This window comes from Actinomycetospora chibensis (assembly GCF_028737215.1).
In the GTDB taxonomy this organism is placed as follows: domain Bacteria; phylum Actinomycetota; class Actinomycetes; order Mycobacteriales; family Pseudonocardiaceae; genus Actinomycetospora; species Actinomycetospora chibensis.
Map to the genome: position 1 here is coordinate 57,360 of NZ_JAQZAM010000004.1, position 112,041 is coordinate 169,400.

Consider the following 112,041-nt stretch of genomic DNA (forward strand, 5'->3'; position numbering starts at 1 on the left):
CGGGCCGACCACGGCGAGCAGGCTCTTCTCCTCGAGCGCGAACCCCACCCGGTCGAGCAGCGTCCGGCCCTTCGGCGTGCGGACCACCAGGTCCTCGGCGCGGAACGCGATCGCGCCGGCGTCCTCGCGCTCGACGAGCACCCCGCCCTCGGCGCCGTCGAGGTGGAACAGCGCGTGCCCGATGCCCACGAGCATCCCGGGACGCAGCGGCACGCGGTGGATGCGCCGGCCGTCGACGTACGTGCCGTTCGGGCTGCCGAGGTCGATCAGCTCCCAGCCGCCGGCGCCGTCGGAGCGCAGCTCCGCGTGGTGGCGCGAGACCAGGAGGTCGCTGACGACGACGTCGTTGTCGGTCTCGCGGCCGATCCGGATGCGGGTGGCGGGGGTTGCGGGCGGCGTTCCGGGCGCGGCCGTGGCGATGCGCGCGGTGGGCGCCGGCTCGGGAGGGGACGCGGCAGCCGACGGAGGGGCAGCCGACGGCAGCCGGTGCACCGCGGAGAGGCGCCCCTGGCGGCTCGGTCCGTCGGCGCCCGCGTCGTCGGGGGTGGGGCCCGCGAGCGGGTCGTGCCGGACGCGGGGCGGGGCGCCGGGCTGGGCGGGCACCGGACGGGGGTCGGACCCACCCGGGCGGGCGGCGGGCGGGACGAGGGGCGCGGCCATCGCCACCGGCGGGGCGCCGGGGTCGGCGCCGACCGCCCGGAGCGCGACCTGCACCTCGGGTCCGCCGTGCCCGAGCGCGAGCGTGAGCCGCGGCGTCGCCCCGGGCGAGAGCCGCAGCTGCTGGAGACGCTCCCCGGCGACGAACACCCCGTTGCGGCTGTGGTCGATCAGCTCCCACCCGGTGGGCAGCGGCCGCAGCTCGACGTGGACGCGGGAGACGAGCGGGTGCACCACCTGGAACCCGGCCGCCTCGTCGCGGCCGATCGTCACCGGCTGACCCGGCGGGACGACGAGCCGGCGGTCACCGTGCGTGAGCTCGAGCTGCGGAGCCGTGAGCGGCCGGCCGCGGGCGGGTCGCCGCCCCGCCGCTGGCCGGGGCACGGGTTCCACGGGGTGCACGGCCGACCTCCTCGCGAGCCGGCCCGAGACCTGGCCCCTCACACGACACTGTCACCTTCCCGGCGCCGTCGCTTGGCCGAGACGGTGACAGTGTGTGTTCGCAAGCGGAGGGTCTGCCAGGGGGTTCGCGATAATCGCGCCGCAGTATCACCCGGTGTGATGAACCCGAACCGGGTGGTCCGGGAGACCTCTCAGGCGGGGCGCGCCATCTCCGCGGTGTCGACCCGGCGCGGCGGCATCGGACCGTCGACGGGGGCCGAGAACGGGCGCGTCAGCGGATCGCGGCGGGCGGCGTCGTTGTCGATCCCCTGGGCACGCGCAGTGACCTGCACGGAGCTGACCTCGGCGAGCCGGCGGTTCATCCGGTCCAGGCGGGCGCGCAGGGCGGCGTCGTCGACGACCTCGCGCTGACGGGCCCGTCGGACGGCGCGGCGACGGTGGGACCCGCTGACAGCAGAGCTGGTGGTGGCGGTGCTCGAGGAGCGGCGGAACATCGTGGATCACGTCCCTGGGTGACGGGCCGACGTACTGTCACCCCTGTCATCGAGCGCCACACGGCCGTTCTTGATGCGCCGTCCGGTGGATCACGGACGGAGTACATCGCCGCGCGCGGCCGCTCAGAACAGGTCGAAGAACCCGTCGTCGCCCTCGGACCCGCTCGTACCGTCCTCGGTGCCGTCGCCGCCGTCCGTCGCTCCGCCCGAGTCGCCGCCGTTCCCGGAGCCGCCGGAGCCGCTGCCCGTGTCCCCGGACGGCGCCCCGGAGGTCGGCGTCGAGCCCGAGCCCCGCGCGACCTCGACGGTGACCGTGCTGCCCCGCGGCACCGACGTGCCGGCGCTCGGGCGCATCCCGACGACGGTGCCCGCGACCGTGCCCGCCGCGCCCCCGTCGACCTCGCGGAACGAGACCTCGAGACCGATGCCCTCGAGCGTCGACTCCGCCGACTGGCGGGAACGCCCCGCAAGGTCGGGGACCTGCAGGGTGGCCCGTCGCTGGCCCACGATGAGCTCGATCGCGCCGCCGGCGGGGCGCAGCGAGCCGGGCACCGGGTCCTGGCCGACGACCTGGCCGATCTCGGTGGGGTCGGAGGTCTCGCGCTGGCGCGGCACGGGAGTGAGCACGAGGCCCGCGGCCTCGGCGGCGACGCGGGCGGCCTCGGGGCTGCGGCCCACGAGCAGTGGGACCTGGACCAGCCCCGGCCCGCGCCCGATGCGCAGCGTCACGGCCGACTCCTCGTCGACGCGCACCCCGACGTCCGGGGACGAGCCGATCACCCGGTCGACCTGCTCGGGCGGCGACGCCGTCGGCACGACGATCGGGGAGAGCCCGGCGTCGGCGAGCGCGCGGACGGCCTCGTCGCGCGAGAGGCCCACCAGGCGGGGCACCTCGCTGTCCGACGGGCTCGCGACCCACACGACACCGAGCACGAGCAGGGCCACGAGGCCGACCACCACCGCCGCGAGCCGCCACCGCGAGCCGCCGGTCCGCGCCGCCGCGTGGGCGCCGGTGCGGGGCCCGTGGTCGAGCTCGACGGCCCCGCGCCGCCGGCTCCCGCGCGTGACCTCCTGCGTCAGGCTCATCTCGCCGGTGGTCGCGACGGCCGCACCGTGGCGCCCGGGGTCGGTCGGGTCCTCGGGGCCGGTGACGCGGCCGTACTCGGCGAGGACGGCGGGCGCGTCCGGGCGCTCGCCGGCCAGCACGCGCAGCAGGTCGGCGCGCATCTCGGCGGCGGTGGCGTACCGGTTGTCCGGGTTCTTGGCCATCGCCTGCCGGACGACCGCCTCGAGCGAGGGGTCGATCACCACGCCGGGCGGCGTGAGCGTCTCCAGCATCGGCGGGTCCTCGCGGACGTGCTGGTAGACGATCGCCACCGGGCTGTCGGCGCTGAAGGGCGGCTCGCCGGTGAGGAGCTCGAAGAGCACGCAGCCCGCGGCGTACACGTCGGCGCGGGCGTCCACGTCCTGCCCGAGCCCCTGCTCCGGGGAGAGGTACTGGGCGGTGCCGATGACCATGTCGCCGGTGAGGCCCGGCCCGGTCTCGGTGAGGGCCCGGGCGATGCCGAAGTCCATCACCTTCACGACGTCGCCCGGCGTGATCATGATGTTCGCCGGCTTGACGTCCCGGTGGACGACGCCGTGCTCGTGGCTGTAGCCCAGCGCCGCGCACACGTCCGCCATGACGGCGCAGGCGTGCTCGGGCGGCATCGGGCCGTGGGCGCGCAGCAGGTCGCGCAGCGTCGACCCGCTGACGTACTCCATGACGATGTACGGCAGCCCGACCTGCTCGCCGGGCACCTCGCCGGTGTCGTACACCGCGACGATCCCGGGGTGGTTGAGCCCGGCCACGTTCTGTGCCTCGCGCTCGAACCGCAGCCGGAACGAGGGATCGCGCGCGAGGTCGGAGCGCAGCACCTTGATCGCGACCTCGCGCCCCAGGCGCACGTCGAGGCCCGAGTGCACGTCGGCCATCCCACCGCGGCCCAGGGTCGGGCCGAGCTGGTAGCGGCCGGCCACCACCGTCGCCTGCGACATGCGCTCCGTGCCTCCGCTCTCTCACACACACCTGGCACCGACGCCTGGCCGTCATGGCCCCGCCGCGACGACGGGGTCGCGACGGCCGGGTCGAGATGGGGGTCCGCCGCGATCCGCGCCAGCATCACCCGGTCGGGTCCAACGTGCCGGGACCGGGTGGGGAACGGCGGGTCGCCCCTTCGGCGCGCGAGTTCGCCCGTTCGTCGGGCGGTGTGCCCTCAGTCGCCGCAGCCGCAGCCGTCGCAACAACAGCCGTCGGAGCCGCAGCAGTCACAGCAGTCGCAGCTGCACTCGGTGCAGTCGCAGCAGTTCGCGCAGGGGTTGCTCCGCGGTCGGCCGCTCCACGGTCCCTGGAACTCGTCGGCGCAGCAGAGCTGGCCGGTGCAGCAGAGCCCGGCGGCCGCCGCGCAGCCCGCGAGGAGGCCGCGGGGCGGGCGTCCCCGCGCCCCGTCGCCAGGGTGCGGCGGCTGGTCGGTGGGCGGCTGCTCCGTTCGGGCGTGCGTGCGCTGCCACGCCCGCTCGGTCTCGTGCACCAGGAGGCGGTGGGCGAGCCGCGCGTCGAGCTCGGGCCCCGCGAGCTCGACGGTGGGCAGGGTCGCGGCGAGGGTCGCGACCTGGGCGCGGGCCAGGCCGCGGGTGGCCTCGACGCCGGCCCCGGTCGCGTCGACGGGGTTCCAGCGGCCGGCGCGGCGGTCGTCGTCCAGGTCGTCCAGAGCGTCGAGGAGATGGGCGAGGCGGCCGAAGGCGGCGCCCGTGACGGCCAACGGCGCGGCGTTGTCCGGCCGCCCGGCGAGGACCGCGGTGTGCGCGAACGCCGCCGCCACGGCATCCGCGGTCGGGGCCGTGGCCTCCTCGAGCGTCGCCGTCGCGCCCTGCTCGACCGCGTGCTGGCGTGCCGGGACCGCGAGCAGCGCCGCCGGGTCGAAGCCCGCGGGTGCGGTGACGCGCGCCCGGTCGCTCCAGCGGTCGGCGAGCCGGCGGCCCACCGCCGCGACCGGCGCGTGCCGGAAGGCGCCCTGGCGGTCGTCGGCGTGGTCGGCGACGTGGCCGGCGGCCAGCAGCAGCGCGGCGTGCGCCGCCAGCCGGGCGCCGTCGCCGGTGGCCACGGTGGCGGTGCGCATCCCGCGCGCGGGGCAGGGGCCGGCGAGGCGGTCGGTCGCCGTGAGGCTCGATCGTGCGGGGACCGGGGTCTGCGCCGAGGCGAGCACCGAGACGAGCAGGGCGTCGACGTTGGTCGCGGCCCGGGCGAGCTGGCCGTGACCGTCGCGCAGGGCGAGGCAGGTGCCGCAGAGGTGGGCCGCCCAGCGACGGTGCAGCGCGGGGGAGAGGTGGTGACGACAGGGCCGCACGATGCCGAGCACGCGGGAACGGTAGTGCGCGCGACGATGTCGATCACGACGGCCGTTCGCCGCCCGAGGAGGCGCCGTTCGTCGCAACGCCCTGCGCCGATCGCGTGTCGCCGGCGGGGCACCCGGGAACGGTGGCGGGGACCGCGCCGCGTGCTGACGGGGCGGGTGTGGGAGACGACGATCGGGGAGAACGCGTGATCTCGAGCAACAGGGCACGACGGCTCGCGGCGCCGGCGGTGGCGGGCGCCATCGGACTCGGCATCCTGACGGGCTGCTCGCAGGCGCCCGAGGCGCAGGGACCGCCGCCGCCGGTGCCCGGCCAGGGACAGCCGAGCAACGCCGCAGGTCAGCCGGGCGTCGCAGGCCAGCCCGGTGCCGCGCCGGGCCAGCCCGGGGCCGGCGGCGAGGCGGGCGCGCAGGCCGGGGGTGGCGGTGCCGGGGGCACCGGTGCACCCGGCGGGTCGGCCTCGGACGGCTCGGGGAGCGAGGGCGGTGCCGGTGGTGCGGGTGCCGACGGTTCGGGCTCGGGTGGCGGCGCCAGCCAGACCCCGTCCGGCGGTGTCGCCACCGGGGGCGGCTCGACCTCGGGTGTCGAGCACGCCGGCCTGATCGGCGCCGGCGCGCTCGCGCTGGTGGGTGCCGGCGCGCTGGGCGCGACCGCGTCCCGGCGCCGTCGCGCGGACTGAGACGCGGCACTACCCGACGACCCCGCACACCGCGCGATGTGCGGGGTCGTCGCCTGCCGGGGCGGCCCCTCCTCGCGAGGGGCACGTTCGGCAGGCGCGCGGACGCGACGATCATGCGCACCGTGCCCCTCGCGCCGTGCCACGGTCGCGCCCGGGGCCGGGTAGAACGGCAGCCGGCGCACCTCGTGTGAAGGCGCCGCAGGCACGGGCAGGCGAGCGGTGGTCGAGCGGCAGGAGGCGGGGACCGTGAGCACCGGGCAGGACGACGCCGGGACCGCCGACACCGGGACGGCCGACGCCGACGCCGCCGGGACCGCCGACGCCAGGACCGCCCACACAGCCGACGCCGGGACCGCCGACCCCGATCCGGAGACCGCCGCCCAGGCCCGCCCCGACCCGCTCCGCCGGGCGCTCGTCGTCGGTGCGGTGGTGCTCGCGGTGCTGGGCGTCGCGCTGCTCGGGTACGCGCTCGTGGATCAGACGGGCACGCCGCCGACCCCGTCGCCGGCGGCCGCCGCGGGTCCGCCGCCCCCGCCGGGCCGGGCTGCGGAGACAGGGCCGATCGCGACGTCGTCGCCTCCGGCGACCCTGCGGATCCCGGCGATCCGGGTGGACTCGCCGGTCGACCAGGTCGGGCTGAACCCGGACCGGACGATGGAGGTGCCCGTCGAGGGCACGCCCGGCTACGACCACGCCGCGTGGTTCCGCTACTCGGTCACCCCGGGCCGGCAGGGGCCGTCGGTGATCATCGGGCACGTGGACTCGGCGGAGGCCGGTCCCTCGGTGTTCTTCGAGCTCGGGCGCCTGCGGCCGGGCGAGCGCGCCGAGGTGGTGCGCGCCGACGGCGTCACGGTGACGTTCGAGGTCACCGAGGTGGCCGTCTTTCCGAAGGACGCGTTCCCCACCGACCGCGTCTACGGCCCGACCACGGGCCCGGAGCTGCGGCTGATCACCTGTGCCGGCAGCTTCGACTCCGGCGCGGGCTCGTACCGCGACAACACCGTGGTCTTCGCGCGCGAGGTGTCCCGACCAACGCCGATGTGATCAGACGCCGATGCGGGCCCGGAACTGCATCGCGCGGTAGGGCCAGTTCGCGCCGGTGTTCCACTGGCTGACCACGAGGTGCATCTCGTCGGGCGTCGACCCGGGCAGGATGTAGCCGCCGTAGGGCTGGGCGACGCGCCCGCAGCCGTGGTCCTCGTCGTGCCAGCCGCAGCCCCCGATCACGGTGAGCCGCTCGGCGGTGGTCAGGTCGGTCGTCGGCCCGTCCGGCATCGGGACGAGGTCGACGCGGTAGTTCCCGGCGTCGAAGGCGCACAGCCACCACGTGTCGTCGACGCGGCGCAGCGAGAGCTCGCCGAAGGCGCCGGGCAGCACGGGCGTCGGCACGTTCCCCCAGGCCCACGCGCCGCCCGCGAACCCCCAGCCCTCCCACGCGGCGGCGTCGAGCAGGTGGTCGGCGGGGACGCGGTGCAGCAGCAGGCCCTTGTCCCGCTGGAACCCCGTGGTCAGCGCGTAGACGTAGCCGTCGGGGCCGAGCTCCCAGGTGAGCATCTGGAAGTGCCCGCCGAGGTGTCCGCCCGGCCAGGACAGGCCCGTCGACTCCCAGCTGACGCCGTTGTCGCGCGAGCGGTGGATCTCCGTCCAGTGCACGTTGCCGAGGCCCTCGCAGGCCATGACGTGCAGGTACATCGTGTCCCCGACGGTGATCAGGTCCGTGGGGAGCTGGGTCGTGATCCTGGTGCCGCCGATCAGCCCGCCGAACCGGCCGCCGATCCGGGCGTTGTGCCGGTAGCTGATGACCTGGTCCGCGTAGCCGCGCGACGGCCCGGCCGCGCCCGTCCACCTCAGCCCGGAGCGCACCGAGCCCGGATCGCCGAAGAGGATCACCGGCGAGCGCCAGCCCGGGCCGCCGGCCTCCCTGCTCTCGAAGGTGTCGCCGAAGACGGCCACGATCCGGCCGTCGGGCGCGGTGGCGGCCGCGCCGAGGTCGGTCCCGCCGATCCCGTAGTCGTCGGTGTGCCCCGGGCCGGTCAGGTCCCGCAGCTTCGTGACCTCGAGCGTGCGCATGCCCGCTGTATACCGACTCACCCGCAGGCGGGCGCAGCACGTCCGAACGGGCGGCGGCGGAACGCGGCCGTCGGCCGTAACGATCAGGTCTCGACGGACGACTCCGGAGGCATCCCGCCACCAGGGGCGGCTCGAGAGAGGTCCTCGTCGTGGACACCGTGGTCGGCACCGTCGCACTGCTCGTCGTCTTCGCGTTCACCGTCGTGGCGGCGCTGCGCCACCGGCCCGGCGTCACGCCCGGGCCGCGGCTCTCGCCCGACCTCGCGGAGGCGCTCCTCCTGCGCGCCGGCTTCCCGACGACGCCGCACAACGTCCTCGCGGTGAGCGAGCACCTCGGCACGATGTTCCTCGACCGGGGGCGCGGCGACGTCGAGGCGGCGCGGTGGGCCGAGGTCGTGGCGGCCTGCGAGGCCGGCCGGGCGGACCTCACGGGCTGGCCGCAGCACGTGCTCGACGAGATCGCCCGGGCCCGCGGGGTGAACGACGGCGCGGCCGTGGCCCGGCTCGCCCGGCGCTGCCAGGACGCGCTGCTCGCCAGTGTCGGCACCGGCCGCGGCGTCTTCGGGGGCTCGCTGTTCGAGCCGCTGCCCCGGCCCGTCGTCGCGGCCTGAGCGCCGCCGCCCAGCAGGCCGGACCCACAGGTCAGGCCGGGACGCGGTCGTCCAGGTCGCCGCGGCGCGGGGCCGGGATCGTCGCCAGGGACCGCGGCGCGGGCACCGGGACGAGGGTCCGCCAGCCGGCGCGGGCCCGCTGGTCGAGGGTGCCGCGGGCGGTCATCGCGACCGTCGGCGCGGCCAGCCAGGCGGCGGAGAGGCCGCCGAGGGCGAGCGCGAACGTCTTCATGTGGTTCCCCCCTGGGTGGCCCGCTTCGCCCGGGCCGGTCTGTCCGGCCGGTGGCCGGTACGTGCTCACGGTAGGGCGACGGTCCGTACGTTCACTGAGCCGCACGGGTGACGAGCGCTCAGGTTGCTCTCATCGCGAAGTGACCTGCGTCACTCAGCGGGCGTCGGTGAGGCGAGGGAGACTCCGGCCCGCCCGACCGTCCGATCACCCTCCTGGGAGCCCGCGTGACTGACCGTCCGGTCCGCGTCGCCAACTGCGCCGGCTGGCTCTGGGACCGGTTCTCCGGCCTGCGCGACGCCCTGGCGGGATCCGTCGACGTCGTCACCGGTGACTACCTCGCCGAGCCGACCCTGCGCCAGCTCGCCCTCGAGCGCGCGCATGACCCCGCGCTGGGCTACGCACGCAGCTTCCTGGCCCAGTTCACCGACGCGGTGGGCCTGCTGGCCGAACGCGGTGCGCGCCTGGTGGTCGACGCGGGCGGGCTCAACCCCGCGGGCCTGGCGGACGAGGTGCGCCGGGTCATCGCCGAGGCGGGCCTCGGGCTCGTGGTCGCGCACGTCGAGGGCGACGACCTGTCCGCCCGGCTCGACACCCTCGGCGCGCTCGAGCACCTGGACACCGGCGTGCCGCTCGCCGACTCGGGCCTGGAGCCGACCACCGCGAACGCCTACCTGGGCGGCTGGGGCATCGCGGCCGCACTCGCCGGCGGCGCGGACGTCGTGATCTGCCCGCGGGTCACCGACGCCTCGCTCACGGTCGGGGCGGCGGCGTGGTGGCACCGCTGGAGTACCGAGGACTGGGCTCCGCTGGCCGGCGCGGTGGCCGCGGCCCACGTCATCGAGTGCGGCCCGCAGGCCACCGGCGGCAACTTCTCGGGCTTCACGACGGTCCCGCGCGTCGACGACCTCGGCTACCCGATCGCCGAGATCGCCGCCGACGGGACGGCGGTGATCACGAAGCACGAGGGCGCGGGCGGCACGGTCACCACCGACACCGTCACCGCGCAGCTGCTCTACGAGATCCAGGGCCCCACCTACCTCAACCCCGACGTCACCGTGCACCTCGACGACGTCGTCCTCACCCAGGTCGCCCCGGACCGCGTCGAGATCACCGGGGTCACCGGCTCGCCGCCGCCCCCGACCACCAAGCTCGCGATGACCGCGCCCGGCGGCTTCGAGTCGAGCGTCGCGTTCTACGCCACGGGGCTCGACCTCGAGGCCAAGGTCGCGCTGCTGCGCACCCACGTCGAGCGGATCACCGACGGGCTCGACCTGAGCCTGCTGCGCGTCGACCGCATCGGGACGCCCGTCGAGGACCCGCCCGACCAGTGGGCCGCCGCCCAGCAGGTCCTCGTCACGGCGCAGTCGCGGACGAGGAGCCCGGTCGACGCGCAGCACTTCGTCGCGCCGATGACCGGGCTCTTCCTGCCCGGCTACCCGGGGCTCTACGTCAGCCCGCTCAAGGTGTGCGCGCCGGTCGTCGAGTACTGGCCCGCGCTCGTGCCGATGGACGTCCTCGACCACGTCGTCGTCACCGCGGACGGGACGCGCACGTCCGTGAAGGACACGCCGGTCCGCGCGCCCGTCACGGGCCAGCGGCCCTCGGACGACGCGCCGCCGGTCCCCGACCTCGGACCGACCCGCCGCGCCCCGCTCGGGCTCGTCGCGCACGGGCGCTGCGGCGACAAGGGCGGCAACTCGAACGTCGGGCTCTGGATCGGCGCCGACGCCCACGAGCGCGCCTGGGACTGGCTGCGCGGGACGCTGTCGACCGAGCGCCTGCGCGCGCTGTTCCCCGACGCCGCCGACGTCGTCGTCGAGCGCCACGAGTTCCCCACCCTGCGGGCGGTGCACTTCGTCGTCCACGACGTCCTCGGCAAGGGCGCGTCGTCCAACGGGCGGCCCGACATCGCCGGCAAGGCCGTCGCCGAGTTCCTGCGCGCCCGTTTCGTCGCCGTGCCGGAGGCACTGGTGACGGAGGTTCCCGAATGTCGGATCTGACCAGCCGTCTCCAGCACGCCTGGGACAACCCGATCGACCGCGAGGACGGCTTCGACCCCCTTGCCGAGCTCGACGACGTCCTCGCCCCGCTGGGCCTGTGCACCGCGGACGCGGGCGGCGCGGTGACCCTCACCGGCCTCGATCCCGTCGTCCCGAGCCCGGTGCGCGTCGGGGCGGCCGCGAGCATCGGCCTGCTGGCCAAGTCCGTCGCCGCGGCCGCGCTGCACCGCGACCGCGGCGGGCCCGGCCAGGACGTGCACGTCGACCTGCGGGCTTCGCCGCACCGGCTCTGCCCGTTCTACGACCGGCGCTGGGAGCTGCTCGGCGGCTACCCCGTGGCCTCGAGCGTCGAGCAGGGCAACGCGATGGGGTTCGCGTTCTTCCGCTGTGCCGACGGGCACTGGGTGTTGCCGCAGAACATGTACCCGAACCTGCGAGAGCGGGCCCAGGAGCTGCTCGGCATCCCGCTGACGAAGGCCGCGGTCACCGAGGCGATCGGGCGGTGGAGGGCCGACGAGCTCGAGGACGCCGCGGCCGAGGCGGGCGTCGTCATGCCGCGGGTGCGCACGCTGCCGGAGATGCTGGCGGAGCGTCAGTACACCGACGTGCTGGCCGATCTGCCGCTGGTCGAGGTCACGAGGATCGGCGACAGCGAACCCGAACCGCTCCCGTCGCCCGGCGCGCAGCCGTTCTCGGGCCTGCGGGCGCTCGGGATGGGCCACGTGATCGCCGGGGCGGGCTTCGGGCGCGCGTTCGCCCTGCACGGCGCCGACGTCCTCAACCTCTGGCGTCCCGGCGAGACCGAGCACGAGACGACCTACGCGTCGGCGAACGTCGGCATGCGCTCGGCGTTCCTCGACCCCCGCCGCGACCGCGCCGAGCTCACCCGGCTGCTCGCCGGCGCCGACGTCCTCTTCCACAACCGGCGCCCGGCGTTCCTGGACGAGATCGGGCTCGCACCGGGCCGGGCGGTGGCCGAGCGGCCGGGGCTCGTGTCGGTGACGGTGTCGCTGCACGGCCTGGAGGGGCCCTGGGCGGGCCGGCCCGGCTTCGACCAGACCGCGGGCTCGGTGACCGGGATGATGATGCTCGAGGGCGGCGGCGCCACCAGCACGGACCGGCCGCGCCTGCCCCCGATCCTCGTCGTCAACGACTACATCGTCCCGTGGCTCGCGCAGGCCGGGGTCGTCTCCGCGCTGCGCCGCCGGGCCGTCGAGGGCGGCTCGTACCACGTGCACGTGTCCCTGACCCGGGTCGCGCTGTGGATCCTCTCGCTCGGGCTCTTCGACCACGGGTGGGCGCACGCGACGGCCGGCAGCACCGAGGAGCACCGCTACCTCGATCCCGAGACGTTCACCGCCGACACCGGGCTCGGCAGGTATCAGGGCGTCACCGACCAGGTGGCGATGTCGGCGACGCCCGGGCACTACGACCCGGTGCTCGTGGCGCGCGGGTCCTCGGAGCGCGCATGGCGATGATCCGCCACGCGGTCCTGCTCCTCCTGCCGGCTCTCCTCGTCGCGTGCGGCACGACCCCCGCCCCGCCCACGACGGCCGCGCCCTCCCCGGCCCCGCGGGCCCGGGCGGCAGCGGGGGTGCCGGTCGTCGTCCTCGACCCCGGCCACAACGGGGGCAACGCCGGGGCCGCGGACGAGATCGCGCGCGTGGTGCCCGACGGCCGGGGCGGCACGAAGCCCTGCAACACCACCGGCACCGAGACCGTGACCGGCTACGCCGAGCACGCCTTCGCCTTCGACGTCGCCCGCCGGGTCGCCCGCGTGCTCACCGAGCGCGGGGTGGACGTGCGCTCCACCCGCTCCGACGACGCCGGCGTCGGCCCGTGCGTCGACCGGCGGGCCGCGACCGCGAACGACGCCCGCGCCGCGCTGACGGTCTCGATCCACGCCGATTCCGCGCCCGCCGCCGACGACCGCGGGTTCCACGTCGCCGTCGCGGACCCCGCGCTCGCCCCCTCGCAGCGCGGGCCGTCGCTCGACCTCGCCCGCGCGCTGGTGGCGGGCCTGGAGGGCCGGGGGTCCACGCCGTCGACCTACCGGGGCGAGGGCGGGCTCGACCCGCGCCCGGACCTCGCGGGGCTCAACCTCGCGCGCGTGCCGGCCGCGCTCGTCGAGTGCGCGAACATGCGCAACCCGGGTGAGGCCTCCGTGCTCACCGATCCCGCGGGTCGCCAGCGCTACGCCGACGGCATCGCGGACGGGATCCTGCGGACGCTGGGCCGCTGAGGACCACGCCGGGGGATCAGGCCGCGCCCGTCGATTCCTGGTGCCAGCGCACGACGCGCACGACGACGTCGGCGAGCTCCTCGCGGTCGAGGGTCCTGCGCAGCGACTCCGCGACCTCCAGAGCATCGAACCCGGGGTACGGGCCGTGCGCGTCGACCTCGCCGGTCTGCGGGTCGACGGCGAGCACGATGTAGCCGTCGCACTCGTCGAGCTCCGCCTGCGCGGTCAGCCAGTCCACCTGCGGTACCCGGCCGATCGGGGCGGCGTGCGCCGGGTCGGCGTCGGGACGGCCAGCGGCCGACCCAGTGGTGGGCCCAGTGGTGGGCCCAGTGGTGGGCCCAGTGGTGGGCCCAGTGGTGGGCTGGGCGGGGTCCAGGCGTGCGGGACACCGGGCCTCGTTCTCCATCGGTCTCTCTCCTCCACGTTCCGGCACGAGGGGGTGCATGCCGTCCCGGTCCGGCTCCGGTGCGCGGCACCACCGTCGGGGGACGGCAGGCGTCGGCGTGGAGCCGCTGTCACGAGTGGTGACGGAAGAGTGCCCGTCTTCTGACTCAAGTTTTCAACTATTCACCCGGGCGGGTGGACCGCTCGGCGACTCGTCGCCCGCCCCGACGCGGAGGGTGACATTTGATGTTCGGCTCGTCACTGTTCGTTGTGCACAAGCGATCTCCGATAGATTGTTAGCCGAACTAACTTCTAACCCGGAGGACGTCTCGTGAACCGGTACGAGCAGTGGGACATCGTGTCGAGCGTGGGTCTGACGGCCCTCGTCGTGGCGGCCGGGCGCTCGGTCGACACCCACCGACAGGACGCCCTGATCTCCGATCCCTACGCCGAGCGCTTCGTCGCGGCCGCCGAGCCCCCGACGCCGTTGCCCACACGCCCGGTCACGCCGCGCAGCGACTCCGAGGACGAGCTGTGGCAGATGATGTCGGGCTACATGGGCGTGCGGACCCGCTTCTTCGACGAGTTCTTCGACGCCGCGGGCGGGGCGGGGATCCGCCAGGCGGTCGTCCTCGCCGCGGGGCTCGACGCGCGGGCCCAGCGCCTGGAGTGGGCGCCGGGCACCACGCTCTTCGAGGTCGACCAGCCCGCGGTGCTGGCGTTCAAGGACGAGGTGCTGGGCGAGGCGCCCGGCGGCGGCCGGCCGCGGTGCGACCGGCGCACCGTCGCGGTCGACCTGCGCGACGACTGGACCGGCGCCCTCGACGGCGCCGGCTTCGACCCGACCGCGCCCACCGCCTGGCTCGCCGAGGGCCTGCTCCCGTACCTGCCCGCCGACGCGCAGGAGGCGCTGCTCGCGGCCGTCGACGAGCGCTCCGCCCCGGGCTCGCGGGTCGCGCTCGAGGACTTCACCGACATCGCGAGGCAGCTGCAGGACCCGGCGTTCCGGCGGGTGGCCGACGGGATCGGCGTCGACATGTCGGAGCTGCTCCACAGCGACGACCGCCCGGACCCGGGGGAGCAGCTCGCGGCGCACGGCTGGACGGTCCACCGCGACAACGCCACGGACGTCGCGGCGGGCTGGGGCCGGACGTTCGACCCCCTGACCCAGCGGCTCAACGGGCGGGCGGACTTCGTCACCGCGACCCGCTGAGGACTCCCACCCCGATCACCCGCGGTGATCATCCGGGCACGGCAGGGCACGACCCCGACCGTCGGACGGTTCCCGTGGGGCGCCCGGGGTGCCTATGGTCGTCGGGTCCCGACCCCGAGCGACACGGGAGACCACGATCATGAGCGACGCTGCCGACGGCACCGCCCGGCTCCACGTCCCGGAGAGCGTCAGCTGGTCCGCCGTGACGGGCCGCGTGCGCGACCTCGCCGGGGAGGCTTTCGCCGACGACGGGCCCGCGAACCTCGTCGACGGCGAGTGGAAGGCGGTCGGGACGCCGAGCGAGCAGACGAGCCCCGTCGACGGCTCGTCCCTGGGCACGATGCTCAAGGTCGACGCGGCGACCGCCTCGGACGCGGTGCAGCGCGCGGCCGCGACGCACCGCTCCTGGGGCGACGTCGACCTCGACGAGCGCCGGCGCCGGGTGTCGGCGTCCCTCGACGCGATGGAGAGCGCCCGCGACGACCTCGCGCTGCTGCTGTGCTGGGAGATCGGCAAGCCGTGGGCGATGGCGTGCGCCGACGTCGACCGGTGCATCTCCGGCGTGCGCTGGTACGTCGAGGAGATCGAGGGGATGCTTTCCCGCGACGTCGAGGGGGCGCCGGCGAAGCGCGCGCCGCTCGAGGGCCCGGTCTCGAACATCGCGAGCTGGAACTACCCGATGAGCGTGCAGGTGCACGCCGAGCTGGTGCAGCTGCTGGCGGGCAACGGCGTCGTCGCGAAGACGCCCACCCAGGGCGGCTGGATGACGCTGACCGTCGCCCATGCGCTCATGGCCCGCGAGGGGCTGCCCGTGACGCTGCTGGCCGGCGACGGCTCGGAGCTCTCGGACGCGCTGATCCGCTCGCCCGAGATCGGGGCGCTGGCGTTCGTCGGCGGGCGGTCCAACGGCGGCCGGGTGGCCGCGCAGCTCGCCGACACGGGCAAGCGGCACATGCTCGAGCAGGAGGGCCTCAACACCTGGGGTGTCTGGGAGTTCTCCGACTGGGAGACGTTCTCGGGGATCCTCAAGAAGGGCTTCGAGTACGCCAAGCAGCGCTGCACCGCCTACCCGCGCTTCGTCGTGCAGCGCAAGCTCGTCGACCAGTTCCTCGCGACGTACCTGCCGGTGCTGGAGGGCGTCCGCTTCGGGCACCCGCTCGCCGTCGAGGAGGGCGGCGACGGGGTCGACGACCTGCCCACCCTCGACTTCGGCCCGCTGATCTCCGCGGCGAAGGCCACCGAGCTCGACGAGAGCGTCGAGGAGGCCCTGCGTCACGGGGCCGTGCCGCTCTTCCGCGGCGACAAGGCGGGCGGGCGCTTCCTGCCCGGCCAGGACACCTCCGCCTACCACGCCCCGGTCTCGATGCTCGCCCCTCCGGGAGCGTCGCGGCTGATGCACGAGGAGCCGTTCGGGCCCGTCGACTCGATCATCGTCGTCGACACCGAGGCCGAGCTGCTCGCGCAGATGAACGCGTCCAACGGCGCGCTCGTCGCGAGCATCGCGAGCGACGACACCCAGAAGGCGGAGCGGCTCGCCGAGCAGGTCCAGGCGTTCAAGGTCGGGATCAACAAGCTGCGCTCGCGCGGCGACAAGGACGAGGCGTTCGGCGGGCGCGGCGAGTCGTGGAAGGGCGCGTTCGTGGGCGGCGAGTACCTCGTCCACGCCGTCACCGAGGGCCCGCCCGGGGAGAACATCTTCGGCAACTTCCCGGGCTACCAGCGCACCCCGCCCACCTAGTGCCCCGGTAACCTCGCCGTGGCGCGCGCCCCTGGCGGCCCGCCGTCGTGACCGACGAGCCGCGGGAGGGGCCGGGAGATGGTCCTGCGAGGCCGCGTGTCGCGGGACGCCTCACCGGCGCGCATCGAGGGCGGCGCCTCGGTGCAGATGCCCGAGTCCGGGGTCGGGCCGATCGTGGCGCTGCTGCGGCGCCTGTTCCTGGCCCTCGGCGCGCTGACGGCCGCCGCGCTGATCGTCTACTTCCAGCGCGACGGCTACGTCGACAACAACAACGACGACGGCATCGGCCTGATCGACGCCTTCTACTACGCGACGGTGTCGCTCTCGACCACCGGCTACGGCGACGTGGTGCCGGTGACCGAGTCCGCGCGGCTGTGGACGATCCTCGTCATCACGCCCCTGCGGCTGCTGTTCCTCATCGTCCTGGTCGGCACCACGGTCGAGCTGCTCACCGAGCGGTCCCGCCAGGCGTTCCGCATCAACCGCTGGAGGTCCCGCGTGCGCAACCACGTCGTGGTCGTGGGCTACGGGACGAAGGGCCAGGCCGCGGTCACCACGCTGCGCGGCGACGGGCACGACGTCGACCACATCGTCGTCGTCGACACCGACCGCGGACGGCTCGACGCCGCGTCCGCGCTCGGGCTGGTGACGGTGCGCGGTGACGCGACCCAGTCGTCGGTGCTGCGCACCGCGGGGCTGCCGCACGCGACGGCCCTGGTCGTCGCCACCAACCGCGACGACACGGCCGTCATGGTGACCCTGACGGCCCGCGAGATGGCGCCGAAGATCACGATCACGGCGGCGGTGCGCGAGGCCGAGAACGTGCACCTGCTGCGGCAGTCCGGCGCCGACTCGGTGGTCGTGTCCGCCGAGACCGCGGGCCGCCTGCTCGGGATGGCCACCACGACGCCGGCCGTCGTCTCGGTCGTCGAGGACCTCATCTCGCCCGAGGCGGGCCTGAGCCTCGGCGAGCGGGCGGTGACCGAGAACGAGATCGGCGGCTCGCCGCGGCACCTGCGCGACATCGTGCTGGGCGTCGTGCGCGACGGGCACGTGCACGCCATCGACGCCCCGGAGGTCGACGCCCTGGAGCGCGGCGACCGTCTGCTGTGCGTGCGGCGGGCGGGACCCGACGACTGACCCGTTCCTAGCGGTGCACCGAGAGCAGGCACCCGGGACAGTCCGCCTGCTCCGCCCGCAGGCCCGGCACCACCTGCTCGACGGCGGCGCCGCACCGTGCGCGCAGCCCCGTCGGGTCGCCGAGCTCGCCGGAGACGACGTCGACGACGTGCTTGCGACGGTCGTCGCGACCGGCGGCGACGAGCTCGAGGCGTCCGTCCGGCGCCGGGTCGCCCGGGATGGGACGGCGCGGCACGTCGGTGTCCGGCCGGTCGCCCAGCGGGGGTGGGGGCACCGAGGACGGCATGGGGTCCATGCCGCTGCTCGGTCGCCGGCCTCCGGGCCGGGCGTCGGGGTGGCCGGGGTCGGGAACGGTCATCGCCGGGGCCTCCTCCCGTCGGCGGCGCGTCGGCGCCGGCGTCGGTGCGTGCCGACCACGGTAGGCCCGCCCGCCCCGTGGTGTCGGCCCGTTCGCGCAGGGCGCAGCGGGGGAGTCGCCGAGCCGTCCGGTGACCCCGCCGGGCGGTCAGAGGTCGAGGGGCTCGACGTGGCCGCCGGGGTGGTGGACGGCCGCACCGAGCACGAGCTCGGCGGCGTCGGGGACGGCGTGCTCCACGGTCACCTCGGCGAGGGTTCGCCCGCGGGGCCACGTCGCGAGCGGGCGGGCGGTGTCCGGACCACGCCGAGGCGGGTTGATCAGCGTCGCCCCCATGTTGATGGGGGACAGGCGCACCGCGGCGGCGTGCCGGTCCAGCAGGGCGGCGGTGTCCAGCTCGAGCACGAGGTGGGCGCGATGGCGGTAGGCGCGGGCCGCCAGGAGCCCCTCGACGCGCCGGCGCGTCGGCCACAGGTACACCCGCGCGTTGAGCATCCGGTAGAAGTCCGCGACGCCCATGCCCTCGAGGCAGCGCGCGAGCTGGCCGTCGTGCAGCACGCCGTTGTCGCGCAGGACGACCGGGTCGCGGCCCGGCGCGTGCAGCGTGACGGCGGCCGGGCGGCGTCCGGCGACCAGCGCCGGCGCGGCTCCGAAGCGCTCGACCAGCGCGGCGGCGCTCGCCAGGCCCTCGGCGCGGATCGACGGCCACGCACCGGGCTCGGTCATGTGGAACAGCCGCGGGTGGCGGGAGACGAGCTCGGCGGGCGTGATGCCGGTGGGTCCCGTGGTGCTCAGGAGCGGCGGCGCGGCAGCGGCAGCGCGGCGTCCCCGCCCTCGTCGGACGTGCCGTCGCGCGCGGGAGGCACGGCCGCGGGCAGGTCGCGGAGTCCCTCGAGCACCCGCTCGAGGAGCTCGGGTCGCGGGGCGGGCACGGGGCCCAGGGCCACGCGGGCGGCCTCTCGCTCCAGGACGGCGTCGCCGGTGTCTCGATCGGGCGTCACCCGTCCGAGGGTAGGTCGCCGGTCCGTCCGGCGGACCGGGTGTCGGCGTCCGGTCGGGCGACGGCAGGTACGCCGCGACGAGCCGCCCGGAACCGCCCGTGAACGGGCTGTCACGCTGGGCTGCACGGTGACGGCGGACACCGCGTGCCGCGTAACGGCAGCCGCTCGTCGTCCGAGGAGAACGGGAGTGAGGTCTTCACCGACGGAGGTGGCGACCCGGGAGCAGGGATGGTCGGGGAATGAGCATCGGCAGCATGATGGGTCCCGGAGGCCCGGGCGGCGGTCCGGACCAGGACGAGGAGCCCGCCCGGAAGCGGCGGGGGCTGCGCGCGCTGCTCGTCGGCCTCATCGCCCTGCTCGTGCTGGTGCTCCTGGCCGCGGCCGGGATCGTGCTGGTCACCCAGCACCTCGGCTCGCAGGTCGGCCGCTATCCGTCGGTGTTCGCCCCGATCGACCCGTCGTCGCGACCCGCGGACGCCGCGGGGCAGACGTTCCTGCTGATGGGCACGGACACCCGCTCGCCCGAGGCGACCACCGGGACCGACGCCGCGCCCGACGCGGTCTTCGGCTCCACCCGCAGCGACGTGATCATGGTGGCCACCATCGCGGAGGACGGCCAGAGCGCGAGCATCATCTCGATCCCCCGTGACTCCTGGGTCGACGTCCCGGGACGCGGCAAGAACAAGATCAACGCGGCCTACGCCTTCGGCGGTCCGCCGCTGCTCATCGAGACCGTCGAGCAGCTCTCGCGCGTGCACATCGACCACTTCGCCGTCATCGACTTCGCGGGCTTCGCGCAGATGACCGACTCGGTGGGCGGCATCGACGTCAACGTCGGCCAGGAGACCGAGCGCGACGGCGTCGTCGTCCCCGCCGGCCCGCAGCACCTCAACGGGGAGCAGGCCCTGGTCTACGTCCGCGAGCGCAAGAGCCTGCCCGGCGGGGACCTCGACCGTGTCCGTCGCCAGCAGGCCGCCCTGCGCGCGTTCGTGCAGAAGACCCTCTCGTCCGGGACGCTCTCGAGCCCGACGACCGCGTACGCGGCGGTCGACTCGGTGACTCGCCACGTCGGCGTGGACGACTCGCTGTCGAACACCGGCCTCGCCCAGCTCGCGTTCGGCATGCGCGACCTGCGCAACTCGGCGATCTCGTTCCTCACCGTGCCGGTCACCGGGACCGGCGACGAGGGCGGGCAGTCGGTCGTCTACCTCGACGACGGCGCCGGCCGTGACCTGTGGTTCGCGGTCAACACCGACGCCGTGCCGCAGTGGGTCGCCGCCCGCCCGCAGGAGCAGCTCTCCGCCACGCCGCGCTGACCCGCTCCTGGCGCCGATCGGGTATGCCGGTGCCATGAGCTGGGACGTGGTGATCGTCGGCGGGGGCTCGGCCGGCTGTGCGCTGGCCGGGCGCCTCAGCGAGGACCCCGGTCGCCGGGTGCTGCTGCTCGAGTCGGGGGCGGCGGTCACCGACCCCGCCGCGTTCCCGGCCGAGGTCCGTGACGTCGCCTCGCTCGCCGCGTGCGACCCCGACGGCCCACACACCTGGGACGTCGGCGTCGACCTGACGCCGGGGCGCTCCACGCGGGTCGGCCGGGGCCGGCTCCTGGGCGGGTCGAGCGCGGTCAACGGCGCCAACCACGTCCGCGCGACCCGGGCCGACCTCGACGCGTGGCCGGGCTGGTCGTACGACGAGACGCTGCCGTACTACATCCGCGGCGAGCACGACCACGACGTGCGCGGTCCCCTGCACGGCGACGCCGGCCCGGTGCCGGTCGTACGGCCGGCGGGGGAGATGCGCGCGCCCGTCACCGAGCGCTTCCTCGCCGCGGCCGCCCGGGTCGGCGTGCCCGCCGAGCCGGACAAGAACGGCGACCAGCCGCCCGGCGCGGGCCTGGTGCCCGGCAACGTCCGTCGCGGCGTGCGGGTCAACGCGGCGATGGCCTACGTGATCCCGCACCTCGCGCGGCCCAACCTCTCCGTGCGCGGCGACGTCACCGTCGCCCGGGTGCTGCTCGACGGCGACCGCGCCGTCGGCGTCGAGGCCGTGGGCGGGGAGCGCATCGAGGCCGGGGAGGTGGTGCTCTCGGCGGGCTCGGTGCTCACCCCGCAGCTGCTGGCGATCTCGGGCATCGGCCCACCCGACGCCCTGCGCGCCGCCGGCCTCCCGGTGCGTCACGAGCGCCCGGGCGTCGGGCAGGGCTACACCGACCACCCGAACGTCTACCTGGCCTTCACCGACGACGGCGCCCTGCACCCCGAGGCGCCCACGGCCCAGGCCGCCGTCCACCTCGACGGTGGTGACGACCCGGCCGGCGACCTCGAGATCCTGCTGTTCGCCCGCCCCTTCGCCCCGGGCGGCGCGTGCCACCTCATGTGCGCGCTCCAGGTGCCCGAGAGCCGGGGGACGATGACGTTCGGGACCGATCCCGCCGCGCCGCCAAGGCTCGAGCACGACTACCTCGCCTCGGAGCGCGACCGCGCCCGGATGCGCTGCGCGGTGCGCCGCGGGGGCGACCTGCTCGCGGCCGCCGGGTTCGCGCTGGGTGCCGAGCGCGGGCTCGACGACCGGGGGCTCGACGCCTGGGTCCGCGCGCACCTCGGGACGGCGGCGCACCTGTGCGGGAGCGCCCGGCTCGGCCTCGCCGACGACCCCGGCGCCGTCGTCGACCCCGAGCTGCGGGTGCATGGGCTGGCGGGGCTGCGGGTGGTCGACACCTCGGTGCTGCCCACCGTGCCCCGCCGCGGACCGGCCGCCACGGCGCTCATGCTCGGGGAGCGCGCGGCCGACCTCATCGCGGGTCGCTTGACGGACGGATCGCGTGCCTGACAGGGGTGTCACCGAGGGCGCCCGAGGGCCGTGATCACGCCGCGGAATGACCGGTTCGTGCCGGTCAGGGCAGGTGCATCCCGATCTTTCACCGGACACGGTCACAGCTGCGACACGATGGAGTGGAACAGTGTCACGTCCAGCGTGCCCGTGACGACACTTCCCGCGAGAGACCTCCCTCCGAGGTGATCGAGGAGAACCCGATGTCGTTCCTGCGCCGCCGTGTCGACGCCCCCGCCGCAGGCCCGGCCGAGGCTCCCGCCGCCGTCCCGGCACCACGCCTCTCGCGCTCCGAGCGCAAGGCGCAGAAGGCCGAGCAGGCCGCGGCCGCCGAGCTCGCCGCGCGCATCAACCGCGCCCAGCGCCGCCTCGCCCAGGCGACCGGTCCGCTGCCCGTGGCCGCCCCGCGCCGCTCGTCGGAGGACGCGGTCCCGAGCGAGTAGTCCCGTGCCGGGGTGTGCCGGGGCCGTCCCCGCCGCCGCATGACACGCTGCCGCCGTGTCCCTCCGGCGCCGCCTGCTCGCGACGGTGGCCGGGACCCTCGTGGCCGCGCTGCTGCTCGCCGGATGCGGTGATCCCGACGCCGGCGGCAGCGCCCCGCCGCCGGCCTTCGACCCGCCCCTCGGGTTCGCGGCCCCCACCGGGACGCTGTTCGGCGGCTCGGGCTCGCGGGTGTTCGGCCGCGACGCCGACGACCTGCCGGCGGCGCTGGTCGGCACCACGATCTGGGCGACCGACGGCGGGCGCCTCGTGCACGTCGACTCCACCGGCGCCGCGATCCCGGGGCCGGCCGCGCCGCCCGACCGCTTCGTCGCCGGCCGTCCCGTCGCCACCGCCGACGGCGCCGTGCTCGTCGGTGGCGCGAGCGTCGTGCCCGGCTCCGGCACCACGCCGCCCGGCCTGTCGGTCGACCTCCTCGCGTTCGACGCGGGCACGGGCGCGCTCCGATGGAACGCGGCGACGGTCCTGCCGTGGACGGAGCGCCCGCCGGCGGTCGCGATGACCGTCGCCGGGGTCGTCGCCGGCGTCGCCGTCCTGACCGCGAGCACCGACGCCCAGCGCACCGCGCTGGGGATCGACCTGACGACGCAGCGCGTGCTCTGGAGCGCCGACGGGGTCGCGGTCGACGCCGTGCTCGCCGACGGTCCCGCCGGGGGCACCGCGCTCGGGGTGGCGACCGCGCCGGGCGCGAGCCGCGCGTACGCCGAGTCGCGTGTCGTCGCCCTCGACGCCGTCACGGGCCTGCGCCGCCCCGACGTCGCCGGCGGCCTCGGGCGCCAGGTCCTGCGCGCCCCGGAGATCACCCCCGCCGGGCCGGGGCTCGCGGTCGTCTCCGGGCGCACGGCGGCGACGACGCTCGCCGCGCCCTCGGCGTCGTTGCGCTTCGTCGACGCGCGGGGCGCGCAGGTGCGCACGGTGGACGTCGGGAGCTCCTACACGCCCCCGCGCTGCGTGTGGGACGAGGCGGCCACCACCGTCTGCGGCGGCGACACCCGCGTGTTCGCCGTCGACGCCACCACCGCCGCCCCGCTGTGGGAGCTGCCCGACGCCGGCGCCAACCGCGTCGCCCCGCGCCTGACGACGGCCTGGCACGGCGCGGTGTACGGCACGACGGTGAACGGCCCGGTCGTGCTGGACGCGCGCACCGGCGCCGACCGCGACACCCGTCCCGGCGCCGCCCCGGTGCTGGTCAACGCCTACCTCGGCCTCGGGGCGGAGGCGTCCGGGGTGGCCGGGTTCGGCGGCGGCGCGACGATCGTGCCCGCCGTGCGCTGAAAGGGCCCAGGGCCGGGAGATGGCAGGGGGCTAGGAGGTCGCAGGGCGGGGTAGCCCCGCCCATGGGTGACTACGAGCACAGCGCCGACGTCCGCCGTCCTCCCGAGGAGGTCTTCGACTACCTTGCCGACGTCTCGCACCTCCCCGAGTACTTCAGCGGCCTCGAGAAGGCCTCGAGCACGGGACCCGAGGAGGTCGCCGTGGTCGCGAACGTCGAGGGCGAGCGCTACGAGGGCACGGCGTGGATGCACGCCGACGCCGACGCGCGGAGCCTGCGCTGGGGCGCCGAGCACACCAGCGGCTACCACGGCGAGCTGTTCGTGACCGGGATCGGCGACGTCGAGTCGCGGGTGACGGTCACGCTGCACACCGAGCGCGCCGACGGCCCGGGCATCCGCGCCGGCCTCGAACAGACGCTCGCCGACCTCAAGCGCATCCTCGACGGCTCGGGCACCGAGCCGACCCGTTAGCCGGACCGGGTGAGGTGCACGACTGAATCGTGCGACGTGGCGACCGTCACCCTCCTCTGGCATCCTCGGAGGCTCCCGACCTCAAGGGAGCGGAACGCCCGTGCGCATCCCGTTCGTCCGTCGTCGAGCCACCACCACGCCCCCGATCCCTCCGCGCAGGACCACCACCTTCCCGGCCTCCACCACCACCCCCGGACTCGCGGCGGGCACCACCCGCCGGCAGGTCCCCGGGCCGGAGGTCATGGCGGGGATGGAGTACCTGGACACCCCGAGCCGTGAGGCGGTCCGGGCGCCGGCGCCCGACGTCGCGGTCTGCGGCATCGACCCCCAGGTCCCGGGCAGCCCGGCCGTCCCGCGGCTCCACCTCGTCGTCCCCGACGAGGGGCCCGAGGGCACGCGGCCCGACTCCGTGGAGCAGCTGCTCACCCGGGACGGGGCGGTGCGGGTGCGGCGCCTGACCGTCGACGTGCGCGGCCTGCGCGACGTCCTCGAGAGCCGCGGGGGCTGGAACCTGCTGGCCGCGCTCGTGCGCGACCCGTCGGACAGCGTCACCAACGCGGTCTTCCGGGCGGCCATGTCGGCGCCCGACAGCGCCGGGTCGGCCGGCGCCGTGCTCGAGCCGGGTGACGTCGACGTCGAGGTGTGCGTGGTCGGCGAGGGCGACACCGTCGCCGGGCGTTGCCGCCGCGAGCTCGGCCGCGGGCGCCTCTCGCTGACGGGGTTCCTGGCCGACTCCGAGCGGCTCACCCGCCGTCTCGCCGAGGCGCTGGCCCGGCCCCGTGACCGCGCCACCCGGCGCTGCTTCGAGCACGCGCTGGCCGATGTCCTCGCCGACGCTCCGCTGTCCGCGCTGCTCGGCCGCCACGGCGCCGCGCCGTACTGCACGGTGCCCGGGACGTGGGCCACCCCGCCGACGGCCGCCACCCCGGTGCCGCGGCGTGCGGCGCCGTCCGAGCAGGCACCGTCCGCCCCGGTGCTCGAGGAGGCCGCGCCGGCGCGCTAGGTCGTGTGCACGATCAGCACGTCGGTGGGGGACCGTCGGGAGACCTCGGCGGGCACCGATCCGAGCAGGCGACCCGCGAAGCTCGCCAGGCCCTTGTTGCCCACCACGACGAGGTCGGCGTGGTGCAGGGCGACCTTGTCGCAGATGGCCTGCACCGGCTCGCCCTCGACGGCGACGGTGTTGACCTCGTCGGCGCCGGCGCGCCGGGCCACGTCGCGGGCGTCGCGCAGCTTCTCCTCGGCGGGGTTCGCCCCGATGATCTTGTAGGCCTCGTCCCCGAGCGCGCGCTCGGCCTCGGCCCGGTCGCGGTCGTTGCTGCGACCCGACCTCTCGTACGCGCAGACGATGAGGAGCTTGGCGCCCGCGTCCGCGGCGATCTGCGCGGCCCGCGTGACCGCCGACGTGGCCGAGGAGGAGCCGTCCGTGCCCACCGCCACCAGCTTGTAGTCACCCACGGCGGCACCCTAGGACGCTCACGAGCGGGTGCGCCGCGCGACCCGGGGTCGCCTCCCCGGAAGAGATCGGACAGACTGTGCGCGAGCGCCCGACCGGCGGACCCCGTCGGCGCGTGGTGCCGTGACCTCCGACGACGCCCGACGACGACCGACAGGCGGTGCAGCCGACGATGACCATGGCGAGCGGCTACTTCGTGCTCACCCCGATCTGGCACGAGGTCGTGATCGGGCTGATCGCGTTCGGTGCGCTGTTCCTCGTCATGAGCAAGGTGCTGCTGCCCCGCCTCGAGAAGGTCTACGCCGAGCGGCACGACCGCATCGAGGGCGGCTTCGAGCGCGCCGAGCAGGCCCGCGCCGAGGCCCGCCGCGTGCAGTCCGAGTACCGCACCCGCATCAGCGAGGCCCGCGAGGAGGCCGCCCGCATCCGCGACACCGCGCGCGAGGAGGGCCAGCGCCGCAACGACGAGGTCCTCGCGAACGCCCGCGACGAGGCTGCCCGCCTCGTCGAGCAGGGTCGCGAGGAGCTGGCCACCCAGCGCTCGTCGGTCAGCTCGGACCTCCAGCCCGACGTCGCGCGCCTCTCGCGTCGCCTCGCCGGCAGCCTGCTCGGCCGCGAGGTCGGCGACGACGAGTACCGCCAGACCGTCGACGACTACCTCGGCGAGCGGGTCTGACCGCGCGTCCGGTCCTCGCGGCTCGCTGAGCTGCGGCAACCGAACGAATCGGACGCTTCGCCCCTGCTCGGTCACGGCCAGGTCACGATTGTGGCGTGTCGCACACGAACCGGCCTCGTGCCGGTAACGACCCGGCCGCACCGCCCCGATGTCCGCCCGAGGACACACCGGGCGGACGGGGCGGCACATGGGCGAGCGAGCGGGGCACGACGGCCGTACCGAGGGGGCGCGTCGGGGCAGGGCACTGCTCCTGACCCTGGGCGTCCTCGCTCTGCCCCTCCTCGTGGGGGCGTTCATCGCCGGTTTTCTCCTGCTGGGGGCGGCGCCTGCGTCCGCCGCGGACCCCGTCCCCGCCGTGCCGGCGCCCTACGGCGGCCAGCTCGACGCGCCGGACCCGGGCGGGACGTTCGACGACGAGCGCGTGCTCGAGGTCGCGATGCTCGGCCTCGGCTCGCTGAACGGCCTGGCCGTCGCCGGCGTGCTGTTCGTCAACCGCCGCGGGAGCGCGGGTTCCGCGCTGGCGACCCTTCGCGCGCTGATGGCTCGTACCGACCGCGGCGTCCCGTCGGGGCCGCGCAGCCCCGCGCGACAACGAGGATGATCCACTCGCGCCGAATCATCGGCGTCCGGACGGACTAGTCGATGGCCCCTATTGGCGTCCGTTCGTGCTGGTAGGACGCCTATAGGGTGAAGGAGATCCCCCGAACGGGCTGTTCCGTCACCGGTCCGCAACGAGTCACCCTGTCGGGAACGATCCACCGGGTGACCCCTGTGTCACCGCTCGACGCCCTCGGGCGCCCGACGGTGACATGTCCACGCCCCTGAAGGAGCGCAGTTGTCGACCGACGCCGCGACCCCCGCGTCCCCCGCCGACGACGGCCCGGCCCCCGAGGCCCGGCCCGCCGCCGGACCCGTCGCGGGACCGACGGCCGTGCCCGTCGACTCCTCCGGGGGACGCCTGACCGCCCGCCTGCGCGAGGCCCGTGCACGCCTCGAGCCCGAGCGTCCGTCGATCCCCGCGCCCCGCAGCCCGGAGGGCGTCGTCCCGCCACCGGTGTTCGGGCGCGGCGCGGGCGCGCCCTCGGCCGACCTCGTCAAGGCCGTGGAGAAGCTGCTCACCGAGCTGGCCGCGCTCGAGGACGACACCCGGACCCCGGAACGGCGCACGCTCGTGCGCGCCGTGGAGCTCGCCGCGGCCGGGATCCCCGACGCGGGCTGGTCCGCCGAGCTGGGAGTCGACGACGAGGCGCTCACCGGGGCGTCCGCGCTCGCCGCGACGCACCTCGCGGAGGCGGAGGCGCTGCTCGAACGCCTCGACGGCGAGGACCGCGGCGGCCCCGCGGTGGAGGTCGACGGTGTCGTCACCTCGCTGCGCGTCGCGAAGATGGTGCTGGACCTGGAGTCGTTCACCCGCCGTCGCTGACCGGCTCCCCCCCCCGCCTCGCCGGCATGATCGGGCCGTGGCGCGCGTGGCGGTGGTCGGAGCAGGGGGCATCGGCGGTGCGCTGGCGGCGCTGACCGCCGAGCGGGGTCACGACGTGACGGTCTGCGTGCGCACGCCGTTCGACGTCCTCACGGTCACCCGCGACGGCGTCGAGCGCACGGTGCCGGCGACCGTCGCCGTCGACCCCGCGGCGGTGGGGCCCACCGACTGGGTCCTGCTCGCCACCAAGGCGCAGGACACCGCGTCCGCCGCGGGGTGGCTCGCGGCGCTCACGGGCCCCGGCACCGTCGTCGTGGTGGCGCAGAACGGCATCGACCAGGCCGACCGCGTCGACGGCCTGGTCCACCCCGGCGCCACCGTGCTGCCGGCGTCCGTCGTGCTCGGCGCCGAGGCCGTCGCTCCCGGACGGGTGGTGCACCACGGCTACGGTCGGCTGACCGTGCCCGCCGGCGAGGCGGCCGACGGTCTCGCGGCGGTCTACGAGGGCTCCGACCTCGAGATCGCGCCCACGGACGACTTCACGACCGTGGCGTGGCGCAAGCTCCTGAGCAACGCCGTCGCCAACCCGGTCACCGCGCTCACCGGCCGGCGCAACGAGGTGCTGGCCGAGCCGGCCACCCGGGACCTCGTGGTCGGGCTCGCCGGCGAGGTGATGGCGGTCGGCCGGTCGGTCGGGGCCGCGCTCACCGACGCCGACATCGACGCGCTCGTCGCCCACTACGACGGGATGCCGCCGGGACTGGGCACCTCGATGCTCTACGACCGCCTCGCGGGACGCCCGCTGGAGCACGAGTACCTCACCGGGGCGGTGGTCGCGACCGGCCTCCGGACGGGGGTGCCCACGCCCCTGAACGACGCCGTCCTGGCTCTCCTCAGGGGTGTGCGCACCGGAAACGACACGACACACGACCCGGGCGACACGGACGTCGCGTGACCTGACGGCTCGCGCGGACGGCCACGGACTGCGACGATCGGACGTATGGACGGTCGGGGTGACGGGGCACCGCGGCGTTTCCGGCTCCTGTTCGTCTGTACCGGGAACATCTGCCGGTCGCCGTTCGCGCGCTTCCACACCCGCGCGCTGCTGGAGATGCGGCTCGGGCCGCGGTGGGCGTCGTGGTTCGACGTCGCCAGCGGTGGCACCGGCGCCGTCGTCGGCTCCGAGATGCACCCGCTCTCCCGCGCCCAGCTCGGGCCGTTGGCCACGCACCCCGACGTCGCGGCCTTCCGGGCCCGCCAGCTGCCGGCGCGGGACGTGGAGCTCGCGGACCTCGTCCTCACCGTCAGCCGCTCGCACCGCTCGGCCGTGCTCGAGCTGGAGCCGCGCGCGCTGCGCAGCACGTTCACCGTGCGCGAGTTCGCCCGCCTGCTCGGCAGCATCGACCCCGCCGACCACGCCGCCCTGCCCGCCGACCCCCGCGAGCGCGCCCACGCCCTCGTCGCCGCGGCGCTCGCGGAGCGTGGCCAGGGCGCGCCGGTCGACTCCGAGGACGACGCGATCCCGGACCCCATCCAGGGCGGGGCGGCCGAGCACGCGGAATCCGCGCGCCTCCTGCACGAGGCGGTGCGGCCGCTGGTCGACGCCATCGGCGCCGGCGTCCCGTGGCCGGTCCGCCGCCGTCCCGGGCCGCCTCCCGGTCAGCACGCCGGTCCGCAACATCCCGGCATGGCACCCCGTCGGCCCGGTCCGCCCCCGCCGATGCCCGGGGGCCCGTTCGGTCCTCCGCCCGGGGTCCCGGCCGGTCCCGTCCCGGCCGGTCAGGGGCCCGGTGGCGCGCCGCCCGGGGGACCGCCGCCGCACGGTGCTCCCGTGGCCCGGCCTCCCGGCGTGCCTCAGGGTCAGCCCTCCGGCGTGTCCTCGGTGCTGCCGCCGGGCGCGCGAGTTCCGCGTCCGCCCGGGCCGGTGGACCCCCTCCCGCCCGATCCCGCCTCGGCCGGGCCGCCCGGGAACGGCACCGCGGACGGCGGGCACCATCGGGACGGCCGGTCGTCCCAGGGCCCGTCGTCACAGGGCCCGTCGTCCCAGGGCCCGTCGTCCCAGGGCCCGTCGTCCCAGGGCCCGTCGTCCCCGGTCCCGGCGACGCCGGAGCGGTCACCCCGGGACGGCGACGCCGCACCGGCACCGGCGGGTCGACGCCGCCGGCACGGCTGGGCCGACGACGACGAGGACCTCGAGAAGGCCGGCGGTCAGGTCATCGAGGGCCACGGGAGCGCCGACGGCACCGAGGGTGCGGACGACGCCCCGGCGCCGGCGCACTCGAGCACCCGCGCCGGACGGTAGGGCCAACGGCTCCTGTCCGCCGGTGCTCCGTTGTCAGGACGGGGCGCGCTCAGGACGGGGCGAAGGTGAACGCGCGGCGCACCCGGGCGCGCGGCCGCGTCACGGCCGGCGGCGGGGCGAGCAGGGGGCGCCAGGAGGTCCAGGCGTCGTGACCACCGGCGGTCACCGGTGGGTCGTCGTCGTGCCGGTCGACGGCACGCTCGACGAGGTCGTGGCACGGGTCGACACAGCCCGGGGGCCGCACGACGCAGACGCGGAGGCGTTCGGACCCGACCGTGACGTGCATGCCGGCGCGGGGCGACCGGCCGAGCTCGAGACCCAGGTCGGAGGCCGTGGCGTCGAAGAGCACGCCGCGCGTCGACTCGAAGCTCAGGCGACCGTGGCGCAGCCGCAGGACGCCGGGAACGTGGGTGACCTCGCGGACGATCCACGCGAAGCCCGCGAGCACGGTGCCCCCGACGGGTCCGCGCGCGTCCGCGGCGTGCCCCACGGGCGCCTGCCGCGGGGCGGGCACGTCGGCGAGCGCGCTCGACCGGGCCGGTGCGGTCGGTCGGGGTGGGATGGTCATCGTGACCTCCTCCCGGGATGTTGCGGTGTCGTGACCTGACCTACACCCAACGCGCGAGCCCCCTCGGGTGTCATGCTCCGGCCGGGCGAGGCGCAGCGGGCAATGGGGTGATCCGAGCCCGGGCGCGTACCGTGAGCGCACCCTTCGGCCCGTGCGGGTGACACACCACCCCTGACGGCCTCATCAGCACTGCCCAGGGTGACCACTCGCTGGCATGCTGCGGCCCCCGGGGTGCAGTGGCCCGGTCCGCGAGCGGACAGCGGGACCCGGGAGACCGTCCGAACACGGAATGAAGGTCGGCCGGACATCACGGTCAGCAGCCATCGGGGTACGGAACGCCCTCGACGACGACTTCGGGAGAACAGAGCGTGAGCAACCCCGACGAGTACCAGCAGCAGTCAGGTTTCGGGGCGACTCCGGGGGGATACAGCCAGCAGTCCGGCTTCAGTGACCCCTCGGCGGCCGCTCCGGGGTCGCAGGACCCGGGCCAGCAGGGTGGTCAGCCGGGTGGTCAGCAGGGACAGCCCGCCTACGGCCAGCCGCAGTACGGGCAGCAGCCGGGGTACGGCGGCCAGCCCGGATACGGCGCTCAGCCCGGCTACGGGGGCCAGCCGCAGTACGGCCAGCCGCAGTACGGCCAGCCGCAGTACGGCCAGCCGCAGTACGGCCAGCAGCCCGGCTACGGGCAGCAGCAGTACGGCCAGCCGTTCGCGCAGCCCGACGCCGGCTACGGCCAGCAGCCCGGCTACGGCCAGCCCGGGTACGGCCAGCCCGGCTACGGCCAGCCCGGCTACGGCCAGCCCGGCTACGGCCAGCCCGGCTACGGCGGGGTGCCGGGCAGCGACCCCACCGACGTCATCGGCTCCCGCGTCGGGCAGTACATCCTCGACGGGCTGCTCTCCGCCGTGCCGACGTTCGTCCTGTTGTTCATCGTGGCCGGGATCGCCGGGGCGTCGGCCGACCCGAACACGGCGCTCACGATCGTCGGCATCGGCTACGTCCTCGTCTTCGTCGTCGGCCTGGCGTCCGCGTTCGTGGTGCACGCGTACTGGCCGTCCACCCACCAGGGCCAGACCCCGGCGATGGGATGGCTGAACCTGCGCATCGTCCGCGAGGAGGACGGCGGCGTGCCGACCCTCGGGCAGTGCGTGATCCGGTGGCTGATGCTCATCGTCGACGGGCTGTTCGCCGGGATCCTCGGCCTGATCGTCATGTCGACCTCGGCCCGCCACCAGCGCCTCGGCGACATGGTGGCGAAGACGCTGGTCGTCCGCGCCTGACGCTCGAGCCCGAGACGGGACGGACACGGACGACCGATCCGATACACCGGGCCCGAGCATGCGTCCAGCAGTGACACGGGCGAGCGTTCCGCCCGATCGGGCGCCGGTCGGAGCCGTCACTGCCGCTGACAGGGACTCCACTGCTCCGGCCGGGCGAACCTGGACCGTTCGTGCCGCCAGGCGAAACGGACTCGGTCCGCAGAGCGACTTCCGGGCCACAGTCGGGCGCAACCGGTGCGTCCCGACGCCGCGCAGGCCCGGTCCGGCGTGACCGTACGTGACGGAGGCAGTCCGACGTGAGCTCGACAGATTCCCGACCCGGTGGGTGGCGACGATGAGCGCCCCGGCACGCGGTGGGTACGCCGCCTGGGTCAGCTGGCTCGAGGCGTTCCGCCGGGGTGAGGACCCGTCGACGGAGGGCCTCGGCCCGGTGCGCGGGGGCTTCGGCTCGTACGTGGAGGCGCGCCTGCTGGAGCGGCTCTCCACGGCCTTCGCCGGGCGGGTGCGGCAGTGGCAGACGTCGCTCGGCGACCGCATCGTGGCCCAGCCGCCGGACGGCCCGGTCGCCGCGTCGGCGATCCTGCGGGACGCGGTCGCACGGCTGGAGCCGCTCGCGAAGCTCGCCGGCTCGCCGCTGGTGCCGCCGGCGCTCGGCGCGTCGATGCGCGACATGCTCGCCGACGTCCGCGAGGGCGCCCGCACCGCGCTCGAGGAGGCCTGGCGTCGCGGGCTCGAGGACGAGCACGTCGCGGGCATGCCCGCGCAGCGGCGGGTGGACCCGTCGGCGCGACGCCCGCTGGCCGGCGGTGTCCGTCCCGGGCGCGTGCCGGAGGGCGGGGCCCGCCGGAACTAGCCGGGAGACCTCAGCCGAGGCCCACGCGCGCGAGCACGCCGCGGTGGTCGCTGCCCTCGACGTCGACGATCTCGACCTCGCGCGCCGCGGGTCCGCCGGACGTCAGCACGTGGTCGATCTGGACCCCGAGGAGCCGCGGGGCGGCCGAGGGCCACGTGCCCGTCAGGCCCTCGCCGACGTCGCTCGCCGCGTCCGTGCAGCCGTCGATGGCGTCGCGGAGCTCGGCGTGGTCGAGGGTGGCGTTGAGGTCCCCGGCGACGACCGTCGGCCGGTCGCCGGTGCACCACCGGGAGAGCGCCTCGACGTCGCGCTTCCAGGCGTTGGTGTCCCCGGGCTTCGGCGACTGCGGGTGGGTCGCGACGACGCGCACCGGCTGCCCGTCGACGTCGTCGAAGTCGAGGATGAGCGAGGGGAACTCGGTGTCGCGGTTCGGCGTCGCCGTCGGACGGCCGAGCTCGCGGCGCACGAACACGGTCATCGGGCTGTCGTCGCGCCGGGCGTCGGCGGCGAAGACGCGGTAGCCGCTGGTGCCCTCCTCGCCGCCGGAGGTGTCGACGAGGGCCTGCTGGAGGCGGTCACGCAGGACGCCGCGGGCCTCGGGCAGGACGACGACGTCGGGGGTTCGCGAGGTGATGAGCGCGGCGAGGGCGTCCGGGTCGGCGCGGCTGAGGTAGGCGCTGGCGGTGAGGACGGTCAGCTCCGGGCCCCCGGTCGCGCCCGCTTCCGACGAGCCGATCGCCCGGGGCAGGACCATCGCGAGCCCCAGCACGCCGACCAGGCCGAGAGCGGCGGCCACCGGCCACGCCCGCCGTGCGAGGAGCCCCACGAGCAGGGCGAACACCGTGAGCCCGGCGGCGAGTTGCGGTCGGAAGGCGATGGTCTGGACGAACGGGGTGCGGTCGTCGATCCCGAGCAGGTCGGAGAAGGTCACCACGGCCGCGGGCACCCCGAGCACGACGGCCGCGGCGATCGCCCCGGCGCCGGTACGGGGCAGACGGGGGTTGCGTCGAGGTCGGGAGCGGTCGCGCGCCGGCTCCCGTGACGCGGCCGGTCGGGGCGGCGCCGGAGGCGCCGCGGGGGCGGACATCTGGCGGGTCTGCGGGGGCGACGGGCCCCGGCCGGGGGGCGGGCCGTGGGGACGCCGTGCACCCGGCGGGCCCGGCGGCCGACCGGAACCGGGCGGCGGTGCCCAGCCTCCGCCGTACCCCGGCCCGGCCGGCCGGCCCCCGGGCGCAGGCCGCCCGGGGTCGTTCCGACCGGTCACGCGCGGGTCACGCGCAGGATGACGTCGTCGGAGCCGTTGTCGCTGGTCAGGTACAGCGCGCCGTCCGGGCCGAGACGTGCACCGCGCAGGCGGCCGAACTCGCCGTCGAGCTCCGGCGGCACCGTGACCTCGACGATGCGGTTCTCGTCGGCGCCGGTGCCCGGGCGCATGAAGAAGAGCTTCTCGCCCTTCTGCGCGGACACGGCCAGCAGTCCCGCCATGTCCCCCCAGGCGGGCCCGTCGAGGAAGGCCGCGCCGCTGATCGCCTCGGTGGGGTCGCCCGAGCTCCACGCGGCGGGGACGGCGTCCGGGTAGCGGTCGAGGTCGGTCATCGGCACCGACTCGTCGTAGCCGCCGGGGCTCTCGCCGCCCTGGGCCGGATCCCAGCCGTAGTTCGAGCCGGGGATGACGACGTTCACCTCGTCGTCGATGTCGGGGCCGTGCTCGGCGCTCCAGCCACGCCCGGTGCCCGGCTGGACGGCGACGGCCTGCACATTGCGGTGCCCGTAGCCCGAGACGAGGCGCTCCGCGGCGCTGCCGGAGGCGGCGAACGGGTTGCCCGGCGCGGGACCGCCGGTGGCGGGGTCGACGCGCAGCACCTTGCCGCCGAGCGAGCCGCGGTCCTGCGGGATCGTGGCGCGCGCGGTGTCGCCGGTGCCGACGAGCAGCATGCCGTCGGGGGCGAAGGTGGGCCGGCACCCGGAGTGGCGTCCCGAGGGGTTCACCGGCAGGCCGCCGACCAGCGGGTCGCGCACGCGGTCGGCCCGCGTCCCGTCGGGCGACAGGCGCCACGACACGACGCGCACGTCGACCGGGCGGCCGCCTTCCTGATGGGTCTGGCAGGTCACGAACGACCCGGAGGTGGCGACGTCCGGCGCCGCGGCGATCCCCATGAGCCCGCCCTCCCCGCGCGCGTAGACCGAGGAGAGGTCGGCGGCGACGGGCGTGACGCGGGCCCCGGGGCCGAGGCCCGTGACGAGCGAGAGCGACCCGTCCCGCTGGGTCACCAGCATCCGGTCGCCGCCGACGAAGGCGACGTCCCAGGGGTTCGCGAAGTCGCCGGCCACGGTCTCGACGCGCAGCGCGGTGCCCGTCGGCCCGGCCGGCGTCGACGGCGGCGCGGCGGCCCCGGCACCTCCGCCGGACGCGGGTGCCGCGCTCGTCCGGTCCGGACCCTCGCTGCACGCTGCGAGGCCCAGGGCCAGGAGCGCCGTGAGGGTGAGCAGGGCCCGCGCCGGGCGTGATCGGCTGGAGGTCACGTCCACGATGATGCCGCGCGACGCGTCCGATTCCCGTGGGGGCCCGATCGGGTGAGCCCGTCGGTGGCGAATCTGGGCTGGTCGGCGGCATGAAGTCGGCGAACGGGTGGCGCTGTCCGTCGGCCCGTCCAACGAGGGCGTGCCTGTTGAACACGAACGGACCGCACGGTACTTTTTGCGCGGCGGCGCACCGCCCGTGCGATCCGGGGGGCACGCACGGAGGTCGGGTCCGTCGAGGAGTCGTCGGCCGCGGGGAGCCGGCGACTCCGACCCGAACCGGCCGGAGACCCGCCCCTACCGCTCGCGGTGGCCGTCACAGGCCATCCTGCCCGGCCGTCGGGGCTCGCACGTACCCTGGAGTCCTCCCCGGCGCGCCCGCTCCTGCGCTCGTGCCCGACGGTCCGTCGAAGGGTCCGAAGAAGCTTGTCGCCCGCCGCGTCTCCTGCCGTGTCGCCTGCCGTCTCCTCCCCGGGTCCCCCTGCCGGATCCACCGCCGGATCCACCGCGCCCCTCGCCGACCTGCTGCCCGCGGCGCTCGCCGATCCCGGGCTGCAGGACGTCGTCGCGGCCGCCGGACGGGACGTCGCCGTCGAGGGTCCGACGGGGCTGCGGCCCTTCCTCGCCGCGGCGCTCGCCGCCGTGCCGGGCGAGGGCGGTGCGGTCGGCGGGGCCGGTACCCCGGTCCTCGTGGTCACCGCCACCGAGCGGGAGGCCGAGGAGCTGACCACCGCGGTGGGCGAGCTGCTCTCCCCCGACGAGGTGGCCCTCCTGCCGAGCTGGGAGACCCTGCCCCACGAGCGGCTCTCGCCGCGCGCCGACACCGTCGGGCGCCGCGTCACGGTGATGCGCCGGCTGGCCCACCCGGAGGCGCCGGACACCCCCGACGTCCCGCTGCGCGTCGTCGTCACGGCCACCCGCAGCCTCCTCCAGCCCGTCGTGCCCGGGCTCGGCGACCTCGAGCCGGTGCGCCTGGCCGAGGGCACCGAGTACGAGCTCGAGGCGCTCACCGCCCGCCTCGTCGACCTCGCCTACGCGCGCGTCGAGATGGTGGAGAAGCGCGGCGAGTTCGCGGTGCGCGGCGGCATCGTCGACCTGTTCCCGCCCACGGCGGCGGCGCCGGTGCGCGTGGAGTTCTGGGGCGACGAGGTCTCCGAGCTGCGCTGCTTCTCCGTCGCCGACCAGCGCTCGCTGCCCGGCGAGGGCCCCGACTCCCGACCGGCCGAGGTCGTCGCGCCGCCGTGCCGCGAGCTGCTGCTCACCGACACCGTGCGCACCCGCGCCGCGGAGCTCGCCGCCGAGCACACCAAGGACAAGGCCCTCGCCGAGCTGCTCAGCCGCGTCGCGGAGGGCATCCCGTCGGAGGGCATGGAGTCGCTGATCCCCGCGCTGCTCTCCGGGGAGGGGGAGACGCCGGAGCTCGCCCTGCTGCCCGAGCTGCTGCCCAGCGGCGGGCACGTGCTGGTCTGCCACCCCGAGCGCGTGATCACACGCGCCGCCGACCTCGTGCGCACCGGCCAGGAGTTCCTCGAGGCGTCGTGGCTCGCGGCCGCGGACGGCGCCGACGGCCGCGCCCCCATCGACCTCGGTGCCTCGGCCTACCGCGACCTCGGCGACGTGCGCGCCGTCGCCGCGAAGGCGGGACGGCCGTGGTGGACGCTGTCGAGCCTCGCGACCGACCCCGACGTCGAGGACGACTCCCAGACTCCGCGAGAGTGGGGCCAGCACACCGATAGGGCGCGGGTGCTGCGGCCCGGGTTCATCGCCGTCGAGGCCTACCGCGGCGACATCGCCCGCGCGGCCGCCGACCTCCGTGGGCTCGCCGCGTCCGGGGGGATCGGCGTCGTCGTCGTGCCCGCCGCCGGCACGGCCCAGCGCGCGGCCGAGCAGCTGCGCGAGCACGAGGTGCCGGTGGTCCTGGCGGACGAGGGCCTGCTCGGCGCCCCGCAGCCCGGCGTGGTCACGGTCACGCGCGGGTCGCTGGCCGACGGCGTCACGGCCGGCGGGACGCCGCTCGTGATCGTCACCGAGTCCGACCTCACGGGCAGCCGCTCGAGCGGCGACGGCGTCGTGAAGCGGGCGCCGGTCAAGCGGCGCAACGCCGTCGACCCTCTCACGCTCCAGACCGGCGACTACGTCGTCCACGCCCAGCACGGCATCGGCAAGTTCGTCGAGATGACCCAGCGCACCACCGGCACCGGCCCGGCGCGCACCACGCGCGAGTACCTGGTGCTGGAGTACGCCAGCTCGAAGCGCGGGCAGGCGTCGGACCGGCTGTTCGTCCCGACCGACCAGCTCGACCAGGTCAGCCGCTACGTCGGCGGCGAGCTGCCGACGCTGAACAAGCTCGGCGGCTCCGACTGGTCGAAGACGAAGTCGAAGGCGCGCAAGGCGGTCCGCGACATCGCGGCGTCGCTGGTCCAGCTCTACGCGGCGCGCCAGTCCGCGCCCGGGCACGCGTTCGCGGCCGACACCCCGTGGCAGCGGGAGATGGAGGACGCGTTCCCGTTCACCGAGACGCCCGACCAGGCGTCGGCGATCGACGAGGTCAAGGCCGACATGGAGAAGGCGGTCCCGATGGATCGCGTCATCTCCGGCGACGTCGGCTACGGCAAGACCGAGATCGGGGTGCGCGCGGCGTTCAAGGCGGTGCAGGACGGCAAGCAGGTGGCGGTGCTCGTGCCGACGACGCTGCTCGCCCAGCAGCACCTGCAGACGTTCACCGACCGGATGCGCAACTTCCCGATCACGGTGAAGGGGCTCTCGCGGTTCACGCCGGCCAAGGAGGTCGACGGGATCCTCCGGGGCCTCGCCGACGGCAGCGTCGACGTCGTCGTCGGCACCCACCGGCTCCTGCAGACCGGGGTGTCCTGGAAGGACCTCGGGCTGGTGATCATCGACGAGGAGCAGCGCTTCGGCGTCGAGCACAAGGAGCACATCACCGGGCTCCGCGCCCACGTCGACATGCTCTCGATGTCCGCGACGCCGATCCCGCGCACCCTGGAGATGAGCCTCGCCGGCATCCGCGAGATGTCGACGATCCTCACCCCGCCCGAGGAGCGGCACCCGACGCTGACCTACGTCGGCGCTCAGGAGCCCAAGCAGATCGCCGCCGCGATCCGGCGCGAGCTGCTCCGCGACGGGCAGGTCTTCTACATCCACAACCGCGTGCAGTCGATCGACGACTCCGCGGCCAAGCTGCGCCAGCTCGTGCCCGAGGCGCGCATCGTCACCGCGCACGGCCAGATGCCCGAGGAGCGCCTCGAGCGCACCGTCAACGAGTTCTGGGAGCGCGAGCACGACGTCCTGGTCTGCACGACGATCGTCGAGAACGGCCTGGACATCTCCAACGCCAACACCCTGATCGTCGAGCGCGCCGACACCCTGGGGCTCTCGCAGCTCCACCAGCTCCGCGGTCGCGTCGGCCGCGGGCGCGAGCGGGGGTACGCCTACTTCCTCTACCCGGCCGACCAGCCGCTCACCGAGACCGCGCACGACCGCCTCGCCACCATCGCCCAGCACTCCGAGCTGGGCGCCGGCACCGCGGTCGCGATGAAGGACCTCGAGATCCGCGGCGCCGGCAACATCCTCGGCGCCGAGCAGTCCGGGCACATCGCGGGCGTCGGGTTCGACCTCTACGTGCGCCTGGTCGGCGAGGCCGTCGAGGCGTTCAAGGCGCACACCGACGCCGCAGGCGACGGCGACGAGCCGCTGGCCGAGGTGCGCGTCGACCTCCCGATCGACGCCCACGTGCCGCACGACTACGTCGACACCGAGCGCCTGCGCCTCGACGTCTACCGCAAGATTGCCGAGGCCGGCGACGACGCGGCGCTGGACGCCGTCCGCGAGGAGCTCGTCGACCGCTACGGCGAGCCCCCGGTGCCGGTGACCAACCTGCTGGCCGTCGCCGCGTTCCGCCAGGTCTGCCGGCGTCACGGGATCACCGAGGTCGCGGGCCAGGGCAACCAGATCCGCCTCGCGCCGGTGGACCTGCCCGACTCCGCGCAGATGCGGCTCAAGCGCCTGCACCCGCGCGCGCAGTACAAGGCGGCGTCGCGCACCCTCTCGCTGCCCCGGCCCGTGGAGGGCCAGGACGGGCGGGGCCCGGTGAAGATGGGCGCGCCGCCCCTGCGCGACCTGGCCCTGCTGGCCTGGTGCGAGCAGCTGTTCGCCCAGCTCTTCCCCGCGCCGGTGGCGGCGGCGGCGACCTGACGGCCGTGCTCCGGTGCGTGCCGGGCGGCCGCGGAGCCGCTCGGTGGGACCTCGCCAGTTCGATCTCTCGACCGTGCCGCCAGTGCTGGTGCGAGGGGCACGTACGGCAGGCGTGCGGACCGGTCGATCATGCGCGATGTGCCCCTCGACGCGCACAGCACCGGTCGCACTCTCGAGAGATCGAGATGGCGAGCTCCCGGAACCGGGGGCGCCGGCGGCCCGGGCGCCCAGGAGTGCGGGGCGGCCGGGGGGACGCGGCCGGGCGGGTGAGAAGGTGACCACCGTGCGTCGCCTGCTGCCGATCGTCACGTCGGTGCTCGTCGGTCTCGTCGTGCTGGCCGGGTGCGGGACGGGGCCGTCCCAGGTGGACGCCGCGGCCATCGTCGGCGACCAGGTCATCACGATCGACGACATCCAGGGCCGGCTGCGCACCGCCGTGCCGGACCTGCGGGTCGCGGTCGACCAGCAGGGGGCGCAGCAGGGCATCGCGCCGGGCGCGCCGATCCCGCCGCAGCTGCTCGCGCAGGAGTCGCGCCGGCTGGTGACGGTCCGGGTCCTGCACGAGCTCATCGCCGAGCAATCGCGTCGCGACGGGATCGTCGTGCCGCCGCAGCGGGTGGATGCCGAGCTCGCCCGGGTCGGCGGGGCGGAGGCGGCCGCGCAGGGCAGCGGCTTCGACCCCGCGACGATCCGCGAGCTCGTGGGCGACCAGGTCGCCGCCGCCGAGATCGGCCGCCGGGTGTTCGACCGCCTGGCCGTCACCATCGACTACGCCGCCACGCCGGACCGGGCGTCGGCGGAGGCCCTGGCCGCCCAGGTCGCCGCCGACCCGACACGCGCGGACCGGCTCTTCGCCGGCGCGCCGGGCGGAGCGGGGGCGAGCGGGCTCGCGCTGCGTCCGGGCCAGAACCAGGGCGCCGAGCTCCGGTCGTCGGCGTCGTCGGTGCTCTTCGGGCTGCCCGCGGGCACCGTCGCGATCACGCCGAGCGGCTCGTCGAGCTCGCAGACCGGCCAGCAGCAGGACCCGGCCCAGGGCCCGTGGACGGTCATCCACGTGCGCGAGCGCACCCTCGACGCCCCGCCGCCCGGAGCAGGCATCACCCCCGCCGGCGCGGTCGACGAGGACACGATGTTCGGGTTCGGCCTGCGCATGCTCCAGCCGCTGGCGCTCGAGGAGGGCGTGACGGTCAGCCCCCGCTACGGCACCTGGGACCCGACGCAGCTCGACGTGGTCGAGGACGAGGCGGCCGCGGGCGTCATCACCCCGGTGCGCAGCCCGGCCCCGTGAGCACCGGGACCACCACGACGGTCGCCGTCGACCCCCGGCTCGGCGCGGTCCTGCCCGCCTCGGCGGTGCGCACGGTCGCCGCGGCCGACCAGGTGCGCCTGCACCCCGACCTGCCCGCGGAGCTCGCTGAGGCGTTCGCGCGCGACCTCGGCGCGGTCGGGACGGAGACGCCACGGGCCGACGGCGCGGTGGTCGAGCTCGTGCCGGGGACCGGGAACCAGCCCGGCGCCGCGCTCCTCGAGGCCGTGCGCGTCATGGACCGCCTGCGCTCGCCCGGCGGCTGCCCGTGGGACGCCGCGCAGACGCCGGAGTCGCTGCTGCGCTACCTCGTCGAGGAGACCTACGAGCTCTACGACGCCGTCGCCGACGACGACCGCGAGGCCGTGCGGGAGGAACTGGGCGACGTCCTGCTCCAGGTCCTCTTCCACGCGCGGATCGCCCAGGAGGACCCGCGCGCGCCGTTCGGGATCGACGAGGTCGCGCAGGAGCTGGTGGCCAAGCTCGTCGGACGGCACCCGCACGTCTTCGGCGACGGCGAGGTGATCACCGGTGCGGCTGAGCAGCAGGTGCGCTGGGAGGAGCTCAAGGCGGTCGAGAAGCGCCGGGCCTCCGCCCTGGAGGGCGTCGCGCGGGCCCAGCCCGCGGCCGCGCTCGTCGCGAAGTACCTCTCGCGGGCCCGCCGGGCGGGCGTGCCCGACGACCTGCTGGCCGCCGCGTCGGACGATCCGCTCTACGCGGACATCGCCGCCGGCACCGTTGCCGGGAACGCCGACCCCGAGGGAGCGCTGCGGGCCGCCGCGGACGAGCTGGCCCACCGGGTGCGGTCCGCCGAGGACGCGGCGCGCGCCGCGGGGGAGGACCCCGCCGCCCTCGACGCGGAGGCCTGGGCCCGCCACTGGCGGGCCTGAGTCCTGCGTCTGAATTCGGACAATACGGTCACCTCCTGTGATCGCTGGTGCCGACGTCTTCCCTCGCGTCACCCAGCGAGGCTAGCCTCACCTCACCATAGGTAAGGGTGAGCTGAGAGGACGCCATGCTGGGGAACGCCCTGATCGGGCTGCGCGAGGGCCTGGAGGCGTCCCTCGTGGTCAGCATCCTCGTGGCGTTCCTGGTGCGCACGGATCGCCGCCGGGAGCTGCCGAAGGTGTGGCTCGGGGTCGGGATCGCGGTGCTGATCAGCGTCGGTGTCACCCTCGGCCTCACGTTGTCGCAGCAGGCGCTGACGTTCCAGGCCCAGGAGACGCTGGGCGGCTCCCTGTCGATCATCGCGGTGGGCTTCGTCACCTGGATGATCTTCTGGATGCGCCGCGTCGGGCGGACGATCGCGACCGAGCTGCAGGGCGGCCTGGAGAAGGCGATCGCCATGGGGTCGCTCGCCGTCGTCCTCATGGCCGCGCTCGCCGTGGGGCGCGAGGGCCTCGAGACCGCGGTGTTCTTCTTCGCCGCGGCCCAGGCGGCCGGGGAGACCACCGGGCCGTTGATCGGGTTCCTGATCGGCATCGCGATCGCGATCGTGCTCGCCTACCTGATCTACCGCGGCGCCGTGACGCTGAACCTGGGCAAGTTCTTCACCGTCACCGGCGTGCTGCTGATCTTCGTCGCGGCGGGCATCCTCGCCTACGGCGTCCACGACCTGCAGGAGGCCGGGATCATCCCCGGTCTCACCACCCTGGCCTTCGACGTGAGCGCCGCGATCCCGGCCGACTCCTGGTACGGCGTGCTGCTCAAGGGCGTCTTCAACTTCTCACCGCAGACCACCGTGGCCGAGGCCGTCGTGTGGGTGCTCTATGTCGCGATCGTGCTGACGCTGTTCCTGCGTCCCGCTCGCAGACCCGTCTCCGGCTCCGCGCCGGAGGTCCCGGCCGAGACCTCGGCCGACGCTCCCGCCTGACCTCTGCCCGACGACCCCCACTCGCACGACCGCGCCCCGACGCGCGCCCTCCGGAGGAGAACGATGTCCCGCAGGCCCCTCGCCGCCGTCACCGGTGCGGCACTGGTGATGATCGCGCTGTCCGCGTGCACGAGCACCGCGCCCCAGGGTGGTGGCGAGGGCGGGCCGATCCAGGTGACGGCGTCGGACACCACCTGCGACATCTCCGCGACCGAGGCGCCCGCCGGCAACGTCGCGTTCTCGATCCGGAACACCGGCACGAAGGTCACCGAGTTCTACGTCTACGGCACGGGCGACCGGATCGTCGGCGAGGTCGAGAACATCGGCCCCGGCCTCTCCCGTCAGCTGCTGGTCGAGGTGCCCCAGGGCGGCCAGTACACGACCGCCTGCAAGCCGGGCATGGTCGGCGACGGCATCCGCGCGCCGTTCACCGTCACCGGCAACGTGGCGGGGGCGACGTCCCAGGACGCCGTGCTCGCCGCCGCGGTGTCCGGCTACCAGCGCTACACGAACTCCCAGATCGAGGCCGGGATCGCCCGGACCCAGGAGTTCGTCGACGCGGTCAAGCGGGGCGACGTCCCTGCGGCCCGGGCGCTCTTCCCGATCTCGCGCACCTACTGGGAGCGCGTCGAGCCGGTGGCGGAGTCGTTCGGCGACATCGACCCGCGCGTCGACGGCCGCGAGGACGACGAGCGCGACCCGGGCGTCGCGTGGACCGGGTACCACCGCCTCGAGAAGGACCTGTGGGTCACCGGCCTGCAGCCCGACTCGGCCGCGATCGGCGACCAGCTGATGGCCGACATGCGCGACCTGCAGACCCGCGCCGCGACCGTCGCGCTCACCCCCGTGCAGCTGGCGAACGGCGCCAAGGAGCTCCTCGACGAGGTCGCCACCGGCAAGATCACCGGCGAGGAGGACCGCTACTCGCACACCGACCTGTGGGACTTCCGCGCCAACGTGGACGGCTCGCAGGCCGCGGTCGCCGCCCTGCGTCCGGCGCTCGACCAGCGCGACCCCGCGCTGGGCCCGGTGCTCGACGCCCGCTTCGCCGACGTCGACCGGCTCCTCGAGCAGTACCGCGCCGGGGACGGCTACGTGCTCTACACCCAGCTCACCGAGCAGGACAAGCAGCGCATGACCCAGACGGTCGATGCGCTCGGCGAGCCCGTGAGCCAGGTCGCCGCGGTGGTGTCCGGGCAGTGAGATCCGCGACGTGGCGGCACGACCGCAGCCAACTGACCATGGCGGCATGACGGGCCGTACCGGATGACGGACACCACCGACGAACCCCGACCGGGCATGTCCCGGCGCCGGCTCCTGGGATGGACCGGCGCCGGGGCGGCCCTGGCCGGGGTCGGCGCCGTGGCGGGCTACTCCGCCGCGGACACCGACCCGCCGCCGGACCCGTCCGGCGGCGTCGTGCCGTTCCGCGATGTGCACCAGGCCGGGATCATCACGCCCGCACAGGACCGGCTGCACTTCGTCGCGCTCGACCTGACCACCGTCGACCGTGCGGCGATCGTCAGCCTGCTCCGACGCTGGACGACGGCCGCGGAGCGCATGACCGCCGGCGCCGAGGCGGCCCCCGGCGGCGCGGTGAACCGGAACCCGGAGGCCCCGCCGAGCGACACCGGCGAGGCGCTCGGCCTGCCGGCGTCCGCGCTGACGATCACCTTCGGGATCGGCGGGAGCCTGCTGGACAAGCTCGGCATCCCGCGCCCGCCGGAGCTCGCCGACCTCCCGCCGTTCCAGCTCGACACCCTCGACCCGGCGCTCTCCGGCGGCGACCTCTGCCTGCAGGCGTGCGCGAACGACCCGCAGGTCGCGGTGCACGCGGTGCGCAACCTCGTGCGCACCGGCTTCGGTACGACGTCGGTGCGCTGGTCGCAGCTCGGGTTCGGGCGGACGTCGTCGACGTCGGCCGCCCAGCAGACCCACCGCAACCTCTTCGGCTTCAAGGACGGCACCAACAACCTCAAGGCCGAGGACACCGCGCTGCTCGAGGAGCAGGTCTGGGTGCCGCCGGCGCAGGGCCCCGCGTGGCTCACGGGCGGCACGTACCTCGTGGCGCGCCGCATCCGGATGCACGTCGAGACCTGGGACCGCACCTCGCTGGCCGAGCAGGAGTCCCTCACGGGACGCACCAAGGGTGAGGGCGCCCCGATCGGACAGGCCCGCGAGTTCGACATCCCGAACCTGGGCCCCGGCTCCCCGATCGCCGAGGACGCGCACATCCGACTCGCCTCGGCGCAGAACAACGGCGGCGCGCGCATCCTGCGCCGCGGCTACAACTTCGTCGACGGCAGCGACGGGCTGGGCCACCTCAACGCGGGCCTGTTCTTCCTCGCGTTCATGCAGGACCCCCGGCGCCAGTTCGTGCCGATGCAGAGCCAGCTGGCCCGCAACGACAAGATGATGGAGTACATCCGGCACACCGGGTCGGCGGTGTTCGCGGTCCCGCCGGGGCTTCGCGAGGGCGCCTACTGGGGGCAGTCGCTGCTCGAGGGGTGACGCGACGGGTCGGGGGAAACCGTCACCTACCGCCCCGTAATCTCCACGGCGATGAGCGCCCCCACCGACCCCTCACCGGGGTCCCGCGATCGTGCCCCGGGGCCCCGCCGGTCGACGGTGCGCAGTGGCGTGGACGAGGGCGGGACCCCGCCCCCGCCGCGGCACCGGCTCGCCCTCGTCGGCCGTCTCGGTCTCGTGGTGGTGCTGCTCCTGGCCGTCGTCGCGACGGTGGTCGTCGTGAGCCAGCGCAACCAGTTCGGGCGCCAGGACGCGGGCGCCGAGGAGATCCCGGCCCTCGAGGTCGCGCCCGCCCCCGTGCAGCTCGGCACCGTCGCGCAGCCCGACGCGCTCGCGCCGCCGACGTCGCTCGTGCCGGGCGGCGCGCCGTCGCAGGCGCCCGCGGGCGGTGCCCGCACCGTGTCCGGCTGGGCGACCGACATCGCGAGCCGCGTGGACGTCCCCGCCCGCGCCCTGCAGGCCTACGGCCAGGCCGACCTCGCGGTGAAGCAGGAGCAGCCGGACTGCAACCTCTCGTGGGTCACGATCGCGGGCCTCGCGCGCATCGAGTCCAACCACGGTCGCTACCGGGGCGCCTCGATCGCCGACAACGGCGACGTCACCCCGCGCGTCATCGGCGTCCCCCTCGACGGCACCGGCGGCAACCGCACCATCGGGGACACCGACCGCGGCGTGCTCGACGGCGACTCCGCGCTCGACCGCGCCGTGGGCCCGCTGCAGTTCATCCCGTCGACGTGGGCGAAGTGGCGCTCCGACGGCAACGGCGACGGCGTGGCCGACCCGAACAACATCTTCGACGGCGCCCTCGCCGCGGGCCGCTACCTCTGCGCCGGCGGTCGCGACCTCGCCACCGGCCCCGGCTGGCGCGCCGCGGTGCTGTCGTACAACAACTCCGACGAGTACGGCCGCCGCGTCTACGCCGCCGCCGACTCGTACGCCTCGGCGAGCCAGGCGTAGTCGCCGGGGGCGGCTAGGGGTTGCTGCCGCCCGCCCGGTCGGAGCGGACGGCGATGTTCGCGCTGACCTCGCCCAGGGCCTCCTGGTACTCGGGCCGCGGGTCCATCGCCGCCGCCATGCGCAGCTGGGTGCGGGCCTCCACGAGCCGGCTCTGACGCTGCAGCGTTCGCCCGAGGGCGAAGCGCGCATAGTGGTCGGCCGGGTCGAGCTCGAGCACGCGCAGGAAGCCCTCCTCGGCGCGGCGGAACTGCGCGGACGCCAGGTAGGCGCGGGCGGCCAGCAGGTGCACCGAGGCCGCCTCCGGCTCGTCGGAGAGCAGCGGGGCCAGGGCTCTGAGGGCGTCGAGAGGCCGGCGCCGCTCGAGGAGCTCCTCGGCGCGGCGGAACGCCTCCACCGCCGACACCCCCGGGGTGCCGTCAAGATCGGCGGGGTCGGGCTGTGCGGCGGACATCCCTGCCACCGTAGGCGGCGTCCCCGCGCCGCGCGAGGGACCGCTCCGCTCTCGGACCTCCCCGAGCGTGGCGTCCCGGGGCGCTCGGGCACGGCGTCTACGATGCGGACGACGTGCCGTGCCCCGGGGCGCGGCGAGGCGATCCATCGTTCGGAGGCACGGGCCGTGGCGGTCATCGAGCAGGTCGGCGCACGAGAGATCCTCGACTCGCGGGGCACACCCACGGTCGAGGTCGAGGTGGCGCTCGACGACGGCACGCTGACCCGCGCCGCGGTGCCCTCCGGGGCGTCCACCGGCGAGCACGAGGCGGTCGAGCTGCGCGACGGCGACGACTCCCGCTACCTGGGCAAGGGCGTCGAGCGCGCCGTCGCCGGGGTGCTCGACGAGATCGGGCCCGGCCTGGTCGGCATCGACGCCGCCGAGCAGCGCGTCGTCGACCAGAAGCTCATCGACCTCGACGGCACGCCGGACAAGTCGCGGCTCGGCGCCAACGCGCTGCTGGGCGTCTCGCTGGCCGTCGCCCGCGCCGCCGCCGAGTCGGCCGAGCTCGACCTCTTCCGCTACGTCGGCGGCCCGAACGCCCACGTACTGCCGGTGCCGATGATGAACATCCTCAACGGCGGCGCCCACGCCGACTCCGGGGTGGACATCCAGGAGTTCATGATCGCGCCGATCGGCGCCGAGTCGTTCCGCGAGGCCCTGCGCTGGGGCGCCGAGGTCTACCAGGCGCTGAAGAAGGTGCTCAAGGGCAAGGGCCTCTCGACGGGCCTGGGCGACGAGGGCGGCTTCGCGCCGTCGCTGCCGCACAACCGCGAGGCGCTCGACCTCATCGTCTCCGCCATCCGCGAGGCGGGCTACACGCCCGGCCGCGACATCGTGCTGGCCCTGGACGTCGCGGCCAGCGAGTTCTACTCCGACGGCGTCTACCGTTTCGAGGGCGAGACCCGCAGCGCCGCCCAGATGAGCTCCTACTACGGCGAGCTGCTCGACGCCTACCCGCTGGTCTCGATCGAGGACCCGCTCTCGGAGAACGACTGGGACGGCTGGACCAAGCTCACCGGCGACGTCGGTGACCGCGTCCAGATCGTCGGCGACGACCTGTTCGTCACCAACATCGAGCGCCTCGAGGAGGGCATCGAGCGGCGCGCCGGGAACGCCCTGCTGGTCAAGGTCAACCAGATCGGCACGCTCTCGGAGACCCTCGACGCGGTCGCTCTCGCCCAGCAGTACGGCTACCGCTGCATGATGAGCCACCGCTCCGGCGAGACCGAGGACACCACGATCGCCGACCTCGCCGTGGCCACCAACTGCGGCCAGATCAAGACCGGCGCGACGGCCCGCTCCGAGCGCGTCGCCAAGTACAACCAGCTGCTGCGCATCGAGGAGGCCCTCGGCGACGCCGCGCGCTACGCCGGCGACCTGGCCTTCCCGCGCTTCGACCCGGACGCCTGAGCCGCGTGGCCGCGCCCGACCGCCACGACCGCGCCGCCGGCGGATCCCCGGGGCCGTCGGGCGGCTCGGGGTCGGCCGGCTCGGGGTCGCGCGGGTCGGGGTCGGGCGGCGGCCGGGGCCGGGGGCGCCGCACCGGGCGGGGCGCCGCGTCGGCGGGCACCCGGGGCGCCGGGGCCGCGACGTCGTCGCGCGGGCGCACGCGGGCCCGTCAGGGTCCCCGCCGCGACCCGCAGCGTGTCGTGCGTCGTCGCCACCCGTTGCGTGTCCCCTCCGGCCCCGCGGCCGCCGCGGCACGGGCGCGCCGCGCCGCCGCCGCGACCGGGGGCGCGCTGGGGCTCTCCACCGCCCGCCGGGCCGCGGTGCTCGCCGTCGTGGTGTGTGCGCTGGCCCTGACCGTGGCGGTGCCGCTGCGCAACTACGTGACCCAGCGCCACGAGATCGCCGCCGTAGCGGCAGAGCAGGAGCGCCTGGCGCGCGACGTCGGCACCCTGACCGACGAGCGCTCGGCGCTGCGCGACCCGGCGCACATCGAGGCGCTGGCCCGCGAGCGTCTCGGCTACGCCCGTCCTGGCGAGGTGCCCTACCGGGTCGAGCTGCCCGGCGACGCGGACGCCCCCCGCGACCCCCGCGACGCCGGAGCGGGTGCCGAGCTGCCGCCCGCGGAGGCCGACCTGCCCTGGTACGCCCGCGTCGCCCGCACGACCCTCGGCACGGCCCCGTGAGCGAGGGTGCTGGCGACGGCGCCCTCGACGGCGAGCCGACTCAGGACGACGTCGACGCGGTGACCGGGCAGATCGGCCGGCGCCCCCGGGGCCTGCGCCGAATCGCGCACCGCTGCCCGTGCGGCCTGCCCGACGTCGTCGAGACCGCGCCGCGCCTCGAGGACGGCACCCCCTTCCCGACGCTCTACTACGCGACCTGCCCGCGGCTGACCTCGCGGATCGGCACGCTGGAGGCCGACGGGCTGATGCGCGAGCAGACCGAGCGCCTCGAGACGGACCCCGACTTCGCCGCGCGCTACGCGTCGGCCCACGCCGACTACCTCGCTGAGCGCGACGCGATCGAGCCGCTGGGCACCGAGGTCAGCGCCGGCGGCATGCCGACGCGCGTGAAGTGCCTGCACGTCCACGTCGCCCACACCCTGGCCCGCGGACCGGGGGTGAACCCGTCCGGCGACGAGGCCCTCGAGCGCCTCGACGCGTGGTGGCACGCCGGGCCGTGCGTCGGCCCGTCCGCCGACGACGCGAGCTGATCCGGGCTGATCCGGGCTGATCCGGGCTGATCCGAAACGCCCCCGACGGGCTGACGCCGCGGCGCTCCACCGGGCGACGGCCCCGGGGCCGCTCCGTCCCGATCTCCGGCACGCACCGTGGCGTCGGGATCCCGGCCGGGTGGACCCGCACCCCGGCCCGGTCACGACCCCCCTCTCGGTTTGATCGACCCGCGCGTCGCACCGCAGGATGGTCCTACCGGTTCCCCCGACCGGTGCAGTGCGACGGTGCGGACGGCCCGTCGCACACCGGGTACCGGGCTCGCGCCGGGACGCCTCACGGCGACCCCGCAGGCCCGCCCGCAGCCCGGCCGCCGGGCGCCCCCTCCCGCCGGGGCGCCCGGCGACCGGACCGCCGGCCCCGGTCCCGGCGACCCCGCCCCCGGCGGAAAGGCCTCGTCCTCGCTAGCGTCGACACCGGAGCCCGGGCGAGCGGCCCGGGGGAGCACCACGTGCAGGGGGGCGTCCATGCCACGCGTCGCGGCCGTCGACTGCGGGACCAATTCGATCCGGCTGCTGGTCGCCGACGTGACCGTCCGCGAGGACGGTTCGGCCTGGCTCGAGGACGTCCACCGCGAGATGCGGATCAACCGGCTCGGCCAGGGCGTGGACGCCACCGGTCGGCTCGCGCCGGAGTCGCTGACGCGGACCCGCGAGGCGCTCGCCGCCTACTCCGAGATGCTGCGCCGCCACGGTGTCGCCGTGGGGCCCGACACCGTGCGCGTCTGCGCCACCTCGGCCACCCGCGACGCCGAGAACCGCGACGAGTTCTTCGGCGCGGTCCGCGAGATCGTCGGGGTCGACGCCGACGTCATCACTGGCGACGAGGAGGCCCGCCTCTCATTCGCGGGCGCGGTGGCCGACCTCGACCCCGACGAGGGCCCGTTCGTCGTCGCCGACGTCGGGGGCGGGTCCACCGAGATCGTCACCGGCACATGGGACGCGGTGCGCGCGGAGGTCACGGCGGCCCGCTCGACGGACGTGGGCTGTGTGCGGCTGACCGAGAAGTTCCTGCACGACGACCCCCCGACCGCGGAGCAGATCACCGAGGCCGAGGAGTTCACCCGCGCGACGCTGGCGCCCGCGTTCGCCGAGGTGGCCGTCGCCGACGTCCAGACCTGGGTGGCCGTCGCCGGCACCGCCACGACGCTCGCCGCGGTGGGCATGGGCCTGCGGACCTACGACGCCGACCGCATCCACCTCTCGCGCCTCGGTCTGGACGACGTGCGCGCCACCGCGCGGCGTCTGGAGGCCATGCCCCGCGACGAGCGGGCGGCGCTCGGCCCGATGCACCCGGGGCGGGTCGACGTCATCGGCGGCGGGTCGCTGGTGATGCGGGTGCTCGCCGAGGAGCTCGCCGAGCGCACCGACGTCACCGAGCTCGTGGTCTCCGAGCACGACATCCTCGACGGGATCGCCCGGGCACTGGCGGCCCGGTGGTGACGGCCCGGCCGGCCGACCCGCCGGGCGCTCCCCGCACCGGGGCGCCCGGCGTCCTGCCACTCGCGGCGCTCGTGCTCGCCCGGCGGGTGCGGGCGCTGGTGGCCGTCACCGTCGTCCACACGATCGTCCTCGCGGTGGCCGCGTGGGTCGCGGGCAACGGGCCCACGCTGCCGAGCGTTGCGGCCCTCGCCGCGCACCTCGCGATCTCGCTGGCCGCCGCCCTGCCGGTGCGCTGGCAGTTCGCGGGCGACCCCGCGCTCCGCGAGCGCCGCGCCGTGCGGGCGATGACGGTGTCGTTCGTGGTCCTCGCGGTCTACAGCGCGGTCGACGCCGTCACCGACGCCCTCACGCCCGGCAGGCCCGGAGAGACGCTGGTCGGCGGTCTGCTCGGCCTCGCCGCCGCCGTCGCGCTGCCGTTGCTGGTCGCCGCCGACGCGCGGACCGCCCGGGCGCAGGGCGCCGACCGCGACCCGCGGGTCCGGCCCGTGGCGCCCACCGGGCTGGTCGTGGCGCTGTGCGCCGTGCTGGTCGCGGCGTCCGGCGTCGATCTCCTGGCGGGTACGGCGGTGGCACCCTCGCTGGCCGCGCCGACCGTCTCGGCGGTCGTGGCCGTGCTCGCGGCGCGGGAGGCGTGGGGTGCCTGGCACCGCTGACCCCGCGCTCGTGGCCGACCTCCCCGCGCTCGACGCGGCGGTGTCGGAGTGCCGGGCGTGCCCGCGGCTCGTGGCGTGGCGGGAGGAGGTCGCGGCGACCAGACGGGCCGCGTTCCGGGACGAGACGTACTGGGGCCGTCCGGTGCCGGGGTTCGGCGCGGTCGACGCGCGGCTGCTGATCGTGGGGCTCGCCCCCGCGGCCCACGGCGCCAACCGCACAGGGCGCATGTTCACCGGCGACCGCAGCGGCGACGTCCTCTACGCCGCGCTGCACGCCGTCGGTCTCGCGTCCCAGCCGACGTCGGTCGCGATCGGCGACGGCCTCGAGCTGTTCGGGGTCCGGATCACCGCGCCGGTGCGCTGCGCCCCGCCCGAGAACAAGCCGACGCCGGACGAGCGCGACCGCTGCCGGCCGTGGCTCGCCCGCGAGCTCGCGCTGCTGCGCGACACCGTGCGCGCGGTCGTCGTGCTCGGCGGGTTCGGGTGGCAGGCGCTGCTCCCCGTGCTCGCCACCCCGGATCCCGCGGGCGGGCACCCGGGCTGGGTGGTGCCGCGTCCCCGGCCGGCCTTCGGGCACGGGGCGCACGTGACGCTCGAGCCCGCGGACGCGAAGCGCAGCGGAGCCGGACCATCGATGACCGAGCCCGGCGCGGCCGCCCCGCTCGAGGTGTTCGGGAGCTACCACGTCAGCCAGCAGAACACCTTCACCGGGCGGCTCACCCCGGCGATGCTCGAGGACGTCCTCGCGACCGCCGCCCGCGCCGCCGGCCTGGAACCGACCACCCCGGCGCGAGCGGAGAGCTAGGCTCCCCGGGTCAGTGAGAAGCCCACGGAAGTGACCACCGACGCTAGGCCCTCGTAGCCCAATCGGCAGAGGCGGGCGACTTAAAATCGCCGAAGTGTGGGTTCGAACCCCACCGAGGGCACCACCTGATCGCCGACCGGATCGTCACCCGTCTCCCCGGCTCGTCGCCCGCCCGTCACCGTCGACACCCCGGCCGGTCGACCGCGTGTCACCCGCCCGTCGCAGCGGCAGCGCGGAGAGCGGTCGGCCCGCTGCCGCGCCCCGCGGTGATCGACCGCTCGGGCGCCCGGGATGAACCGCTCGACGCCCACCCCCGCAAAGCTGCTCCGAACGGGCGAGAAGATCAGCGAGACTTCCCGGCTGGGAGGTGAGGTGTCGTGGCTGACCCCGGGGACCTGTCGGGGCGGATCCCCGCGCCGCAGGGCGCGCGTCCGCCGTGGCGCGAGCTCGAGGGGCTGCGCCCGCTGACGCTGCGGGCGTGCCGGCGTCTCATCGTCGTCGCGCCGCACCCGCGCGACGAGATCCGCGCCGCCGGCGGCCTGCTGCGTCGCCTGGCCGCGCGGCACGCGTCGGTCGACGTGCTCGCGCTGACGGACGGTCCCGGGCGCACGTGCACCCCGCCGGAGGGCATCGCGGTCCCCGACCCCGGCGACCTCGGTGCCGACCTCGTCGTGCGCCCGGACGACCTCGGCGACCCCGACACCCTGGACTCGGTGCTCGCGCGCCTCGACGGGATCGCGCCGGAGGACGGCGACGGCGAGGAGCCCGCGGGCGACGGCGGCTCCGACCCCGAGGAGATCGCCCTCGCCGACGCGTACCGCGCGCTGGGCGTCGCCGAGGTCCACCGGCACCGCCTCGGGCTCCCGGACGCCGGGCTGTCGCGCTGCGAGGCCGACGTGGTCGGAGCGCTCAGCGAGATCGTCGGCTTCGTCGAGGACCCGCACGGGCTGTGCGTGCTCGCCCCGTGGTCCGGGGACGGCGACGACGACCACGAGGCGGCCGGGCGCGCCGCGGAGATCGTGTGCGCGGCCTACCGGGTGCGGCTCGTGCGGTGGCTGGACCAGGCGTGGAGCTGGGCGGGACCGGAGTCCGCCGAGGTGCCGTGGCGGCGTGCGCGCCAGCTCGCGCTGTCGGAGACGGTCCAGGCCCGTAAGCTCGCGGCCAGCGCGGCGTTCGGTGGCCGTCCCGGACGCGATCGCGAGCTGCCCGACGGCTCGGCCCCCGGTCCCCGTGAGGTCTTCCTGGTGTGAGCAGGCCCCCCGTCCTCCTATCGGGTGTTCCGACACCCATCGTGTCCCTCCTTGCGTCACCTGTCCGGACGTACCTGTCCGGGAGCGGACGTCCTCGTGGGTGTCATCCGCGGATCGGCCTCCGGTGGCGGCCGATAGGCTGCTCCAGGTGACGGGCCGGACGAAGGACGACCACGGTGAGGTGGCGACGGACTTCCGTGGGTCGTCCACCGAGGTCGAGCCGGACTACGCCGCCCAGGCCCAGCAGGTGCGGGACGCCGTCGTCGACGAGGGCGGGGTCCGCGAGCACGACCTCCCGCAGGTGCTGCACACCGCGCCGGCGGCCGTCGCACTCATCGACCTCGGCGAGGGGCTCGTCACCTACGCCAACGACTCCGCCGCGGGCCTCACCGGTGGCCGCGCGTCGTTGCCGATAGACGTCGACGCCTGGAGCGAGGCGGCCGGCCTGACCGACCTGTCCGGCCGTCCGATGCGCGACACCGCGTCGCCACTCTCGCGGGTCGCCCAGGGCATCCCCGTGTCGGGCGAGCCGGTGGCCGTGACCGACGCGGCACGCCGCGGCTCCGACGCCAGCGACGAGGAGCGCGAGGAGGCCGAGGGCCGGCTGCTGTGGGTCACCGGCTTCCCGCTCTCGGAGGCGGTGAACTCCGACGAGCGTCGGCTCGCGCTGGTGGTCTTCCTCCAGCTCTCGGGCGCGGGGGCGCAGCGCCACCTCGAGATGGTGCGCGACCGCGCCGTGGTCGCGACCGAGCTGTCGTTCACGATCTCGGACCCGTCGCGGGAGCAGAACCCGCTGGTGTGGGTCAACCCCGCGTTCTCCCGGCTCACGGGCTACGAGCTCGACGAGGTCCTCGGGCGCAACTGCCGCTTCCTGCAGGGCCCGAACACCGACCCGGCCTCGATCTCGCGGATCCGCACCGCCCTGGTCGAGGAGCGCCCGATCACCGAGGTGCTGCTCAACTACCGGCGTGACGGCACGGCGTTCTGGAACCAGGTGTCGATCACCCCGGTGCTCGACGGCCAGGGCCGCGTCGTCAACTTCGTGGGCGTCCAGTCCGACGTCACCGAGCGCGTCATGGTGGAGAACGAGCGCCGTGCCGCGCTCGCCGCCGCCGAGGAGACCCGCGAGCAGCTCCGCCTGCTCACCGAGTCGACGTCGGCGATGTCCGCGAGCCTCGACACCACCGGTGTCGCCGAGGCGCTCGCCCGCATCGTCGTCCCGGCCATGGCCGACTTCTGCTGCGTCGACCTGCTGGAGGACGCCGACGGCAACTCGTCGGTGCGCCGCGCGGCGGTCAACCACCGCGACGAGTCGAAGGTCGACGACGTCCGCGGGCTGGGCCGGTGGATCAGCCCCACCGAGGACGGGCGCGATCCCGTCGGGCAGGCGCTCGGCAGCGGCACACCCTCGCTGCTGCCCGAGCTCCCGGTCCGTCCCGCGGGCATCGCCGAGCAGCCCGAACTGCTCGGGCGGTACGAGGCGCTGCGGCCGCGCTCGGCCGTCGTCGTCCCGCTGCGGGCCCGCGGGCAGGTGCTCGGCGCGCTGACGCTGGGCACGGAGCTGCCCTACGGCCGGCGCTACTCCCAGCGCGACCTCTACCTCGCCGCCGACCTCGCGGCGCGCGCCGGCCTCGCGGTCGACAACGCCCGGCTCTACGCCCGCGAGCACGCCGCGGCCGAGACGTTGCAGCGCAGCCTGCTGCCCGCGGTGCCGCCGATGACGGGCATGACGGTGGCCTCGCGCTACCTCGCCGCCACGGACGGGGCCCAGGTCGGCGGCGACTGGTACGACATGCTCCCGCTGCCCGACGGCGCGGTCGGTCTCGCGGTCGGCGACGTCGTCGGTCACGACCTGCGGGCGGCGGCGGCGATGGGCGAGCTGCGCGGGGTGCTGCGCTCCTACGCGTGGGAGGGCCTCGGCCCGGCCGAGGTGGTCGACCGCTGCAACCACGTGATCAAGGGTCTCGGCATGGCCGCGATGGCCACCGCGGTCTACGCCCGGCTCGAGCGCGGGGACGGCGGCGGCTGGACGATGCGCTACGCCAACGCCGGTCACCCGCCGCCGCTGCTGCGCCGGGCCGACGGACGGGTCGAGCTGCTCACCGGCAACCTGTCGCCGATGATCGGGGCGACGCGGGAGGTGCCCCGCGAGGAGACGGTGGTGGCCTGCGGGGCGGGGGACGTGTTCCTCCTGCACACCGACGGGCTCATCGAGGCGCCGGGCACCGACCCGGACGAGCGCACCCAGCTGATCGCCGACACCCTCGCCGCCCAGCCGCCGGACATCCCGGTCGAGGAGCTCTGCGACCGCCTGCTCGGCGTGCTCGGGGTCGACGGGCTGCGCGACGACGCGGTGCTGCTCGCCATCCGCATCGACGCCGCCGACGGGCCCGCCGCGGCCTGACGGGCCGCGGAGCACCAGGACGCAAGGCCCCCCGGGACGCACGACGGCCCGGCGCCGTCAGTGGACGGGCCGGGCCGTGGTGCGGGTCGGGGGCGCGTCAGGGACGCGGGGGCTCCTCGCCGGGCGGGTGCGGCGGCGGGCCCTGCCCCTCCGGCGGGGGCGGCTGCTCCTGGCCGCCGTGCAGGTAGTCCTTGGCCTTATCGCCGAACTGGTCGACCTGCTGCTCGTGGCCGAACTTCTCGCCGACGACGTCCGCGCCCTTGTCGACGTAGCCGTCGGCCTTGTCCGGGTTCTTCCCGGCCCAGTCCTTGGCCTTGTCCGCCATCTTGCCGAGATCCATCCCGACACCCCTTCCTGCCGACTGCGGGGCTCCGGCCCGAGAGTGCCCCGCTCTCGCCGCATGACACCTCCCGCGGGCGCCCCTACCTCCGAACGGGGCCCTAGACTGGGAGCCGCCCCCCATCACGGGCGGAAGCGGACACGGAGTGTGGTGGTCGCCTTCCGGTAAAGTTCCTTTTACCGACGCGGGAACCGAAGCCCGCATCCCATCGTTGGACCAGGTGGACGACAGTCCGCGGTCGAACCGGCCGGCGGCATCCCGCCGTCGAAGTCGGCTTCGCGTAGGAGGAGGACGAGAGGTGCGCACCAGCAGCAACCCGGCGTTCCGCAACCTGCCCACCTCACCGGGTGGGTACGCGCGGTTCGGCGCCGCCCCGGCCGGCATGGCCGGCGCGGGTGGCATGTTCGGCGGGGGCGGCAGCCCGATGCCGACCGCGGCGGCCGACGACCGCCCGCTCACCGTCGACGACGTCGTTCAGAAGACGGCGCTCAACGCCGTCCTCGCCATCGCCGTCGGTATCGCGAGCGCCGTGGTCGGCCTCGGGTTCATCGGCATCATCGGTGGATTCGTCGTCGGCCTCGTCCTCGCTCTGATCATCATCTTCAAGCAGAGCACCAACAAGGCGCTCGTGCTGGGCTACTCCCTCGCCGAGGGTGTGGCCCTCGGCTCGCTGACCGGGCTCCTCGAGAGCTCCAGCAGCCAGTACGCCGGTATCGGCTTCCAGGCGATCCTCGGTGTGCTGGGCGTCTTCATCGGGATGCTGGTCGTCTACAAGACCGGCGCCATACGGGTGACGCCCCGCCTGACCAAGATGGTCATCGGCGCCGCCATCGGCGTCCTGATCCTCATGGTCGCGAACCTGCTGATCAGCTTCTTCGTCGACGGCGGCCTGGGTCTGCGCTCGGGCGGCCCGCTGGCGATCATCTTCAGCCTGGTCTGCATCGGCATCGGCGCGTTCATGCTGCTGCTCGACTTCGACCAGGCCGACCAGGCGGTCAAGGCCGGCGTCCCCGCGAGGTTCGCGTGGTACCTGGCCTTCGGCTTCATGACCACGCTGGTCTGGCTCTACATCGAGATCCTGCAGCTGCTGAGTTACTTCCGGCAGTAGCTCGCGGCACCGACGACGACGGCCCCTCCCGGAACCCTCCGGGAGGGGCCGTCGCACGTCCGGGGTCGGCATGCTGAGTGGGGGAGCGAGGGACGCCTTGGCTGCGTCGGGGCAGCGAGGGACGCCCCGGGTGCGTGGGCGGCGCGGGTGGCGGTGCCGAGCGAGGGACGCCTTGGCTGCGTCGGGAGCAGCGAGGGACGCCCTGGGTGCGTGGGCGGCGCGGGTGGCGGTGCCGAGCGAGGGACGCCTTCGCTGCGTCGGGGGCAGCGAGGGACGCCCTGGGTGCGTGGGCGAGCTGTGGATTCAGGCGGCGCGCTGCACCCGGACCGCCGGGCGGGGACGTCGAGAGGCGGCGGCATAGGCAGCGAGGAGATCTCGGCGGACCTGCGGCCGCTCCTCGCGGAGCTGGCGCGGCGTGTGGGCCACGACGTGCACGTCGTGGCCGGTCATACGGGCCTGGCGTCGCATCGTGTCCCCGAAGGCGTCGGGATCGGCGTGGTGGCGGAACGAATAAATCTCCCAGGCGAGTCCGACGTCGTCGAGCCACCCGTCCGGGTCGGCGAGGATGGTCCCGTCCTCGAGGACGAGTCGCGGGTTCCACATCATCGGGGGCAGTTCCGGGATCGAGGCCGCGAGCGATCGGGCCCACGCCTCGGGAACGGAGCGCACGCCGTCCTCGATCTCGGCGAGGACGGGTCGCACCCTGGCCGTTCCCCGGCCGCAGCCCGATTCCAGCTCCGAGCGGAGGGCTCGCGCCGTCGTGAACCTGCGCTGGACCGCCTCGGCGAGGAGCGCGCGCAGATCGTCGAACGCCGTCATGCGACACGCCGCCTCGACGACGGCTCGCGTGACGGGGGCGACCGGGAGCCCGTGGATCTCCGTCGGCGTCGGGAGGCGATGGGTGCGCACGACCGTGATCGGAGGTCGGGACACCCGATGACGACCGTGCTCCACGAGCACCAGCGCGGTGCCGTTCGGATCCTTCGGGACGCGCTCGAGGCCGTGGAGACGCGCAGCCGCCGCACCCGAGAGCACGGCGCCCCGTCCCGCGTACAGGACCGCGCCGGCGAGGCGCTGCTCCTCCGTTCGCGGCGTCCCCGCGAGGGAGATGACGCCGTAGGCGCTGCGATCCCAGACCCCGGCCTCGACCCGGCGCGCGATCGTGCTCGAGAGCACGCCGAACTCCAGGAGGTCGGCATGCCGGATCTGGTCGTGCAGGGCGGCCTGGTGGACGGCGACCCAGTCGATGGTGCGACGGCTGCTCACACGGGTTTCGACGGAGCCGGGGTGTGGGCGGTTCCATCGACCGTGTCGGCCGGCGAGCGAGGGTCACCCTGACTGCCTCCCACGCAGTCGAGGTCACCCTCGCTCCACGAGCTCGCGTCGCGTGGCGCCCTTGAAGGGCGAACGAGGGACGCCCTCGCTGCGTCACACGCCGTCGAGGTGACCCTCGCTCCGGACACCACGCACGACGCGCCCGCCGGCGCAAGCCAGCTCAGCTCAGGCGCTCGAGCACCATCGCCATGCCCTGCCCGCCGCCGACGCACATGGTCTCGAGGCCGAGGGTGGCGTCGCGGGTGCGCAGGCCGTTGATCAGCGTGGTGGCGATGCGCGCGCCGGTCATGCCGAACGGGTGGCCAACGGCGATCGAGCCGCCGTGCACGTTGAGCTTCTCCTCGATGTCGTCGTCGGACATCCCCAGGCCCCGTGCCGACGGGAGGACCTGGGCGGCGAAGGCCTCGTTGATCTCGACGAGGTCGACGTCGGCGATCCCGAGCCCCGCGCGGGCCAGCGCCCGCGCCGACGCCTCGATCGGCCCGAGGCCCATGATCTCGGGCGAGAGCGCGCTGACGGCGGTGGAGACGATGCGCGCGAGCGGGGTGATCCCCAGCGCCTCGGCGCGCTCGGCGGACATCACCACGAGCGCGGCGGCGCCGTCGTTGAGCGGGCAGGCGTTGCCGGCGGTGATGCGCCCGTCGGGACGGAAGACCGGCTTGAGGTCGGCGAGCGCCTCGTAGGTCGTGCTCGGGCGCGGGCTGTCGTCGTGCTCCATCACCGAGCCGTCGGGCAGCGTCACCGGGGTGATCTCGCGCGCCCAGAAGCCGTTCTCCTGACCGGCGCCCGCCCGCTGCTGGGAGCGCGCGGCGAAGCGGTCCATCTCCTCGCGCGTCACGCCCTCGGCGAGCGCCACGTTCTCCGCGGTCTGTCCCATCGCGATGTACGCGTCGGGGAGCAGGCCGTCGGCGCGCGGGTCGTGCCACTCGGTCGCCCCGGACGCGGCCACCTCGGCCGTGCGCGCCTCGGCGTCGGCGAACAGCGGGTTGTGCGTGCCGGGCAGGTTGTCGGAGCTGCCCTTGTCGAACCGCGAGACGGTCTCGACGCCGGCGGCGAGGAACGCGTCGCCCTCGCCGGCGCGGATGGCGTGGGCGGCCATGCGCGCGGTCTGCACCGACGACGAGCAGTACCGCGTGATCGTCGCGCCGGGCAGGGTGTCCATCCCGAGCTGCACGGCGACGATGCGGGCGAGGTTGTGGCCCTGCTCGCCACCGGGCAGGCCGCACCCGAGCAGGAGGTCCTCCACCTCGGTCGGGTCGAGCGCGGGGACGGCGTCGAGCGCGGCGCGCACCACCTGCGCGGCGAGGTCGTCGGGACGCATCCCGGCCAGCGAGCCCTTGCGGGCGCGCCCGATCGGCGAGCGGACGGCGGACACGATGACGGCCTCGCGGCCAGGGGCGACCATGGCGCCGACCCTACGACCGCGCGCCAGGGCAGGTCCCGTCGTCGCCTCCCGGCGAGGTGATCCGCCGCACGTCCGAGGGGGTGGGCGGCACTCCGGGCGCCGAAGCCGGAGGATGGGTGTCATGCGCTACGCGGAGCACGTCGCGGACCTCATCGGCCACACGCCGCTGGTGCGTCTCAACCATGTCGTCCCGACGGGGCCCGACGCACCCCTGGTGCTCGCGAAGGTCGAGTACTTCAACCCCGGCGGCAGCGTGAAGGACCGCATCGCCGAGAAGATGATCGACGCCGCCGAGGCGTCGGGCGAGCTGAAGCCGGGCGGCACCATCGTCGAGCCGACGTCGGGCAACACCGGCATCGGCCTGGCGATCATCGCCCAGCAGCGCGGCTACCACTGCATCTTCGTCGTGCCCGACAAGGTGAGCGTGGCGAAGCAGGACGCGCTCCGCGCCTACGGCGCCGAGGTCGTCGTGTGCCCCGCCGCCGTCGAGCCCGAGAGCCCGGAGTCGTACTACTCGGTCTCCGACCGGCTCGCCCGCGAGACCGACGGCGGCTGGAAGCCCAACCAGTACGCCAACCCGGCCAACCCCGCCTCCCACGTCGCGACCACCGGCCCCGAGATCTGGGAGCAGACCGACGGGCGCATCACGCACTTCGTCGCCGGCGTCGGCACCGGGGGCACCGTCTCGGGCACGGGCCACTACCTCAAGGACGTCTCCGGGGGCCGGGTGCAGATCGTCGGCGCCGACCCGGTCGGCTCGGTGTACTCCGGCGGCGACGGCCGCCCCTACCTCGTCGAGGGCGTCGGCGAGGACTTCTGGCCGACCACCTACGACCGCGACGTCTGCGACGACATCGTCGCGGTGCCCGACGGCGACTCCTTCCACATGACGCGGCGCCTCGCCAGCGAGGAGGCGCTGCTGGTCGGCGGCTCGTGCGGGATGGCCGTCTGCGCGGCCGCGAAGGTCGCCGCCGAGGCCGGCCCCGACGACGTGATCGTCGTGCTGCTGCCCGACGGCGGGCGCGGCTACCTCTCGACGGTGTTCAACGACCAGTGGATGTCCTCGTACGGCTTCCTCACCCCGGACACCACCGAGTGGACCGTCGGCGACGTCCTGCGCCGCAAGGACGGCTCGATCCCGGACCTCGTGCACGGCCACCCCAGCGAGACCGTGGCCGACGCCGTGTCGATCATGCGGGAGTTCGGGGTCTCGCAGATGCCGATCGTCCGCGCGGAGCCGCCGGTGATGGCGGCCGAGGTCCGGGGCGCCGTCACCGTCCGGGACCTGCTCGACAAGGTGTTCAACGAGCAGGCCTCGCTCACCGACCCCGTCGAGCGGCACCTGTCGAACCCGCTGCCCAGCCTCGGCAGCACCGAGCCGCTGTCCAAGGCGGTGCAGGCGCTGCGCGGCGGCGACGGCGCGCTGGTGGTCGTCGACGGCCGCCCCGCCGGCATCGTCACCCGCGCCGACATCCTGGCGTTCCTCGCCACGGGCAGCCGCTACGACATGGGTGGACCGGCGTGACCCCGGGGTGCCTAGGGTGGACGAGGTGAACGGTTTCTCGACCCGCGCCCTGCACGACGGCCAGGAGCCCGACCCGACCACGGGCTCGGTCGTCGTCCCCATCTTCGCGACGTCCACCTTCGCCCAGGACGGCGTCGGTGGCCTGCGCTCGGGCTACGAGTACGCGCGCACCGGCAACCCGACGCGCACCGCGCTGGAGACGACGCTGGCCTCGCTCGAGGGCGGCCGGCACGCCCGGGCTTTCGCGTCGGGCATGGCGGCCGAGGACGCGCTGCTGCGCGGCGTGCTGCGCCCCGGCGACCACGTGCTGATGCCGCTGGACGCCTACGGCGGCACCTACCGGTTGATCTCGACGGTCTACTGCGACTGGGGCGTCGAGTACACCGCGGTCGACACCGCCGACGTCGACGCGGTGCGCGCGGCGATCCGGCCGAACACCAAGGTCCTCTGGTGCGAGACGCCGACCAACCCGCTGCTCGGCATCGCCGACATCGCGGCGCTCGGGGCGCTGGCCCGCGAGCACGACCTGATGCTGGTCGTCGACAACACCTTCGCCTCGCCGTACCTGCAGACCCCGCTCGCGCTCGGCGCGCACGCCGTCGTGCACTCGACGACGAAGTACCTCGGCGGGCACTCCGACGTCGTCGGGGGCGCGCTCGTCACCGACGACACCGAGCTGGACGCCACGCTCGGGCGCATGCAGAACGGCATGGGCGCCGTGCCCGGGCCGTTCGACTGCTTCCTCACCCAGCGGGGCCTCAAGACGCTCGCCGTGCGCATGGAGCGCCACAGCGACAACGCCGAGCGCGTCGCCGACGTCCTCGCCGCCCACCCGGCGGTCGTCTCGGTGCTCTATCCGGGCCGCGCCGACCACCCGGGGCACGAGGTGGCGGCCAAGCAGATGCGCCGCTTCGGCGGGATGATCTCGGCCCGCATCGCCGGCGGCGAGCAGGCCGCCCGCGACTTCTGTGCCGCGACCCGGGTGTTCACGCTCGCCGAGTCCCTGGGCGGCGTGGAGTCGCTCGTCGAGCACCCCGGCGCGATGACCCACGCCTCGGCGGCGGGCTCGCTGCTCGAGGTGCCCGCCGACCTCGTGCGCCTGTCGGTCGGGCTCGAGGACGCCGACGACCTCGTCGACGACGTCCGCCAGGCCCTCGACTCGCTGGCGTAGGAGCCGTCCTCCAGCTCAGCTCAGGTCAGGGCGTCGCCGTAGACGTGCTCGACGGTCATCGTCATGAGCACGCGCCGGTCGGCCACCATGGTCGCGCGGTAGTCGTCCCAGTCCGGGTGCTCGCCGGCCGCGGCGCGGTAGTACGCGACGAGGGTCTCCACCTCCGGCCCGTGCGGGTCGGTCCCCGGGCCGACCAGCGTCACCGGGCCCTCGGCGGTGGCCCACGACCGGCCGTCGGCGCTCGTCACCTCCAGCGCGGCGCGGGGGTCGCGGCGCAGGTTGGCGGTCTTGGCGCGCCCCTCGGTCATCGACACGGTGAGCGTGCCCGCCTCGCGGTCGTAGAACGGCATGACGGGGGAGAGCTGGGGACGGCCGTCGGCCTTGATCGTGGCGAGGACGCCGAGACGGCTCCCGGCGAGCAGAGCGTGCGGGTCGAACGGCAGGTCTGACGAAGGGGCGGTCATGCCCCGATCCTGGCCCCGCAGGCCGGGATCGTCAGCGGCTCCTACCCGCGGCGGGAGGCCGGGTCGTGCATCGAGGGATCGGTCATCGGGTCGATGTCACCGGGCTTCACGCAGCCCCCGACGAGGGCGATGCCGTCCGGGGTGCTGACGTAGGTGCCCGGGTCGTCGCACCCGGCGTTGCCGACGGTGCCGAAGGCCGCCACCGCGAGCAGCGCGGCGAGCAGCAGGGGCAGTGCGCGGGCCACCCGTGACGCGCGCGTGCCGTCCGCGGGAGAGGCGTCCGCCGCGGCGGCGGGCGCAGCAGCCGTCGCGAGGGGAGTCGTAGGGGCGAAGGCCGACACGTCGGAGAACGTGTGGGCAGGCCGTGAGGTTCCCGGCGCCGGGCCGACCGGATCGATCGCCATGCCGTCTCACCCCCTGGAGCGGATGCCTCACGCCGCCCCCACGAGGCTACCGACGTGCGTGGCGGGCGTGAGGCGCGCGCACGGCGGGGCGATCGGCGTCGGGCGTTCGGCGACGACCGGTCGACGGTTCGATCCGCGACGAGGGACCGGGGTCCGCCAGCGCCCCGCCACCGCCCGTCCGCCGCTCGCCTACCGGGGGCCGGACCACCCGGACGGCGGTCGCGGCGAGAAGGCAGGATCGGTCGGCGTGGAGCTGGTCGAGCGCGCGGATGTCGAGGCCGCCCGGGTGGCGCTGGCCGGGGTCGTGCGCACCACGCCGGTCGCGCCCTCGCGGGTGCTGTCGGGGTTCGCCGGCGGACCCGTGTCGCTCAAGTGCGAGAACCTGCAGCGCACGGGCAGCTTCAAGATTCGTGGTGCCTACCGGCGCATCGAGCGCCTCGGGCCGGAGGGCCGCGCGCCGGGGGTCGTCGCCGCGAGCGCGGGCAACCACGCGCAGGGCGTGGCGCTGGCCGCCCGCCTGCTCGACACCCGGGCCACGGTGTTCATGCCCGCCGGTGCGCCGCTGCCGAAGCTCGCCGCGACCCGGGGCTACGGCGCCGACGTGCAGCTCGTCGACACGTTCGCCGAGACGCTCGAGGCCGCGGCGGCGTTCGCGGAGCGCACCGGCGCGGTGCTGATCCACCCCTTCGACCACCCCGACATCGTCGCGGGGCAGGGCACCGTCGGCCTCGAGATCCTCGAGCAGGTGCCGGACGTCGCCACCATCGTCGTGTGCACCGGCGGCGGCGGGCTGATCTCCGGGATCGCCGCCGCCGTGGCCGACCGCGGGGTGCACGTCGTCGGCGCCCAGGCGGCGGGCCTCGCCGCGTGGCCCCCGTCGCTGGCCGCCGGGGCACCGGTCACGGTCACCGGCGCGACGATCGCGGACGGGATCGCGGTCCCGCGGCCCGGCGAGGTCACGTTCGCCCACGTCGAGGCCCTGGTCGACGAGATCGTGACCGTCGACGAGGAGGCCCTCGCCCGCGGGGTCCTGCGCAGCCTCGAGCGGGAGAAACTGCTCGTCGAGCCGGCCGGGGCGGCGGCCGTCGCCGCGATCGCGGAATACCCGGAGCGCTGGGCGGCCCCGGTCGTGGCGGTCGTGTCGGGGGGCAACGCGGACCCGCTGATGCTCGTCGACCTCGTGCGCCGCGGCCTCGTGGCCGCCGGTCGCTACGCGTCGCTGCGCGTGCGCCTGCCCGACCGCCCCGGCTACCTCGCCGACGTGCTGCGGCGCGTGGGGGCGGCCGGGGGCAACGTCGTCGACGTCGAGCACCGCCGCCTGATGGGGTCCGGGAGGTCGCTGGGCGCGGTGGACGTCGCCCTCACGCTCGAGGCGCGGGGCCACGAGCACGCGGCGGCGATCCTGGACGACCTGGCCGGCGCCGGGTACGAGGTGGCGCCGGAGTGAGGGGCCTCAGGAGCTGTAGGGCTCCGCGGAAACCAGCGTGACCTCCATCGACCCGCCGTCGGGCAGGTCGTAGCTCACGGTCTCGCCGGCCTTGGCGCCGAGCAGCGCCGAGCCGAGCGGGGAGTTGGGCGAGTAGACCTCGAGGTCGCCGTGGGCGCCCTCCTCGCGCGAGCCGAGCAGGAACGTCTCGCTGTCGTCGTCGCCCTCGAAGCGGACGGTGAGCACCGTGCCGGGGACGGCGGTGCCGCTCTCGGTGGGCGTCTCGCCGACCTTCGCGGTGTGCAGGAGCTCCTGGAGGTGCCGGATGCGGGCCTCCATCACGCCCTGCTCCTCGCGGGCGGCGTGGTAGCCGCCGTTCTCCTTGAGATCGCCCTCCTCCCGCGCGGCGTTGATCTTCTGCGCGATCACGGGACGCTGGGCGACGAGGTCGTCGAGCTCGGCCTTCAGCCGGTCGTGGGCGTCCTGGGTCAGCCAGGTCACCTGCGTCTGCGTCTCGGTCACGGTGATCAACTCCTCGGAGGTCCGGGCCCGCGCGACGCGGGTCGGCGGCCTGTTCTCCTCACGGGCCTGGAATGGCACCGCGCCGGGTGGGCGGCGCCGCGGCCCGGGGGCCACAGACGGAAAAACACGACCCGCGGCATGCGGGCCGTGTCGCCACACGGTAACACGGTGGGCGCCGCTCGGAACCCGTCCGAGGATGCCGCGCTGCGGATCCGGTGCGCATGAAGGGCCTTGCCCACCTGCGCTTTCTCTGTCAAGAGGGGGGTGGCGCGGAGTCCGCGGGCGGAGCTGTCGGGGGTGCCCGGGATGATGGGGGACGACCGGGGTGTTGCACCCCGGTAGTCAGCAGAACGACGCACGAGGACGGCTCCGGACAGACGATGAGCGCACTCCCTACCGACCAGCCGCTGCGGCTGATGACGGTGCACGCCCACCCCGACGACGAGGCCAGCAAGGGCGCCGCCTCCTGTGCCCGCTACGTCGCCGAGGGCGTGGAGGTCATGGTCGTCACCTGCACCGGTGGCGAGGCGGGCAGCATCCTCAACCCCGCGATGGACACCCCCGAGGTCAACGCGGACATGCCGGGCACGCGGCGCGCCGAGATGGCGAAGGCCGCGGCGATCCTCGGTGTGTCGCACCGTTGGCTCGGTTTCGTCGACTCCGGGCTGCCCGAGGGCGACCCGAAGCCCCCGCTGCCGCCGGGCTGCTTCGCGCTCGAGCCCCTCGAGGTGCCCACCGAGGCGCTCGTGCGGGTCATGCGTGAGTTCCGGCCGCACGTCGTCGTCACCTACGACGAGAACGGCGGGTACCCGCATCCGGACCACATCCGCTGCCACGAGGTCTCGATGGCCGCGTTCGAGGCCGCGGGCGACCCGGAGCGCTTCCCGCTCGCGGGCGAGCCGTGGCAGCCGCTGAAGGTCTACTACTCGCACGGCTTCTCCAAGGCCCGTATCCAGGCCTTCCACGACGCCCTGCTCGAGGCGGGCCTGGAGTCGCCGTGGGCGGAGTGGCTCGACCGCTGGGACGACTCCCGGCCCGACCCGGGTCAGCGCGTGACGACGCGCGTCACGTGCGCTGAGTACTTCCACGTCCGCGACGACGCGCTGCGGGCTCACGCCACGCAGATCGACCCGAACGGCCGCTGGTTCCAGATGCCGCTCGAGCTCCAGCGGCGTGTGTGGCCCACCGAGGACTACGAGCTGGCGCGCTCCCTGGTGGACACCGAGGAGACCAACGAGCGGCCCGGGGACGACCTGTTCGTGGGCGTCCGGGAGCGTGTCGACGCATGACGCCCCTCGCCGTGTGGTGGACGGTGCTGCCGCTGGCGGCGCCGCCGCCCGGCGCGCCCCCGGGGTCCGAGCGCGGGGAGGAGTTCGGCAAGACCTCGCCGATCGCGCTGGTCGTCATCCTGCTGCTCGGGCTGGCGACGGCCCTGCTCATCCGCTCGATGAACAAGCAGCTGCGCAAGGTGCCGCCGTCGTTCGACCCGGAGCCGCCGGAGTCGCGCGAGGGCGCACGTGGTCCGGCGGACGGCCCGCCGGACCCCGACGGCCCCGTGGCGCCGACGGCGCCGCGCACCGACCGCACCACGGATCCGCCGGGGACCGGTTCGTCCTGACCCCGGGCGGCTGCGAGGATCCGGTCATGGCCAACCGGCTCGCCGGCTCCACCAGCCCCTATCTGCGGCAGCACGCCGACAACCCCATCGACTGGCAGCCCTGGTCGTCCGGGGCGTTCGCCGAGGCGCGCCGCCGTGAGGTGCCCGTCCTGCTCTCGGTGGGCTACGCGGCGTGTCACTGGTGCCACGTCATGGCGCACGAGTCGTTCTCCGACCCCGAGGTGGCGGCGTACGTCAACGCGCACTTCGTGGCGATCAAGGTCGACCGCGAGGAGCGCCCGGACGTCGACGCGGTCTACATGGAGGCCACCCAGGCCATGACCGGCCAGGGCGGCTGGCCGATGACCTGCTTCCTCACCCCCGACGGCGACCCGTTCCACTGCGGCACCTACTACCCGGCGAGCCCGCACGGGGGTATGCCGTCGTTCACCCAGCTGCTCGGCGCCGTGGTGCGGGCGTGGAGCGACGAGGGGGAGCGGGTGCGCGACGCCGCCCGCTCGATCACCCAGCGGCTCGCGTCGGTGTCCCGGTCGCTGCCGCCCGCCGGTGTCGACACCGACACCCTCGCCGAGGCCGTGGTGGCCCTGACCGGCGACTTCGACGAGCTGCACGGAGGTTTCGGGGGTGCGCCCAAGTTCCCGCCGTCGGCGGTGCTGGAGTTCCTGCTGCGCCACCACGAGCGCACGGGCAGCTCCGACGCGCTCGCGATGACCGACATCACCGCCGAGGCGATGGCCCGCGGTGGGCTGTTCGACCAGCTCGCGGGCGGCTTCGCCCGCTACTCGGTCGACGCGACGTGGACCGTGCCGCACTTCGAGAAGATGCTCTACGACAACGCCCAGCTGCTGCGCGTCTACGCCCACCTGGCCCGGCTGACGGGTTCCCCGTCCGCCGCCCGCGTCACCGACATGACGGCGGCCTTCCTCCTGCGCGACCTGCGCACCGCCCAGGGCGGCTTCGCCTCGGCGCTCGACGCGGACGCCGCGGGCGAGGAGGGCTCGACCTACGTGTGGAGCCCCGCCGAGCTCGTCGAGGTGCTGGGCGCCGACGACGGGGCGTGGGCCGCGGAGCTGCTCGGGGTCACCGCCGGCGGCACCTTCGAGCACGGCCGCTCCACGCTGCGGATGCCCGTCGATCCCGACGACCCCGGTCGCTGGCAGGCGGTCCGCAAGGCGCTGCTGGGCGCCCGCGCGGGCCGCCCGCAGCCCGAGCGCGACGACAAGGTCGTGGCCGGGTGGAACGCGTTGGCCGTCACCGCGCTGGTCGAGGCGTCGGCGGCCCTCGGGCGCAGCGAGTGGCTGGCCGCCGCCCGGCGCGCCGTCGCGCTCCTGCTGCGCACCCACGTCGTCGGCGGGCGGCTGCGCCGGACCTCGCGGGACGGTGAGGTCGGCGACGCCCCCGCGGTGCTCGAGGACCACGCCGCCCTCGTCGAGGCGCTGCTCGCGCTGCACCAGGCGACGGGCGAGGCGCGGTGGCTCACCGAGGCCCGGGCACTGCTCGAGACGACGCTGGAGCACTTCGCCGAGGTCGGCGAGGACGGGGCGTACACCGGCCGTTTCTGGGACACCGCCGACGACGCCGAGGCTCTCGTGACCCGGCCCCGCGAGATCACCGACGGCGCCACGCCGTGCGGGTCCTCGCTGCTGGCCGGGGCCCTGCTCACCGCGTCGCTGCTCGTGGAGGCGGAGGCGTCCGCGCGCTACCGCGAGCTCGCCGACGCCGCGGTGGACGCCGTCGGCACCCTGCTCTCCCGGCACTCGCGGTTCGCCGGCTCCTGGCTGGGCGTCGCCGAGGCCGCCGCCCACGGGCCGCTCCAGGTCGCCGTGGTGGCCGCGGACGCCCCCGGGCGCGTGCGTCTCGCCGACACCGCCCGGCGCTACGCCCCCGGGGGTTCGGTGGTCGTCGCGGGCGAGCCCGACGCCGAGGGCGTGCCCCTGCTCGCCGACCGTCCCCTCGTCGACGGCGAGCCCGCCGCCTACGTGTGCCGCGGCTTCGTCTGCGACCGCCCCCGCACCGCGGCCGACGACCTCGCCGCCGCGCTCTCCCGCTGACGCACCGGCCTCCGGCTTCGCCATCGGCGAACACCCGCGCGCCCGTTGCTGTGTAATGCTGTAAGCACAGCAAGAAGGCGGAGGAGGAGCGTCATGATGGTGGGACGCGGAGGACATCGGGGACGGCCGGGGCGTGGCGGTCCGGGACGGCGCAGCGGCGGACGGGTCCCGACGGACCTGCCCGGCACCGACGACCTCGCGGGCTGGCTCGCGGGCCGGCTCCCGGACGGATGGTTCGCGGGCACGCCGACCGTGACGGTCGACCGCGAGGAGATCCTCGTCGTCGGCGAGCTGGCGGCGCCGAACCTGGGCGCGGACGCCGACGAGGCCGCGCGGGCCGCGGCGTCGCACGGGCGCATCGAGCGGTTCCGCGAGGAGACCCGCGAGGAGCGCATGGAGGTCGCCCGGCAGGCCGAGCACCGCTACGGGCGCAAGGTGGCCTGGGGTGCGCGGATCGGCGAGGTCGAGGAGCTGTTCACGACGCTCTCGGTGCCGGTGATGACGCGGTTGCGCCAGTCCGAGCGCCTGGTGCTCGACACGCTCGTCGACGCCGGCGTGGCCCGGTCGCGGTCGGACGCGCTGGCCTGGGCGGTGGCCCTGGTCGGCGAGCACGCCAGCACGTGGCTCGACGACCTGCGCGGCGCGATGAGCGCGGTCGACGAGCTGCGGACCCGCGGCCCGGTGCTCGACGACGACGACACCGCGACGCCGGGAGCCGGCGGCGTGGACGACCGCCCGGACCCCGACGGTGGCGGCGGCGACCCGGTCCCGCCGCAGGGGTAGGGCTCGCGTCGAGCCCTAACCCGCGTAGAGCACCAGCCAGATCGCCACGTGATGGCAGGCCGCGGCGATGACCGTCGCGGCGTGGAAGAACTCGTGGAAGCCGAAGGTGTTCGGCCAGCCGACGGGGCGGCGCAGGGCGTAGAAGACCGCGCCCAGGCTGTAGAACAACCCGCCGACGATCAGCAGGACGAGCGCCGCCACGCCTCCGCGGTGGAGCAGGTCGGGGATCACGAAGACCGCGACCCAGCCGAGGGCCAGGTAGAACGGCACCCCGACCCACCGCGGGGCGTGCGGCCACGCGATCTTGAGCGCGACGCCGCCCAGTGCGCCCGCCCACACGATGGCCAGCACGATCAGCCCGGTGCGCTCGGGCAGGGCGAGCACGGCGAACGGCGTGTAGGTGCCCGCGATGAAGATGAAGATCATCGCGTGGTCGAGGCGCTTCATGAGCGTCCGCGCGCGCGTCGTGTGCCACGTCCGGCGGTGGTAGAGCGCGCTGACCCCGAACACGCCGCACACCGTCAGCGAGTAGACGGCCACGGCGGCGGCCGCCTCCGCCGACACGGTCGCGCCGGCCAGGGACACCAGCACGATCCCGGCCGCGACCGCGACCACGAACGACCACAGGTGCAACCAGCCGCGCAGGCGTGGCTTGACCGGGACCTCGTCGGCGTGGGGGTCGGTGACGGTCACGGGCTCCAGGATAGGGCCGGAACCTGTGCGGCCCGGCCGGTGTGACGGCGCTCGCCGGCCCGTCGCTGTGCCGTCGTGAGGCCGTCGTCGTACCGTTCCCGGACCGTCACCGCTGGGTCACGGGCGTCCGCGCGGCCGGACGCACCGACTACCGTGGGCCGCCGTGACACTCCGGGACGATCTGCGCCGGGTCGCCTACTCGCTCTACGAGCGGCGGCTGCGTCGTCGTGGGGCGACGAGCACGCCGCCGCGTCACATCGGGGTCATCCTCGACGGCAACCGCCGGTGGGCGCGGGAGGCGGGTCTCGCCGATCCCAGCGACGGCCACCGCGTCGGCGCGGCCAAGATCGTCGAGCTCCTGGACTGGAGCCAGGAGGCCGGTGTCGAGGTCGTCACCCTGTTCCTGCTCTCCACCGACAACCTCGACCGGCCCACGGCGGAGCTCGACCAGCTGCTCGAGATCATCGCCTCGGCGGTCGAGGGGCTCGCGGCCCCGGACCGCCGGTGGCGGCTGCGGGTGGTCGGGAACCCCGACGCCCTGCCCCGGCCGCTCGCCGAGCGCATCGAGGCGGCCGCGGACGGCACGGCGGGCCGCGACGGCATGGAGGTCAACGTCGCCATCGGCTACGGCGGGCGGCAGGAGATCGCCGACGCCGTGCGCAAGCTCCTGCTGCGCCACGCCGAGGCCGGCACGTCGATCGAGGAGCTCGCCGAGGTCCTCGACGTCGACCACATCGCCGAGCACCTGTACACGTCGGGCCAGCCGGACCCCGACCTCGTGATCCGCACGTCCGGTGAGCAGCGGCTCTCGGGCTTCCTGATGTGGCAGTCCGTGTACTCGGAGTTCTACTTCACCGAGGCCCTGTGGCCGCAGTTCCGTCACATCGATTTCCTGCGGGCCCTGCGCGACTATTCTCGGCGGAATCGTCGCTGGGGCGGTTGACCAGCGGGTGCGCGCACGAGAACGGCCCCGGGAGCAGCGCTCCCCGGGGCCGTTCTCGTCTTCCCCCCGTCCGTGGTCGACCCGTGCCATCCCCCGATGGGCACGGATCGTCCTTCGGACGTGCGGACTAGCGCGAGTTGTCCGTGCTCAGGACGTTGATGTTGTCCAGGCTGGCGTTCGCCAGGATGTTGTCGGCGCTGATCAGACGGTCGCCCGAGGAGATCGCCGTACGGTCCCCGCCACCGTCGCGGCCGCCGTGGCCGTGGCCGTGGCCGTGGCCGTGGCCGTCGCGACCACCGTGGCCGCCGCCGCAGTCGCTGTCACGCGAGTTGTCCTGCGAGAGGACGTTCACGTTGTCGGCGTCGAGGTTCGACGCCAGGTTGTCCAGGCTGACGAGCCGGTTCCCCGAGGAGATCGCGGTCTTGTCGCAGTCGCCGCCGCCACGGTGGCCGCGGTGGTCGTCGTTGTCGTGGTGGTGGCCGTGGTTGCCGTGGTCACCGCCGTGGGAGGGCGCCTCGCCGGCGGAGGCCAGCGGAGCGAGGGAGAGCATGCCCGCCGTCGCGCCCAGGACGACGATTCCCGCCTTCTTCAGCATCCAGTGCTCCATTTTCGTTCGTTGGCATCGGCGGGAATTCGGGGTCCCCGTCGAATGGCTTCCAGCCCCACGGACGGTGCGGCTGACGGGGTAAAAGCTAGCCGCCTCGAGATGGGCATTTCCAGCGGAGAACCCCCATCGAGTGATTGACAATTCCGACTGCGACTTGAGTGGGATGACCGGGTGATTTGCCGGTCACGTCCGCCGTGCATTCCCCGGTCGGCAGAGCGTTCGGTGGCGGTGCGTCGCGGCTCTCGACACCCGCCTGTCGTATCAAGACCCGGCTCTCGCCGGACGAGGCCTCCGGCGGCCACGCGGCGTAGCCTCGTCCGGTGGTCGCGGACCCGGACGTCGACGGGGCGGGGAGCGCGGGTCTCGACGGGCTCGCGAGGGCCTATGTCCGCCTCGCACTGCGCCTGGACCGGGTCGTGCCCGGGGTGCTCGACGCCCATCTCGGTGACCCGGCGGACACGGCGCGGGTCGCGGCCGAGCCCGCGCCCCGCCCCGACGACCTCACCCGCGAGACGGACCGCCTGCGGCAGGCCCTGCCCACCGGGGGCTCCCGCGCCGCCTTCCTCGATGCCCAGCTCCGCGCCTGCCGGGTGCTCGCGGAGCGGGCCGGCGGCCGCGAGATCGGCTTCATCGACGAGGTGGAGCGCAGCTACGGCGTGCGCATCGCCCGCGGCGAGCCCGACCGCTACCGGGAGGCCCACCGGGCCCTCGACGCGCTGCTCGGAGGCTCCGGCGCCCTCCCCGAGCGCCTGGCGGCGTTCCGCGACGGCGACCGCCTCGCCCCCGGGCACCTGCCGACCGCCCTCGCCGCCGCGGTGCGGGCCCTGCGCGAGCGCACCGCGGCCACCGTGGGCCTGCCGCCGGGCGAGGACGTGACGCTCGAGGTCGTCGACACCGCCCCGTGGAGCGGGTTCAGCCGCTGGGTGGGCCCGCGGCGCTCGACGATCACGGTGAACGGCGGCATCGGGCACCGGGTGACCCACCTGCCGCTGCTCGTGGCCCACGAGGCGTACCCGGGCCACCACACGGAGCACTGCCGCGTCGCAGCTGCCCGGGCGACGGGCGGTGGACGGCCCGAGCGCGAGGTGTTCCTCGCGCGCACCCCGCAGAGCCTCGTGGCCGAGGGCGCCGCCGAGCTCGGCCTCGAGGCGGTGGTCGGGCCGGGCTGGGGGCGCTGGAACGCCGAGGTGCTCGCGGCGGCGGGAGTGCCGACCGACCTCGACCGCGCCGCGCTCGGCGAGGCCGTCGAGGCCGTCATGGCCCGCCTGGCGCCCGTGCGCCAGGACGCCGCGCTGATGCTGCACGCCGAGCACCGGCCCGACGCCGAGGTCGTCGCGCACCTGCGCCGCTGGCTGCTCGTCGACGAGGCCCGGGCGCGCCGGATGCTGGAGTTCCTGGCGCACCCGCGCTGGCGCACCCACACGACGACCTACGTCGAGGGCGCGCGGCTGCTGCGGCCCTGGCTCGTCGGGTCCGGTCCGGATTCGGTCACAGCGCGTCTCGCCCGGGTCCTCGACGACCCGCCCACACCCGAGGAGCTGCGCGCCGGACCCCCGACGCCCGCGCCCCGGCCCGCACCGCGACGGGCCGCCTGGCCGCCCTGGCTGCGCCGAACGGTCGGTGGACGCGGCCTGCTGCCCGGAAGTCGGTGAGCCACGTCACCAACTCGTCACGCTCGGCGCGCGACAGCGACCGGCTACCGGCGGTAGCGTCCGCGCCGACGGACCCGCACCGGATGCGGGGCGTCCGGGGAGGCCGGTAGTGGCAGATCGGAGCGGGACGGGGACGTCCACCGCTCGCGGCACCAGCGCCAGCACGGCGTCGGGGCTCGCGGTCGGCGCGACGCGACCGCCGTGGTCCGATCCCGGGGGAGGGCCGGCACCCGGTTCTGCCCCGCGATGGCGCAGGACGGCCCCCGGGCCGCGCCACCGCGCCGTCGAGCCGCCGGACTAGCCGACCCGTTCCGCCGAGGAACACAGTGGTCGCGGGTGCCGTGGCCGCTCGAGGGAGTCGTCGTGAGCGCAGCACCAGCCGAGCGTCCCGCTTCCGTGAGCACCGCCAGCACCACCGACAGCACCCCCGTCACCGGTCCCTCCGGGGCCGCCGACGGCGCGCGCTGTTACGTCCTCGACACCTCCGTGCTCCTGTCGGACCCGTGGGCCCCCACGCGGTTCGCCGAGCACGAGGTGGTCCTCCCGCTCGTCGTCATCTCCGAGCTCGAGGGCAAGCGCCACCACTCCGAGCTGGGCTGGTTCGCGCGCGAGGCGCTGCGTCTGCTCGACGACCTCCGCATCCGTCACGGCCGTCTCGACGAGCCGATCCCCATGACGCCGGAGGGCGGGACGCTGCGGGTCGAGCTCAACCACTCCGACCCGTCGGTGCTGCCGGCCGGGTTCCGGACGGCGGAGAACGACTCCCGGATCCTCGCCTGTGCGCTCAACCTCGCGGCCGAGTCGCACCCCGTCACCCTCGTCACCAAGGACATGCCGCTGCGGGTGAAGGCGGCCTCGGTCGGCCTGCCCGCCGACGAGTACCACGGCCAGGACGTCACCACGACGGGCTGGACGGGCACCGCCGAGGTCGCCGCGACCCCGGACGAGGTGTCCTCCCTCTTCGCCGACGGCGTCGCCGACGTCGAGGAGGCCCGCGAGCTGCCGTGCCACACCGGGCTGCGGCTGCTCGGCGGGGGCTCGTCCGCGCTCGGGCGGGTCACCCCGGACAAGCAGGTCCGTCTCGTGCGCGGCGACCGCGACGTCTTCGGTCTGCACGGCCGCTCGGCGGAGCAGCGCATCGCGATCGACCTGCTCACCGACCCCGACGTCGGCATCGTCTCGATGGGCGGCCGGGCGGGCACCGGCAAGTCCGCGCTCGCCCTGTGCGCCGGGCTCGAGGCGGTCCTCGAGCGCCAGCAGCACCGCAAGGTCGTCGTCTTCCGTCCGGTCTACGCCGTCGGCGGCCAGGACCTCGGCTACCTGCCGGGCGGCGAGAACGAGAAGATGGCGCCCTGGGCGCAGGCGGTGTTCGACACCCTCGGCGCGCTGGTGTCCTCCAACGTGGTCGAGGAGGTCATCGAGCGCGGGATGCTCGAGGTCCTTCCGCTGACCCACATCCGCGGCCGGTCGCTGCACGACGCCTTCGTCATCGTCGACGAGGCCCAGTCGCTGGAGCGCAACGTGCTGCTCACGGTGCTCTCCCGCCTGGGGACCAACTCGCGTGTCGTGCTCACCCACGACGTCGCCCAGCGCGACAACCTGCGGGTGGGCCGGCATGACGGCATCGCCGCTGTGATCGAGAAGCTCAAGGGTCACCCGCTGTTCGCCCACGTCACGCTGACCCGCTCGGAGCGCTCGCCGATCGCCGCGCTGGTCACCGAGATGCTGGAGGGCGAGCGCCTCTAGCGGGTCCCGATCGCCGCGAACGAACGGCGCTTTCGTAGCTTCCGAGGCAGCGAGAGCGCCGTTCGTTCGTCGGGCGGGCGTTGGTCAGGCGGCGGCGAGCACGAGCACGGCCAGGCCGAGCGGGATGTCGAGCGCGACGCAGAACTCCGCGAGCGACGGTGGGACGACGTCGCGGTGGCGGCGCAGGTGCCACACGTCCCAGATCCCGTGTGCGATCAGGGTCAGCGCCGCGACGACGAGGCCGACGCCGGGTGCGAGCAGGAGCGCGGCCGTCACGAACACGCCGTAGCCGACGAAGCCCGCGCTCTCGAGGGTCAGTGCCGGCCGCGACGCGCCCCGCAGGAGGCCGACGACGACCAGCACGGCGACGACGATCCCGGTCGTGACCACGGGATCGAGGTCCACGAAGGCGCCGCCGACCGCGAGGACCGACGCGATCGGGATCCAGAGCCACGCCATCGCGGGCAGCGAGAACGCCGCGGCGGCGACGTAGCAGGACGCCGCCACGGCGACCGTGGTCGCGACGGTGTCGCGGTCGGCCCCGCCGAGCACGGCGCCGAGGGCGACGAGGAGGCCGACGGCGGTGGGCCAGCGGTGGATCAGGGCGGAGACCCTCCGCCCGTGCAGGGTGGTCATGCGGGGCATCGTGCGCCACGCGGTCATACCCCCTGAGGGTATGTGATCGGCAGGTCCGGATTCCTGCGCACATGGTCCGGCCGGACCTACTCTCGGGAGCATGGAGCGGAGCGTGGCCGTCGTGGCGTACGACGACGCCGAGCTGCTCGACATCGCCTGCGTCACGACCACCCTCGCCACCGCCAACGACCGCGGCGCCGATCCGGCCTACGCGGTCCGGCTGCTCACACCGGGCGGGCGGGCCGTCACGTGCCGGCCGGGCCTGCGTCTCGACGCCCACGAGGCGCTCGAGCGCAGGGTCGGCGAGGTCGACACGCTGATCGTGGCCGGCGGGTACGGGCACGAGCGCGCGGCGGCGGACGAGGTCGTCCTGGCGCACGTCCGTCGGCTCGCCCGCAACGCCCGCCGTGTGGCGTCGGTGTGCACCGGGGCCTCGGTGCTGGCGGCCGCCGGGCTCCTCGACGGGCACCGGGCCACGACCCACTGGTTCTTCGCCGGCGGGCTGGCCCGTGCGCACCCCGCGGTGACCGTGGATCCCGACCCGATCTTCGTGCGGGACGGCTCCGTCGCCACGTCGGCCGGCGTCACCAGCGCACTGGACCTGACACTGTCGTTCGTCGAGGAGGACCACGGGGCCGCCCTGGCCCGCGGGGTCGCGCGCTCGCTGGTGACGTACCTGCAGCGGCCGGGCACGCAGGCCCAGATGAGCGTGCACGTGGCGGCACCGCCGCCGGCCGACGACGTCGTCCGCGCCGTGGTCGACCACGTCGCCGGACACCTCGACGACGACCTCGGCGCCGCGGCCCTCGCCGACCGGGCCGGCGTGAGCCAGCGCCACCTCACCCGGCTGTTCCGTGCCCACCTGGGCCGATCACCGGGCGAGCACGTGCGCCGCGCCCGCACCGAGGCCGCCGCACACCTCCTCGCCACCACCGACCTGCCGCTGCCGCGGGTGGCGGCGCGCTGCGGCTTCGGCTCCACCGAGACGCTGCGCACCGCCTTCCTGCGCGCCTACGGGACGACGCCGTCGGAGCACCGACGGGCGTTCGTCACCAGCCGAGTCACCAGCCGAGTCACCAGCCGAGTCACCAGCCACTAGGCAGGGGGTGTCCCTCGGCGAAGCCGGACGCGGACTGCACACCGAGCGTCGCGCGCTCGTGGAACTCCTCGAGCGACGCGGCGCCGGTGTAGGTGCAGGCCGAGCGCACGCCGGCGCAGATGCTGTCGAGCAGGTCCTCCACGCCCGGGCGCTGGGGGTCGAGCTGCATGCGCGAGGAGGAGATGCCCTCCTCGAACAGCCCCTTGCGGGCGCGGTCGAAGGCCGAGTCGCCGCGCGTGCGGGCGGTGACGGCGCGCTTCGACGCCATGCCGAACGACTCCTTGTAGGCCGCGCCGTGCTCGTCGCGCAGCAGGTCGCCGGGCGACTCGTAGGTGCCCGCGAACCACGAACCCACCATCACCGCCGAGGCGCCGGCGGCGAGGGCGAGCGCGACGTCGCGGGGGTGGCGCACCCCGCCGTCGGCCCAGACGTGCCCACCGGCGGCCCGGGCCGCGGCGGCGCACTCGGTGACCGCGGAGAACTGCGGGCGCCCGACGCCCGTTGCCATGCGCGTCGTGCACATCGCGCCGGGCCCGACCCCGACCTTCACGATGTCCGCGCCCGCCGCGATCAGGTCGCGGGTGCCCTCGGGGGTGACGACGTTGCCGGCGGCGATCACGGCGTCCGGCGCCGCCTCGCGGGCGGCGGCCAGGGCGGTGAGCATCTTCTCCTGGTGGCCGTGCGCCGTGTCGACGACGAGCACGTCGACACCGGCGGCGCCCAGCTCCTTGACGCGGGTCGCCACGTCGCCGTTGACCCCGAGCGCCGCGGCGATCCGCAGCCGCCCGTCGTCGTCCACGGCGGGCCGGTAGACCTCGGTGCGCAGCGCACCGGTGCGCGTGAGGATGCCGGCCAGGCGCCCGTCGCCGGTGACGCCCAGCGCCGGGGCCCCGGCGTGCGCGGGGTCCTGCAGGACCTCGAAGACCTCCCGCGGCGCCGTGGTGACGGGCAGCGTCACCGCGGGGGAGAGGACGTCGGCGAGGCGGGTGAAGCGGTCGACCCCGTGGCACGCCGACTCGCCGACCACCCCCACCGGGCGGCCCGCGTCGTCGACCACCGCCACCGTGCGGTGCGCGCGCTTCGAGACGAGGTTGAGCGCGTCGGCCACCGCGTCGCCCGGGTGCAGCACCACCGGGGTGTCCCACACGGTGTGCCGGGACTTCACCCCCGCGACGATGTCGGCCACCGCCGCCGGGTCGACGTCCTGCGGGATGACCGCGAGGCCGCCGCGGCGCGCCAGCGTCTCGGCCATCCGGCGGCCGCTGACCGAGGTCATGTTGGCGGCGACGACCGGGATCGTGGCGCCCGACGGGTCGGCGACCGAGAGGTCGACGTCGAAGCGCGAGGCCACGTCGGACCGCCTCGGGACGAGGAAGACGTCGTCGTAGGTCAGGTCGTGGGGCGGGTGCTCGCCGTCGAGGAAGTGCACGTGTCACGAGGCTACGCGGTCGGGGGTGGCGGTCGGGGGTGGCTGGGAAGCTGATGTGCGTGACCGTCCTCGGGACCCGCGCGCTGAACCGGGCGGCGCTCGCCCGGCAGTTCCTGCTCGAGCGCGCCGAGCTGCCGGCCCTCGACGCGGTCGCGCACCTCGGCGGGCTGCAGGCCCAGGAGCCGCAGGAGCCGTTCGCCGGGCTGTGGTCGCGGCTCGCGGGGTTCGACCCGGCGGAGCTCTCGGCGCTGCTCGTCGAGCGCCGGGTCGTGCGCACGCACCTCATGCGCCGCACCGTCCACCTCGTGACGGCCGACGACGCGTTGGCCTGGCGGTCGCGCCACGACGCGATGCTGCTCCAGCGGCTGCTCGGGGTGTATCGCGCGGAGCTCGCCGGGGTCGACCTCGGGGCGCTGGCCGAGGCCGGGCGGGAGCTCCTCGCGCAGGAGCCGAGCACCCTGCCGGCCGCCGGCCGCGTGCTCGCCGAGCGGTGGCCGGACGTGTCGCCGCGCGTGCTCGGCGAGGCGGTGAGCGTGCTCGTCCCTCTCGTACAGGTGCCGCCGCGCGGGCTGTGGGGCCAGGCCGGCCCGGCGAGCAGCGTCGCGCTCGCGACGTGGCTCGGGCGTGCGTGCGACCCGCCGTCACCGGAGGGGCCGGAGGGTGAGGACCCCGTCGGCGAGGACCTCGTCCTGCGCTACCTCGCCGCCTTCGGCCCGGCGGCGACGGCCGACCTGCGCGCCTGGTCCGGGCTCGCCGGCCTGCCGCGGGCGGTGGCGCGCGTGCGGGAGCGGCTCGTGGCCTTCCGCGACGAGCGCGGCCGGGAGCTGCTCGACGTCCCCGACGCGCCGCGCCCGGACCCCGGGTCGCCCGCCCCCGTGCGCTTCCTGCCCGCGTTCGACAACCTCGTGCTCGGCTACGACGACCGCTCGCGGTTCATCGACGACGCCCACCGCGGGCTCTCGGTGGCCGGGACGCGGTTCGTGCTGGTCGACGGGCGGGTGGCGGCGAGCTGGACGGTCGTCGACGGCGTCGTCACCGTCACCCCGCTGGTGCGCTTCTCCCGCGCCGACCGCCAGGACGTCGGCGAGGAGGGCCGGGCGCTCGCCGCGTTCCTCTCCGGCGGCGCGAGCCACCGCGTGACGATCGCCGCGTCGCCCCGCTGATCGGCGCCCGGCAGAGTGGAGCCGTGTCCACGGTCCTCCCCGGCTCCCGCGCGACGGCTCTCGCGCGCACGTTCCGCGCCGTTGCGATCGCCGAGGCCTGCTCGTGGATCGGGCTGCTGATTCGGGATGGCGTTCAAGTACCTCGTCGTGTTCGACGACGTCGGGGTGCGGGTGTTCGGGCCGATCCACGGCGCGCTGTTCGTGGCCTACGTCGGGGTCGCCCTGGTGACCGCGCGGGTGTTCCGGTGGTCGACCGGGACGACCCTGCTCGCCCTCGCGGCGAGCATCCCGCCGGCGGCGACGATCTGGTTCGAGCGCCGTGCCGTGCGGCGCGGCGAGCTCGGCTGAGACCCGGGGCTGCTACATCTTCAGCGCGCGCACCGTCTCGAGGGTGTCCGCCTCGGCGGCGGGCTTGTCGTCGCGGTAGCGGACGACGCGGGCGAAGCGCAGCGCCACGCCGCCGGGGTAGCGGGTGGACGTCTGCACCCCGTCGAGCTCGATCTCCACGACGATCTCGGGCCGCAGGTAGAGCGTCCAGTCGTCGCGGTGGGTCTCGTACCGCGGGAACGTCTCGGTCTGCCAGCGCAGGATGTCGTCGGTCATGCCCTTGAAGGTCTTGCCGATCATCACGAACTCGCCGTCCGCACCCCGTGCGCCGAGGTGGATGTTCGACAGCCACCCGCGGCGCCGTCCCGAGCCCCACTCGACGCCGAGGACGACGAGGTCGAGGGTGTGCGACGGCTTGACCTTCTGCCACGACCGTCCGCGACGGCCCGCGGAGTAGGTCGAGTCGAGGGCCTTGACCATCGACCCCTCCTGCCCGGCGGCGAGGGCGTCGGCGACGGCCTGCTCCGCCCCCGCGGCGGTCGGGCGGACGACGCCGGGGATCAGTCGGTCGCCGACGACCTCCGCGAGCACCTCCCGCCGTGTCGAGAGCGGCTCGTCGACCAGGTCGACGCCGTCGCGGTGCAGGCAGTCGAAGAACCAGGGCGCCGTGGCGCCCGAGCCGAGCCCCTTCATCGACTCCTGGAACGGTCGCGGGCGGCCGTCCTCGGCGACGGCGAGGGTCTCGCCGTCGAGCACGACGGTCTCGACGGGAAGGGTCCGGGTCAGCGCGACGATCTCCGGGACGCCGTCGGTGATCTCCCGCAGCGTCCGCGACCAGACCCGCACCTCGTCGCCGCGCCGGTGCACCTGGATGCGGGCGCCGTCGAGCTTGTGCTCGACCACGACACCCGGGTCGCCGTCCGGCGCGCCCAGCTCGGCCAGCGCCGCCTCGAGCGAGTCGCCCGGCGAGGCGAGCATGGGCCGCAGCGGACGCATGACCTCGAGGCCGATGGCGCCCAGGTCCCCGCCCGTCAGCGCCACGTGCGCGGTGGTGGGCAGCCGCCCGGAGAGCATGAACGCCCGGCGCACCGCCTCGGCGGGCAACTCCGCGGCCGAGGCCACCGCCTCGATCATGATCCCCTCGAGCGCCCCCTGACGGAGCTCGCCGCCGAGCAGGCGCACGAGGAAGCGGCCCTCGTCCGGCGTCGCCGCGTCGAGCAGCCCGCCCAGCTCGGCGGCGCGCCGCGCGCCGACCCCGGTGCCCGAGCCGGCCAGCGCGGCCAGCCGGTCGAGGGCGGCGTCGACGTCGCCGACGGTGAGGGTGGAGTCGGACGCGGGGGTCGGCGACACCGACTGCAGCGTGCGCCAGCCGATCCCCGTGCGGCCCTGCAGCATCTCGCCCGCGAGCCAGGCCGTCGCGGGCCGGACCTCGTCGGGCTGCAGGCCCGCCAAGAGCGTCGCGAGCGTCGCCGTCTTGGCCTTGCGCGAGCGGGTCGCCGCCACCTCCGCGGAGGCGGCGACGACCTCGCCCAGCAGTGTCACTGCGCCTGGTCCACCCGGGTCATCGCCAGGACGTCCAGGGCCTCGTCGAGCTGGGCCTGGGTGAGCTTGCCGTCGGAGACGTAGCCCTCGTCGTCGATGACCTCGCGGATGGTCTTGCGCTGCTTCATCGCCGTCTTCGCGATCTTCGCGGCCTCCTCGTAGCCGAGGAGGCGGTTGAGCGGCGTGACGATCGCCGACGACGACTCGGCGTAGCGGCGGCAGGCCTCCTCGTCGGCCTCCGTGTCCTCGAGGACGCGGTCGGCCAGGAGCCGCGCGGCGTTGGCCAGCAGGCGGGCCGACTCGAGCACGTTGCGTGCCATCACCGGCATCATGACGTTGAGCTCGAGATTGCCCTGCGAGCCGGAGAAGGCGACGGTGGCGTCGTTGCCCATGACCTGGGCGGCGACCATCATCGTCGCCTCGCAGATCACCGGGTTGACCTTGCCCGGCATGATCGACGAGCCGGGCTGGAGGTCCGGGATGCGGATCTCCGCGAGGCCCGTCGACGGGCCCGACGACATCCAGCGCACGTCGTTGGCGATCTTGTAGATGCTCACCGCGACCGTGCGCAGCGCGCCGGACGCCTCCACCAGCCCGTCGCGGGCGCCCTGCGCCTCGATGTGGTCGCGGGCCTCGGAGAGCTCGGGGATGCCGGTGCTCTGACGCAGCTGCTCGACGACCTTGCCGCCGAAGCCCACCGGGGTGTTGATGCCCGTGCCCACCGCGGTGCCGCCGATCGGCAGCTCGGCGAGGCGGGGGAGCGTCGCGCGCAGGCGCTCGGTGCCGTGGCTGCACTGGCTCGCCCAGCCGCCGGCCTCCTGGCCGAGGGTGATCGGCACGGCGTCCATGAGGTGGGTACGGCCCGCCTTCACGACGTGCTTCCAGTCCTGCGCCTTCCGGTTGAGCACCGCGCCGAGGTGGTCCAGCGCGGGCACCGTGTCGCGGACGATCGCCTCGGCGGCCGCCAGGTGGATCGTCGTCGGGAAGACGTCGTTGGAGCTCTGCGAGGCGTTGACGTGGTCGTTCGGGTGAACCTTCTGGCCCGACGCGCGCGAGGCCAGCGTCGCGATGACCTCGTTGGCGTTCATGTTCGAGCTGGTGCCCGAGCCGGTCTGGAACACGTCGATCGGGAACTGGTCGTCGTGTGCCCCGGACGCCACCTCGTCCGCGGCGGCGGCCACGGCGTCGGCGAGGTCGGCGTCGAGCACACCGAGGTCCTTGTTGACGCGCGCGCACGCACCCTTGACCAGGCCGAGCGCGCGGATCTGCGCGGGCTCGATGGGGCGTCCGGAGATCGGGAAGTTCTCCACGGCCCGCTGGGTCTGCGCGGCCCACAACGCGGCGGCCGGCACCCGGACCTCGCCCATGGTGTCGTGCTCGATCCGGTACTCCTGCTCCTCCGTCATGGGGCGCAGTCTTTCACCGCGCTCCTCGCGCCGGGCTTCAGGAGACCACCTGCACGGTGTCGCCCGGCGAGAGGTTCGCGAAGAAGCGCTTCGACGCCGTCCGCCCGAGGTGGATGCAGCCGTGCGAGCGCTCCGAGAGGCTGCCGGTGTGGAACGCGATCGCCGGCGCGAAGAACACCGAGTACGGCATGTCGGCGTCGTAGAGGTTGCTGACGTGGTCGGCGTCCTTGTAGTCGACCGAGAACGTGCCGGTCGGCGTCGGGTCCTTCCGCGTCCCGCCGAGCGCGCCCACCGGGCCGTAGGTCACGTTGCCCTCGCCGTCGGTGAGCCAGGCCTGCTGCGAGGAGAGGTCGACGCACGCGACCGCCGACGAACTGCAGGGCGTACCGCGCGTGAGGGCGGGGATCGCCGGGACCGTCGGCAGCCCGGTGGCCGGGGCGTCCGTCACCGGCCGGGAGATCGGCGCGGGGGCCGGCTTCGCGGGGGCCGGGTCCGCGGTGGCCGTCCCGGCCAGGAGGGCCGACATCGTCGCGACGATGGCGATCAACAGGGTGACGGGGGCGGCTGCCGGACGTCGGCGCGGCCGGTTGAGGAATGGCACGAGGACCTCCGGGACCGTGGCGTCCTCTCCGGATACCCCGGATCGGACGACGATCATTCCCCGTGTCGTGTCAGCGCGTCGAGTCCTCGGGCCCCCAGATCGACACATCGGGTGCATCGTCCGTGCCCAGATCGATCGCGGAGTACTCCCGCAGCTTGTGGAGGCGGTGCCAGGCGTCGATCATCCGCACGGTGCCGGACTTCGAGCGCATGACCAGCGACTGGGTGGACGCCCCGCCGGCGCGGTAGTGCACGCCGCGCAGCAGGTCGCCGTTGGTGACGCCGGTGGCGCAGAAGAAGATGTTCTCCCCGCGCACGAGGTCACCGGTGTGCAGGACGCGGTCGAGGTCGTGGCCGGCCGCGAGGGCCTTCTCGCGCTCCCCGGCGTCCTTCGGCCACAGCTTGGCCTGCAGCGAGCCGCCGATGCAGGCGATCGCGCAGGCGGTGATGATCCCCTCGGGGGTGCCGCCGATGCCCAGGAGCATGTCGACGCCGCTCTCGGGTCGGGCCGCGGCGATGGCTCCGGCGACGTCGCCGTCGGAGATGAACCGGATGCGTGCGCCGGCGTCCCGGATGTCCTGGACGAGCTGCTCGTGCCGTGGCCGGTCGAGCACCACGACCGTGACGTCGGAGACGTTGATGCCCTTCGCGCGGGCGACGGCGCGCAGGTTCTCCGCGACGGGGCGCTCGATGTCGACGACGTCGGCGGACTCCGGGCCGACGGCGAGCTTCTCCATGTAGAACACCGCGGACGGATCGAACATCGCCCCGCGCTCCGCGACGGCGAGCACCGCGAGGGCGTTGGGCATGCCCTTGGCCATGAGCGTGGTGCCGTCGACCGGGTCGACCGCGACGTCGCACTCCGGACCGTCGCCGTTGCCCACCTGCTCCCCGTTGAAGAGCATCGGGGCCTCGTCCTTCTCGCCCTCCCCGATGACGACGGTGCCGCGCATCGACACCGACCCGATGAGCTTGCGCATCGCGTCGACGGCCGCGCCGTCCCCGCCGTTCTTGTCGCCGCGGCCGACGTAGCGGCCGGCGGCCATGGCAGCGGCCTCGGTGACCCGGACGAGCTCGAGCGCGAGGTTGCGGTCGGGACGCTCAGGGGTCCGGACGCGAGCGGGTTCCTGCGAGCTCACCGGGTGTGCACCTCCAGGGGCGGACGTGATGTGCGGGGCGTGATGCGGGTCGGGCGTGGGCGGGCGGATCGCCGGGTGGCCATCCTCGCAGAGTCCGGCGCTCCGGTCGCCCGTCCGCGCCTCACCACCGGTCGCTCGGCGGCGGACCCCAGCCCTCGTCGGGCTCGCGGCGGACGCCGACGCGCTGCCCGTCGTGGGCCTCACCGGTCCAGGCCGCCCGGGTGTCGACGTGGGGCCCGGCGGGCGTGCCGGTGGGGAGGACGCCCAGGGGATGCGGGTCCTCCGACTCGGGCCAGCGCTCCTCGTGGTGCGGGTGGTCCGGCTCGGGGCGGGCCTGCGGGGTGTAGGTCTCGGCGCGCAGTGGCTCATGACGGGGTTCGTCACGGGGCGGCTCGTACGGCGTCTCCGGCTGCGGCCCGCTCGCCAGCAGCGCGGCGGCCACACCCTCGCGGGACAGCGAGTGCACGCTCTCGCGCAGGGCGCGGGTCGCGGCGGCGCGCAGCTCGGCGGAGAAGCGCGGCGCCGGGGCGAAGCGGCCGAAGGTGTCGCGCAGGAAGTGGAGCAGCAGGGTCGCGGTGGACCGCGAGCGCCACATCGTCCAGCCGACGTAGAGGTCCCGGCCGTAGGGCTGGACGAGCAGCATCGCCCGCTCGCTGTACTGCTCGAACAGCAGCACCGGCACACCCGCCACGGTCGACGGGCGGACCTCCGCGGGACTGCGGCGCGCGGCCGCGGCGAGGCGCACGTGCTCGTAGGCGCTCGCCGCGGCGTCGCCGCGGTTCTCGAGCAGACGGGCGTGCTCGGCGATCGGCTCCTTCGCCGGCGCGAAGAACGACGCGATGCCGGCGAGGTAGAGCACGACCACGAGCACCCCGAGCAGCACCGACACGGCGTCGGTGAAATCGTCGGGCGACGACATCGACGCGAGGTAGTCGATGATCGCCTTGATCAGCAGCAGCACCGTCGGCGCGACGAGGAACAGCAGCGAGCGCATGAGGTGCGGGGCGAGCATCCGGTAGGTGACGACGTCATCCACCAGGCCGTCGGGCTCGTCGTGCTGCTGGATCTCGCGGTGGTAGTCGGCGTGGGCCCCGGCGACCGCCCGGTCGAAGTCGGCCCCTCCGGACGAGTACGGGCTGCTCATGGCCGTCGAGTCTGCGCCATCACGGCCCGGCGACGGTGCCTCTTCGCCCGGGTGTCGCTCAGCCGCTCGCCCCGTCCTCGCCCGCCGCCTCCGACAGCACCGTCTCGACGCGCTCGCGGGCCCCGGCGAGGTGGCGCTCGCACAGCCGCGCCAGCGCCTCGCCCCGCTCCCACAGCGCGAGCGAGTCCTCCAGGCTCAGCCCGCCCGCCTCCAGCCGCGCCACGACCTGCGCGAGCTCGTCCCGCGCCTGCTCGTACCCCGGCTCGTCGCCCTCCGTCATGGGCTCATCTTCCCCTGTGTCAGCGAAGTGCCGTTACGGACACTCAACGTCTGCGACGGCACTTCGCTGACTCAGGGCTCGTGACGCTCGGTCACGACAGCGTGCAGGGCGCCGTCGGCGAGGCGCACGCGCAGGGTGTCGCCCGCCGAGGGCGTGTACGCCGACCGGAGGACGGGGGCGTCGACGGCCTGCCCGTGCTGGACGATCGCGTAACCCCGGGCCAGGGTCGCGGCGGGGCCCAGGGCGGTGAGGGACGCCGTGAGGTGTCGCAGGTCGGCCGACCGGGCCGTGATCCCGGCGTCGACCACCTGGCGGGCCCGCCCGCGCAGCGCCACGACGGCGTCCTCCCGCGCGGCGATCGGCCCGAGGGGGTCGGCGAGGACGGGGCGGCGGCGCAGGGCGGCGAGTGCCGCGTCCTCCCGTTCCACCCACGCGTGCAGGGCCCGGTGCATCCGGCGGCGCAGCTGCGCGAGGTGCGCGGTCTCCTCGGCGAGGTCGGGGACGATCCGCTTGGCGGCGTCGGTGGGGGTGGCCGTGCGGACGTCGGCGACGTGGTCGACCAGCGGGGTGTCGGGCTCGTGCCCGATCGCCGTGACCACGGGCGTCCGGCACGCCGCGACACCCCGGCACAGGGCCTCGTCGGAGAACGGCAGGAGGTCCTCGACGCTGCCGCCGCCGCGGGCCAGCACGATCACGTCGACGTCGGGATCACGGTCCAGGGCGGTCAGGGCGTCGAGGATCTCCGGAACGGCCTGTGGCCCCTGCGTCGGGGTGTTGACGGTGCGGAACCGCACGGCGGGCCAGCGCGCCGACGCGACGGTGAGCACGTCGTGCTCGGCGGCGCTCGCCCGCGACGTCACCAGGCCCACGCAGCGCGGGAGCCGCGGCGGACGCCGCTTGCGCGCCGGGTCGAAGAGCCCCTCGGCGGCCAGCAGCGCCCGCAGCCGTTCGATGCGCGCCAGCAGCTCGCCGACCCCGACAGGACGGATCTCGTCGACGCGCAGCGAGAGCGTCCCCCGCCCGAAGAAGTACGACGGCCTGCCGTGGACGACGACACGGGCGCCCTCGGCCAGCGGGGGGACCGTCCCGCGCACCATGGTCGTCGGCGCCGTCAGGTTGATCGACACGTCCGCGGCCGGGTCACGCAGCACGAGGAACGCGGTGCCCGACCCGGGCCGGGCGGTGACCTGCGTGAGCTGGCCCTCCACCCACACCGCGCCGAGCCGCTCGATCCACGCGGCGATCTTGCGCGCGACCGTCCGGACCGGCCACGGCTCCTCCGCGCTGGTCGCCGGCGGGGTGGTCACGCCGAGGTCAGGACTGCGCGTTGAGCGTGGCGATCCGGTTGCTGAGCATGGTGACGAACGGCGGCCGGTTGCCGTGCGCGGTCTCCCACTCCAGCAGCTCGGTGACCTCGTCGACGCTCAGCGTCCGGAGCTTCCCGCGCAGCTGGGCGATGGTCATCGACTCGTACCCGGGGAGGGCGTCGGGGGTGCCGGCGGTCTCCACCTCGGTGCCGCCCACGACCTCGAGCGCCCGGGAGTGACCGTTCACACGTGGGGCGTCCGCCAGGTCGGTGAACTCGATCGACGTGTCGTCGACGTCGTAGGACTCGAAGCGGGCCGGCGGCTCGGGCAGGTCGTCGTCGAAGCGGGCCCACGACGGGGCCTCCTCCACCGGGCGCATCCCGTCGAGCGCGGTGTCCCCCTTGATGGCCAGCTCCGTGACCACCTGCTGGGCACGCATCCCCAGCTGCAGCACACGGCTGACCGCGGTGATGGGCAGGCCGGCGATGGTGCGCGGGAGGTCCCGGGTCTCCTCCACGGCGGCGACGACGAGGCCGGCGGCGACCCGCACCGGGAACGGGAGCGAACTCATACCGGACAGCGTGCCAGGGGTGGGCCGATGATGTGCGAACGGCCACGGCGGGTCGGTCCTCACAGCTCGCGCCCGGACGGTGACGTGCGTCGCCCGTAGGCTGGCGGTATGTCCACTGAGCACCAGAGCGAGCACACCGGCGACGGCGCGCTGCGCGTGCTGCTCGCGAAGCCCCGCGGCTACTGCGCCGGCGTCGACCGGGCCGTCGTGGCCGTGGAGAAGGCGCTCGAGACCTACGGCGCGCCGGTGTACGTCCGCAAGGAGATCGTGCACAACCGCCACGTGGTCACCACCCTCGCCGAGCGCGGCGCCGTGTTCGTCGACGAGACCGACCAGGTGCCCGAGGGCGCCACCGTCGTGTTCTCCGCGCACGGGGTGTCCCCGGCGGTGCACGCCCAGGCCGCGGCCCGCGAGCTGCGCACCGTCGACGCCACCTGCCCCCTGGTCACGAAGGTGCACCAGGAGGCGAAGCGCTTCGCGCGCGACGACTACGACATCCTGCTCATCGGCCACGAGGGCCACGAGGAGGTCGAGGGCACCGCCGGCGAGGCGCCCGACCACGTGCAGCTCGTCGACGGCCCGTCCGCGGTGGCCGGGGTGACGGTCCGCGACCCCGAGAAGGTCATCTGGCTCTCCCAGACGACGCTGTCGGTCGACGAGACCCTCGAGACCGTCCGCGCGCTGCGCGAGCGCTTCCCGTCGCTGGCCGACCCGCCGTCGGACGACATCTGCTACGCCACCCAGAACCGCCAGGTCGCGGTGAAGCAGATGGCGCCCGAGTGCGACCTCGTGCTCGTCGTCGGCTCCCGGAACTCCTCGAACTCGGTGCGCCTCGTCGAGGTCGCGCTGCAGGCCGGGGCGAAGGACTCCCACCTCGTCGACCACTGCGGCGAGATCGACGAGGCCTGGCTCGAGGGCGTCACCACCGTCGGCGTCACCAGCGGCGCCTCGGTGCCCGAGATCCTCGTCGGCGACGTCCTGCACTGGCTCGCCGAGCGCGGCTGGGCCGACGTCGAGGAGATCACCACCGCCAACGAGAAGCTGACCTTCTCGCTGCCCCGCGAGCTGAAGCGGGACATGGCACCGCAGTCGGTGCGCTGACAGCCCGTTGTCCTCGGGGCGCGGGCACCGCACAGTGTCCCCGTGCTCCTGGCCCTGACCCTGCTCACCGGGGGAGCGCTGCTCACCCTGGTGCTCGGGGTCGTCGGCGGCGGCGACCCGGTGGCCGTCCTGCCGCTCGGCGCCGCGTTCGCGCTGCTGGCCACGCTCGGCTTCCGCTGGGTGCTCGCCCGCGGGCGGCGCCGGTGGTCGGCGGCGTACGTGCTCGTCGGGCTGGTGCTCGCGTCGGTGGTGTTCGCGCTCGCCCCGGGGGTGGGCGGCACGCTCTTCCTGATCGTGCTGGTCAGCCAGTGCGTCCTGCTGCTCCCGCTGCCCGCCACGATCGTCGTGATCGCGATGGTGCCGTTCGTGCACACCGGCATGCCGGTGCTCGACGGCCTGCGCGAGGGGCTCGGCACGCTGGTCGCGGTGGTCTTCGCCGCCGTGGTCACCGAGCTGCTGCGCCGCGAGCAGCAGATGCGCCGCGAGCTCGCGGCCGCGCAGCAGCAGGTCGAGCACCTCGCCGCGGCCCAGGAGCGCAACCGGGTGGCTCGCGACATCCACGACGGGCTCGGGCACTCCCTCACGGTCATCCAGATGCAGCTCCAGGCGGCCCGGGCCCTGCTGGCGAACGGGAATGCCGATGACCCGGTGGACGACGTGCTCGCCAAGGCCCAGCACCAGTCGCGGGAGGCGCTCGGCGAGGTACGGCGCTCCGTGGGCGCCCTGCGCGAGCCCCGCGTCGTCCCGCCGCTGGGCACCGCGCTCCACGACCTCGCCGCGGAGAGCTCCGCGGTCGGGCTCCCGACGTCGGTGCGCGTCGTCGGGGACGAGCGGGCCCTCGCCGACCCCGCCCGCGAGGCGCTGTTCCGGGCGGCGCAGGAGGGGCTGACCAACGTGCGCAAGCACGCCGGCGCGAGCCGCGCCGAGGTGGTGCTCGACTACGCCGCGACAGCCGTGCGCGTGGAGGTCCGTGACGACGGACGCGGTGCGGGCGACCACGGTGACGGCGGGCACGGGGAGGGCGGGGGTGTCGGCCTCCTCGGCCTGCGCGAACGGGCCGCGGACCTCGGCGGGCGCCTCGAGCTGGGACGCGCCCCGGCCGGCGGGTGTGCGCTGGTGCTGGAGGTGCCGGCGTGACGGCTCCCGTGCGGCTCCTGCTGGTCGACGACCAGGCGCTGTTCCGCGAGGCGCTGGCCACCCTGCTGGGCGTGCGCGACGACGTGGTCGTGGTCGGGGAGGCCGGCGACGGCGAGGAGGCCGTGCGCCGCGCCGCCGAGCTCGCCCCCGAGGTCGTGCTCATGGATCTGCGGATGCCGGTGCTCGACGGCGTCGCCGCGACCCGCCGGCTGCGCGCCGAGCAGCCCGAGGTGCGGGTGATCGCGCTGACCACCTTCGACGACGACGAGGACGTCTTCGCCGCGCTGCGGGCCGGCGCGGTCGGCTACCTGCTCAAGGACGTCTCGTCCGCGCGCCTCGTCGAGGCGGTACTGACCGCGGCCGCCGGCGGGTCGGTGCTGGAACCCTCGGTCGCGGCGAAGGTCGTCGCCCGCGTCGCGCGCCTGCCCGCGGACGAGCCGGCGACGAGGCGGGCCCAGCCCCTGGTCGTGCCGCTCTCGGAGCGGGAGGTCGACGTGCTGCGCCTGCTCGCCGACGGGCGCAGCAACCGCGAGATCGCCGGCCGGCTGCACCTCGCCGAGGGCACGGTGAAGAACCACGTCACGAACGTGCTGGGCAAGCTCGGCGCCCGCGACCGCACCCAGGCCGCGCTGCGCGCCCGGGCACTGGACCTGCTGTAGGTCGTGACCCCGGGGCATGACGTCCGGCACCTGTCCACCGGGGCGGGGCTCGCGAAGCTCGTCGGGCTGCATCGTCGCCCCGTGGAAGGACCCACCATGACCACCCAGCCCACCGTCCCCGCCGTGACCACAGCCGCGACCACCACCGCCTCCCGCCGGCCCGTGCTGCGCTTCGTCGGCCACTACGTCGAGATGGTGGTGGCGATGGTCGTGGGTATGGCGCTGCTCATGCCGCTGACGCCGGCGGCCTGGGCCGCCCTGCCCGCCGTCCACGCCCTCGTCATGGCCGCGGACATGACCATCGGCATGGCGGTGTGGATGGCCGTGCGGCGTCACCGCGCGCGTCTGATCGTCGAGATGTCGGCGGCGATGTGCGCCCCGTTCGTGCTGCTGCTCGTGCCCTACGGCCTCGGCGCCGTCTCCGGCGAGACCCTGATGCTCGCGGGGCACGTCCTGATGTTCCTGACCATGCTCGGCGCGATGCTCCTGCGTCGCGACGAGTACGCCCACTGCTGAGTGCACGGCGGATGCCGCGAACGGCCTGGTCACTGCTCTCCGCGCACGAACTACGCGTTGATCACGTGTCGATTGTCGGCTGACGTCCGGAGATCCGGAATCGAGGAGCGATCGTTCGGCTGAGCGGAGCGCACGCTCCACGCATCCGGATCGTCGGACCCGCGTCAGCGGCGGTCGTCGGGCCCGTCGACGCGGCGCGGGACGCGCCGGACCCCGGGGCCGAACTCCTCGTCGGGGTCGTCCGGCCGGACGGGGCGACGCCGAGGGTCGCCGCCGGACGGGCGGCGGCGGTCGTCGCGCGCCGGGCGGGCCTCGACCGGCACCTGGCGGGGACGGCGCTCGCGCGGCTCCCGGTCGCGGTCGCGGGGGTCGCGGTCGCGGGGGTCGCGGTCGCGGAACTCGCGCCGCTGCCGCTCGCGGATCTCCCGCTCGCGGCGATCCCGCTCGCGCAGCTCGCGCTCGCGCGGGTCCCGATCACGGGGCGGCCGGTCCCGGGGTTCGCGGGGGGCGTCGGGGTCGAGCCGGTCGGAGTCCCGCTGCCAGGGCTCGAGGCGCGAGCGGATGAACCCGAGCGCCAGGCACACGGCGGTGGTGATCGCGAGGGTCGGGAAGGCGTTGACCAGCGGCCCACCGACGGCGAGGAGCGTGGAGGCCGTGCCGCCCGAGCGGGGGAGCGACCCCGTGGCGACGACGACCACGGGCACACCCACGGCCAGCAGCAGCGGTGGCTGGACGAGCGGGACGAACAGCGAGTCCCGCCGGGACCAGGCGGTCGCGAGGATGCAGCCGCCGGCGAAGCAGGCGGTGAACGCCACGCCCAGCTCGCCGGACAGGACGAGGTCGATCGCCACGCCGGCGACGGTGAAGACCGCGCCGAGCAGCAGCGTCCCCCACCAGCGGAGCCCACGCAGTGACCGAACGATGGAGCGCTCGCCGGGGCCGACGGGCCCGGTGCCGAGTGCCTCCTCCCGCGCGCTGGTCACAACCCCAACGCTAGCGGTCGGACCGTGACGTTCCGTCGCACCCGCACGCACACCGGCGAGTGCGGTGACGCGGACCACTCATCCTCGCGTCATCCCCGTCTCCGCGATCGACTCGGCCGGTGCCCGCGGGCGGCGCTCGATCTGGTCCGGGCTCTCCAGATCGGCGGTGGTCACGGACAGGTCCGCGAACCGCCGGGCGCTGACGAGCACGCGGGACTCCAGTGAGCTGACCGTCTCGTTGAACGACCGCACGCTGCCGTCGAGGGACCGACCGAGCCGCGCGAGGTGCCCGGAGAGCGTGGCCAGGCGGCCGTGGAGCTCGCGGCCGAGCGCGTGCACCTCGGCGGTGTTGCGGGCGAGGGCCTCCTGGCGCCACGCGTAGGCGACCGTACGCAGCAGCGCCATCAGCGTGGTGGGCGTCGCGATGACGACGTCGGCGCCGAAGGCGTGCTCGAGCAGCGCCGGATCGGCCTCCAGCGCCGCGGACAGGAACACCTCGCCCGGAACGAACATCACCACGAACTCGGGCGTCGGGTCGAAGCGGCGCCAGTAGGCCTTGGCGCCGAGGGCGTCGACGTGGGCGCGCACCTGCTTCGCGTGCGCCGCGATCCGCTCGCGGCGGGCCGCGTCGTCCCGGGCCTCGGTGGACTCCAGGTAGGCGGCGAACGGGACCTTCGCGTCGACGACCACCTGCTTGCCGCCCGCGAGGTGCACCACGAGGTCGGGACGTTGGGCGCCGTCGTCGTCGACCCCGCGGGCGTGGGCCTGGCGGGTGAAGTCGCAGTGCTCGACCATGCCGGCGAGGTCGACCACCCGCTCGAGCTGCAGCTCACCCCACCGTCCGCGCACGTTCGGGGCGCGCATGGCCCCGACCAGCGCGCGCGTCTCGCCCGCCACCCCCTGCGCGCCCTCCGCGACCGCGCCGACCTGCTCGCGCAGCGACGCGAAGGCGGCGGCCCGCTCGCGCTCCGCGCCCGCCATCTCCCGCTCCATGCGACCGAGGGCGGCGGCGACGGGCTCCAGCACGCGATCGAGCACGTCCGTCGAGGCGGCGCGCACCGCGGGCCCCAGGGCGCGCTCGCGGTCGCCCGCCCCGCGACGCTCGGCGTCGAGCTCGGCGCGGGCCGCGGCGACCTCCGCCCCCGCGCGCCGCACCGCCTCGGACACCGCTGCGTCGCGCCGGGCCCCCGCGAGGTGCAGCGCGACCCACGCGCCGACGCCCGCGCCGATCACGAGCCCCAGCAGCAGCCCCGCGAGCACCCCGGCCGTCGTCATGGCTCCTCCGTCATGACCGGCAGGATGGATCACACCCCCGACAACGCCGCGTCATCGACGCGCCAGGAGGCCTCGAGGCCCAGCAGCCGCTCCTTGAGCTCCAGCCCCCAGCGGTACCCGCCGAGGGCGCCGCCCCGGCGCAGCACGCGGTGGCACGGGACGAAGAGCGTCGCGGCATTGGTGATGCACGCGCGGGCGGCGATCCGGTGACCGCGGGGGTGGCCCGCGGCGACCGCCAGCTCGCCGTAGGTGGTCGGCGCCCCGGGCGGGACGGCCCGCAGCTGCTCCCAGATCGCCGACGTGGCCGCGCCGCCCCGCTGCCGCACCGGTGTCGACGTCGCCGGCTCTGGGTCGCCGTCGTGGTACGCCGCGACGGCGGCGGTGACGTCGCCGAGCTCCGCGCGCCGGGCGGGCTCGGCCGGCCGCAGCTCGGGGTGCACCAGCGCGAGCAGCGCGTCGGCGTCGTCGGTCCATCCCGCGGCGAGGACGGCGCCGTCGGCGTCGACGAGGGCGGTGAACGGGCCGAGGGGAGTGGGCACGGTGGCGAGGGCGGACACGGGGACCTCCGGGGGTCGCGTGGAGCAGCTGTCACCCTGGTTGGACGCCGCCGGGGCCCGCCCGGATCCCTCGCTGGCAGACTGGATTCTCGTGAGCTTGACCCTCGGCATCGTCGGACTGCCCAACGTCGGCAAATCGACGATGTTCAACGCCCTGACCCGCAACGACGTCCTGGCCGCGAACTACCCGTTCGCGACCATCGAGCCCAACGTGGGCGTGGTGCCGCTGCGGGATCCACGGCTCGACCGGCTCGCGGAGATGTTCTCCTCGGAGAAGGTGGTCCCGGCGACGGTGTCGTTCGTCGACATCGCGGGCATCGTCGCGGGCGCCAGCGAGGGCGCCGGGCTGGGCAACAAGTTCCTCGCCAACATCCGCGAGGCCGACGCGATCTGCCAGGTCGTGCGCGTCTTCGCCGACGACGACGTCGTCCACGTCGACGGCCGGGTCGACCCGGCCGCGGACATCGAGACCATCGCGACCGAGCTCGTCCTCGCCGACCTCCAGACGATCGACAAGGCCCTCCCGCGCCTCGAGAAGGAGGCGCGGGTCAAGAAGGAGACCAAGGCCGCCGTCGACGAGGTCCAGCACGCGCAGAGCGTGCTGAACGAGGGCCGCACCCTCTTCTCCGCCGGCCTCGACTCGCCACGGCTGCGCGAGCTGAACCTCATGACGATCAAGCCGTTCCTCTACGTCTTCAACGCCGACGAGCCGGTGCTCGTCGACGATGCGAAGCGCAAGGAGCTCGCCGAGCTCGTCGCGCCGGCCGAGGCCGTGTTCCTCGACGCGAAGGTCGAGCAGGAGCTGCTGGAGCTCGACGCGGAGTCGGCCCAGGAGCTGCTGGAGTCGATCGGCCAGCCCGAGCCGGGTCTCGACGCGCTGGCCCGCGCCGGCTTCCGCACCCTCGGCCTGCAGACCTACCTCACCGCGGGCCCCAAGGAGTCGCGCGCCTGGACGATCCGGATCGGCGCCACCGCCCCCGAGGCCGCCGGCGTGATCCATACGGACTTCCAGAAGGGCTTCATCAAGGCCGAGATCGTGTCGTACGGCGACCTCATCGCCGCCGGGTCGATGGCCGCCGCGAAGACCGCGGGCAAGGTCCGCATGGAGGGCAAGGACTACGTCATGCACGACGGCGACGTGGTCGAGTTCCGCTTCAACGTCTAGGACCGGGTAGCACCGGAAGTGCTCACAGGGCCGGAGGCCACCCACCCATGACCGTCCCCACCATCGCCCTCCCCGACGGCACCCCGATGCCCGTGCTCGGCGTCGGGACCTGGGGATACGCCGAACAGCCGGCGCGCCGCCGGGACGAGATCGACTCGCTGCGCGCCGCACTCGACGCCGGGCTGACGATGATCGACACCGCCGAGATGTACGCCGACGGCGGCGCCGAGGAGCTGGTCGGCGAGGCGCTGGCCGGGCGGCGCGACGAGGCGTTCCTCGTGGACAAGGTGCTGCCCTCGGACGCCTCCCGCCACGGCACCGTCGAGGCCTGCGACCGGGCCCTGCGCCGGCTGCGCACCGACCGGATCGACCTCTACCTGCTGCACTGGCGCGGCCGGTACCCGCTGGCGGAGACCGTCGAGGCGTTCGTCGAGCTGCGCGACGCCGGGAAGATCCGCGCCTGGGGCGTGAGCAACCTGGACGTCGACGACCTGGCCGAGCTCGACGAGGTCCCGAGCGGCGACCAGGTGGCCACCGACCAGATCCTCTACAACCTCGTGCGGCGGGGACCCGAGTGGGACCTTCTCCCCTGGGCCGAGCGTCGCGGGCTCCCGCTGATGGCCTACTCGCCCGTCGAGCAGGGGCGACTGCTCGACGAGCCCGCGCTGCGCGAGGTCGCCGAGCGGCACGGCGCCACGCCCGCACAGATCGCCGTCGCCTGGGTGCTCGATCACCCCGGCGTCAGCGCGATCCCGAAGACGGCGACCCCCGCGCGGATGGCCGAGAACCGGGCCGCGCTCGACGTCGCCCTCACCGGCGACGACCGGGCCGTGCTCGACGCCGCGTTCCCGCCGCCGGACCGGAAACGCCGGCTGGAGATCCTGTAGGTGGCCGGAGGCACCGACGGGTCGAGTTCTGCTTCATCGTCTGATCCGGTCGGGCGGCCACGCGCTCAGCGGGCCGGGGTCGGTCCGAAGCGGACCCCGAGCTCGGACACGCGGAGGCCGCGGTGCTCCGGGCGCATGCGCCCGGCGCGTTCCAGCACGCTCATGCCGTGCAGGGCGCTCCAGAACACCTCGGTCGCGGTGCCGTCGTCGTCGCCGATCGTCTCGGCCAGGACGTCGAACGCGGCGCGGAGCTCGGGCCGGGTGTCGTCGTGCGCGAACGGCGTGTCGATCGGCTGGTGGAACATCGCCTCGTAGACCGCCGGATGGTCGCCGCCGAAGTCGAGGTAGGCGACGGCGACGGCTTCGATCGCGGACCGTCCCTGCCGGCCGTCGCGCGCCGCGCGGCACCGCCGTGTCAGCTCGACGAAGCCGTCGAGGGCGACCGCCAGCATGATCTCCGCCTTGCCGCCGGGGAAGTGGCTGTAGAGCACGGGCTGGCTGTAGCCGATGGCGTCGGAGAGATGTCGGGTGGTGACGGCGGCCCATCCCTGCGCGTCGGCGCGGTCCCGCGCGGCGGCGAGGATGTGACGACCGCGTTCCTCCTGCCGCCGTCGTCGCGCCGTCTGGTCCGCCATCGGTTCTCCCTCTTGTCGTCCGCCGCGACCCGGCCTAGCTTAGCAGTGCTAGGAAATCTAGCGCTGCTAGTTCGAGAGAGGTCTCGCCATGACATCCGTGCTCGCGGTCGTCACCGCGACCGTCGTCGGCCTCATGGTCGGCGTCGAGTTCGCGGTCGCCGCCGTCGTCAACCCGATGCTGTTGCGGCTGCCGGCCGACGCATCGCTGGCCGCACGAGCGGACGGTGGGCGCGTGCTGGGGCGTGCGATGCCGTTCTGGTACGTCGCATCCCTGGCCCTCACCGCGGTCCTCGCCGCGGTCGTGTGGGGCACACCGACCGCGGCGACGGCGCTCCTCGTCGCCGCGCTGCTGCTGGTCGTCAGCGTCGTCATGTCGGTCGCCCTGCTGGTGCCGATCAACAACCGCTCGCGGGGGTGGACCGCGGAGAACCACCCCGACGACTGGCGGGAGCAGCACCGGCGGTGGGACCGCCTGCACTATCTCCGCGTGGCGGTCATCGTCGCGTCCTTCGTGCTCGTCCTGGTCGCGACGACGACGCTGTGACGACGACGCTCTCGGCGGGCCCGACCTCGGATCCGGACCTGCTCCGGCCCCGCGCCGCTCTACGGCACCGTCCCGCCGGGATGCTCGGCCTGCTGCGGTGGACCAGGCGGAACACGGGCCCACCTTCGGTGCTGCTGACGTCAGCCATGGTGGTGACTCCCTGGCGGCGACGGCACTCCTGCCGACCCCACGGATCGATCGTGATGCGCGTCACGTCGACGGTGAGCGCGTGCGTGAGGAGCGCTGATCGAGCGGCCGCTCGCGCCGAGGACACTCCACCCATGACCAAGTACCGGGTCCACCTGATGACCGACCTCACGCGTCTCGACGAGGACGGACTCGCCGACCTCCTCGAGCGGCTCGTCGAGGTCGGCGGGGTCCCGTCGGTTCCGTTCGGCGTCCTCGAGGTCACCGGCAGCACGACGGCCGGGGACGCGCGTGCGGCCGTCGACGAGGTGGGTCGCGTCCTCGAACGCGCCCTGCAGGCCATGAACCGCCCGTGCCGGGTGATCGGGGTGCAGGCGGGCGAGGTCGGCCCGTACGGCTCCTAGGGGCGCGCTCCGGGGCCCTGTCCCCGCACCTCGGACGGCGCTAGGTTCCGGTCACCCGACCGAAGACGCGGAGGCCACCGATGCTCTTCCACCTCGATTTCCACGTCGAGTACGGCGCGACGATGAGCCAGCAGGACCTCTTCGCGACCTGGTCCCGGGAGGCGGAGGCCGCGCTCGGCGCGAAGCAGGCGGGGGTCGTCGTCGACCTCTGGAAGGTCGCCGGCGAGCGGCGCGTCATCGCGATCGTCGACGTCGACAGTCACGACACCCTCGATGAGATCTCCCTGACCCTCCCGATCATGGTCGAGATGGGCCAGCACGTGACGATCAACGTGTCGGCGCTGCGCCGCTACGAGGACTTCGCCGGCAGCGTCAACAGGCTGCTGCAGAGCTGACCGCTCAGCGCCAGCCCAGCTCCGGGGCCAGGTGGGTCAGCACGCTCTCGACGACGTGGGCGTTGTAGTCGACGCCGAGCTGGTTGGGCACGGTGAGCAGCAGCGTGTCCGCGGCGGCGATCGCCTCGTCCTCGGCGAGCTCGGCGATCAGCTTGTCCGGCTCGTTCGCGTACGTCCTGCCGAACCGGGCGTTGCCGCCGTCGATCCACCCGACCTGGTCGGTGCTGTCGTGCTCGCGCCAGAACAGCTGACGGTCGAGGTCGTTGACGATCGGGAAGATGCTTCGGCTGACCGAGACGCGGGGCTCGCGCTCGTGCCCGGCCGCCGTCCACGCGTCGCGGAAGCGCCGGATCTGCTCGGCCTGCAGCCGGTGGAACGGCACGCCGGTGTCCTCGGTGAGCAGCGTCGAGCTCATCAGGTTCATCCCCTGCTCGGCGGTCCACTCCGCGGTCGCGCGGCTGCCGGCGCCCCACCAGATGCGGTCGCGCAGGCCGGGGGCGTGCGGCTCGATCCGCAGGAGGCCGGGCGGGTTCGGGAACATGGGCCGCGGGTTGGGCCGGGCGAAGCCCTCGCCCTCGAGCACCTTCAGGAACGTCGCGGTGTGCTCGCGCGCCATGTCGCCGTCGCTCGTGCCCTCCGGCGGGGTGTAGCCGAAATAGCGGTAGCCGTCGATCACCTGCTCCGGCGATCCCCGGCTGATGCCGAGCTGCAGCCGGCCACCCGAGATCAGGTCGGCGGATCCGGCGTCCTCGGCCATGTACAGCGGGTTCTCGTACCGCATGTCGATCACGCCTGTGCCCAGCTCGATCCGGCTCGTCCTCGCGGCGGCCGCTGCGAGCAGCGGGAACGGCGAGGCGAGCTGCTGGGCGAAGTGGTGCACCCGGTAGAAGGCGCCGTCCGCGCCCGCCTCCTCGGCGGCCACCGCGAGCTCGATCGACTGCAGCAGGGCGTCGGCTCCCGACCGCACCCGCGAGTGCGGGGACGCCGACCAGTGCCCGAAGGACAGGAACCCGATGTTCTTCACGTTTCAATCAACGGTGCGTGTCCGAGGGACATTCCGTCGTGGTTCGGGGCGTCAGTCGGGCGTGTCCATGTAGAAGATCTCGAGCTGGACGTTGTCGGGATCGCGGAAGACGAGCGCGGTGTAGGGGACCGGGTCGTCGGTGTCGTTGGCGCCCGAGTGCGCGATGCCGAGCCTGTCGAGCCAGCTCGCCCACGCGTCGACGTCGGCACGGGTCGGCACCGCGAACGAGATGTGGTCGAGCCCGCAGCGGCGCTCGTCGGCCGGGCCGTCCTGCTGGTCCCGGTGGTGGTGGAGCCCGATGCCGATGCCGGTGGCCGGGTCGAGCAGCACGATCGCGTAGCCGCTGTCCGCGTCGTCGTAGTGCGGGAACGGGGCGGGCACACGGCTCATCCCGAAGACGCGCTCGTACCAGGCCGCACTGGCCTCGACGTCGCTGACCGTCGCGGAGAAGTGGTGGAAGGTGCCCAGCGCGGGGCGGTGCTCGGTCGCGGTCATGTCGGGTCCCCCTCCGGGTCGAGCCGTGTCAGCCACACAGTGTCACGGGTCACACCGCGAGATCGCGACCTCGTCCACTCGAACGTCGCAGCGCCCATCACCTTCCGTGAGCATCACTCGGACCGGGTCTGCCCGGGACAGTCGGTCCGGTGCTGCCACACGCCCCCCGAGGCGTCGAGGAACGCGTCGACCCGCGAGCGGCCGAGGTTCCACGCGAGCCAGTCGTCGCGCTCCTCCCCGGTCGGTCGCAGCGCGCACTCGGCCAGGGGCCGCGGCAGCTCGGCGTAGGCGGGGAGGGCGTCGGCGGAGAGGTCGCTCAGGTACTCCCAGTCGACGGTCCGCGTGACGGCGTAGCGCTCGAGGTTCTGCCGCGCGACCCAGGCGTCGGGGTTGGCCGCCGCGAGCGCGAGCAGCAGCACGACGCCACTCAGGAGCCCGAACCGGGGCAGCCACAGCGCACGGAGCGGGCCGGCCCCGGCGATCACGGCGAGCACCAGGACACCGAGCCAGCCCTCGAACACCGCGACCAGCAGGCGCAGGCGGGTCAGCCCGTAGGCCTGCTCGTAGAGGTGCAGCCGGGAGAGCGCCGAGGCGACGACGACCAGCGTGAACGCGCACAGCAGCCCGAGCGAGACGCGGATCCAGGTGCGGTCGGACGACGTCGCGCGCGGCGCCTTGCGCGTCGCCGCCCAGACCACGAGGAGCGTGAGCGCGGTGGCGACGGTGAGCTGACCGAAGCCCTGGTGCACGTACTGCGCGTAGGTCAGGCCCGTCGTGCGCTCCAGGTAGTCGCGGCCGCCGAAGAACGCCGCGGCCTGGGCGACGAGGAACACGGCGAAGACGGCGTCCACGACGAGCACGGGCGCCAGCCACTCGAAGCGGTGCGCGACGGGACGGGCGGCGCGCTCGCCGCGTTCGGCGCACGGCGGGTTGAGGGCGAGGTACGCCCCGCACAGCACGACGCCGCCGACGCCCAGGGCGACGAACACCCGCGCGGTGAGATCCGCCGAGCCGAGGTCGGGGACCACCGCGCCGACCCACTCCGCGAACAGGGCGTCCGCCGAGGCGAAGAGCAGGGCGAACACCGTGATCCCCAGCAGCGACCACACCGCGGTGCGCAGCAGCGCGGCCCCGTTGCCCAGGCCGGTGACGGCCCGCGCCGTCCGCCCCAGCCAGGGCAGGCCGCGCAGCGCAGCGAGGGGCCAGGCGACCAGGGCCACGAGGAACGCCGGCACCCGCCGCCCGCGGGTCAGCCCGACCGCGCCGAGCACGGCGCCGGCCAGCAGGCAGAGCAGCACGATCCACACGGCGTCCCGGACGACGACGACGCAGGCCAGCGCGAGGCAGAGGCCCGCGCAGACGGAGGTGAAGCGGTCGCGGCGGTGCCGGCTCGCGACGAGCAGGACGCCGGTGGTCGCGAGCAGGACGAGGAACGTGCCCAGCCCGAGGTTCCGGAAGGGCAGCACGACGCCGGCGAGCACGCCGACTCCCAGCGCGCCGAGCAGGACCGCGACGTTGCCGGGCACCCCGCGGTCGGGCCAGAAGTCGCCGAAGAGCCCGTCGGTGAGCGAGGGGACCTCGGCAGGTGCCGGCTCGGGTCGCGCGGGGGTGACCGGGGGTGCGGGCACGGCGATCGCCTCCTGGTCGGGGGTGGGTGTTGCGGGCCGGCGTCGCGCCGGCGTGGTCGGGAGGTCGGCGCGGACGCGGGCGCCCGACGTGCCGGGCTCGGGGTCGGCGAAGCCGATCGACCCGTCGTGCAGGTCGGTCACCCACCGGGCGATGGCGAGCCCGAGGCCGGTGCCGCCACCGGAGATCCCGACGTCGCGGAGCGTCCCGAAGCGTTCGAAGGCGCGGTCGCGGTGCTCCGGCGCGACACCCGGGCCCTCGTCGACGACCTCGAGGTGCCAGCGGCCGTCGTCCGCCTCCCGGGCCCGGACCGTCACGGTGCCGCCGGGCGGGCTGTGGCGCGCGGCGTTGTCGAGGAGGTTGGCGACGAGCTGGCGCAGGCGCGCGGGATCGCCGTCGACGACGAGGCCGGGCGGGTCGACGTCGAGCACGTGGGCGACGTCCTGCCCGCCCACCCGGGCCTCGGCGACGGCGGCGTCCAGCAGCGGTCGGACCTCGACCGGCTCGCGGTGCAGGGGCGCCCGGCCGGCGTCGACCCGCGAGAGGTCGAGCAGGTCGGTGACCAGGTCCGACATCCGCTCGCCCTGGGCGAGCGCGGCACGCAGCGTGGCGGGGTCGGGCGCGGCGACGCCGTCGGCGAGGTTCTCCAGCACGGCACACAGCGCGGCCAGCGGCGTCCGGAGCTCGTGGCTGACGTTGGCGACCAGCTCGCGACGCTGCCGGTCGACCCCGGCGAGCTCCTCGGCCATCGAGTTGAACGCCCGCGCCAGCTCGCCGACCTCGTCGCGCGACGTGGAGGTGACGCGCACGTCGTGGTCGCCGGTGGCCATCCGTCGCGCGGCCGCGGTCATCTCGCGCAACGGCGAGGTCATGCCGACCGCGAGGAGCTGGGTGACGGCGAGCGCGACGGCGATGGTCACGGGGATGCTCAGCCAGATCGGGACGCCGGCACCCGCGCCGATCGTCGCGATCACCGAGGCGAGCGTGACGCTCGCGCCGACCAGGACCCCGAGCTTGACCTTGACCGAGCGGACCGGGTCGAGGGCGCGGATGCTCACGGGCCGGTCCCGAGGATCTCCAGCGCGTAGCCGACGCCGTGGACGGTGCGCACCCGCTCGGGCCCGATCTTGGCGCGCAGCGCCTTCACGTGGCTGTCGACCGTGCGGGTGCCCGAGGCGCCGGGCCAGCCCCACACCTCGCCCATGAGCTTCTCGCGGGTGAGCACCACACCCGGGCTGGCCGCGAGGCAGCGCAGGAGGTCGAACTCGGTCGGCGTCAGGTGCACCTCATCGCCGTCGGCCCAGACGCGGCGGGCCCCGGGGTCGATGCGGACGTCGCCGAGCTCCCGGACGTCGGGATCCCGCACTGACAGCTCCGCCGCGCGCTCGACCCGCCGCAGCAGCGCAGCGACCCGGGCGACGAGCTCGCGCATCCGGAACGGCTTGGTGAGGTAGTCGTCGGCGCCGACGGCCAGCCCGACGAGCACGTCGGCCTCGTCGTCGGCCGCCGTCAGCATGAGCACGGGCACGGGCCGGACGGCCTGGATGCGCCGGCACACCTCGTGCCCGTCGAGCCCGGGGAGCATCACGTCGAGGACGACGAGGTCGGGCTCGCGGGCGGTGAACTCGGCGATCGCGCCGGGCCCGTCCCACGCGCGGACGACGTCGTAGCCGGCGGCGACGAGCCGGTCGGTGACCGCGCCGTTGATCACGGGCTCGTCCTCGACGAGGAGGATGCGCCGGGTGGGACCGCTCATGGTCGGCGAGCGTAGGAGCCGGGCCGGTCGGGATTCGGGGTCGTTCCGTGGAGATCGTGTGCAGGTCGCGCTCTTGACACCCACCGGCGGGCCCAAGAGCGTGCGCGGACACTTCGTGGCTCGAGGAGGAGCGCCGTGGCGGAACGGAACGTCGACGTGGTGTCGGACGGGTGGTCGTACCTCGAGTGCCCGCGGTGGCACGAGGGACGGCTGTGGGTCTCCGACTTCTACACCGAGAAGGTCGTGGCGATCGACGACGCCGGGCACCACGAGGTCATGGCCGAGGTGCCCGAGCAGCCGTCCGGCCTGGGCTTCCTGCCCGACGGCCGCGCGCTGATCGTGTCGATGCGCGACCACCGGATCCTGCGGCGCGAGAACGACGGCTCGCTGGTCGAGCACGCCGACCTCTCCGGGCTCGTCGCGGACCACCTCAACGACATGGTCGTCGACGCCCGGGGCGGCGCCTACGTCGGCAACTTCGGCTTCGACCTCATGGGCGGGGCGCCCATCGGCTCGACGACGCTGACCTACGTCGACCCCGACGGCGCGGCGAGCACCGTGGCCGACGACCTGCTCTTCCCCAACGGCATGGTGCTGCGCGACGGCGTGCTCGTGGTCGCCGAGACGTTCGGCGCGCGCCTGACCGCCTTCGACGTCGCCGACGACGGCGGGCTCGCGCGGCGGCGGTCCTGGGCGCGGTTCGCGGAGCCGCCCCCCACCACCGACGTCGGCGAGGCGGTCGGGGCGCTGCCCGTGGCCCCCGACGGCATCTGCGCCGACGCCGACGGCGCGATCTGGGTCGCCGACGCCCTGCACGCGCGGCTGCTGCGCGTCGCCGAGGGCGGGGAGGTCCTCGAGGAGCTCCCCACGGGCACCGGCGTCTACGCCTGCATGCTCGGCGGCGAGGACGGGTGCACGCTCTACGCCTGCGCGGCGCCGTCGTTCGCCGAGCACGAGCGCCGCCCCGTGCGCGAGGCCCAGCTGCTGGCGGTCCGCGTCGACGTGCCGCACGCCGGGCGGCCCTGAGGCGGTCCGCGCACGTGAGCGTTCCGGGTCGTCAGGACGACCCGGAACACTCACGAGGCCGGAGGCCCTCGACGGGGAGGGCGGCGAGCCGGCTGCCCGCGATGCCGCCCGGGTCGACGCGACGCAGGTCGGCCGCGGGCACCGCCAGGCGGGCGTCGGGGAAGTCGCCGACGAGCACGTCGACGGCCGCGACGAGCTCGGCGCGGGCGAGGTGGACGGCCGCGCAGAGGTGCGGGCCCGCGCCGAACGCCAGGCCGGGACCGGGGCCCGCGCCGGGGTCGTCGGCCGAACCCGCGAGGTCGACGAGCACCGGGGTCCGCGGCGGGAGGACGACGCCCGCGAGCTCGACCTCCTGCGCGCTGAACCGCCAGAGCGTGAACGGCGCGGGCGGGTCGCGGCGCAGGACGTCGTCGACGAGGGCGGCGGTGTCCCCGCCCGGCCCGGTGCCCTCCCCCCGGGTCGAGCTCCGCTGCGCTCCGTCTCCCTCGGCGAGCACCCGCGCCAGCACGAACCCCAGCGCCGGGCCGGTGGTCAGCTGACCCACGAAGAGCAGCGTGAACAGCAGGTAGTGCACCTGCTCGTCGGTGACGTCCGCGGGCAGGCGCTCGCGGAGCTCGCGGGCGAGCCCCTCGTGCTGCATCGCCGTCGCGGCCAGCCGCGCGAAGCCGCCCATCGCCGCGGCGACGTCGGCCTCGTCGCCGAACATCCGCCGGCAGGCCTCGACCGCCTCGTCCAGCATCGCGCGCGGGACGCCGAGCAGGTCGCCCACCACGGCCAGCGGGTAGCGGGTGGTGAAGTCGGCCATGAGGTCGACGGGGCCCTCGCCCCGCTCGGCGAGCAGCCCTCGGGCCGTGTCCCGCATCGCGCCGCGCCGGGCCCGCATCCGCCGCGGCGAGAGCATCGGGGCGTGGGCCCGGCGCAGCGCGGCGTGCGGGGCGCCCTCGGTGGTGGTCAGGGAGAGCGCCTGGGCCGCGGTCGGTTCCAGCTCCGCGGCCCGGGGGTCCCACTCGGGCGGGGCCCAGGCGGTGTCCTTGACGAAGCGCGGGTCGGCGAGGACCACGCGGGCGAGCGCCGCCGTCGTCACGATCGCGACCGGCCCGCCGGCCGGTGCCTCGGCGAGCACGACCGGCCCGGCGGAGCGGAGCGCCTCGCGGCCCGGGTAGGGCTCGTCGGTTCGGCGCGTCCCGGCGGTGAACGGACAGGTGCCGTGCGAGAATCGCTGCATCATGCAGAGACTGTGACACACATTCGCTGCACAGTGCAGAGAAAGGAGGGCCGTGGCACCGGAGGAGGTCGTGGCCGCGCTGGCGGCCTGGAGCGTGCGGCTCGTCCAGTTCAACGGGGTGGTCGCCGCGCGCATCGGCGTCGGGACCACCGAGCTGCAGTGCCTCTACGAGCTCGCGCGGCACGGCCCGGCGACCCCCGGGACGCTCGCGGCGCGCGTCAACCTCACCACCGGTGCGGCGTCGCGGATGGTCGAACGCCTCCACGCCGCGGGCCACGTCCACCGCGTGCCCGACCCGGCCGACCGGCGCCGCGTCCTCATCGAGCCGGACCCGGCGACCCTGCGGCGCATCGCCGCGCTCTACGACCCCCTGAACGCCCGCCTCGCCGCGGAGCTCGCGGGTGTCGACGACGCGGTGCTGGCGCGGATGGCGACCTTCCTCGCCGCGGCCGAGCAGCGCACCGAGGACATGATCAGGGAGCTGTCGTCGGCGGCGTCTCCCCGGGCAGCGTCGCGGGCAGGCCGGCCACGGCGAGGTGCTCCGCCCCGATGAACGCGGTGACCTCGGCGATCCGGCCGTCCTCGGCGAGAGTGAGCACGTCGAGCACCCCGCCGCGCCACGACGACTCGTCGGCGTCCCACAGGTAGCAGCCCACGGCGAGCTGGCCGTTCGCGCGGGCCGGGACGTGGCGCCAGGCCACGCCCAGCGGCCCCTGGTGCAGGAACGCCGACACCGCGGAGATGCCGCGGTACCAGGCGGCGCTCGGGGGCATCGACCACGTGACGTCGGCGGTGAGCAGCCCGATGAGCGCGTCGGCGTCGCCCGCCTCGAGCGCCGACGTGTAGCGGGCGACCGTGGCCGCGAGCGCGGCGTCCGGGAGCGCGCGCAGGGTGCGCTGCTGGCTGGGGCCGGTGACCTTGGCGGCGAGCGTCGCCCGCGCCCGCTGCACGGCGCTGTTCACCGAGGCCGTCGTCGTCACCATCATCGTGGCGACCTCGGCGGCCGAGAACCCGAGGACCTCCATGAGCAGTAGCGCCGCCCGCTGGTTGCCCGGGAGGTGCTGCAGCGCCGCCACGAACGCGAGCTCGACGGCCTCGCGCTCCTCGACGGTGGCGTCCGGGTGGTCGGGGTAGGGGCCGAGCCACGCCACCTCGGTGCGGGGCGGCTCGTCCCCCGGGGCCTCGCTGGACGGGCCGAGGTCCATCGGCAGGGCCCGGCGTCCGCGGCGGGCGACGGCGTCGAGCCCGGCGTTCGTGGCCACGGTGTACAACCACGAGCGCAGGGCGTTCGGCCGGTCCGGGCGGACCTCGAACCGCCCGATCGCGCGCCAGGCACGCAGGAGCGCGTCCTGGAGGACGTCGTCGGCGTCGTGCGCCGAGCCGAGCATCCGGTAGCAGTGCGCGTGCAGCTCCCGGCGCAGCGGCGCGACCAGTCGGGCGAACGCGTCGTCGTCGCCGTGGCGCGCTCGCTCGAGGTCGTCCGCCGCGTCGTCGGGAGCCAGGGGGGCGACGGGCGTCGCGGTGCCCGGGTCGGTCATGGGGGCAGTGTGCTCCGGCGGTCCGACACCCGCGGCTCGGATCCCGCGCGGCGATCACGCCCTCACCCTCGGCGACCGGCGCCCGGGCGGTCGGCCGCCCCGGATGCCCCGGGCGGCCGCACCGTTCGACGCCGTCTGCCACCGCCCGGGGACTCCTCGCTCGGGTGGGGGACAGCGGTGCCTACGCTGTCTCCGTGCGTTCGGAGCGGTGGTCGTCACGGACTGCGGACCTGACGCTGCCGGAGCGGGTGGCGTGGATCCTCGGCGACGACGAAGGACGCCCGATGTCCACCCTCACCGAGCCCGCGGGCCTGCTCGTCGCGGCCGCGATGGTCGAGCTGCTGCTCGACGCCTCCCTGCTCGACGCGGGCACCGCCTATCGGCGCGGGCCCGTCGAGGTCACCGATCCGCTGCTCGGCTGGGTCGCCGAGAGCCTCCTCGCGCACGGGGGCGCGAAGACCGACCTGCAGCACGCGGTCACCGGCCACCGCGGCGCCCAGATGATCCGCCGCACCATGGACCGTCTCGTCGAGCGCGGGCTGGCCGCCCGCGAGCCGCGCCGGGTCTTCGGCTACCTCGCGATGCCGGTGTTCGGCTCCGCCCTTCGGGTCCACGAGGTCGAGGCGTTGCACCACGACCGTGCCGCCGTCCGCGCCTCGCTGGAGGGCGACGAGCCCGACGAGGCGGTCGCGATGCTCATCGTGCTGCTCCACCATGGCCGCCGCGTCCGGGAGCTCAGCCCCGTCGACCTGACCCTCGCCGCCCGCCGCGCCCGGGCGATCTCCGACGGCCGGCACGTCACCCTCGGCGTCGCCCAGGACATCCGCCGGCTGATCTCGCCCACCGTCGGTGCGGTGCTGGCGGCGCTCACGGCGACCACGGTCATCGGCTCCGAGCGCTGACCGACCGCCCGCGCCGAGGGCCCGATCTCGATTCCCTCGCCCGGACCCCTGTCCTGGGCCCGGTTTCGGTCTACGGTGAAGCATCCGACCGGGCGCGAGGGCCCGGGGCCGGGGAAGGGAGGCTTCCCATGACGTCCACCCGCCCTCCGGAGGGCATGCCTGTCCTCGATGCCGGCGCGCACCGCGACGCGGAGGCCGGCAGTTGCCTGATGGAGTACGTCTCCGTCCTCGCCGGCGAACGCTTCACCGACCGGCCACGCTGCACGCATCCGGCGCTCGCCGCCGTCGCGTGGCAGGTCAACGACGCCGTGTCCTCCGAGGCCCGTCAGCAGCTCGCGACCCGGGCCGTGACGCTCATCGGCCTCGGGCGCGACTCCGGCGTCGAGGTCCGGCCGATCGTGCTCGCGACGATCGCGCGCACCGGCCTCGCGGTCGACCCCGCCAACCGCTTCTTCCCCCGTCTGCAGCGTCGCCTCCAGCGACGCGCGGCGGCCGGGCCGGGACGCCCGGGCCGGGGCGAGAAGGGCCACGGCGGACGTCTGGCGACGTTGCTGCACGTGGGGCCGGTGAACCACGCGTGCGCCCACCTGCTCGTCGCGGCCCGCGTGGCCGATCTCGACGCCGCGGCGCGTGACCGCCTGCTCGTGGCGCTGCTCGACGACACCATCGCCGCGGTGGCGCAGGCCGAGCGCTCTGCGGTGCCCGGCGGCGCGCCCGAGAAGGTCGCCACGGGCTGACGCCCAGCCCCAGACCCGGCTCCGGCCCCTGCCTCAGCCGAGCCCGACGCGGACGCACTGCCCGAGCACGCGCTCGAGGCACACCTGGGCGCGGACACCACCCGAGTCGTCCCTTGCTTGCCCGCCGGACGCGCCGTTCGACGAGCCTCCGGACGACCCGCCCGACGACGAGCCGGAACCGCCCGCCGGGGCGCCCGCATTGCCCGACGACCCGGAGCCGCCGGAGCCGCCGGGGCCGGACCGGCCGGACGACCGTGGCTCCGGGCTGCTGTCGGCCACCGCGGAGCGCCCCGTGCGGGGTGGCGTCGCCGCCTCCCCGGCGCCGCCGCCCGTCGCGCCGACGGGACCGACCGCACCGGGTCCGCCCGCTCCGACCGGTCCCGCGGGCGCGGCGGGTCCGGCGGGCCCCACCGGCGGCGGGGTCCCGGGAGCCGCGCCGGGCGACGGCGGCTCGGGCGTGACGGCCCCCGACAGCTCCGGGGCGCGCGCCGCACCCGGGGCGACGGGGTCCGGCAGGGTGGCGGAGGTGAGGTAGCCGGCCTGCGCCGACCCCATCATCACGACCGCGCCGAGCAGGGCCGCGAACAGCACCTTCTTCACCACGTCGGCCTCCGTCATCCGCGCCCGGCCCGTGTCGGACACGGCGGACATCGCGGGCGGTGCCCGCGTCGTGACAGCCGATGACAGGTTCTCGCCCGATCGCGTCAGCACGTCACCCGCACAGCCTCCGATCGCGGACCGAACGACGTCGCCGGCGTCCGGACGGGCGACGTGGACCGGGGTCGCCGGACCCGCCCGTCGCCGTTCCCCGGCCGATGCTTCGGAAACCGAAGCATCCCGAGCGGTCGACGGCCCTCGGTGCCGCGGCGACATCGCCGCCCCGGCGAGCGCGGCGGCACCGGTGGCCGCCGTCAGCCCGCCCGACGCCCGAGCACCGCCGCGAGCGGGACCGGGAGCACGAGGACGCACGCGAGCGCGGCGACGACGAACGCGGTGGGCGCGCCTGCGGCGCCCAGCACCGCGGCCAGGGCCGCGGCGCCGAGGCCGGTGCCGGCGTCGTAGCCGGTGTTCCACCACGTGCTGGCGGCGCCCGAGCGGGACGGGCCCGCGCGGGCGAAGAGCGCGAGCAGGGTGTCGCTCTGGACCGCGCCGAACCCGAGGCCCACGAGCGCGGCGCCGAGGAGCACCACGGGACCGGAACCCGCCCCGCCCAGGGCGATCACGCCGGCGCCGGCGGCGACGGTCAGGAGGCCCACGCCGGTGACCAGCCCGACGACCACCGCAGGCGTGCGGGTCCGCCGGTCGGCGAGCTCCCCGGCGAGTCCACGTCCCGCGAGCTGGCCCGTCGTCAGGACGGCGAGCGCGACGGCGGCGGTGGTCGTCCCCCCGGCGAGGCCGGTCGCCGATCCCGTGCCGGGGGTCCACAGGGGCAGCAGGGTGATCACGCCGCCGGCCGCGGCCGCGGAGACCACCATCGCCGTCCAGGGCCCCACGGCGGACCTGACCGGGAACGTGCGCCCGGCCGCGGCGTCACCGGGGGAGGCGACGACACGCGTCGGAAGGCGTCCGCAGGCGAGGGACGCCAGGAGCGGCAGCGCCGCCCCCGCGAGCAGCACCGCGGCCCCGCCGAGCACGTCGTAGGCCCAGACACCCCCGCTGAGCAGGACGAGCTGCGGCAGGCCGAGCGCGACCCCGTAGAGGCCCATGGCCCGTCCCCGCCGGGCCGGTGGCGCGAGGTCGGCCACGAGGGCGGCACCGGTGACGGTGACGAGCCCGAACCCGAGCCCGCGCACCACGGCCACCCCGAACAGCACGGGCAGGGACGCCGTGACGGCGAGCAGGACCGCCGGCACGCCCATCGCCAGCACCCCCGCGACCATCGCCGCACGCGGGCCCACGCGGCGCAGGACGGCCGGAACGGTCAGCTGGGCGGCGACGGTGGCCGCCATGAACACGCCGGTGGTGGCGCCGGCGGCACCGGGCGCGGCGCCGCCCGCGGCCGCGTGCACCGGCACCACGGGGAGCAGGAGCGCGTAGCCGCCGAAGGCGAGGACGGTCGCGGCGAGGAGCGCGACGAAGGGTGCGGACCGGAGGCCCGCCGGGGTGTCGGCGCTCAGGCGGGGATCACTCCGCGCCGCGGGAGGAGAGCTCTGCGGAGATCTTCGCGGCGAGGTCGGTGTCCTTGGCCGTCAGGCCACCCTCGGAGTGCGTCGACAGCTTGAACTTCAGGCTGTTGTAGCGGATGTCCATGTCCGGGTGGTGGTTCGCCGACTCGGCCAGCTCGGCGACGGCGTCGATGGCCGCGATGGCCTCGGGGAAGCTCGGGAGCTTCGCGAAGCGCGCGATGGTGGCGTCGTCCTCGCGCTGCCAGCCCGGCAGGTCCTGCAGGGCCCGGGCGATCGCGTCCTCACTCAGGAGTTCAGCCATGACCGCATCCTAGGAGAGCCACGGGGAGAATCACCGGGTGCGCATCGTCGTGGGAGCCGCCCTCGTCCGCGAGGGACGGGTGCTGGCGGCCCGTCGGACCCGGCCCGCCTCCGCCGCCGGACGGTGGGAGCTGCCCGGGGGAGCCGTGGAGTCCGGCGAGGACGAGGCGGCCGCGCTCGCCCGCGAGCTGCGCGAGGAGCTCGCCCTCGCCGACGTCGCGGTGGGGGACCGCGTCGGCCCGGAGGTGACCCTCTCCGAGGGCCGGGTGCTGCGCATCCGGGCCTGCCGTGCCGACGGGGAGCCGACGGCGCTCGAGCACGACGCCCTGCGCTGGGTGGGGCCGGACGACCTCGACGACCTCGACTGGCTGGACGCCGACCGGGCCGTGCTGCCCGCGCTGGCGGCGCTCCTCGACGGCGGCCGGGGACGAGGCGCGACCTAGGCGGCGCGCGCCTTCTTCAGCGCCTTCTTGAGGTCCTTGCCCGTCACGCCGGACTCCTGGAGCCGCGCCGCGCGCATGAGCAGCACCGGACAGCCCTTGCAGCGGGGCGACGACCGGCAGCACTGCTTCTTGATCTTCTTCGCCCCGGTGAGCGGGGCGGCGTGGGCGTAGGCGGCGAGGTGGAGCGGGACCTTCGGGCCCTTCTCCTTCGGCACGGGGGCGTCCTGCGCGGGGGCCGCGTCCCGGCCCGGCCGGGCGGACCCGCACGTGGGGCACTCCGTCCGGTGCCGGCCCTTCTTCGCGCCCTTGCCCATGAGGCGAGGCTAACCTCTGGTCCCGGCCGCGGGCCAGACCCGTCGACCAGGTCCGACGGCCACCGTGCCACGATGGCGATCCCGGTACGACTGGTCCCGCACGGTCCCACCACGGTCCCGCGGGGTCCGGCCGACCGGCGAGCGACCAGGCGATCTCCCCGAGGACGAAGGGCCGGACGAAGGCGTGAGCGGTCCCCGACGTGCCGTCGGAGTCCTCCCCGCTCTCGTGGTCGCCCTCGCGCTGCTGGTGGCGGCCTGTTCGGGGGCGCCGCCGCCGGTCGTCGGCCAGGTGCCCGTTCCGGCCCCCGCGCCGACCCCGCAG

Annotated in this window: 113 protein-coding genes and 1 tRNA gene (2 of these 114 running past the window's edge); 67 read left to right on the plus strand and 47 right to left on the minus strand. The window is 75.2% G+C overall.

Translation table 11 applies throughout. The features are described 5' to 3' along the window. The 4 genes from PH189_RS07075 to PH189_RS07090 all read right to left on the minus strand — a co-directional run. Positions 1 to 1,059: the start of an FHA domain-containing protein gene (locus PH189_RS07075; protein ID WP_274188066.1), read on the minus strand. Its footprint begins 1,608 nt before the window's first position; the window shows 1,059 of its 2,667 coding nt (coding positions 1-1,059); the start codon lies at positions 1,057 to 1,059; its stop codon lies off the left edge, out of view. Between the two features lie 191 nt (positions 1,060 to 1,250). Continuing rightward, a complete protein-coding gene (locus PH189_RS07080; RefSeq protein WP_274188067.1) occupies positions 1,251 to 1,553 on the minus strand; it encodes a hypothetical protein in 303 nt (100 codons plus the stop codon). 123 nt (positions 1,554 to 1,676) lie between these two features. Further along, positions 1,677 to 3,590 (minus strand): Stk1 family PASTA domain-containing Ser/Thr kinase, encoded by a 1,914-nt coding sequence (gene pknB, locus PH189_RS07085; protein ID WP_274188068.1) that lies wholly within the window; start codon positions 3,588 to 3,590, stop codon positions 1,677 to 1,679. Positions 3,591 to 3,808: 218 nt separating this feature from the next. Then, positions 3,809 to 4,951, minus strand: coding sequence for a DUF5685 family protein (locus tag PH189_RS07090; protein WP_274188069.1), 1,143 nt, complete (start codon positions 4,949 to 4,951; stop codon positions 3,809 to 3,811). A gap of 182 nt (positions 4,952 to 5,133) precedes the next feature. On the opposite strand from PH189_RS07090, the gene PH189_RS07095 reads away from it, so the two are divergent. Further along, positions 5,134 to 5,625, plus strand: coding sequence for a hypothetical protein (locus PH189_RS07095; RefSeq protein ID WP_274188070.1), 492 nt, complete (start codon positions 5,134 to 5,136; stop codon positions 5,623 to 5,625). A 246-nt stretch (positions 5,626 to 5,871) separates the two neighbouring features. Beyond that, positions 5,872 to 6,669: a class F sortase gene (locus PH189_RS07100; protein ID WP_274188071.1), complete on the plus strand. Its 798-nt coding sequence runs from the start codon at positions 5,872 to 5,874 to the stop codon at positions 6,667 to 6,669. Here the strand turns inward: PH189_RS07100 and PH189_RS07105 are convergent, their stop codons facing one another. Next, a complete protein-coding gene (locus PH189_RS07105; RefSeq protein WP_274188072.1) occupies positions 6,670 to 7,695 on the minus strand; it encodes a DUF4185 domain-containing protein in 1,026 nt (341 codons plus the stop codon). A gap of 149 nt (positions 7,696 to 7,844) precedes the next feature. Here PH189_RS07105 and PH189_RS07110 point away from each other — a divergent pair, with 149 nt between their 5' ends. Continuing rightward, positions 7,845 to 8,306, plus strand: a complete 462-nt coding sequence (locus PH189_RS07110; protein WP_274188073.1) for a hypothetical protein — start codon at positions 7,845 to 7,847, stop codon at positions 8,304 to 8,306. A 31-nt stretch (positions 8,307 to 8,337) separates the two neighbouring features. Here the strand turns inward: PH189_RS07110 and PH189_RS07115 are convergent, their stop codons facing one another. Continuing rightward, positions 8,338 to 8,538: a hypothetical protein gene (locus PH189_RS07115; protein ID WP_274188074.1), complete on the minus strand. Its 201-nt coding sequence runs from the start codon at positions 8,536 to 8,538 to the stop codon at positions 8,338 to 8,340. 224 nt (positions 8,539 to 8,762) lie between these two features. Here PH189_RS07115 and PH189_RS07120 point away from each other — a divergent pair, with 224 nt between their 5' ends. The 3 genes from PH189_RS07120 to PH189_RS07130 are packed head-to-tail and all read left to right on the plus strand — an operon-like array spanning position 8,763 to position 12,780. Next, a complete protein-coding gene (locus tag PH189_RS07120) occupies positions 8,763 to 10,538 on the plus strand; it encodes an acyclic terpene utilization AtuA family protein (RefSeq protein WP_274188075.1) in 1,776 nt (591 codons plus the stop codon). After that, entirely contained in the window at positions 10,526 to 12,016 is a 1,491-nt protein-coding gene (locus PH189_RS07125) for a CoA transferase (protein ID WP_274188076.1), read from the plus strand. The genes PH189_RS07120 and PH189_RS07125 overlap by 13 nt, the downstream gene beginning before the upstream one ends. Further along, the gene (locus PH189_RS07130; RefSeq protein ID WP_274188077.1) at positions 12,007 to 12,780 is read left to right on the plus strand and encodes an N-acetylmuramoyl-L-alanine amidase; all 774 of its coding nucleotides are present in this window, start codon (positions 12,007 to 12,009) and stop codon (positions 12,778 to 12,780) included. The genes PH189_RS07125 and PH189_RS07130 overlap by 10 nt, the downstream gene beginning before the upstream one ends. A 16-nt stretch (positions 12,781 to 12,796) precedes the next feature. Here the strand turns inward: PH189_RS07130 and PH189_RS07135 are convergent, their stop codons facing one another. Continuing rightward, the gene (locus tag PH189_RS07135) at positions 12,797 to 13,018 is read right to left on the minus strand and encodes a hypothetical protein (RefSeq protein WP_274188078.1); all 222 of its coding nucleotides are present in this window, start codon (positions 13,016 to 13,018) and stop codon (positions 12,797 to 12,799) included. A 477-nt stretch (positions 13,019 to 13,495) separates the two neighbouring features. Between PH189_RS07135 and PH189_RS07140 the strand changes: the two genes are divergently transcribed. The 3 genes from PH189_RS07140 to PH189_RS07150 all read left to right on the plus strand — a co-directional run bounded on the left by PH189_RS07140 (position 13,496) and on the right by PH189_RS07150 (position 17,255). After that, positions 13,496 to 14,377 (plus strand): SAM-dependent methyltransferase, encoded by an 882-nt coding sequence (locus PH189_RS07140; RefSeq protein ID WP_274188079.1) that lies wholly within the window; start codon positions 13,496 to 13,498, stop codon positions 14,375 to 14,377. 139 nt (positions 14,378 to 14,516) lie between these two features. Further along, complete coding sequence (locus PH189_RS07145; protein WP_274188080.1) at positions 14,517 to 16,115, plus strand: aldehyde dehydrogenase family protein; 1,599 nt, start codon at positions 14,517 to 14,519, stop codon at positions 16,113 to 16,115. 147 nt (positions 16,116 to 16,262) lie between these two features. After that, positions 16,263 to 17,255 carry a potassium channel family protein gene (locus PH189_RS07150; RefSeq protein ID WP_274188350.1) on the plus strand — a complete coding sequence of 331 codons (993 nt, stop codon included), beginning with the start codon at positions 16,263 to 16,265 and terminating at the stop codon, positions 17,253 to 17,255. 7 nt (positions 17,256 to 17,262) lie between these two features. Here PH189_RS07150 and PH189_RS07155 read toward each other — a convergent pair whose 3' ends face one another. The 3 genes from PH189_RS07155 to PH189_RS07165 form a co-directional block, all read right to left on the minus strand. Continuing rightward, a complete protein-coding gene (locus tag PH189_RS07155) occupies positions 17,263 to 17,613 on the minus strand; it encodes a hypothetical protein (RefSeq protein WP_274188081.1) in 351 nt (116 codons plus the stop codon). A gap of 147 nt (positions 17,614 to 17,760) precedes the next feature. Then, positions 17,761 to 18,405, minus strand: a complete 645-nt coding sequence (locus tag PH189_RS07160; RefSeq protein ID WP_378014974.1) for a DUF7002 family protein — start codon at positions 18,403 to 18,405, stop codon at positions 17,761 to 17,763. After that, positions 18,402 to 18,611, minus strand: coding sequence for a hypothetical protein (locus tag PH189_RS07165; RefSeq protein ID WP_274188083.1), 210 nt, complete (start codon positions 18,609 to 18,611; stop codon positions 18,402 to 18,404). The genes PH189_RS07160 and PH189_RS07165 overlap by 4 nt, the downstream gene beginning before the upstream one ends. 239 nt (positions 18,612 to 18,850) lie before the next feature. Between PH189_RS07165 and PH189_RS07170 the strand changes: the two genes are divergently transcribed. The 6 genes from PH189_RS07170 (at position 18,851) to PH189_RS07195 (ending at position 24,686) form a co-directional block, all read left to right on the plus strand. Beyond that, positions 18,851 to 19,927 (plus strand): LCP family protein, encoded by a 1,077-nt coding sequence (locus PH189_RS07170; RefSeq protein WP_274188084.1) that lies wholly within the window; start codon positions 18,851 to 18,853, stop codon positions 19,925 to 19,927. A 34-nt stretch (positions 19,928 to 19,961) separates the two neighbouring features. Beyond that, positions 19,962 to 21,437 carry a mycofactocin dehydrogenase MftG gene (gene mftG / locus PH189_RS07175; RefSeq protein WP_274188085.1) on the plus strand — a complete coding sequence of 492 codons (1,476 nt, stop codon included), beginning with the start codon at positions 19,962 to 19,964 and terminating at the stop codon, positions 21,435 to 21,437. Between the two features lie 203 nt (positions 21,438 to 21,640). Continuing rightward, positions 21,641 to 21,880, plus strand: coding sequence for a hypothetical protein (locus PH189_RS07180; RefSeq protein ID WP_274188086.1), 240 nt, complete (start codon positions 21,641 to 21,643; stop codon positions 21,878 to 21,880). 55 nt (positions 21,881 to 21,935) lie between these two features. Next, complete coding sequence (locus tag PH189_RS07185; protein ID WP_274188087.1) at positions 21,936 to 23,213, plus strand: PQQ-binding-like beta-propeller repeat protein; 1,278 nt, start codon at positions 21,936 to 21,938, stop codon at positions 23,211 to 23,213. Between the two features lie 62 nt (positions 23,214 to 23,275). Continuing rightward, complete coding sequence (locus PH189_RS07190) at positions 23,276 to 23,683, plus strand: SRPBCC family protein (protein WP_274188088.1); 408 nt, start codon at positions 23,276 to 23,278, stop codon at positions 23,681 to 23,683. Between the two features lie 100 nt (positions 23,684 to 23,783). Beyond that, entirely contained in the window at positions 23,784 to 24,686 is a 903-nt protein-coding gene (locus tag PH189_RS07195; RefSeq protein ID WP_274188089.1) for a hypothetical protein, read from the plus strand. Here the strand turns inward: PH189_RS07195 and PH189_RS07200 are convergent. Next, entirely contained in the window at positions 24,683 to 25,141 is a 459-nt protein-coding gene (locus tag PH189_RS07200; RefSeq protein ID WP_274188090.1) for a universal stress protein, read from the minus strand. The genes PH189_RS07195 and PH189_RS07200 overlap by 4 nt on opposite strands. A gap of 170 nt (positions 25,142 to 25,311) precedes the next feature. On the opposite strand from PH189_RS07200, the gene atpF reads away from it, so the two are divergent. The 5 genes from atpF to PH189_RS07225 all read left to right on the plus strand — a co-directional run bounded on the left by atpF (position 25,312) and on the right by PH189_RS07225 (position 29,540). Further along, a complete protein-coding gene (atpF, locus tag PH189_RS07205) occupies positions 25,312 to 25,815 on the plus strand; it encodes a F0F1 ATP synthase subunit B (RefSeq protein WP_274188091.1) in 504 nt (167 codons plus the stop codon). A gap of 187 nt (positions 25,816 to 26,002) precedes the next feature. Then, positions 26,003 to 26,416, plus strand: coding sequence for a hypothetical protein (locus tag PH189_RS07210; RefSeq protein WP_274188092.1), 414 nt, complete (start codon positions 26,003 to 26,005; stop codon positions 26,414 to 26,416). 234 nt (positions 26,417 to 26,650) lie between these two features. Next, a complete protein-coding gene (locus tag PH189_RS07215; protein WP_274188093.1) occupies positions 26,651 to 27,238 on the plus strand; it encodes an RAD23 family protein in 588 nt (195 codons plus the stop codon). 37 nt (positions 27,239 to 27,275) lie between these two features. Next, complete coding sequence (locus PH189_RS07220) at positions 27,276 to 28,193, plus strand: 2-dehydropantoate 2-reductase (RefSeq protein WP_274188094.1); 918 nt, start codon at positions 27,276 to 27,278, stop codon at positions 28,191 to 28,193. A gap of 45 nt (positions 28,194 to 28,238) precedes the next feature. Continuing rightward, positions 28,239 to 29,540 (plus strand): arsenate reductase/protein-tyrosine-phosphatase family protein, encoded by a 1,302-nt coding sequence (locus tag PH189_RS07225; RefSeq protein ID WP_274188095.1) that lies wholly within the window; start codon positions 28,239 to 28,241, stop codon positions 29,538 to 29,540. 49 nt (positions 29,541 to 29,589) lie between these two features. Here PH189_RS07225 and PH189_RS07230 read toward each other — a convergent pair whose 3' ends face one another. Next, positions 29,590 to 30,108 carry a hypothetical protein gene (locus PH189_RS07230; RefSeq protein ID WP_274188096.1) on the minus strand — a complete coding sequence of 173 codons (519 nt, stop codon included), beginning with the start codon at positions 30,106 to 30,108 and terminating at the stop codon, positions 29,590 to 29,592. 368 nt (positions 30,109 to 30,476) lie between these two features. Between PH189_RS07230 and PH189_RS07235 the strand changes: the two genes are divergently transcribed. Together PH189_RS07235 and PH189_RS07240 are read left to right on the plus strand one after the other, a co-directional pair. Further along, positions 30,477 to 31,388, plus strand: a complete 912-nt coding sequence (locus PH189_RS07235; RefSeq protein WP_274188097.1) for an RDD family protein — start codon at positions 30,477 to 30,479, stop codon at positions 31,386 to 31,388. A gap of 334 nt (positions 31,389 to 31,722) precedes the next feature. Further along, the gene (locus tag PH189_RS07240; RefSeq protein WP_274188098.1) at positions 31,723 to 32,241 is read left to right on the plus strand and encodes a hypothetical protein; all 519 of its coding nucleotides are present in this window, start codon (positions 31,723 to 31,725) and stop codon (positions 32,239 to 32,241) included. A gap of 10 nt (positions 32,242 to 32,251) precedes the next feature. Here the strand turns inward: PH189_RS07240 and PH189_RS07245 are convergent, their stop codons facing one another. Together PH189_RS07245 and PH189_RS07250 are read right to left on the minus strand one after the other, a co-directional pair. Continuing rightward, on the minus strand, positions 32,252 to 33,328 hold the full coding sequence (locus PH189_RS07245) for an endonuclease/exonuclease/phosphatase family protein (protein ID WP_274188099.1): 1,077 nt from the start codon (positions 33,326 to 33,328) through the stop codon (positions 32,252 to 32,254). 173 nt (positions 33,329 to 33,501) lie between these two features. Continuing rightward, entirely contained in the window at positions 33,502 to 34,764 is a 1,263-nt protein-coding gene (locus tag PH189_RS07250; protein WP_274188100.1) for a PQQ-dependent sugar dehydrogenase, read from the minus strand. 447 nt (positions 34,765 to 35,211) lie between these two features. Between PH189_RS07250 and mfd the strand changes: the two genes are divergently transcribed. From mfd to PH189_RS07285, 7 genes are all read left to right on the plus strand, one after another. Then, positions 35,212 to 38,973, plus strand: a complete 3,762-nt coding sequence (gene mfd / locus PH189_RS07255) for a transcription-repair coupling factor (RefSeq protein WP_274188101.1) — start codon at positions 35,212 to 35,214, stop codon at positions 38,971 to 38,973. 274 nt (positions 38,974 to 39,247) lie between these two features. Beyond that, entirely contained in the window at positions 39,248 to 40,261 is a 1,014-nt protein-coding gene (locus PH189_RS07260) for a SurA N-terminal domain-containing protein (RefSeq protein WP_274188102.1), read from the plus strand. Then, a complete protein-coding gene (locus tag PH189_RS07265; RefSeq protein ID WP_274188103.1) occupies positions 40,258 to 41,169 on the plus strand; it encodes a nucleoside triphosphate pyrophosphohydrolase in 912 nt (303 codons plus the stop codon). The genes PH189_RS07260 and PH189_RS07265 overlap by 4 nt, the downstream gene beginning before the upstream one ends. Before the next feature lie 125 nt (positions 41,170 to 41,294). Then, positions 41,295 to 42,152, plus strand: a complete 858-nt coding sequence (gene efeU, locus PH189_RS07270) for an iron uptake transporter permease EfeU (RefSeq protein WP_274188104.1) — start codon at positions 41,295 to 41,297, stop codon at positions 42,150 to 42,152. A gap of 63 nt (positions 42,153 to 42,215) precedes the next feature. Then, complete coding sequence (efeO, locus tag PH189_RS07275; protein WP_274188105.1) at positions 42,216 to 43,355, plus strand: iron uptake system protein EfeO; 1,140 nt, start codon at positions 42,216 to 42,218, stop codon at positions 43,353 to 43,355. A 63-nt stretch (positions 43,356 to 43,418) separates the two neighbouring features. Further along, complete coding sequence (gene efeB, locus PH189_RS07280) at positions 43,419 to 44,663, plus strand: iron uptake transporter deferrochelatase/peroxidase subunit (protein WP_274188106.1); 1,245 nt, start codon at positions 43,419 to 43,421, stop codon at positions 44,661 to 44,663. Between the two features lie 51 nt (positions 44,664 to 44,714). Further along, complete coding sequence (locus tag PH189_RS07285) at positions 44,715 to 45,638, plus strand: lytic transglycosylase domain-containing protein (RefSeq protein ID WP_274188107.1); 924 nt, start codon at positions 44,715 to 44,717, stop codon at positions 45,636 to 45,638. Positions 45,639 to 45,651: 13 nt separating this feature from the next. Here PH189_RS07285 and PH189_RS07290 read toward each other — a convergent pair whose 3' ends face one another. After that, a complete protein-coding gene (locus tag PH189_RS07290; protein ID WP_274188108.1) occupies positions 45,652 to 46,089 on the minus strand; it encodes a tetratricopeptide repeat protein in 438 nt (145 codons plus the stop codon). Positions 46,090 to 46,254: 165 nt separating this feature from the next. On the opposite strand from PH189_RS07290, the gene eno reads away from it, so the two are divergent. From eno to PH189_RS07335, 9 genes are all read left to right on the plus strand, one after another. After that, entirely contained in the window at positions 46,255 to 47,541 is a 1,287-nt protein-coding gene (gene eno, locus PH189_RS07295; RefSeq protein ID WP_274188109.1) for a phosphopyruvate hydratase, read from the plus strand. A gap of 5 nt (positions 47,542 to 47,546) precedes the next feature. Beyond that, positions 47,547 to 48,263: an FtsB family cell division protein gene (locus PH189_RS07300; protein WP_274188110.1), complete on the plus strand. Its 717-nt coding sequence runs from the start codon at positions 47,547 to 47,549 to the stop codon at positions 48,261 to 48,263. Next, positions 48,260 to 48,793, plus strand: coding sequence for a DUF501 domain-containing protein (locus PH189_RS07305; protein WP_378014934.1), 534 nt, complete (start codon positions 48,260 to 48,262; stop codon positions 48,791 to 48,793). The genes PH189_RS07300 and PH189_RS07305 overlap by 4 nt, the downstream gene beginning before the upstream one ends. 486 nt (positions 48,794 to 49,279) lie before the next feature. Next, positions 49,280 to 50,254 carry a Ppx/GppA phosphatase family protein gene (locus PH189_RS07310; RefSeq protein ID WP_274188111.1) on the plus strand — a complete coding sequence of 325 codons (975 nt, stop codon included), beginning with the start codon at positions 49,280 to 49,282 and terminating at the stop codon, positions 50,252 to 50,254. Next, positions 50,248 to 50,907 (plus strand): hypothetical protein, encoded by a 660-nt coding sequence (locus PH189_RS07315; RefSeq protein ID WP_274188112.1) that lies wholly within the window; start codon positions 50,248 to 50,250, stop codon positions 50,905 to 50,907. The genes PH189_RS07310 and PH189_RS07315 overlap by 7 nt, the downstream gene beginning before the upstream one ends. Then, on the plus strand, positions 50,891 to 51,712 hold the full coding sequence (locus PH189_RS07320) for a uracil-DNA glycosylase (RefSeq protein WP_274188113.1): 822 nt from the start codon (positions 50,891 to 50,893) through the stop codon (positions 51,710 to 51,712). Before PH189_RS07315 ends, PH189_RS07320 begins: the two co-directional genes overlap by 17 nt. A gap of 47 nt (positions 51,713 to 51,759) precedes the next feature. Continuing rightward, positions 51,760 to 51,836: transfer RNA gene (locus PH189_RS07325), tRNA-Leu, on the plus strand. 253 nt (positions 51,837 to 52,089) lie between these two features. Continuing rightward, complete coding sequence (locus PH189_RS07330) at positions 52,090 to 52,962, plus strand: PIG-L deacetylase family protein (protein ID WP_274188114.1); 873 nt, start codon at positions 52,090 to 52,092, stop codon at positions 52,960 to 52,962. Positions 52,963 to 53,110: 148 nt separating this feature from the next. Continuing rightward, complete coding sequence (locus PH189_RS07335) at positions 53,111 to 55,366, plus strand: SpoIIE family protein phosphatase (RefSeq protein WP_274188115.1); 2,256 nt, start codon at positions 53,111 to 53,113, stop codon at positions 55,364 to 55,366. A gap of 97 nt (positions 55,367 to 55,463) precedes the next feature. Here the strand turns inward: PH189_RS07335 and PH189_RS07340 are convergent, their stop codons facing one another. Beyond that, entirely contained in the window at positions 55,464 to 55,706 is a 243-nt protein-coding gene (locus PH189_RS07340; RefSeq protein ID WP_274188116.1) for an antitoxin, read from the minus strand. Between the two features lie 298 nt (positions 55,707 to 56,004). On the opposite strand from PH189_RS07340, the gene PH189_RS07345 reads away from it, so the two are divergent. Further along, a complete protein-coding gene (locus PH189_RS07345) occupies positions 56,005 to 56,814 on the plus strand; it encodes a Bax inhibitor-1/YccA family protein (protein ID WP_274188117.1) in 810 nt (269 codons plus the stop codon). A gap of 303 nt (positions 56,815 to 57,117) precedes the next feature. On the opposite strand, the gene PH189_RS07350 is transcribed toward PH189_RS07345, so the two are convergent. Further along, positions 57,118 to 58,080: a hypothetical protein gene (locus PH189_RS07350; RefSeq protein ID WP_274188118.1), complete on the minus strand. Its 963-nt coding sequence runs from the start codon at positions 58,078 to 58,080 to the stop codon at positions 57,118 to 57,120. Between the two features lie 229 nt (positions 58,081 to 58,309). Further along, a complete protein-coding gene (locus PH189_RS07355) occupies positions 58,310 to 59,554 on the minus strand; it encodes an acetyl-CoA C-acetyltransferase (RefSeq protein ID WP_274188119.1) in 1,245 nt (414 codons plus the stop codon). Positions 59,555 to 59,675: 121 nt separating this feature from the next. Here PH189_RS07355 and PH189_RS07360 point away from each other — a divergent pair, with 121 nt between their 5' ends. Then, positions 59,676 to 61,079 carry a cystathionine beta-synthase gene (locus tag PH189_RS07360; protein WP_274188120.1) on the plus strand — a complete coding sequence of 468 codons (1,404 nt, stop codon included), beginning with the start codon at positions 59,676 to 59,678 and terminating at the stop codon, positions 61,077 to 61,079. 25 nt (positions 61,080 to 61,104) lie between these two features. After that, positions 61,105 to 62,250 carry a cystathionine gamma-synthase gene (locus tag PH189_RS07365; RefSeq protein WP_274188352.1) on the plus strand — a complete coding sequence of 382 codons (1,146 nt, stop codon included), beginning with the start codon at positions 61,105 to 61,107 and terminating at the stop codon, positions 62,248 to 62,250. A 20-nt stretch (positions 62,251 to 62,270) separates the two neighbouring features. On the opposite strand, the gene PH189_RS07370 is transcribed toward PH189_RS07365, so the two are convergent. Continuing rightward, entirely contained in the window at positions 62,271 to 62,714 is a 444-nt protein-coding gene (locus tag PH189_RS07370) for a PPOX class F420-dependent oxidoreductase (protein ID WP_274188121.1), read from the minus strand. 41 nt (positions 62,715 to 62,755) lie between these two features. After that, positions 62,756 to 63,118 carry a hypothetical protein gene (locus PH189_RS07375; RefSeq protein ID WP_274188122.1) on the minus strand — a complete coding sequence of 121 codons (363 nt, stop codon included), beginning with the start codon at positions 63,116 to 63,118 and terminating at the stop codon, positions 62,756 to 62,758. Between the two features lie 247 nt (positions 63,119 to 63,365). On the opposite strand from PH189_RS07375, the gene PH189_RS07380 reads away from it, so the two are divergent. After that, positions 63,366 to 64,565, plus strand: a complete 1,200-nt coding sequence (locus tag PH189_RS07380) for a threonine ammonia-lyase (RefSeq protein ID WP_274188123.1) — start codon at positions 63,366 to 63,368, stop codon at positions 64,563 to 64,565. 6 nt (positions 64,566 to 64,571) lie between these two features. Here PH189_RS07380 and greA read toward each other — a convergent pair whose 3' ends face one another. Next, positions 64,572 to 65,066, minus strand: a complete 495-nt coding sequence (gene greA / locus PH189_RS07385; protein WP_274188124.1) for a transcription elongation factor GreA — start codon at positions 65,064 to 65,066, stop codon at positions 64,572 to 64,574. A gap of 380 nt (positions 65,067 to 65,446) precedes the next feature. On the opposite strand from greA, the gene mca reads away from it, so the two are divergent. From mca to PH189_RS07405, 4 genes are all read left to right on the plus strand, one after another. Continuing rightward, entirely contained in the window at positions 65,447 to 66,355 is a 909-nt protein-coding gene (mca, locus tag PH189_RS07390) for a mycothiol conjugate amidase Mca (protein WP_274188125.1), read from the plus strand. After that, on the plus strand, positions 66,352 to 66,684 hold the full coding sequence (locus PH189_RS07395; RefSeq protein WP_274188126.1) for a hypothetical protein: 333 nt from the start codon (positions 66,352 to 66,354) through the stop codon (positions 66,682 to 66,684). Before mca ends, PH189_RS07395 begins: the two co-directional genes overlap by 4 nt. A gap of 26 nt (positions 66,685 to 66,710) precedes the next feature. Then, the gene (locus tag PH189_RS07400) at positions 66,711 to 68,735 is read left to right on the plus strand and encodes a thioredoxin domain-containing protein (RefSeq protein WP_274188127.1); all 2,025 of its coding nucleotides are present in this window, start codon (positions 66,711 to 66,713) and stop codon (positions 68,733 to 68,735) included. A 96-nt stretch (positions 68,736 to 68,831) separates the two neighbouring features. Beyond that, positions 68,832 to 69,518, plus strand: coding sequence for a hypothetical protein (locus tag PH189_RS07405; RefSeq protein WP_274188353.1), 687 nt, complete (start codon positions 68,832 to 68,834; stop codon positions 69,516 to 69,518). 15 nt (positions 69,519 to 69,533) lie between these two features. On the opposite strand, the gene trhA is transcribed toward PH189_RS07405, so the two are convergent. Next, a complete protein-coding gene (trhA, locus tag PH189_RS07410) occupies positions 69,534 to 70,220 on the minus strand; it encodes a PAQR family membrane homeostasis protein TrhA (RefSeq protein WP_378014942.1) in 687 nt (228 codons plus the stop codon). A 154-nt stretch (positions 70,221 to 70,374) separates the two neighbouring features. Between trhA and PH189_RS07415 the strand changes: the two genes are divergently transcribed. Then, positions 70,375 to 71,154, plus strand: a complete 780-nt coding sequence (locus PH189_RS07415) for an isoprenyl transferase (protein WP_274188129.1) — start codon at positions 70,375 to 70,377, stop codon at positions 71,152 to 71,154. Positions 71,155 to 71,281: 127 nt separating this feature from the next. Here the strand turns inward: PH189_RS07415 and PH189_RS07420 are convergent, their stop codons facing one another. Continuing rightward, on the minus strand, positions 71,282 to 71,749 hold the full coding sequence (locus tag PH189_RS07420; RefSeq protein ID WP_274188130.1) for a hypothetical protein: 468 nt from the start codon (positions 71,747 to 71,749) through the stop codon (positions 71,282 to 71,284). 332 nt (positions 71,750 to 72,081) lie between these two features. Here PH189_RS07420 and PH189_RS07425 point away from each other — a divergent pair, with 332 nt between their 5' ends. Continuing rightward, a complete protein-coding gene (locus tag PH189_RS07425) occupies positions 72,082 to 73,413 on the plus strand; it encodes a DUF885 domain-containing protein (protein WP_274188131.1) in 1,332 nt (443 codons plus the stop codon). Between the two features lie 396 nt (positions 73,414 to 73,809). Continuing rightward, positions 73,810 to 75,159 carry a PhoH family protein gene (locus tag PH189_RS07430; protein WP_378014933.1) on the plus strand — a complete coding sequence of 450 codons (1,350 nt, stop codon included), beginning with the start codon at positions 73,810 to 73,812 and terminating at the stop codon, positions 75,157 to 75,159. Positions 75,160 to 75,243: 84 nt separating this feature from the next. On the opposite strand, the gene PH189_RS07435 is transcribed toward PH189_RS07430, so the two are convergent. Beyond that, positions 75,244 to 75,795, minus strand: coding sequence for a hypothetical protein (locus tag PH189_RS07435; protein WP_274188133.1), 552 nt, complete (start codon positions 75,793 to 75,795; stop codon positions 75,244 to 75,246). A gap of 100 nt (positions 75,796 to 75,895) precedes the next feature. Between PH189_RS07435 and PH189_RS07440 the strand changes: the two genes are divergently transcribed. Next, positions 75,896 to 76,894 (plus strand): GlxA family transcriptional regulator, encoded by a 999-nt coding sequence (locus tag PH189_RS07440; RefSeq protein ID WP_274188134.1) that lies wholly within the window; start codon positions 75,896 to 75,898, stop codon positions 76,892 to 76,894. On the opposite strand, the gene PH189_RS07445 is transcribed toward PH189_RS07440, so the two are convergent. After that, a complete protein-coding gene (locus PH189_RS07445; RefSeq protein WP_274188135.1) occupies positions 76,881 to 78,323 on the minus strand; it encodes a GuaB1 family IMP dehydrogenase-related protein in 1,443 nt (480 codons plus the stop codon). The genes PH189_RS07440 and PH189_RS07445 overlap by 14 nt on opposite strands. Positions 78,324 to 78,376: 53 nt before the next feature. On the opposite strand from PH189_RS07445, the gene PH189_RS07450 reads away from it, so the two are divergent. Both PH189_RS07450 and PH189_RS07455 read left to right on the plus strand, forming a co-directional pair. Then, on the plus strand, positions 78,377 to 79,486 hold the full coding sequence (locus tag PH189_RS07450; protein WP_274188354.1) for a winged helix DNA-binding domain-containing protein: 1,110 nt from the start codon (positions 78,377 to 78,379) through the stop codon (positions 79,484 to 79,486). 126 nt (positions 79,487 to 79,612) lie between these two features. Beyond that, complete coding sequence (locus PH189_RS07455) at positions 79,613 to 79,834, plus strand: DUF3817 domain-containing protein (protein WP_337994136.1); 222 nt, start codon at positions 79,613 to 79,615, stop codon at positions 79,832 to 79,834. A gap of 12 nt (positions 79,835 to 79,846) precedes the next feature. On the opposite strand, the gene PH189_RS07460 is transcribed toward PH189_RS07455, so the two are convergent. From PH189_RS07460 to PH189_RS07495, 8 genes are all read right to left on the minus strand, one after another. Beyond that, entirely contained in the window at positions 79,847 to 81,355 is a 1,509-nt protein-coding gene (locus tag PH189_RS07460; RefSeq protein ID WP_274188136.1) for an ATP-dependent DNA ligase, read from the minus strand. Beyond that, positions 81,352 to 82,761, minus strand: a complete 1,410-nt coding sequence (locus PH189_RS07465; protein ID WP_274188137.1) for a class II fumarate hydratase — start codon at positions 82,759 to 82,761, stop codon at positions 81,352 to 81,354. The genes PH189_RS07460 and PH189_RS07465 overlap by 4 nt, the downstream gene beginning before the upstream one ends. Positions 82,762 to 82,798: 37 nt before the next feature. Continuing rightward, complete coding sequence (locus PH189_RS07470) at positions 82,799 to 83,287, minus strand: L,D-transpeptidase (protein WP_274188138.1); 489 nt, start codon at positions 83,285 to 83,287, stop codon at positions 82,799 to 82,801. Between the two features lie 145 nt (positions 83,288 to 83,432). Then, complete coding sequence (gene glpX / locus PH189_RS07475; RefSeq protein WP_274188139.1) at positions 83,433 to 84,500, minus strand: class II fructose-bisphosphatase; 1,068 nt, start codon at positions 84,498 to 84,500, stop codon at positions 83,433 to 83,435. A 121-nt stretch (positions 84,501 to 84,621) separates the two neighbouring features. Continuing rightward, positions 84,622 to 85,644, minus strand: a complete 1,023-nt coding sequence (locus PH189_RS07480) for a hypothetical protein (protein WP_274188140.1) — start codon at positions 85,642 to 85,644, stop codon at positions 84,622 to 84,624. A gap of 58 nt (positions 85,645 to 85,702) precedes the next feature. Further along, positions 85,703 to 85,924 (minus strand): exodeoxyribonuclease VII small subunit, encoded by a 222-nt coding sequence (locus PH189_RS07485; protein WP_274188141.1) that lies wholly within the window; start codon positions 85,922 to 85,924, stop codon positions 85,703 to 85,705. A 71-nt stretch (positions 85,925 to 85,995) separates the two neighbouring features. Next, positions 85,996 to 87,231: an exodeoxyribonuclease VII large subunit gene (gene xseA / locus PH189_RS07490; protein ID WP_274188142.1), complete on the minus strand. Its 1,236-nt coding sequence runs from the start codon at positions 87,229 to 87,231 to the stop codon at positions 85,996 to 85,998. 7 nt (positions 87,232 to 87,238) lie between these two features. Further along, positions 87,239 to 87,802 carry a lipid droplet-associated protein gene (locus tag PH189_RS07495; protein WP_274188143.1) on the minus strand — a complete coding sequence of 188 codons (564 nt, stop codon included), beginning with the start codon at positions 87,800 to 87,802 and terminating at the stop codon, positions 87,239 to 87,241. Between the two features lie 108 nt (positions 87,803 to 87,910). On the opposite strand from PH189_RS07495, the gene PH189_RS07500 reads away from it, so the two are divergent. The 4 genes from PH189_RS07500 (at position 87,911) to PH189_RS07515 (ending at position 91,215) form a co-directional block, all read left to right on the plus strand. Further along, a complete protein-coding gene (locus PH189_RS07500) occupies positions 87,911 to 88,903 on the plus strand; it encodes a 4-hydroxy-3-methylbut-2-enyl diphosphate reductase (RefSeq protein ID WP_274188144.1) in 993 nt (330 codons plus the stop codon). Between the two features lie 42 nt (positions 88,904 to 88,945). Further along, on the plus strand, positions 88,946 to 90,040 hold the full coding sequence (locus PH189_RS07505) for a sensor histidine kinase (RefSeq protein ID WP_274188145.1): 1,095 nt from the start codon (positions 88,946 to 88,948) through the stop codon (positions 90,038 to 90,040). Continuing rightward, entirely contained in the window at positions 90,037 to 90,699 is a 663-nt protein-coding gene (locus PH189_RS07510) for a response regulator (protein ID WP_274188146.1), read from the plus strand. Before PH189_RS07505 ends, PH189_RS07510 begins: the two co-directional genes overlap by 4 nt. A 96-nt stretch (positions 90,700 to 90,795) precedes the next feature. Further along, positions 90,796 to 91,215, plus strand: coding sequence for a hypothetical protein (locus PH189_RS07515; RefSeq protein WP_274188147.1), 420 nt, complete (start codon positions 90,796 to 90,798; stop codon positions 91,213 to 91,215). Between the two features lie 164 nt (positions 91,216 to 91,379). Here the strand turns inward: PH189_RS07515 and PH189_RS07520 are convergent, their stop codons facing one another. From PH189_RS07520 to PH189_RS07530, 3 genes are all read right to left on the minus strand, one after another. Next, on the minus strand, positions 91,380 to 92,198 hold the full coding sequence (locus PH189_RS07520; RefSeq protein WP_274188148.1) for a DUF6542 domain-containing protein: 819 nt from the start codon (positions 92,196 to 92,198) through the stop codon (positions 91,380 to 91,382). A gap of 78 nt (positions 92,199 to 92,276) precedes the next feature. Then, on the minus strand, positions 92,277 to 93,473 hold the full coding sequence (locus PH189_RS07525; RefSeq protein ID WP_274188149.1) for a DNA recombination protein RmuC: 1,197 nt from the start codon (positions 93,471 to 93,473) through the stop codon (positions 92,277 to 92,279). 29 nt (positions 93,474 to 93,502) lie between these two features. Further along, entirely contained in the window at positions 93,503 to 94,030 is a 528-nt protein-coding gene (locus PH189_RS07530) for a methylated-DNA--[protein]-cysteine S-methyltransferase (protein ID WP_274188150.1), read from the minus strand. Between the two features lie 91 nt (positions 94,031 to 94,121). Here PH189_RS07530 and ychF point away from each other — a divergent pair, with 91 nt between their 5' ends. Beyond that, positions 94,122 to 95,195 carry a redox-regulated ATPase YchF gene (ychF, locus tag PH189_RS07535; protein WP_274188151.1) on the plus strand — a complete coding sequence of 358 codons (1,074 nt, stop codon included), beginning with the start codon at positions 94,122 to 94,124 and terminating at the stop codon, positions 95,193 to 95,195. A gap of 47 nt (positions 95,196 to 95,242) precedes the next feature. Further along, positions 95,243 to 96,082 carry an aldo/keto reductase gene (locus PH189_RS07540; protein WP_274188152.1) on the plus strand — a complete coding sequence of 280 codons (840 nt, stop codon included), beginning with the start codon at positions 95,243 to 95,245 and terminating at the stop codon, positions 96,080 to 96,082. Positions 96,083 to 96,147: 65 nt separating this feature from the next. On the opposite strand, the gene PH189_RS07545 is transcribed toward PH189_RS07540, so the two are convergent. Further along, positions 96,148 to 96,717, minus strand: coding sequence for a TetR/AcrR family transcriptional regulator (locus PH189_RS07545; RefSeq protein WP_274188153.1), 570 nt, complete (start codon positions 96,715 to 96,717; stop codon positions 96,148 to 96,150). Between the two features lie 88 nt (positions 96,718 to 96,805). Here PH189_RS07545 and PH189_RS07550 point away from each other — a divergent pair, with 88 nt between their 5' ends. The 3 genes from PH189_RS07550 to PH189_RS07560 all read left to right on the plus strand — a co-directional run bounded on the left by PH189_RS07550 (position 96,806) and on the right by PH189_RS07560 (position 98,207). Next, entirely contained in the window at positions 96,806 to 97,261 is a 456-nt protein-coding gene (locus PH189_RS07550) for a DUF1772 domain-containing protein (protein WP_274188154.1), read from the plus strand. A 281-nt stretch (positions 97,262 to 97,542) separates the two neighbouring features. Next, the gene (locus tag PH189_RS07555) at positions 97,543 to 97,812 is read left to right on the plus strand and encodes a hypothetical protein (protein WP_274188155.1); all 270 of its coding nucleotides are present in this window, start codon (positions 97,543 to 97,545) and stop codon (positions 97,810 to 97,812) included. An 80-nt stretch (positions 97,813 to 97,892) separates the two neighbouring features. Continuing rightward, positions 97,893 to 98,207, plus strand: a complete 315-nt coding sequence (locus PH189_RS07560) for a muconolactone Delta-isomerase (RefSeq protein WP_274188156.1) — start codon at positions 97,893 to 97,895, stop codon at positions 98,205 to 98,207. Positions 98,208 to 98,211: 4 nt separating this feature from the next. Here the strand turns inward: PH189_RS07560 and PH189_RS07565 are convergent, their stop codons facing one another. The 4 genes from PH189_RS07565 to PH189_RS07580 all read right to left on the minus strand — a co-directional run bounded on the left by PH189_RS07565 (position 98,212) and on the right by PH189_RS07580 (position 103,108). Further along, a complete protein-coding gene (locus tag PH189_RS07565; RefSeq protein WP_274188157.1) occupies positions 98,212 to 99,231 on the minus strand; it encodes an LLM class flavin-dependent oxidoreductase in 1,020 nt (339 codons plus the stop codon). Positions 99,232 to 99,282: 51 nt separating this feature from the next. Next, complete coding sequence (locus PH189_RS07570; RefSeq protein ID WP_274188158.1) at positions 99,283 to 99,726, minus strand: VOC family protein; 444 nt, start codon at positions 99,724 to 99,726, stop codon at positions 99,283 to 99,285. A 113-nt stretch (positions 99,727 to 99,839) separates the two neighbouring features. Beyond that, entirely contained in the window at positions 99,840 to 102,410 is a 2,571-nt protein-coding gene (locus PH189_RS07575) for a DUF4153 domain-containing protein (RefSeq protein WP_274188159.1), read from the minus strand. After that, entirely contained in the window at positions 102,407 to 103,108 is a 702-nt protein-coding gene (locus PH189_RS07580) for a response regulator transcription factor (protein ID WP_274188160.1), read from the minus strand. The genes PH189_RS07575 and PH189_RS07580 overlap by 4 nt, the downstream gene beginning before the upstream one ends. Positions 103,109 to 103,243: 135 nt before the next feature. Between PH189_RS07580 and PH189_RS07585 the strand changes: the two genes are divergently transcribed. Continuing rightward, on the plus strand, positions 103,244 to 104,134 hold the full coding sequence (locus PH189_RS07585) for an SMP-30/gluconolactonase/LRE family protein (protein WP_274188161.1): 891 nt from the start codon (positions 103,244 to 103,246) through the stop codon (positions 104,132 to 104,134). A 31-nt stretch (positions 104,135 to 104,165) separates the two neighbouring features. On the opposite strand, the gene PH189_RS07590 is transcribed toward PH189_RS07585, so the two are convergent. Beyond that, entirely contained in the window at positions 104,166 to 105,362 is a 1,197-nt protein-coding gene (locus tag PH189_RS07590) for a cytochrome P450 family protein (RefSeq protein WP_274188162.1), read from the minus strand. A 49-nt stretch (positions 105,363 to 105,411) separates the two neighbouring features. Here PH189_RS07590 and PH189_RS07595 point away from each other — a divergent pair, with 49 nt between their 5' ends. Further along, entirely contained in the window at positions 105,412 to 105,912 is a 501-nt protein-coding gene (locus tag PH189_RS07595) for a MarR family winged helix-turn-helix transcriptional regulator (RefSeq protein WP_274188163.1), read from the plus strand. Here the strand turns inward: PH189_RS07595 and PH189_RS07600 are convergent. Further along, complete coding sequence (locus PH189_RS07600; protein WP_274188164.1) at positions 105,833 to 106,897, minus strand: sigma-70 family RNA polymerase sigma factor; 1,065 nt, start codon at positions 106,895 to 106,897, stop codon at positions 105,833 to 105,835. The two genes, PH189_RS07595 and PH189_RS07600, sit on opposite strands and share 80 nt — an antisense overlap. A 248-nt stretch (positions 106,898 to 107,145) precedes the next feature. Here PH189_RS07600 and PH189_RS07605 point away from each other — a divergent pair, with 248 nt between their 5' ends. Together PH189_RS07605 and PH189_RS07610 are read left to right on the plus strand one after the other, a co-directional pair. Then, a complete protein-coding gene (locus PH189_RS07605) occupies positions 107,146 to 107,799 on the plus strand; it encodes a GPP34 family phosphoprotein (protein ID WP_274188355.1) in 654 nt (217 codons plus the stop codon). A 128-nt stretch (positions 107,800 to 107,927) separates the two neighbouring features. Further along, positions 107,928 to 108,536: a hypothetical protein gene (locus PH189_RS07610; RefSeq protein ID WP_274188165.1), complete on the plus strand. Its 609-nt coding sequence runs from the start codon at positions 107,928 to 107,930 to the stop codon at positions 108,534 to 108,536. A 33-nt stretch (positions 108,537 to 108,569) separates the two neighbouring features. Here PH189_RS07610 and PH189_RS07615 read toward each other — a convergent pair whose 3' ends face one another. The 3 genes from PH189_RS07615 to PH189_RS07625 form a co-directional block, all read right to left on the minus strand. Beyond that, entirely contained in the window at positions 108,570 to 109,178 is a 609-nt protein-coding gene (locus PH189_RS07615; protein WP_274188166.1) for a hypothetical protein, read from the minus strand. A 269-nt stretch (positions 109,179 to 109,447) separates the two neighbouring features. Further along, positions 109,448 to 110,653 carry an MFS transporter gene (locus PH189_RS07620; RefSeq protein ID WP_274188356.1) on the minus strand — a complete coding sequence of 402 codons (1,206 nt, stop codon included), beginning with the start codon at positions 110,651 to 110,653 and terminating at the stop codon, positions 109,448 to 109,450. A gap of 7 nt (positions 110,654 to 110,660) precedes the next feature. Further along, on the minus strand, positions 110,661 to 110,963 hold the full coding sequence (locus tag PH189_RS07625; protein ID WP_274188167.1) for a 4a-hydroxytetrahydrobiopterin dehydratase: 303 nt from the start codon (positions 110,961 to 110,963) through the stop codon (positions 110,661 to 110,663). 37 nt (positions 110,964 to 111,000) lie between these two features. Here PH189_RS07625 and PH189_RS07630 point away from each other — a divergent pair, with 37 nt between their 5' ends. After that, positions 111,001 to 111,405 carry an NUDIX domain-containing protein gene (locus PH189_RS07630; RefSeq protein ID WP_378014931.1) on the plus strand — a complete coding sequence of 135 codons (405 nt, stop codon included), beginning with the start codon at positions 111,001 to 111,003 and terminating at the stop codon, positions 111,403 to 111,405. Here PH189_RS07630 and PH189_RS07635 read toward each other — a convergent pair. After that, a complete protein-coding gene (locus PH189_RS07635; RefSeq protein WP_274188168.1) occupies positions 111,402 to 111,719 on the minus strand; it encodes a hypothetical protein in 318 nt (105 codons plus the stop codon). The two genes, PH189_RS07630 and PH189_RS07635, sit on opposite strands and share 4 nt — an antisense overlap. Positions 111,720 to 111,903: 184 nt before the next feature. On the opposite strand from PH189_RS07635, the gene PH189_RS07640 reads away from it, so the two are divergent. Further along, a protein-coding gene (locus PH189_RS07640; RefSeq protein WP_274188169.1) for an ABC transporter substrate-binding protein crosses the window boundary here: on the plus strand, positions 111,904 to 112,041 show its 5' end (the start). The gene runs 2,010 nt beyond the window's last position; the window shows 138 of its 2,148 coding nt (coding positions 1-138); it begins with the start codon at positions 111,904 to 111,906; its stop codon lies beyond the right edge, outside the window.

Bases quoted from the DNA above. Each gene is read 5' to 3' on its own strand.
- PH189_RS07080 (WP_274188067.1), bottom strand. From the start codon at position 1,553: ATGTTCCGCCGCTCCTCGAGCACCGCCACCACCAGCTCTGCTGTCAGC.
- pknB (WP_274188068.1), bottom strand. From the start codon at position 3,590: ATGTCGCAGGCGACGGTGGTGGCCGGCCGCTACCAGCTCGGCCCGACC.
- PH189_RS07105 (WP_274188072.1), bottom strand. From the start codon at position 7,695: ATGCGCACGCTCGAGGTCACGAAGCTGCGGGACCTGACCGGCCCGGGG.
- PH189_RS07115 (WP_274188074.1), bottom strand. From the start codon at position 8,538: ATGAAGACGTTCGCGCTCGCCCTCGGCGGCCTCTCCGCCGCCTGGCTG.
- PH189_RS07125 (WP_274188076.1), top strand. From the start codon at position 10,526: ATGTCGGATCTGACCAGCCGTCTCCAGCACGCCTGGGACAACCCGATC.
- PH189_RS07130 (WP_274188077.1), top strand. From the start codon at position 12,007: ATGGCGATGATCCGCCACGCGGTCCTGCTCCTCCTGCCGGCTCTCCTC.
- PH189_RS07145 (WP_274188080.1), top strand. From the start codon at position 14,517: ATGAGCGACGCTGCCGACGGCACCGCCCGGCTCCACGTCCCGGAGAGC.
- PH189_RS07150 (WP_274188350.1), top strand. From the start codon at position 16,263: ATGCCCGAGTCCGGGGTCGGGCCGATCGTGGCGCTGCTGCGGCGCCTG.
- PH189_RS07155 (WP_274188081.1), bottom strand. From the start codon at position 17,613: ATGACCGTTCCCGACCCCGGCCACCCCGACGCCCGGCCCGGAGGCCGG.
- PH189_RS07170 (WP_274188084.1), top strand. From the start codon at position 18,851: ATGAGCATCGGCAGCATGATGGGTCCCGGAGGCCCGGGCGGCGGTCCG.
- mftG (WP_274188085.1), top strand. From the start codon at position 19,962: ATGAGCTGGGACGTGGTGATCGTCGGCGGGGGCTCGGCCGGCTGTGCG.
- PH189_RS07180 (WP_274188086.1), top strand. From the start codon at position 21,641: ATGTCGTTCCTGCGCCGCCGTGTCGACGCCCCCGCCGCAGGCCCGGCC.
- PH189_RS07190 (WP_274188088.1), top strand. From the start codon at position 23,276: ATGGGTGACTACGAGCACAGCGCCGACGTCCGCCGTCCTCCCGAGGAG.
- atpF (WP_274188091.1), top strand. From the start codon at position 25,312: ATGACCATGGCGAGCGGCTACTTCGTGCTCACCCCGATCTGGCACGAG.
- PH189_RS07210 (WP_274188092.1), top strand. From the start codon at position 26,003: ATGGGCGAGCGAGCGGGGCACGACGGCCGTACCGAGGGGGCGCGTCGG.
- PH189_RS07225 (WP_274188095.1), top strand. From the start codon at position 28,239: ATGGACGGTCGGGGTGACGGGGCACCGCGGCGTTTCCGGCTCCTGTTC.
- PH189_RS07230 (WP_274188096.1), bottom strand. From the start codon at position 30,108: ATGACCATCCCACCCCGACCGACCGCACCGGCCCGGTCGAGCGCGCTC.
- PH189_RS07240 (WP_274188098.1), top strand. From the start codon at position 31,723: ATGAGCGCCCCGGCACGCGGTGGGTACGCCGCCTGGGTCAGCTGGCTC.
- PH189_RS07245 (WP_274188099.1), bottom strand. From the start codon at position 33,328: ATGTCCGCCCCCGCGGCGCCTCCGGCGCCGCCCCGACCGGCCGCGTCA.
- efeU (WP_274188104.1), top strand. From the start codon at position 41,295: ATGCTGGGGAACGCCCTGATCGGGCTGCGCGAGGGCCTGGAGGCGTCC.
- efeO (WP_274188105.1), top strand. From the start codon at position 42,216: ATGTCCCGCAGGCCCCTCGCCGCCGTCACCGGTGCGGCACTGGTGATG.
- efeB (WP_274188106.1), top strand. From the start codon at position 43,419: ATGACGGACACCACCGACGAACCCCGACCGGGCATGTCCCGGCGCCGG.
- PH189_RS07285 (WP_274188107.1), top strand. From the start codon at position 44,715: ATGAGCGCCCCCACCGACCCCTCACCGGGGTCCCGCGATCGTGCCCCG.
- PH189_RS07290 (WP_274188108.1), bottom strand. From the start codon at position 46,089: ATGTCCGCCGCACAGCCCGACCCCGCCGATCTTGACGGCACCCCGGGG.
- PH189_RS07310 (WP_274188111.1), top strand. From the start codon at position 49,280: ATGCCACGCGTCGCGGCCGTCGACTGCGGGACCAATTCGATCCGGCTG.
- PH189_RS07340 (WP_274188116.1), bottom strand. From the start codon at position 55,706: ATGGATCTCGGCAAGATGGCGGACAAGGCCAAGGACTGGGCCGGGAAG.
- PH189_RS07355 (WP_274188119.1), bottom strand. From the start codon at position 59,554: ATGGTCGCCCCTGGCCGCGAGGCCGTCATCGTGTCCGCCGTCCGCTCG.
- PH189_RS07360 (WP_274188120.1), top strand. From the start codon at position 59,676: ATGCGCTACGCGGAGCACGTCGCGGACCTCATCGGCCACACGCCGCTG.
- PH189_RS07370 (WP_274188121.1), bottom strand. From the start codon at position 62,714: ATGACCGCCCCTTCGTCAGACCTGCCGTTCGACCCGCACGCTCTGCTC.
- PH189_RS07375 (WP_274188122.1), bottom strand. From the start codon at position 63,118: ATGGCGATCGATCCGGTCGGCCCGGCGCCGGGAACCTCACGGCCTGCC.
- mca (WP_274188125.1), top strand. From the start codon at position 65,447: ATGAGCGCACTCCCTACCGACCAGCCGCTGCGGCTGATGACGGTGCAC.
- PH189_RS07395 (WP_274188126.1), top strand. From the start codon at position 66,352: ATGACGCCCCTCGCCGTGTGGTGGACGGTGCTGCCGCTGGCGGCGCCG.
- PH189_RS07400 (WP_274188127.1), top strand. From the start codon at position 66,711: ATGGCCAACCGGCTCGCCGGCTCCACCAGCCCCTATCTGCGGCAGCAC.
- PH189_RS07405 (WP_274188353.1), top strand. From the start codon at position 68,832: ATGGTGGGACGCGGAGGACATCGGGGACGGCCGGGGCGTGGCGGTCCG.
- PH189_RS07420 (WP_274188130.1), bottom strand. From the start codon at position 71,749: ATGCTGAAGAAGGCGGGAATCGTCGTCCTGGGCGCGACGGCGGGCATG.
- PH189_RS07435 (WP_274188133.1), bottom strand. From the start codon at position 75,795: ATGACCACCCTGCACGGGCGGAGGGTCTCCGCCCTGATCCACCGCTGG.
- PH189_RS07440 (WP_274188134.1), top strand. From the start codon at position 75,896: ATGGAGCGGAGCGTGGCCGTCGTGGCGTACGACGACGCCGAGCTGCTC.
- PH189_RS07450 (WP_274188354.1), top strand. From the start codon at position 78,377: ATGTGCGTGACCGTCCTCGGGACCCGCGCGCTGAACCGGGCGGCGCTC.
- PH189_RS07455 (WP_337994136.1), top strand. From the start codon at position 79,613: ATGGCGTTCAAGTACCTCGTCGTGTTCGACGACGTCGGGGTGCGGGTG.
- PH189_RS07465 (WP_274188137.1), bottom strand. From the start codon at position 82,761: ATGACGGAGGAGCAGGAGTACCGGATCGAGCACGACACCATGGGCGAG.
- PH189_RS07470 (WP_274188138.1), bottom strand. From the start codon at position 83,287: ATGTCGGCCCTCCTGGCCGGGACGGCCACCGCGGACCCGGCCCCCGCG.
- PH189_RS07480 (WP_274188140.1), bottom strand. From the start codon at position 85,644: ATGAGCAGCCCGTACTCGTCCGGAGGGGCCGACTTCGACCGGGCGGTC.
- PH189_RS07485 (WP_274188141.1), bottom strand. From the start codon at position 85,924: ATGACGGAGGGCGACGAGCCGGGGTACGAGCAGGCGCGGGACGAGCTC.
- PH189_RS07495 (WP_274188143.1), bottom strand. From the start codon at position 87,802: ATGAGTTCGCTCCCGTTCCCGGTGCGGGTCGCCGCCGGCCTCGTCGTC.
- PH189_RS07500 (WP_274188144.1), top strand. From the start codon at position 87,911: ATGTCCACTGAGCACCAGAGCGAGCACACCGGCGACGGCGCGCTGCGC.
- PH189_RS07515 (WP_274188147.1), top strand. From the start codon at position 90,796: ATGACCACCCAGCCCACCGTCCCCGCCGTGACCACAGCCGCGACCACC.
- PH189_RS07525 (WP_274188149.1), bottom strand. From the start codon at position 93,473: ATGACGACGGCCGGGGTGCTCGCGGGGCTGCTGCTGGGGCTCGTGATC.
- PH189_RS07540 (WP_274188152.1), top strand. From the start codon at position 95,243: ATGACCGTCCCCACCATCGCCCTCCCCGACGGCACCCCGATGCCCGTG.
- PH189_RS07545 (WP_274188153.1), bottom strand. From the start codon at position 96,717: ATGGCGGACCAGACGGCGCGACGACGGCGGCAGGAGGAACGCGGTCGT.
- PH189_RS07550 (WP_274188154.1), top strand. From the start codon at position 96,806: ATGACATCCGTGCTCGCGGTCGTCACCGCGACCGTCGTCGGCCTCATG.
- PH189_RS07555 (WP_274188155.1), top strand. From the start codon at position 97,543: ATGACCAAGTACCGGGTCCACCTGATGACCGACCTCACGCGTCTCGAC.
- PH189_RS07560 (WP_274188156.1), top strand. From the start codon at position 97,893: ATGCTCTTCCACCTCGATTTCCACGTCGAGTACGGCGCGACGATGAGC.
- PH189_RS07570 (WP_274188158.1), bottom strand. From the start codon at position 99,726: ATGACCGCGACCGAGCACCGCCCCGCGCTGGGCACCTTCCACCACTTC.
- PH189_RS07580 (WP_274188160.1), bottom strand. From the start codon at position 103,108: ATGAGCGGTCCCACCCGGCGCATCCTCCTCGTCGAGGACGAGCCCGTG.
- PH189_RS07590 (WP_274188162.1), bottom strand. From the start codon at position 105,362: ATGATGCAGCGATTCTCGCACGGCACCTGTCCGTTCACCGCCGGGACG.
- PH189_RS07600 (WP_274188164.1), bottom strand. From the start codon at position 106,897: ATGACCGACCCGGGCACCGCGACGCCCGTCGCCCCCCTGGCTCCCGAC.
- PH189_RS07610 (WP_274188165.1), top strand. From the start codon at position 107,928: ATGACGTCCACCCGCCCTCCGGAGGGCATGCCTGTCCTCGATGCCGGC.
- PH189_RS07625 (WP_274188167.1), bottom strand. From the start codon at position 110,963: ATGGCTGAACTCCTGAGTGAGGACGCGATCGCCCGGGCCCTGCAGGAC.
- PH189_RS07635 (WP_274188168.1), bottom strand. From the start codon at position 111,719: ATGGGCAAGGGCGCGAAGAAGGGCCGGCACCGGACGGAGTGCCCCACG.